General features: G+C 70.1%; 116 protein-coding genes and 2 riboswitches (2 of these 118 cut by a window edge). Of the genes, 24 read left to right on the top strand and 92 right to left on the bottom strand.

Going from position 1 to position 112,511, the window contains the following annotated elements:
* Together purH and purN are read right to left on the bottom strand one after the other, a co-directional pair.
* On the bottom strand, positions 1–686 hold the beginning of the coding sequence (gene purH, locus AB0F72_RS11385) for a bifunctional phosphoribosylaminoimidazolecarboxamide formyltransferase/IMP cyclohydrolase (RefSeq protein WP_360428934.1). Its footprint begins 889 nt before the window's first position; 686 of the gene's 1,575 nt are visible here — the first part of the coding sequence; the start codon lies at positions 684–686; its stop codon lies off the left edge, out of view.
* Positions 683–1,300, bottom strand: coding sequence for a phosphoribosylglycinamide formyltransferase (purN, locus tag AB0F72_RS11390; RefSeq protein ID WP_360428936.1), 618 nt, complete (start codon positions 1,298–1,300; stop codon positions 683–685). The genes purH and purN overlap by 4 nt, the downstream gene beginning before the upstream one ends.
* A 114-nt stretch (positions 1,301–1,414) precedes the next feature.
* On the opposite strand from purN, the gene AB0F72_RS11395 reads away from it, so the two are divergent.
* Positions 1,415–1,753 (top strand): DUF4190 domain-containing protein, encoded by a 339-nt coding sequence (locus tag AB0F72_RS11395; RefSeq protein WP_360428939.1) that lies wholly within the window; start codon positions 1,415–1,417, stop codon positions 1,751–1,753.
* A gap of 35 nt (positions 1,754–1,788) precedes the next feature.
* Here the strand turns inward: AB0F72_RS11395 and AB0F72_RS11400 are convergent, their stop codons facing one another.
* The 4 genes from AB0F72_RS11400 to AB0F72_RS11415 all read right to left on the bottom strand — a co-directional run bounded on the left by AB0F72_RS11400 (position 1,789) and on the right by AB0F72_RS11415 (position 6,511).
* On the bottom strand, positions 1,789–3,306 hold the full coding sequence (locus AB0F72_RS11400) for a DUF6350 family protein (protein ID WP_360428941.1): 1,518 nt from the start codon (positions 3,304–3,306) through the stop codon (positions 1,789–1,791).
* 106 nt (positions 3,307–3,412) lie between these two features.
* Positions 3,413–4,294 carry a succinate--CoA ligase subunit alpha gene (sucD, locus tag AB0F72_RS11405; RefSeq protein WP_360428944.1) on the bottom strand — a complete coding sequence of 294 codons (882 nt, stop codon included), beginning with the start codon at positions 4,292–4,294 and terminating at the stop codon, positions 3,413–3,415.
* A 4-nt stretch (positions 4,295–4,298) separates the two neighbouring features.
* Positions 4,299–5,477 carry an ADP-forming succinate--CoA ligase subunit beta gene (gene sucC / locus AB0F72_RS11410; RefSeq protein WP_360428947.1) on the bottom strand — a complete coding sequence of 393 codons (1,179 nt, stop codon included), beginning with the start codon at positions 5,475–5,477 and terminating at the stop codon, positions 4,299–4,301.
* Between the two features lie 629 nt (positions 5,478–6,106).
* Positions 6,107–6,511 carry a cobalamin B12-binding domain-containing protein gene (locus AB0F72_RS11415; protein ID WP_360428950.1) on the bottom strand — a complete coding sequence of 135 codons (405 nt, stop codon included), beginning with the start codon at positions 6,509–6,511 and terminating at the stop codon, positions 6,107–6,109.
* A 414-nt stretch (positions 6,512–6,925) separates the two neighbouring features.
* On the opposite strand from AB0F72_RS11415, the gene AB0F72_RS11420 reads away from it, so the two are divergent.
* Positions 6,926–7,672: a M23 family metallopeptidase gene (locus AB0F72_RS11420; protein ID WP_360428953.1), complete on the top strand. Its 747-nt coding sequence runs from the start codon at positions 6,926–6,928 to the stop codon at positions 7,670–7,672.
* Positions 7,673–7,811: 139 nt separating this feature from the next.
* Positions 7,812–8,729: a M23 family metallopeptidase gene (locus AB0F72_RS11425; protein ID WP_360428956.1), complete on the top strand. Its 918-nt coding sequence runs from the start codon at positions 7,812–7,814 to the stop codon at positions 8,727–8,729.
* Positions 8,730–8,741: 12 nt separating this feature from the next.
* Here AB0F72_RS11425 and pcrA read toward each other — a convergent pair whose 3' ends face one another.
* Entirely contained in the window at positions 8,742–11,183 is a 2,442-nt protein-coding gene (pcrA, locus tag AB0F72_RS11430; RefSeq protein WP_360428959.1) for a DNA helicase PcrA, read from the bottom strand.
* Between the two features lie 189 nt (positions 11,184–11,372).
* Between pcrA and AB0F72_RS11435 the strand changes: the two genes are divergently transcribed.
* Together AB0F72_RS11435 and AB0F72_RS11440 are read left to right on the top strand one after the other, a co-directional pair.
* Positions 11,373–13,202 (top strand): bifunctional metallophosphatase/5'-nucleotidase, encoded by a 1,830-nt coding sequence (locus AB0F72_RS11435; protein WP_360428962.1) that lies wholly within the window; start codon positions 11,373–11,375, stop codon positions 13,200–13,202.
* Between the two features lie 235 nt (positions 13,203–13,437).
* Positions 13,438–13,728, top strand: coding sequence for a chorismate mutase (locus tag AB0F72_RS11440; RefSeq protein WP_360428965.1), 291 nt, complete (start codon positions 13,438–13,440; stop codon positions 13,726–13,728).
* A gap of 172 nt (positions 13,729–13,900) precedes the next feature.
* On the opposite strand, the gene AB0F72_RS11445 is transcribed toward AB0F72_RS11440, so the two are convergent.
* From AB0F72_RS11445 to AB0F72_RS11475, 7 genes are all read right to left on the bottom strand, one after another.
* On the bottom strand, positions 13,901–14,908 hold the full coding sequence (locus AB0F72_RS11445) for a dipeptide ABC transporter ATP-binding protein (RefSeq protein WP_360428968.1): 1,008 nt from the start codon (positions 14,906–14,908) through the stop codon (positions 13,901–13,903).
* Entirely contained in the window at positions 14,901–15,911 is a 1,011-nt protein-coding gene (locus AB0F72_RS11450) for an ABC transporter ATP-binding protein (protein WP_360428971.1), read from the bottom strand. Before AB0F72_RS11450 ends, AB0F72_RS11445 begins: the two co-directional genes overlap by 8 nt.
* A gap of 25 nt (positions 15,912–15,936) precedes the next feature.
* Positions 15,937–16,869: an ABC transporter permease gene (locus AB0F72_RS11455; protein WP_360428973.1), complete on the bottom strand. Its 933-nt coding sequence runs from the start codon at positions 16,867–16,869 to the stop codon at positions 15,937–15,939.
* Positions 16,862–17,788: an ABC transporter permease gene (locus AB0F72_RS11460; RefSeq protein ID WP_360428975.1), complete on the bottom strand. Its 927-nt coding sequence runs from the start codon at positions 17,786–17,788 to the stop codon at positions 16,862–16,864. Before AB0F72_RS11460 ends, AB0F72_RS11455 begins: the two co-directional genes overlap by 8 nt.
* Positions 17,789–17,915: 127 nt before the next feature.
* A complete protein-coding gene (locus AB0F72_RS11465) occupies positions 17,916–19,529 on the bottom strand; it encodes an ABC transporter substrate-binding protein (protein ID WP_360429305.1) in 1,614 nt (537 codons plus the stop codon).
* Positions 19,530–19,797: 268 nt separating this feature from the next.
* The gene (locus AB0F72_RS11470) at positions 19,798–20,466 is read right to left on the bottom strand and encodes a response regulator transcription factor (RefSeq protein WP_360428978.1); all 669 of its coding nucleotides are present in this window, start codon (positions 20,464–20,466) and stop codon (positions 19,798–19,800) included.
* Complete coding sequence (locus AB0F72_RS11475) at positions 20,463–21,692, bottom strand: PspC domain-containing protein (RefSeq protein WP_360429308.1); 1,230 nt, start codon at positions 21,690–21,692, stop codon at positions 20,463–20,465. The genes AB0F72_RS11470 and AB0F72_RS11475 overlap by 4 nt, the downstream gene beginning before the upstream one ends.
* A gap of 187 nt (positions 21,693–21,879) precedes the next feature.
* On the opposite strand from AB0F72_RS11475, the gene AB0F72_RS11480 reads away from it, so the two are divergent.
* The 3 genes from AB0F72_RS11480 to AB0F72_RS11490 all read left to right on the top strand — a co-directional run bounded on the left by AB0F72_RS11480 (position 21,880) and on the right by AB0F72_RS11490 (position 25,109).
* Positions 21,880–23,472, top strand: coding sequence for a PspC domain-containing protein (locus AB0F72_RS11480; protein ID WP_360428981.1), 1,593 nt, complete (start codon positions 21,880–21,882; stop codon positions 23,470–23,472).
* Positions 23,469–23,801, top strand: a complete 333-nt coding sequence (locus AB0F72_RS11485) for a hypothetical protein (RefSeq protein ID WP_360428983.1) — start codon at positions 23,469–23,471, stop codon at positions 23,799–23,801. Before AB0F72_RS11480 ends, AB0F72_RS11485 begins: the two co-directional genes overlap by 4 nt.
* A gap of 63 nt (positions 23,802–23,864) precedes the next feature.
* Positions 23,865–25,109: a phosphatidylserine decarboxylase gene (locus AB0F72_RS11490; RefSeq protein ID WP_360428986.1), complete on the top strand. Its 1,245-nt coding sequence runs from the start codon at positions 23,865–23,867 to the stop codon at positions 25,107–25,109.
* A 52-nt stretch (positions 25,110–25,161) separates the two neighbouring features.
* On the opposite strand, the gene AB0F72_RS11495 is transcribed toward AB0F72_RS11490, so the two are convergent.
* The 5 genes from AB0F72_RS11495 to AB0F72_RS11515 all read right to left on the bottom strand — a co-directional run bounded on the left by AB0F72_RS11495 (position 25,162) and on the right by AB0F72_RS11515 (position 31,668).
* Positions 25,162–26,031, bottom strand: a complete 870-nt coding sequence (locus AB0F72_RS11495; RefSeq protein WP_360429311.1) for a CDP-alcohol phosphatidyltransferase family protein — start codon at positions 26,029–26,031, stop codon at positions 25,162–25,164.
* Between the two features lie 234 nt (positions 26,032–26,265).
* Positions 26,266–27,159, bottom strand: coding sequence for an NUDIX domain-containing protein (locus tag AB0F72_RS11500; RefSeq protein WP_360428989.1), 894 nt, complete (start codon positions 27,157–27,159; stop codon positions 26,266–26,268).
* 5 nt (positions 27,160–27,164) lie between these two features.
* Complete coding sequence (locus tag AB0F72_RS11505) at positions 27,165–28,112, bottom strand: NUDIX hydrolase (RefSeq protein WP_360428992.1); 948 nt, start codon at positions 28,110–28,112, stop codon at positions 27,165–27,167.
* 130 nt (positions 28,113–28,242) lie between these two features.
* Positions 28,243–29,790 (bottom strand): glutamine-hydrolyzing GMP synthase, encoded by a 1,548-nt coding sequence (guaA, locus tag AB0F72_RS11510; protein ID WP_360428995.1) that lies wholly within the window; start codon positions 29,788–29,790, stop codon positions 28,243–28,245.
* An 81-nt stretch (positions 29,791–29,871) separates the two neighbouring features.
* On the bottom strand, positions 29,872–31,668 hold the full coding sequence (locus tag AB0F72_RS11515) for a S8 family serine peptidase (RefSeq protein WP_360428998.1): 1,797 nt from the start codon (positions 31,666–31,668) through the stop codon (positions 29,872–29,874).
* 148 nt (positions 31,669–31,816) lie between these two features.
* Here AB0F72_RS11515 and AB0F72_RS11520 point away from each other — a divergent pair, with 148 nt between their 5' ends.
* On the top strand, positions 31,817–32,923 hold the full coding sequence (locus tag AB0F72_RS11520; protein ID WP_360429001.1) for an LCP family protein: 1,107 nt from the start codon (positions 31,817–31,819) through the stop codon (positions 32,921–32,923).
* Between the two features lie 17 nt (positions 32,924–32,940).
* On the top strand, positions 32,941–34,353 hold the full coding sequence (locus tag AB0F72_RS11525) for a M1 family metallopeptidase (protein WP_360429004.1): 1,413 nt from the start codon (positions 32,941–32,943) through the stop codon (positions 34,351–34,353).
* Positions 34,354–34,610: 257 nt separating this feature from the next.
* Here AB0F72_RS11525 and AB0F72_RS11530 read toward each other — a convergent pair whose 3' ends face one another.
* Both AB0F72_RS11530 and guaB read right to left on the bottom strand, forming a co-directional pair.
* A complete protein-coding gene (locus AB0F72_RS11530) occupies positions 34,611–35,732 on the bottom strand; it encodes a GuaB3 family IMP dehydrogenase-related protein (protein ID WP_360429007.1) in 1,122 nt (373 codons plus the stop codon).
* A gap of 56 nt (positions 35,733–35,788) precedes the next feature.
* Positions 35,789–37,276 carry an IMP dehydrogenase gene (gene guaB / locus AB0F72_RS11535; RefSeq protein ID WP_360429011.1) on the bottom strand — a complete coding sequence of 496 codons (1,488 nt, stop codon included), beginning with the start codon at positions 37,274–37,276 and terminating at the stop codon, positions 35,789–35,791.
* A 120-nt stretch (positions 37,277–37,396) separates the two neighbouring features.
* Here guaB and AB0F72_RS11540 point away from each other — a divergent pair, with 120 nt between their 5' ends.
* Complete coding sequence (locus AB0F72_RS11540) at positions 37,397–37,801, top strand: DUF5319 domain-containing protein (RefSeq protein WP_041830468.1); 405 nt, start codon at positions 37,397–37,399, stop codon at positions 37,799–37,801.
* 327 nt (positions 37,802–38,128) lie between these two features.
* On the opposite strand, the gene AB0F72_RS11545 is transcribed toward AB0F72_RS11540, so the two are convergent.
* On the bottom strand, positions 38,129–38,977 hold the full coding sequence (locus AB0F72_RS11545; RefSeq protein WP_360429014.1) for a response regulator transcription factor: 849 nt from the start codon (positions 38,975–38,977) through the stop codon (positions 38,129–38,131).
* A 232-nt stretch (positions 38,978–39,209) separates the two neighbouring features.
* Between AB0F72_RS11545 and AB0F72_RS11550 the strand changes: the two genes are divergently transcribed.
* Positions 39,210–39,596 (top strand): WhiB family transcriptional regulator, encoded by a 387-nt coding sequence (locus AB0F72_RS11550; protein WP_360429017.1) that lies wholly within the window; start codon positions 39,210–39,212, stop codon positions 39,594–39,596.
* Positions 39,597–39,775: 179 nt separating this feature from the next.
* Here the strand turns inward: AB0F72_RS11550 and AB0F72_RS11555 are convergent, their stop codons facing one another.
* The 10 genes from AB0F72_RS11555 to AB0F72_RS11600 all read right to left on the bottom strand — a co-directional run bounded on the left by AB0F72_RS11555 (position 39,776) and on the right by AB0F72_RS11600 (position 52,162).
* On the bottom strand, positions 39,776–41,317 hold the full coding sequence (locus AB0F72_RS11555) for a molybdopterin-dependent oxidoreductase (protein ID WP_360429020.1): 1,542 nt from the start codon (positions 41,315–41,317) through the stop codon (positions 39,776–39,778).
* 38 nt (positions 41,318–41,355) lie between these two features.
* Positions 41,356–43,044, bottom strand: coding sequence for an insulinase family protein (locus AB0F72_RS11560; protein ID WP_360429023.1), 1,689 nt, complete (start codon positions 43,042–43,044; stop codon positions 41,356–41,358).
* Positions 43,041–43,985 carry a hypothetical protein gene (locus AB0F72_RS11565; protein WP_360429026.1) on the bottom strand — a complete coding sequence of 315 codons (945 nt, stop codon included), beginning with the start codon at positions 43,983–43,985 and terminating at the stop codon, positions 43,041–43,043. Before AB0F72_RS11565 ends, AB0F72_RS11560 begins: the two co-directional genes overlap by 4 nt.
* Before the next feature lie 50 nt (positions 43,986–44,035).
* On the bottom strand, positions 44,036–45,532 hold the full coding sequence (locus tag AB0F72_RS11570) for an insulinase family protein (protein WP_360429029.1): 1,497 nt from the start codon (positions 45,530–45,532) through the stop codon (positions 44,036–44,038).
* Between the two features lie 98 nt (positions 45,533–45,630).
* Positions 45,631–46,809, bottom strand: coding sequence for an ROK family transcriptional regulator (locus tag AB0F72_RS11575; RefSeq protein ID WP_360429032.1), 1,179 nt, complete (start codon positions 46,807–46,809; stop codon positions 45,631–45,633).
* Entirely contained in the window at positions 46,809–48,065 is a 1,257-nt protein-coding gene (locus tag AB0F72_RS11580; RefSeq protein ID WP_360429035.1) for an ABC transporter permease, read from the bottom strand. Before AB0F72_RS11580 ends, AB0F72_RS11575 begins: the two co-directional genes overlap by 1 nt.
* The gene (locus AB0F72_RS11585; protein WP_360429038.1) at positions 48,062–48,865 is read right to left on the bottom strand and encodes an ATP-binding cassette domain-containing protein; all 804 of its coding nucleotides are present in this window, start codon (positions 48,863–48,865) and stop codon (positions 48,062–48,064) included. The genes AB0F72_RS11580 and AB0F72_RS11585 overlap by 4 nt, the downstream gene beginning before the upstream one ends.
* A gap of 163 nt (positions 48,866–49,028) precedes the next feature.
* Positions 49,029–50,138 (bottom strand): substrate-binding domain-containing protein, encoded by a 1,110-nt coding sequence (locus AB0F72_RS11590; protein WP_360429041.1) that lies wholly within the window; start codon positions 50,136–50,138, stop codon positions 49,029–49,031.
* Positions 50,139–50,473: 335 nt separating this feature from the next.
* The gene (gene ybaK / locus AB0F72_RS11595; protein ID WP_360429043.1) at positions 50,474–50,956 is read right to left on the bottom strand and encodes a Cys-tRNA(Pro) deacylase; all 483 of its coding nucleotides are present in this window, start codon (positions 50,954–50,956) and stop codon (positions 50,474–50,476) included.
* A gap of 18 nt (positions 50,957–50,974) precedes the next feature.
* Positions 50,975–52,162: a class I SAM-dependent methyltransferase gene (locus AB0F72_RS11600; protein WP_360429046.1), complete on the bottom strand. Its 1,188-nt coding sequence runs from the start codon at positions 52,160–52,162 to the stop codon at positions 50,975–50,977.
* A 215-nt stretch (positions 52,163–52,377) separates the two neighbouring features.
* On the opposite strand from AB0F72_RS11600, the gene groES reads away from it, so the two are divergent.
* Both groES and groL read left to right on the top strand, forming a co-directional pair.
* A complete protein-coding gene (groES, locus tag AB0F72_RS11605) occupies positions 52,378–52,692 on the top strand; it encodes a co-chaperone GroES (protein WP_014440794.1) in 315 nt (104 codons plus the stop codon).
* 72 nt (positions 52,693–52,764) lie between these two features.
* A complete protein-coding gene (groL, locus tag AB0F72_RS11610) occupies positions 52,765–54,417 on the top strand; it encodes a chaperonin GroEL (RefSeq protein ID WP_360429049.1) in 1,653 nt (550 codons plus the stop codon).
* 4 nt (positions 54,418–54,421) lie between these two features.
* Here the strand turns inward: groL and AB0F72_RS11615 are convergent, their stop codons facing one another.
* The 12 genes from AB0F72_RS11615 to AB0F72_RS11670 all read right to left on the bottom strand — a co-directional run bounded on the left by AB0F72_RS11615 (position 54,422) and on the right by AB0F72_RS11670 (position 65,716).
* Complete coding sequence (locus AB0F72_RS11615) at positions 54,422–56,233, bottom strand: ABC transporter ATP-binding protein (RefSeq protein WP_360429052.1); 1,812 nt, start codon at positions 56,231–56,233, stop codon at positions 54,422–54,424.
* Positions 56,230–57,930, bottom strand: coding sequence for an ABC transporter ATP-binding protein (locus AB0F72_RS11620; protein WP_360429055.1), 1,701 nt, complete (start codon positions 57,928–57,930; stop codon positions 56,230–56,232). The genes AB0F72_RS11615 and AB0F72_RS11620 overlap by 4 nt, the downstream gene beginning before the upstream one ends.
* A 42-nt stretch (positions 57,931–57,972) precedes the next feature.
* Positions 57,973–58,227 carry a hypothetical protein gene (locus tag AB0F72_RS11625; RefSeq protein ID WP_360429060.1) on the bottom strand — a complete coding sequence of 85 codons (255 nt, stop codon included), beginning with the start codon at positions 58,225–58,227 and terminating at the stop codon, positions 57,973–57,975.
* A gap of 9 nt (positions 58,228–58,236) precedes the next feature.
* Positions 58,237–59,289, bottom strand: coding sequence for a tRNA (adenosine(37)-N6)-threonylcarbamoyltransferase complex transferase subunit TsaD (gene tsaD / locus AB0F72_RS11630; RefSeq protein WP_360429063.1), 1,053 nt, complete (start codon positions 59,287–59,289; stop codon positions 58,237–58,239).
* Positions 59,282–59,719: a ribosomal protein S18-alanine N-acetyltransferase gene (gene rimI / locus AB0F72_RS11635; RefSeq protein ID WP_360429066.1), complete on the bottom strand. Its 438-nt coding sequence runs from the start codon at positions 59,717–59,719 to the stop codon at positions 59,282–59,284. The genes tsaD and rimI overlap by 8 nt, the downstream gene beginning before the upstream one ends.
* Positions 59,719–60,378, bottom strand: coding sequence for a tRNA (adenosine(37)-N6)-threonylcarbamoyltransferase complex dimerization subunit type 1 TsaB (tsaB, locus tag AB0F72_RS11640; protein ID WP_360429069.1), 660 nt, complete (start codon positions 60,376–60,378; stop codon positions 59,719–59,721). Before tsaB ends, rimI begins: the two co-directional genes overlap by 1 nt.
* Before the next feature lie 115 nt (positions 60,379–60,493).
* The gene (gene ung, locus AB0F72_RS11645) at positions 60,494–61,198 is read right to left on the bottom strand and encodes a uracil-DNA glycosylase (protein WP_360429072.1); all 705 of its coding nucleotides are present in this window, start codon (positions 61,196–61,198) and stop codon (positions 60,494–60,496) included.
* The gene (tsaE, locus tag AB0F72_RS11650) at positions 61,195–61,644 is read right to left on the bottom strand and encodes a tRNA (adenosine(37)-N6)-threonylcarbamoyltransferase complex ATPase subunit type 1 TsaE (protein WP_360429075.1); all 450 of its coding nucleotides are present in this window, start codon (positions 61,642–61,644) and stop codon (positions 61,195–61,197) included. The genes ung and tsaE overlap by 4 nt, the downstream gene beginning before the upstream one ends.
* Complete coding sequence (locus AB0F72_RS11655; protein WP_360429078.1) at positions 61,641–62,711, bottom strand: alpha/beta hydrolase; 1,071 nt, start codon at positions 62,709–62,711, stop codon at positions 61,641–61,643. Before AB0F72_RS11655 ends, tsaE begins: the two co-directional genes overlap by 4 nt.
* Positions 62,708–63,829: an alanine racemase gene (alr, locus tag AB0F72_RS11660; protein WP_360429081.1), complete on the bottom strand. Its 1,122-nt coding sequence runs from the start codon at positions 63,827–63,829 to the stop codon at positions 62,708–62,710. The genes AB0F72_RS11655 and alr overlap by 4 nt, the downstream gene beginning before the upstream one ends.
* Before the next feature lie 48 nt (positions 63,830–63,877).
* Entirely contained in the window at positions 63,878–65,329 is a 1,452-nt protein-coding gene (locus AB0F72_RS11665; protein ID WP_360429084.1) for an NAD(P)H-hydrate dehydratase, read from the bottom strand.
* Positions 65,330–65,341: 12 nt separating this feature from the next.
* Positions 65,342–65,716 (bottom strand): holo-ACP synthase, encoded by a 375-nt coding sequence (locus tag AB0F72_RS11670; RefSeq protein WP_014440781.1) that lies wholly within the window; start codon positions 65,714–65,716, stop codon positions 65,342–65,344.
* Between the two features lie 213 nt (positions 65,717–65,929).
* Here AB0F72_RS11670 and AB0F72_RS11675 point away from each other — a divergent pair, with 213 nt between their 5' ends.
* Both AB0F72_RS11675 and AB0F72_RS11680 read left to right on the top strand, forming a co-directional pair.
* Positions 65,930–66,220: a hypothetical protein gene (locus AB0F72_RS11675; RefSeq protein ID WP_360429088.1), complete on the top strand. Its 291-nt coding sequence runs from the start codon at positions 65,930–65,932 to the stop codon at positions 66,218–66,220.
* A complete protein-coding gene (locus AB0F72_RS11680) occupies positions 66,217–67,698 on the top strand; it encodes an alpha/beta hydrolase (protein ID WP_360429091.1) in 1,482 nt (493 codons plus the stop codon). Before AB0F72_RS11675 ends, AB0F72_RS11680 begins: the two co-directional genes overlap by 4 nt.
* Here AB0F72_RS11680 and glmS read toward each other — a convergent pair.
* Positions 67,685–69,568, bottom strand: a complete 1,884-nt coding sequence (glmS, locus tag AB0F72_RS11685) for a glutamine--fructose-6-phosphate transaminase (isomerizing) (protein ID WP_360429094.1) — start codon at positions 69,566–69,568, stop codon at positions 67,685–67,687. The genes AB0F72_RS11680 and glmS overlap by 14 nt on opposite strands.
* A gap of 158 nt (positions 69,569–69,726) precedes the next feature.
* Between glmS and AB0F72_RS11690 the strand changes: the two genes are divergently transcribed.
* Together AB0F72_RS11690 and AB0F72_RS11695 are read left to right on the top strand one after the other, a co-directional pair.
* On the top strand, positions 69,727–70,506 hold the full coding sequence (locus AB0F72_RS11690) for an MmpS family transport accessory protein (RefSeq protein WP_360429097.1): 780 nt from the start codon (positions 69,727–69,729) through the stop codon (positions 70,504–70,506).
* The gene (locus tag AB0F72_RS11695; RefSeq protein ID WP_360429100.1) at positions 70,503–71,669 is read left to right on the top strand and encodes a pyridoxal phosphate-dependent aminotransferase; all 1,167 of its coding nucleotides are present in this window, start codon (positions 70,503–70,505) and stop codon (positions 71,667–71,669) included. The genes AB0F72_RS11690 and AB0F72_RS11695 overlap by 4 nt, the downstream gene beginning before the upstream one ends.
* 18 nt (positions 71,670–71,687) lie before the next feature.
* On the opposite strand, the gene glmM is transcribed toward AB0F72_RS11695, so the two are convergent.
* The 3 genes from glmM to rplM all read right to left on the bottom strand — a co-directional run bounded on the left by glmM (position 71,688) and on the right by rplM (position 74,166).
* Positions 71,688–73,040 (bottom strand): phosphoglucosamine mutase, encoded by a 1,353-nt coding sequence (gene glmM / locus AB0F72_RS11700; RefSeq protein ID WP_360429103.1) that lies wholly within the window; start codon positions 73,038–73,040, stop codon positions 71,688–71,690.
* Positions 73,041–73,204: 164 nt separating this feature from the next.
* Positions 73,205–73,702 (bottom strand): 30S ribosomal protein S9, encoded by a 498-nt coding sequence (gene rpsI, locus AB0F72_RS11705; RefSeq protein WP_360429106.1) that lies wholly within the window; start codon positions 73,700–73,702, stop codon positions 73,205–73,207.
* Between the two features lie 20 nt (positions 73,703–73,722).
* Entirely contained in the window at positions 73,723–74,166 is a 444-nt protein-coding gene (gene rplM / locus AB0F72_RS11710) for a 50S ribosomal protein L13 (protein ID WP_014440773.1), read from the bottom strand.
* Between the two features lie 717 nt (positions 74,167–74,883).
* Here rplM and AB0F72_RS11715 point away from each other — a divergent pair.
* Complete coding sequence (locus AB0F72_RS11715; RefSeq protein ID WP_360429109.1) at positions 74,884–76,029, top strand: uroporphyrinogen-III synthase; 1,146 nt, start codon at positions 74,884–74,886, stop codon at positions 76,027–76,029.
* 134 nt (positions 76,030–76,163) lie between these two features.
* Here the strand turns inward: AB0F72_RS11715 and AB0F72_RS11720 are convergent, their stop codons facing one another.
* The 4 genes from AB0F72_RS11720 to AB0F72_RS11735 are packed head-to-tail and all read right to left on the bottom strand — an operon-like array spanning position 76,164 to position 80,462.
* Positions 76,164–76,784, bottom strand: a complete 621-nt coding sequence (locus AB0F72_RS11720; protein WP_360429112.1) for an ATP/GTP-binding protein — start codon at positions 76,782–76,784, stop codon at positions 76,164–76,166.
* A complete protein-coding gene (locus AB0F72_RS11725; protein ID WP_360429115.1) occupies positions 76,765–77,127 on the bottom strand; it encodes a DUF742 domain-containing protein in 363 nt (120 codons plus the stop codon). The genes AB0F72_RS11720 and AB0F72_RS11725 overlap by 20 nt, the downstream gene beginning before the upstream one ends.
* Positions 77,128–77,172: 45 nt before the next feature.
* A complete protein-coding gene (locus AB0F72_RS11730) occupies positions 77,173–77,580 on the bottom strand; it encodes a roadblock/LC7 domain-containing protein (protein ID WP_014440769.1) in 408 nt (135 codons plus the stop codon).
* Complete coding sequence (locus AB0F72_RS11735; RefSeq protein WP_360429118.1) at positions 77,577–80,462, bottom strand: nitrate- and nitrite sensing domain-containing protein; 2,886 nt, start codon at positions 80,460–80,462, stop codon at positions 77,577–77,579. The genes AB0F72_RS11730 and AB0F72_RS11735 overlap by 4 nt, the downstream gene beginning before the upstream one ends.
* A 614-nt stretch (positions 80,463–81,076) precedes the next feature.
* On the opposite strand from AB0F72_RS11735, the gene AB0F72_RS11740 reads away from it, so the two are divergent.
* The 4 genes from AB0F72_RS11740 (at position 81,077) to AB0F72_RS11755 (ending at position 86,784) form a co-directional block, all read left to right on the top strand.
* Entirely contained in the window at positions 81,077–82,963 is a 1,887-nt protein-coding gene (locus AB0F72_RS11740) for a hypothetical protein (protein ID WP_360429121.1), read from the top strand.
* A 110-nt stretch (positions 82,964–83,073) separates the two neighbouring features.
* Positions 83,074–83,493, top strand: coding sequence for a ribonuclease domain-containing protein (locus AB0F72_RS11745; RefSeq protein ID WP_360429124.1), 420 nt, complete (start codon positions 83,074–83,076; stop codon positions 83,491–83,493).
* A gap of 520 nt (positions 83,494–84,013) precedes the next feature.
* Positions 84,014–84,088, top strand: a riboswitch (cyclic di-GMP riboswitch).
* 27 nt (positions 84,089–84,115) lie between these two features.
* Complete coding sequence (locus tag AB0F72_RS11750; RefSeq protein ID WP_360429127.1) at positions 84,116–84,547, top strand: hypothetical protein; 432 nt, start codon at positions 84,116–84,118, stop codon at positions 84,545–84,547.
* Between the two features lie 107 nt (positions 84,548–84,654).
* Positions 84,655–86,784: a DUF5305 family protein gene (locus tag AB0F72_RS11755; protein WP_360429130.1), complete on the top strand. Its 2,130-nt coding sequence runs from the start codon at positions 84,655–84,657 to the stop codon at positions 86,782–86,784.
* Here the strand turns inward: AB0F72_RS11755 and thiC are convergent.
* The 9 genes from thiC to AB0F72_RS11800 form a co-directional block, all read right to left on the bottom strand.
* Positions 86,757–88,280 (bottom strand): phosphomethylpyrimidine synthase ThiC, encoded by a 1,524-nt coding sequence (gene thiC, locus AB0F72_RS11760; RefSeq protein ID WP_360429133.1) that lies wholly within the window; start codon positions 88,278–88,280, stop codon positions 86,757–86,759. The genes AB0F72_RS11755 and thiC overlap by 28 nt on opposite strands.
* Positions 88,281–88,353: 73 nt before the next feature.
* Entirely contained in the window at positions 88,354–89,121 is a 768-nt protein-coding gene (thiD, locus tag AB0F72_RS11765) for a bifunctional hydroxymethylpyrimidine kinase/phosphomethylpyrimidine kinase (RefSeq protein ID WP_360429136.1), read from the bottom strand.
* Positions 89,118–89,717 carry a thiamine phosphate synthase gene (locus tag AB0F72_RS11770; RefSeq protein WP_360429139.1) on the bottom strand — a complete coding sequence of 200 codons (600 nt, stop codon included), beginning with the start codon at positions 89,715–89,717 and terminating at the stop codon, positions 89,118–89,120. The genes thiD and AB0F72_RS11770 overlap by 4 nt, the downstream gene beginning before the upstream one ends.
* Entirely contained in the window at positions 89,711–90,475 is a 765-nt protein-coding gene (locus AB0F72_RS11775) for a thiazole synthase (RefSeq protein WP_360429141.1), read from the bottom strand. The genes AB0F72_RS11770 and AB0F72_RS11775 overlap by 7 nt, the downstream gene beginning before the upstream one ends.
* Position 90,476: 1 nt before the next feature.
* Positions 90,477–90,677, bottom strand: coding sequence for a sulfur carrier protein ThiS (thiS, locus tag AB0F72_RS11780; protein ID WP_360429144.1), 201 nt, complete (start codon positions 90,675–90,677; stop codon positions 90,477–90,479).
* Positions 90,677–91,684, bottom strand: a complete 1,008-nt coding sequence (gene thiO / locus AB0F72_RS11785) for a glycine oxidase ThiO (RefSeq protein WP_360429147.1) — start codon at positions 91,682–91,684, stop codon at positions 90,677–90,679. Before thiO ends, thiS begins: the two co-directional genes overlap by 1 nt.
* Positions 91,681–92,271 (bottom strand): thiamine phosphate synthase, encoded by a 591-nt coding sequence (locus tag AB0F72_RS11790; protein ID WP_360429150.1) that lies wholly within the window; start codon positions 92,269–92,271, stop codon positions 91,681–91,683. Before AB0F72_RS11790 ends, thiO begins: the two co-directional genes overlap by 4 nt.
* Positions 92,265–92,375, bottom strand: a riboswitch (TPP riboswitch). It overlaps the preceding gene by 7 nt.
* Before the next feature lie 41 nt (positions 92,376–92,416).
* Positions 92,417–94,063 (bottom strand): ATP-binding cassette domain-containing protein, encoded by a 1,647-nt coding sequence (locus tag AB0F72_RS11795; protein WP_360429153.1) that lies wholly within the window; start codon positions 94,061–94,063, stop codon positions 92,417–92,419.
* A 28-nt stretch (positions 94,064–94,091) separates the two neighbouring features.
* Complete coding sequence (locus AB0F72_RS11800; RefSeq protein WP_360429156.1) at positions 94,092–94,697, bottom strand: methyltransferase; 606 nt, start codon at positions 94,695–94,697, stop codon at positions 94,092–94,094.
* A gap of 95 nt (positions 94,698–94,792) precedes the next feature.
* Between AB0F72_RS11800 and AB0F72_RS11805 the strand changes: the two genes are divergently transcribed.
* On the top strand, positions 94,793–95,509 hold the full coding sequence (locus AB0F72_RS11805) for a hypothetical protein (RefSeq protein WP_360429159.1): 717 nt from the start codon (positions 94,793–94,795) through the stop codon (positions 95,507–95,509).
* 175 nt (positions 95,510–95,684) lie between these two features.
* On the opposite strand, the gene truA is transcribed toward AB0F72_RS11805, so the two are convergent.
* From truA to rplD, 31 genes are all read right to left on the bottom strand, one after another.
* Positions 95,685–96,500: a tRNA pseudouridine(38-40) synthase TruA gene (gene truA / locus AB0F72_RS11810; RefSeq protein ID WP_360429161.1), complete on the bottom strand. Its 816-nt coding sequence runs from the start codon at positions 96,498–96,500 to the stop codon at positions 95,685–95,687.
* 85 nt (positions 96,501–96,585) lie between these two features.
* Positions 96,586–97,167 (bottom strand): 50S ribosomal protein L17, encoded by a 582-nt coding sequence (gene rplQ / locus AB0F72_RS11815; protein WP_014440750.1) that lies wholly within the window; start codon positions 97,165–97,167, stop codon positions 96,586–96,588.
* An 81-nt stretch (positions 97,168–97,248) separates the two neighbouring features.
* On the bottom strand, positions 97,249–98,271 hold the full coding sequence (locus AB0F72_RS11820; protein ID WP_014440749.1) for a DNA-directed RNA polymerase subunit alpha: 1,023 nt from the start codon (positions 98,269–98,271) through the stop codon (positions 97,249–97,251).
* An 82-nt stretch (positions 98,272–98,353) separates the two neighbouring features.
* Positions 98,354–98,980, bottom strand: a complete 627-nt coding sequence (rpsD, locus tag AB0F72_RS11825; RefSeq protein ID WP_014440748.1) for a 30S ribosomal protein S4 — start codon at positions 98,978–98,980, stop codon at positions 98,354–98,356.
* Positions 98,981–98,993: 13 nt separating this feature from the next.
* The gene (gene rpsK / locus AB0F72_RS11830; protein WP_014440747.1) at positions 98,994–99,401 is read right to left on the bottom strand and encodes a 30S ribosomal protein S11; all 408 of its coding nucleotides are present in this window, start codon (positions 99,399–99,401) and stop codon (positions 98,994–98,996) included.
* A gap of 17 nt (positions 99,402–99,418) precedes the next feature.
* Positions 99,419–99,799: a 30S ribosomal protein S13 gene (gene rpsM / locus AB0F72_RS11835; protein ID WP_014440746.1), complete on the bottom strand. Its 381-nt coding sequence runs from the start codon at positions 99,797–99,799 to the stop codon at positions 99,419–99,421.
* A gap of 163 nt (positions 99,800–99,962) precedes the next feature.
* Complete coding sequence (gene rpmJ, locus AB0F72_RS11840; RefSeq protein ID WP_014440745.1) at positions 99,963–100,079, bottom strand: 50S ribosomal protein L36; 117 nt, start codon at positions 100,077–100,079, stop codon at positions 99,963–99,965.
* Between the two features lie 53 nt (positions 100,080–100,132).
* Positions 100,133–100,354, bottom strand: a complete 222-nt coding sequence (gene infA / locus AB0F72_RS11845) for a translation initiation factor IF-1 (RefSeq protein WP_007073013.1) — start codon at positions 100,352–100,354, stop codon at positions 100,133–100,135.
* Positions 100,355–100,588: 234 nt separating this feature from the next.
* Entirely contained in the window at positions 100,589–101,023 is a 435-nt protein-coding gene (locus AB0F72_RS11850; RefSeq protein WP_360429166.1) for a DUF1707 domain-containing protein, read from the bottom strand.
* Between the two features lie 48 nt (positions 101,024–101,071).
* A complete protein-coding gene (gene map / locus AB0F72_RS11855; RefSeq protein WP_360429168.1) occupies positions 101,072–101,905 on the bottom strand; it encodes a type I methionyl aminopeptidase in 834 nt (277 codons plus the stop codon).
* Position 101,906: 1 nt separating this feature from the next.
* Complete coding sequence (locus AB0F72_RS11860) at positions 101,907–102,560, bottom strand: adenylate kinase (protein ID WP_360429171.1); 654 nt, start codon at positions 102,558–102,560, stop codon at positions 101,907–101,909.
* A gap of 74 nt (positions 102,561–102,634) precedes the next feature.
* The gene (gene secY, locus AB0F72_RS11865; RefSeq protein WP_360429173.1) at positions 102,635–103,975 is read right to left on the bottom strand and encodes a preprotein translocase subunit SecY; all 1,341 of its coding nucleotides are present in this window, start codon (positions 103,973–103,975) and stop codon (positions 102,635–102,637) included.
* A 403-nt stretch (positions 103,976–104,378) separates the two neighbouring features.
* Positions 104,379–104,828 carry a 50S ribosomal protein L15 gene (gene rplO / locus AB0F72_RS11870; RefSeq protein WP_014440740.1) on the bottom strand — a complete coding sequence of 150 codons (450 nt, stop codon included), beginning with the start codon at positions 104,826–104,828 and terminating at the stop codon, positions 104,379–104,381.
* Entirely contained in the window at positions 104,828–105,010 is a 183-nt protein-coding gene (rpmD, locus tag AB0F72_RS11875; RefSeq protein ID WP_014440739.1) for a 50S ribosomal protein L30, read from the bottom strand. The genes rplO and rpmD overlap by 1 nt, the downstream gene beginning before the upstream one ends.
* On the bottom strand, positions 105,010–105,633 hold the full coding sequence (gene rpsE, locus AB0F72_RS11880; RefSeq protein WP_360429178.1) for a 30S ribosomal protein S5: 624 nt from the start codon (positions 105,631–105,633) through the stop codon (positions 105,010–105,012). Before rpsE ends, rpmD begins: the two co-directional genes overlap by 1 nt.
* A 13-nt stretch (positions 105,634–105,646) precedes the next feature.
* Positions 105,647–106,030: a 50S ribosomal protein L18 gene (rplR, locus tag AB0F72_RS11885; RefSeq protein WP_360429314.1), complete on the bottom strand. Its 384-nt coding sequence runs from the start codon at positions 106,028–106,030 to the stop codon at positions 105,647–105,649.
* Between the two features lie 8 nt (positions 106,031–106,038).
* Complete coding sequence (gene rplF, locus AB0F72_RS11890) at positions 106,039–106,578, bottom strand: 50S ribosomal protein L6 (RefSeq protein ID WP_360429181.1); 540 nt, start codon at positions 106,576–106,578, stop codon at positions 106,039–106,041.
* A 14-nt stretch (positions 106,579–106,592) separates the two neighbouring features.
* The gene (rpsH, locus tag AB0F72_RS11895; RefSeq protein ID WP_014440735.1) at positions 106,593–107,000 is read right to left on the bottom strand and encodes a 30S ribosomal protein S8; all 408 of its coding nucleotides are present in this window, start codon (positions 106,998–107,000) and stop codon (positions 106,593–106,595) included.
* 116 nt (positions 107,001–107,116) lie between these two features.
* A complete protein-coding gene (locus tag AB0F72_RS11900) occupies positions 107,117–107,302 on the bottom strand; it encodes a type Z 30S ribosomal protein S14 (RefSeq protein ID WP_014440734.1) in 186 nt (61 codons plus the stop codon).
* Between the two features lie 2 nt (positions 107,303–107,304).
* Complete coding sequence (rplE, locus tag AB0F72_RS11905; protein WP_360429183.1) at positions 107,305–107,874, bottom strand: 50S ribosomal protein L5; 570 nt, start codon at positions 107,872–107,874, stop codon at positions 107,305–107,307.
* Positions 107,874–108,194 (bottom strand): 50S ribosomal protein L24, encoded by a 321-nt coding sequence (gene rplX / locus AB0F72_RS11910; protein ID WP_157434727.1) that lies wholly within the window; start codon positions 108,192–108,194, stop codon positions 107,874–107,876. Before rplX ends, rplE begins: the two co-directional genes overlap by 1 nt.
* Entirely contained in the window at positions 108,191–108,559 is a 369-nt protein-coding gene (gene rplN / locus AB0F72_RS11915) for a 50S ribosomal protein L14 (protein ID WP_007073026.1), read from the bottom strand. The genes rplX and rplN overlap by 4 nt, the downstream gene beginning before the upstream one ends.
* A gap of 97 nt (positions 108,560–108,656) precedes the next feature.
* Positions 108,657–108,947 (bottom strand): 30S ribosomal protein S17, encoded by a 291-nt coding sequence (gene rpsQ / locus AB0F72_RS11920; RefSeq protein WP_360429186.1) that lies wholly within the window; start codon positions 108,945–108,947, stop codon positions 108,657–108,659.
* A complete protein-coding gene (gene rpmC, locus AB0F72_RS11925) occupies positions 108,944–109,177 on the bottom strand; it encodes a 50S ribosomal protein L29 (protein WP_229073959.1) in 234 nt (77 codons plus the stop codon). Before rpmC ends, rpsQ begins: the two co-directional genes overlap by 4 nt.
* On the bottom strand, positions 109,177–109,602 hold the full coding sequence (gene rplP, locus AB0F72_RS11930; protein WP_014440729.1) for a 50S ribosomal protein L16: 426 nt from the start codon (positions 109,600–109,602) through the stop codon (positions 109,177–109,179). The genes rpmC and rplP overlap by 1 nt, the downstream gene beginning before the upstream one ends.
* A gap of 3 nt (positions 109,603–109,605) precedes the next feature.
* On the bottom strand, positions 109,606–110,457 hold the full coding sequence (gene rpsC / locus AB0F72_RS11935; RefSeq protein WP_360429189.1) for a 30S ribosomal protein S3: 852 nt from the start codon (positions 110,455–110,457) through the stop codon (positions 109,606–109,608).
* The gene (gene rplV / locus AB0F72_RS11940) at positions 110,457–110,897 is read right to left on the bottom strand and encodes a 50S ribosomal protein L22 (RefSeq protein ID WP_014440727.1); all 441 of its coding nucleotides are present in this window, start codon (positions 110,895–110,897) and stop codon (positions 110,457–110,459) included. Before rplV ends, rpsC begins: the two co-directional genes overlap by 1 nt.
* A gap of 37 nt (positions 110,898–110,934) precedes the next feature.
* Positions 110,935–111,216: a 30S ribosomal protein S19 gene (gene rpsS / locus AB0F72_RS11945; protein ID WP_014440726.1), complete on the bottom strand. Its 282-nt coding sequence runs from the start codon at positions 111,214–111,216 to the stop codon at positions 110,935–110,937.
* A gap of 12 nt (positions 111,217–111,228) precedes the next feature.
* Complete coding sequence (rplB, locus tag AB0F72_RS11950) at positions 111,229–112,068, bottom strand: 50S ribosomal protein L2 (protein ID WP_014440725.1); 840 nt, start codon at positions 112,066–112,068, stop codon at positions 111,229–111,231.
* Between the two features lie 14 nt (positions 112,069–112,082).
* Entirely contained in the window at positions 112,083–112,385 is a 303-nt protein-coding gene (rplW, locus tag AB0F72_RS11955) for a 50S ribosomal protein L23 (RefSeq protein WP_014440724.1), read from the bottom strand.
* On the bottom strand, positions 112,382–112,511 hold the end of the coding sequence (gene rplD, locus AB0F72_RS11960) for a 50S ribosomal protein L4 (RefSeq protein ID WP_360429194.1). 557 nt of this gene lie beyond the right edge of the window; only the last 130 of its 687 coding nucleotides appear in the window; its start codon lies beyond the right edge, outside the window — the gene reads right to left on this strand; it ends in the stop codon at positions 112,382–112,384. The genes rplW and rplD overlap by 4 nt, the downstream gene beginning before the upstream one ends.

Consider the following 112,511-nt stretch of genomic DNA (forward strand, 5'->3'; position numbering starts at 1 on the left):
TTCTCCCCGTACCGCAGCACCGAGGAGCGACGCAGCGAGAGCCCGCTGAACTCCGGCCACCCCGCGTCCACCGACGAGACGAGCGTCGACGCGGTCCAGTTCGCCACCGCCACGTCGTACTCGGCGATGTCGGCGAAGGCGCGAGCGGCGAGCAGCTTGCGCTGCGTCAGCGAGAACCCGCCGTCCTTCAAAGCTTCCAAGATCATTGGGTACGCGGAAACAGCCGTCACCACCGCGACAGAAGCGTGGTTCTTGGCCGCCGCCCGGACCATCGCCGGTCCACCAATGTCGATCTTGGCGATGCACTCCTCCTCGCTGGCGCCGGACGAGACCGTCTCGGTGAACGGGTAGAGGTTGCTGACCAGCAGATCGAACGCCTCGATGCCGTGCTCGGCGAGCTCGCTGACGTGGCTCTCCAGCCGCATGTCGGCGAGGAGGCCGCCGTGCACCTTCGGGTGCAGCGTCTTCACCCGGTCGCTCAGGATCTCGGGGAAGCCGGTGAGCTGCTCCACCCGGGTGACCGGCACACCGGCCTTCTCCACGGTCGACGCGGTCGAGCCGGTCGAGACGATCTCCACGCCGGCGGCGTGCAGCGCCTGGGCCAGCTCGACGATGCCGTCCTTGTACCAGACGCTCAGCAGCGCCCGCTTGATCGGACGACGGCCCTCGCCTGAAGAGGTGGTCACGGAATCCGTACCTTTCTGTCCTCGATGGTCCAGCCCTGGCGGACCAGCCGGCCGACGTACTCCACCAGCTGTGCCCGCTCGGCCACCTTGATCCGCTCGGTGAGCGTCTCCTCCGTGTCGTCGTCGAGCACGGGAACGCTGACCTGGGCGATGATCGGCCCGGTGTCGACGCCGGCGTCGACGAAGAAGAGCGTCGCACCAGCGATCTTCACGCCGTACGCGAGCGCGTCCCGCGGGCCGTGGATGCCGGGGAACGCGGGCAGCAGCGCGTTGTGCGTGTTGATGTACCGATCGCCGAACGCGTCCAGGAACTTCTTGCCGACCAGCTTCAGGAAGCCGGCCGAGATGACCAGGTCGGGCCGGTGCTCGGCGACGTGCGCGGCGAGGGCGGCGTCCCAGTCGTCGCGGGTCGGGTACGCCTTCACCGAGTCCACGAAAGTGGGCACACCGGCGGCGGTAGCGTGATCGAGACCGGCGATGCCGTCCCGGTCGGCGCCGACGGCGACCACCTCGGCGCCGTACGCCGGGTCCTTCGTCGCTTCGAGAAGAGCCTGCAGGTTGCTGCCCGATCCGGAGATGAGGACGACCAGGCGGGCGGGCGCGGGGTCAGTCACCTGTGCACCCTATCGCCGCAGCAGGAATGGCCCGTCAACGGGCAGCGTAGATCGAATCGGATCCATTAGGCTGACGGCCGCAGCGACTCGTGGCGGAGAAGGAGTGTGAAGAGAGTGGCATATCCCCCTCCGGCCTACGGACCCCCGGCCGGGCCTCCGGCTCAGCCGCAGAACGCGTTCGGGGTGACCGGGATGGTCCTCGGCATCGCCTCGATCCCGATCTCCTGCTGCTGGCCGGTGGGCGGCCTGCTCAGCATCCTCGGCCTGATCTTCAGCGTGCTCGGCAAGAAGAAGGTCGACACCGGCCTGGCGAACAACCGCGGCATCGTGATCGCCGGCCTCGCCACCAGCATCGCCGGCCTGGTGCTCAGCATCGCGTTCGCGGTCCTCGCCCTCACGTTCCCGTCCGACTTCGACTGGAACCAGTGGATCGAGGAGAACTCCCAGCCCTGACGCGACCGGCCCGGACGTGAGGTGACACGCGCCGCTCAGGCGCGCCGGTTCCCGAACACCCGGGCCGCCGCCGCGCCGGCCACCACCGAGACGCCGGCCACGATCGCGGCGACCACTGCCACCCGCAGCGGGTCCGGCCCGATCTCGGCGAGCTTTCCGGTGCCGAGCGAGCCGCCGGAGAGCCGGGACATCAGACCCAGCACCACCCCGGCGACCGGTCCGGCCAGCACCCCCGCGCCGATGAGCAGCGACCACGGCGGGTCGTCCGGCGCGGCGCCACCGCGGCGGCCGGTCCGCCGGGCCCCGCTGCGCCCGTGCCGCAGCCGCTGGGTGAGCAGCCAACCGGCGACGCCACCGGCGATGATCGGCAGAAGAAGCAGGGCGGTCCCGGTCGCGCCCATCGGGCCTTCCGGCAGGCCGGCCACGAGCGGCAGCATGGGCAGCGGCCCGACCGAGACCTCGGTGATGCTGACCGCCGATCCGGCGCCGAGCGCGAACCCCGGCCCGAGCAGGTAGGCGGCCGCCCAGATCGCGGCGTTCACCGCGTACCCCATGCTGATCAGCGTGATGCCGGCCTGGCCGGCCACTCCGGTCTGGTAGGCAGCGATCATCTCGGCCGCCTGCCCGCCGCCGAGCGCCACCGAGAGCCCGCCGGCGACCGCGCCGGCGCCGAGGATCAGGAACGCCGCGACCAGCCCGGCACGGATGCCGTGCCGCAGAACCGGCGGCGACTTGCGGGCGAGCACCGAGACGGCGTCGGTCCCCCGCAGCGAGCCGATCAGCGCGCCCGCGGTGCCGAGAACGAAGAAATGCACCGCGGCGAGGCCGGCGGAGACCTGGGTGCCGCGCCCGTCGGTCATGACCGCCGCCAGAGCTCCGACCAACGCGTACGGGAGACCGATGGCGCCCGCCACACCCAGCGCGGTGACTGTCGAGCCGCTGCGCCGCGCACCCACCGCACGGGTCACGTGCAGGCCGGCCCGGTTGAGCCGCCAGATCACCAGCAGCGTGAGCAGCAGCGGCGTGACCGCGAGCGGGCCGATCGAGGTGCCCACCGGCAGCCCGTGCCCGAGCAGCCAGGCGGCCAGACCGGCGTGCGCGGCCGCGCCCACGCCACCGGAGTCCTCAAGTGTGCGGGCCAGGCCGATCACCACCGCGATCGGCAGATAGCTGAGCAGGGCGGCCCAGATCGTGGCGAACCCGGCCGCCACCGCCATCGGCGCCCGCCGCACCGGCTCGCCGGGCCGGCGCTGATGGGGCAGGCGCACGGTGTCCCGCCGCCCGAGCATCTCGTCGTCGACCACGACGGTGTCCCGGTTGGCGGACTCGGCGCTCTCCGGCTCTGCGCTGTCCCGGGCGGTGCTCTCCGGGTCGGTATCCCGGGGGCCGGCGCCATGCGGATCGGCGCCATGCGGATCGCTGCCATGCGGATCGGGGGCCGCGCGATCGCGGTCGATCGACATCTCCTCGGTGTCCCGCACCACAGACTGCAGCGCCTCGGCGACCGCGAACGGGTCCTCCGAGCCTTCGGGCCGGTCGGTTGTGCTGGGCATCGCGACTACTTTTTCACGTCGCGGCGGTTCCGGCGATGCAGAAACGGCGGCGCGCCGCCGATCAAGTCGTAACGACCTGATCGGCGGCGCGCCATTTCTGCTGACTTCAGCTCATGACCTCGCGCATGAGACGGGCGGTCTCGCTCGGCGTCTTGCCGACCTTGACGCCGGCCGCTTCGAGGGCGGCCTTCTTCGCGTCGGCGGTGCCGGCCGAGCCGGAGATGATGGCGCCGGCGTGGCCCATCGTCTTTCCGGGCGGCGCGGTGAAGCCGGCGATGTAGCCGACGACCGGCTTGGTGACGTTGGCCTTGATGAACTCGGCCGCACGCTCCTCGGCGTCGCCACCGATCTCACCGATCATGACGATCGCGTCGGTGTCCGGGTCCTCCTGGAACGCCTTCAGCGCGTCGATGTGCGTGGTCCCGATGATCGGGTCGCCACCGATGCCGACAGCAGTCGAGAAGCCGAACTCGCGCAGCTCGTACATGAGCTGGTAGGTCAGCGTGCCGCTCTTGCTGACCAGGCCGATCCGGCCGTGCGGGGTGATGTCGGCCGGGATGATGCCGGCGTTGGAGGCGCCCGGCGAGGCGATGCCCGGGCAGTTCGGGCCGATGATCCGGGTCTTGGAACCCTTGGCCACGTTGTACGCCCAGAACGCGGCCGAGTCCTGCACCGGCACGCCCTCGGTGATCACCACGGCGAGCGGGATCTCGGCGTCGATCGCCTCGACGACCGCGGCCTTGGTGAACGCCGGCGGCACGAAGATGACCGAGACGTCCGCGCCGGTCTCCTTGATGGCCTCGGCAACGGTCGCGAAGACCGGCAACTCGGTGCCGTCGAAGTCGACAGTGGTGCCGGCCTTGCGCGGGTTCACGCCACCGACGACCTGGGTGCCCGCGGCGAGCATCCGCTTGGTGTGCTTGGAGCCCTCACCACCGGTGATGCCCTGGACGATGACCTTGGAGTCCTTGGTGAGCCAGATAGCCATTAGTTCACTTCCCCGCAGCCGCGAGCTCGGCGGCGCGCTCGGCCGCTCCGTCCATCGTGTCCACCCGCTGGACCAGCGGGTTGTTCGCACCGTCGAGGATGGCACGTCCCTCTTCGGCGTTGTTGCCGTCGAGGCGGACCACGAGCGGCTTGGTGACGGTCTCGCCGCGCTCGGCGAGCAGGGCCAGGGCCTGGATGATGCCGTTGGCGACCGCGTCGCAGGCGGTGATGCCGCCGAACACGTTGACGAAGACGGACTTCACGGACGGGTCGCCGAGCACGATCTCCAGACCGTTCGCCATCACCTGGGCGCTGGCGCCGCCACCGATGTCGAGGAAGTTCGCCGGCTTGACGCCGCCGTGCTTCTCACCGGCGTAGGCGACCACGTCGAGGGTCGACATGACCAGGCCGGCGCCGTTACCGATGATGCCGACCTCACCGTCGAGCTTGACGTAGTTGAGGTTCTTCGCCTTGGCGGCCTGCTCGATCGGGTCGACGGCCGACTTGTCCTCGAGAGCCTCGTGGTCGGGGTGCCGGAAGCCGGCGTTCTCGTCCAGCGTGACCTTGGCGTCGAGCGCGAGCACCCGGCCGTCGCCGACCTTGGCCAGCGGGTTGACCTCGACCAGCAGGGCGTCCTCGGCGACGAACGCCTGCCACAGCTTCACCGCGATGTCGACGACCTGGTCGGCGATGTCGGCCGGGAACTTGGCGGCCGTGACGATCTCACGGGCCTTCGCCTCGTCCACGCCCTTGCTCGCGTCGATCGCGATCTTGGCGACCCGGTCCGGGTCCTCCTCGGCCACGGTCTCGATCTCCATACCGCCGGCGACGCTGGCGATGCAGAGGAAGGTCCGGTTGGCCCGGTCCAGCAGGTAGGAGAAGTAGTACTCCTCCTTGATGTCGGCCGTCTCGGCCAGCATCACCTTGTGGACCGTGTGGCCCTTGATGTCCATGCCCAGGATGTCGGTCGCGCGAGCCTCGGCCTCGTCCGCGCCGTCGGCCAGCTTCACGCCGCCGGCCTTACCACGGCCACCGACCTTGACCTGGGCCTTGACGACGACCTTGCCGCCGAGCCGCTCGGCGATCGCCCGGGCTTCCTGCGGGGTCTCGGCGACGCCGCCGCCCAGCACGGGCAGCCCGTGCCGTTCGAACAGGTCGCGCCCCTGATACTCGAACAGGTCCACGTGTCTCCTTTCGCTCGCGACGCCAAGCGCCGGCAAGCCGCACCGTTGCGTCCCGACCTGTGTGCGCGGCGCGTCGCAGCTGCGCCGCCAGCGTGAGGATCGTCCAGCCTTCCGCAGGATTGCGGCATGGCCGTCATTCGCAGACTAGCGACCGTTTGGACCCCTGTGACCGCGCGGGTGCGCGGTGTGCAAGACCGCACACCACAGTGGCGAAATCGCAGCTCCGGGGCGCTTGTGACGGCTGCGCGGGATGTGCACGCAGAGAATGCGGCAGCCGCTGTCCACAGGCCGTCCACAGGGGGCCGGGTAGATCGATCCACTCAAGATCTGCAGACACGGGAGAGTGAACGAAAAAAGTCACAGCACCGCGCGTAACCCGGCTCAGAAGGACGTCGTTGATTGAGATGTCGGAGCGCTGAAACTTAAGGCGCCCGCAAGGAAAACGGCCGATGCCCTGTCGGTCGAGGGGTGGCGGCGGGGCATCGCGCATAGAGGGGCCGGACGTGTGAGGGGTGCGTCCGGCCTCTCCCCTTGCGGTGGAGAGCCCGCCCCGGCACGCCTTTTCCGGCCCGCCCGGCGTCCCGGCCGGCCTTTCCGGCGGCGGGCCCGCGCGAACGCGGGCCCGGTAATCACGACACCGGCGTAGCTACATTGGCGCGGACCCATTCGACGATGGACGCGGTGGTCGCACCCGGAGTAAATAGTTTGGCTACACCGAGTGATTCCAATTCCGTGATGTCGTCCTCCGGAATGATGCCGCCGCCGAAAACGACGATGTCCTGGGCATCACGTTCCGCCAACAACTCGATCACTCTCCGGAATAACGTCATGTGCGCCCCGGAGAGCACCGACAGGCCGATCGCGTCGGCGTCCTCCTGAATCGCGGTCTCCACGATCTGCTCGGGCGTCTGGTGCAGCCCGGTGTAGACCACTTCCATCCCGGCGTCACGCAACGCCCGCGCCACCACCTTGGCGCCGCGGTCGTGCCCGTCCAGCCCGGGCTTCGCCACCACGACCCTGATCCGTGCTTGCATGCAGACCCCTTCGGGCTATCCGACCCCGGTGCCGGGCGCCTCAGGCGGGCAGCCCCCGCGGTCACCTGAACGAACGGTAACCCGAGACGCCGAGCCGGGGTAGCAGGCGGTCCGACCCGATGGGTCGATGAATAGTTCCTTAGGTCACATTACTTTCCGCATTCCGGCCGCTCACAGAGGGTCGCCATATCACTCACCCGGAAAGGCAGCCAATTCGGACATTCAATGATCAATGCTGACCAGGAACTGTCATGAAAATGGCGCTGCGACTTGTGACCTGGCTGCCGTTTCGTTACCGTGGCCCACGGCTCTCGCACAGGTTCACCCCATAGCGAGGACCCGGCAAACCATCGTTTACCGCTGTTGGCGGCTGAGATGGCGCGCCGCCGCAATGCCACCGACGGAGGGTTGTTCGTGCGCCAGCGCTTGTCGTCTGAGCCCGATCGCTATCGCGGCCGCCGCCGCGTCCCAACCCCTCCCCGCAGCCGTTACGCCGCAGTCGTCACCTCCGCATTCGTCGGTGCCGGCGTCGTCGCTCTCGGCGCCGCCTCGAACCTCCCGGACGCCAAAGACGTCAACCCGGACGTTCTGCAGAGCTTGAAGAGCTCGCAGATCGCGGCCGACGCCCTGGAGAGCCGGGACGGCGACAGCGAACGCGCCTCCCGCAGTGAGAATCGGTCGGACACCACCGAAGAAGTCAGTGCCGAGGTCTCCGCGGAGGACATCTACCTCCTGCCCCTCGACGACTACCAGTTCTCCTCGCCCTACGGCGTCCGGTTCGGCAAGCTGCACGCCGGCATCGACCTGGCCGCCGCCGACGGGACGCCCTACAAGGCGGTGCACGGCGGCACGGTGACGAGCGCCGGCTACAACGGCGGCTACGGTTACTCGATCACCGTCGAGCAGGAGGACGGGACCGAGATGATCTACGCGCACTCCCGGCGCCTGCTGGTGAAGAAGGGCGACGAGATCAAGGCCGGCCAGGTGATCGGCGAGGTCGGCAACACCGGCTACTCGTACGGGACGCACCTGCACCTCGAGGTGCACGTCAAGGGCACCCCGGTCGACCCGATCGTCTTCCTCCGCGAGCGCGGAGTCGACATCAAGCTGCAGATCGAGTCGGTCTACGCGGGCATGGCCGCCGCCGAAGCGGCTTCCTAAAAAATCTTCCCCTTCTGGGTACGGGATCAAACATCGCCGGTTGCAATCCGGTTGATCCTTTTCTCCAGCCTCACGCTCTCCCACCGAGAAGCCGACAGGAACGTGTCAGCAGCCGTTCCGTCCGCCGGGAGGAATCCGCGTGGGTCAGCAGTCTTCATCGGGCCGGGTGGGCCGGCACCGTCAGGAACGACTGCATCGCCACCGCGCACCCTCCTTCCCCACCCTCTTCGCCACCCGTAGCCGCACCGCGCTCTCGGTCGGCGCGCTGACCGCCGTGACCGCCGCAGGCGTGACAGCCGCCGGAGTAGCCGCCTCAGCCGCGCTGCCGGGCGACCTGGCCGCTCCCGCGATGCCGGGCGGCCACGACACGCCGCGCATCAGCCCGGCCGCGCACGTCACCGCGTCGCACCCCTATGCCACGTTGCCGATCGTCGCGCCGACGGGTGACGAGGCCCCGGCCAAACAGTTCGCCCCGGGCAGCCCGGCCGCGTACGCGCTGGCCGGGGACGTGGCGGACTCGCTGACCGAGCTGGCCGGCGCCGCGGTGCAGCGCAAGGAGCGTCCCGTCGTCACCGCGGCAGCGGTCACCGCCACCGGGACCGGCGCGCGCACCGCCACCGGGACCGGCGCGCGCTGGGTGCACCCGATGCCCTCGGCCGGCGTCACCTCATGCTTCGGTCCCCGCTGGGGACGCCTGCACGCCGGCGTCGACCTGGCCGCGGCGCACGGCACCCCGATCGTCGCCGTTGGCGCGGGCACCGTGGTGGCGGCCGGGCCGGCCGGTGGGTACGGCAACGCCGTGCTCGTCCGGCACGACGACGGGTACCTCACCCACTACGGCCACATGTCCGAGGTCCAGGTCGCGGCCGGGCAGCGGGTGGATGCCGGCGAACGGATCGGCCTGGAGGGCTCGACCGGGCACTCCACCGGGCCGCACCTGCACTTCGAGGTGCACGCGGGTCATTACAAGAACCCGATCGAGCCGACCGCGTGGATGCACGAGCACGGTGTCGAGATCACCGGCTGCGCCGCCGGGCATCAGTCCGAATCCGCCTAGCGGCGGCGGGGGTCAGATCTTCTCGATCGGCGCGTGCCGGAGCACGAGCCACATCACCTGGTCGCCGAAGTCGATCTGCGCCCGGGCGCCCGGGCCGTGCCCCTCCACCGCCAGCACCCGGCCCAGGCCGTAGCGCTGGTGGTTGACCCGGTCACCCGGATCGACTTTCGGCGCCGATTTCAGGTCGCTCGCGGTGGCGAGTTTGCTCCCGTCGATCCCGAGACGCTCCGCGATGCGCTGCGCCTTGGGCGTACCCCCGGCGAAGCCTCCGCCGCGCTGGCGGTCTCCCCCACCGCGCCCACCCACGCCGCCCCCGGTGCCGGACCACGACGTGTACGACCCGCCGGTGCGCTCCCAGCGGACCAGCTCGGGCGGCAGCTCGTCGGTGAACCGTGAGGGCGGGTTGTACTGCGGCTGGCCCCAGGCGGACCGGGTCACCGCGCGGGAGAGGTAGAGCCGCTGCCGGGCCCGGGTGATGCCCACGTAGGCCAGGCGGCGCTCCTCCTCCAGCTCGGTGTTGTCGCCGAGCGCCCGCATGTGCGGGAAGACGCCGTCCTCCAGGCCGGAGAGGAAGACGACCGGGAACTCCAGGCCTTTCGCCGTGTGCAGCGTCATCAGCGTGACCACGCCCTGGTGATCGGGGTCGTCGCTGGGGATCTGGTCGGCGTCGGCGACGAGCGCCACCTGCTCCAGGAAGCCCGCGAGAGTCGCGACCTGCCCCCCTCCGACCACCCCGCCCGCCTCTTCTGAACGGACTGAGGACTCTGCTGATTCCTCCGCCAGCGACTCCACCCGCTCGGTGTACTCCCGGGCGACGCTCACCAGCTCCTGGAGGTTCTCCACCCGGCCCTGGTCCTGCGGGTCGAGGCTCTCCTCCAGCTCGCTGAGCAGGCCGGACCGCTGAAGCACCGCTTCCAGCACCTCTTCCGGCGGCGCGGTCCGGGAGAGCTCGCGCAGGTCGTCGAGGAGTTGCACGAAGTCGCCGATGCTGTTCGACGCGCGGGTGGAGATGCCCGGCGCGTCCTTGGCGTGGCGCAGCGCCTGCCCGAACGAGAGCCGATCCCGGTTCGACAGGGCCTCGACGCAGGCCTCGGCCCGGTCGCCGATGCCGCGTTTCGGCGTGTTCAGCACCCGGCGGACGCTGACCGTGTCGTCGGAGTTCACGATCGCCCGCAGATAGGCCAGGGCGTCGCGCACCTCCTTGCGCTCGTAGAAGCGCACCCCGCCGACCACCTTGTAGGGAAGGCCGACCCGGATGAACACCTCCTCGAACACGCGGGACTGCGCGTTGGTGCGGTAGAAGACCGCCACGTCACCGGGACGAACCTCGTGGTTGTCACAGAGCCGGTCGATCTCCCGCGCCACCCAGTCCGCCTCGGCGTGCTCGGTGTCCGCCACGTAACCGACGATCTGCTCGCCGGCGCCCTGGTCGCTCCAGAGCCGCTTGGGCTTGCGGGAGGTGTTGCGGTCGATCACCGCGTTGGCCGCGGAGAGAATGGTCTGGGTGGACCGGTAGTTCTGCTCCAGCAGGATCGTCCGGGCTTGCGGGTAGTCGCGCTCGAACTCCAGGATGTTGCGGATCGTGGCGCCCCGGAACGCGTAGATCGACTGGTCGGCGTCACCGACCACGCAGAGCTCGGACGGCTCGACCTCGCCGCCCTCGGTGCCGACCAGCTCGCGAATCAGTTGGTACTGCGCGTGGTTGGTGTCCTGGTACTCGTCGACCATCACGTGCCGGAACCGCCGCCGGTACGCCTCCGCGATCATCGGGTGCGACTGGAAGAGGTGCACCACGGCCATGATGATGTCGTCGAAGTCCAGCGCGTGCGCCTCGCGCAGCCGCCGCTGGTAGAGCTCGTAGGCCTCGGCGACGGCCCGCTCGTTCGGCCCCTTCGCCTTCTGCTTGAACTCCTCCGGCTCGACCAGCTCGTTCTTCAGGTTCGACACCTGGGCGGCCAGGCCGCGCGCGGTGTACCGCTTCGGGTCCAGGTCGAGCTCGCGGGCGACCAGCTGCATGAGACGGCGCGAGTCGTCCGCGTCGTAGATCGAGAACGTGCTCTTCAGCCCCACGTGCTCGTGCTCGGCGCGCAGGATCCGGACGCACGCCGAGTGGAACGTCGACACCCACATGAGCCGGGCCCGCGGGCCGACCAGCTGGGCCACCCGCTCCTTCATCTCGCCGGCGGCCTTGTTGGTGAACGTGATCGCGATGATCTCGCCGGGATGCACCCCACGCTCGGCCAGCAGATAGGCGATCCGGTGGGTCAGCACCCGGGTCTTGCCCGAACCGGCGCCGGCCACGATCAGCAGTGGCGAACCGGAGTGCGTGACAGCGTCGCGCTGAGGCCCGTTGAGCCCGGTCAGCAAGGACGCCGGGTCGATCCGCCGGGAGCTCGGCCGGTGCGGCTCGGTGTGCTTCTCCGGTGCCTTGACGACAGGCTTGATCGCAGGCATGGAGAACAGGGTGTCGGCATGTTCTGAGGAAGGTCGCATCGCGGGAGCAAGTGTATGCCGACCCACCGACAGAACTTCCCGGCCGACCCGCTGATCCATCGACGTTCCCCCGAAGTGGTAGCGCTGGATCGAGTGTTACACCAAGCTGTCCGAGTCGGCGAAAAACTCACTCCGATCGGGGGACTCCCCATGACACGGTTGCGTCTCGCCCTACCCGCCGCGGCCCTCGCCGCACTCGGCGTGCTGGCCGCCATTCCGGCGCCACCGAGCGCGGTCGCCGCACCACCGGCGGAGTTCACACCCGTGGCCGCGTCGTACGACGTACCCAAGGGAAAGATCGTCGAAGGCCAATTCTTGAGCTACAACGACTTCCACGGCGCGATCGACCCACCCACCGGCAGCGGCGCGGTGGTCAACGCGAGTGGCACGTCGACGCCGGCCGGCGGGGTGGAGTACCTCGCGACGTGGCTGAAGAAGCTGCGCGCCGGGGCCACCGCCGAGGGCCGGTCGACGATCACCGCGGGCGCCGGCGACCTGATCGGTGGGAGCCCGCTAGTCAGCGCGGCCTTCCACGACGAGCCGACGATCGAGTTGATGAACGAGATCGGGTTGCAGGTCAGCTCGGTCGGCAACCACGAGTTCGACGAGGGTGTCGCCGAGCTGATCCGGATCCAGCGCGGCGGCTGTCACCCGGTCGACGGCTGCCAGGACGGCGACGGCTACCGGGGCGCCGACTTCACCTACCTGGCGGCCAACACGATCGACAAGCGGACCGGCCTGCCGATCCTGCCGCCGATCGAGATCAAGTACGTGGGCGGGGTGCCGGTCGGCTTCATCGGCATGACCCTGGAGGGCACACCCGGCATCGTGAACCCGGCCGGCATCCGGAACGTGCGCTTCACCGACGAGGTGGCCACCGCCAACAAGTGGAGCAAGCTGCTCACCGCCTTCGGCGTGGAGGCGCAGGTGCTGCTGCTGCACGAGGGTGGATCGCAGGGCTCGGCCACCCCGACGCCGGGCGTCTCCGACTGCACGAACTTCACCGGCCCGATCGTTCCGATCGTGGCCGGCCTCAAGCCCGAGATCAGCATCGTGATCTCCGGGCACACGCACCGCTTCTACACGTGCAAGCTGCCGAACAGCGGGGGCGCCGACACGGTCGTCACCAGCGCCGGCAGCAACGGTCAGCTGATCACCGACATCGACTACTCGCTCGACACCCGGACCGGCCGGTTCACCGGGATCACCGCGCGGAATGTGATCGTGGAGAACGGCGTGCCGGACGGCAACGGCGGCTGGCTGCGGGACGCCTCCGGGGCGTACCTGCGGAACCCGGACACCGTCGACGCCGCCGCCAAGAAGGTCGCCGACAAGTACCGCACCGCTGTCGCCCCGATCGCCAACGAGATCGTCGGCAGCATCAGAGCGGACATCGTCCGGACCGCCACCCCGGCCGGCGAGAGCCCACTCGGCGACGTGATCGCCGACGCGCAGCTCGCGTACACCCGGCCGGCCGGCGCGCAGATCGCCCTGATGAACCCGGGCGGCATCCGCGCCGACCTGGACGCCGACCAGTCCTCCGGCGGCGAGGCCTACGGCCAGGTCACGTACGGCGAGGCGTTCACCGTCCAGCCGTTCAACAACCTGGTGGTGACGCAGACCCTCACCGGCACCCAGCTGAAGAACGTGCTGGAACAGCAGTTCGTCGGCTTCGCCGGGCAGACCACCCAGCGGATCCTGCAGGTGTCGGCCGGTCTCACCTACACCTGGAGCGCGTCCGCCGCGCCCGGCTCCAAGGTCAGCAACCTGGCCCTGAACGGCACCCCGATCGACCCGGCCGCGAACTACCAGGTCACCACGAACGACTTCCTGGCGAACGGCGGCGACGGCTTCAGCAACCTCACCCAGGGCACCGGCCGGGTCACCGCTCCCGGCTTCGACGTGGACGCGCTGGTGGCACACCTCGCCACCGGCCCGATCGCGCCCGGCCCGGCCAGCCGGATCACCACGACGCCGTGAGGCCAGGCGTGACGTCCCACCACTCGGGCGGTTTCCTTGCGGGACCGTCCGGGACGGGGGCATACTCGGCAACGTGATCCAGCGGGCGCGATTTTTTTACTACGGCACCGGAAGTCCGGCAGCCGTAGGTCGCGTCTGAACCACAGACCTACAACAAGCCCCGGGCTTCCCCGCTCGGGGCTTGTTGCTTGCCCGGGCCGGGTCGACCGGGGCGTGAGCACCCGAGGAGCAGGACATGACCGCCGAGACCGTGGACCAGACGACCGGAGCGGGCGCGGAGCCGGCCGCCGCGGCGATCCGTGCCAAGCGTGAGCGCATCGACGAGATCGATCAAGCGATCATCGACCTCTGGCTGGAACGCGCGAGCCTCTCCCAGGAGGTCGGCAAGACCCGGATGGCGAGCGGCGGCACGCGCCTGGTGCTGGCCCGCGAACGCGAGATCGTGGAGCGTTTCCGCACCGCCCTCGGCCCGGACGGCACCCAGGTGGCGCTGCTCCTGCTGCGCTCCGGTCGCGGCCCCCTCTAACCACCCCAGCGTGTTGAGTTCGGGCGCGCTCCGCACCTCAACTCCACACGCCCGCCCGGAAAGCGACAAGCGTGTTGAGTTCGGGCGCGCTCCGCACCCCAACTCCACACGCCCGCCCGGAACGACTCGGCGGCGGCCCGGAAACCCGGACCGCCGCCGCTGTCGTTTTCGGTCAGTGACCGTGAACCACGTCGCGGATCTCGGCGAAGTGGCACGCGCTCGGGTGCGGCGACCGGTCGCGGATCTGCAGCATCGGATCCTGCTGGGCGCAGATGTCCTGCGCCTTCCAGCAGCGGGTCCGGAAACGGCAGCCCGACGGCGGGTTGGCCGGCGACGGCACGTCACCCTCCAGGACGATCTGGTCACGGTGACCGCGCAGGCGCGGGTCCGGGACGGGGACCGCCGAGAGCAGAGCTTGGGTGTACGGGTGAGTCGGCTGCTCGTAGATCTCCCGGTCGTAACCGTGCTCCACGATCCGGCCGAGGTACATCACGGCGACACGGTCGGAGATGTGCCTGACCACCGACAGGTCGTGCGCGATGAAGATGTACGACAGGCCGAACTCGTCCTGCAGCCGCGCCAGCAGGTTGATCACCTGGGCCTGGATCGACACGTCGAGCGCGGAGACCGGCTCGTCGCAGACGATGATCTCGGGCTTGAGCGCGAGCGCGCGGGCGATGCCGATGCGCTGGCGCTGGCCGCCGGAGAACTGGTGCGGGTACCGGTTGATGTGGTCCGGATTCAGACCGACCGTGTCGAGCAGGTCCTGCACCGCACGCTGCCGGCCCTTCTTCGGGACGACCTCGGGGTGGATCGCGAACGGCTCACCGATGATGTCGCCGACCGTCATCCGCGGGTTCAGCGAGGTGTACGGGTCCTGCAGCACCATCTGGATGTTGCGGCGGGCCTTGCGCAGCTCGTTGCCCTTGAGGCGGACCATGTCCTGGCCGCGGACCATGATCGAGCCGGAGGTCGGCTTCTCCAGGCCGACCAGCAGCTTCGCCAGCGTCGACTTGCCGCAGCCGGACTCGCCGACGACACCCAGCGTCTCGCCGCGGCGCAGCTGGATGTCGACACCGTCGACCGCCCGGACCGCACCGACCTTGGTCTTGAAGACGATGCCCTGGGTGATCGGGAAGTGCTTGAACAGAGCTTTGGTCTCGAGGACGACGTCACTCACCGAGGACCTCCCGGAAATAGTGGCAGCGGGCGGTGCGGTGCGGTGCGACGGCGTAGGCCGGCGGCGCGGGGTCTTGGCGGCACGGGTCCTTCGCGTACCGGCAGCGCGGGTTGAACGCGCATCCCTGCGGAACGTCGGTCAGCGCCGGCGGCAGGCCGCGGATGACGCTGAGCTCCTGGCCCTTCATGTCGAGCCGGGGAATCGACTCCAGCAGCGCCCGGGTGTACGGGTGCGCCGGCCGGGCGTAGATGTCGTAGACGCCGGCCTCCTCGACGACCTTGCCCGCGTACATCACGGAGATCCGGTCGGCCACGTCCGCGACCACGCCCATGTCGTGCGTGATCAGGATGAGGCCCATGTTGCGGTCCTGCTGGAGTTCCGCGAGCAGGCCCATGATCTGCGCCTGGACGGTCACGTCGAGAGCCGTGGTGGGCTCGTCGGCGATCAGCACCTCGGGGTCGAGCGCGAGCGCCATCGCGATCATGACGCGCTGCCGCATGCCACCGGAGAACTGGTGCGGGTAGTCGTTGATCCGGGCCTTGGCAGCCGGGATCTTGACCTGGTCGAGCAGCTCGATGGCCCGCTTCTTGGAGTCCGCGCGGGACATCCCGCGGTGCATCCGGAACAGCTCGCTGAGCTGGAACCCGACGTTGTAGACCGGGTTCAGCGCGGAGAGCGCGTCCTGGAAGATCATCGCGATCCGGTTGGCGCGCACCTTGCGGCGCTGCTCCTCCGGGACACTGAGCAGGTCGACGCCGCGGTAGCGGATCTCGCCCTTGGTGATGAACCCGGGAGGGCTCTCCAGGATGCCCATGATCGCCTGGGCGGTCACCGACTTGCCACAGCCCGACTCGCCCAGGATGGCGAGGGTCTCGCCCGGGGAGAGCCAGAAGTTCGCGCCGTTGACGGCTTTGGCGACGCCGTACTGGGTCCGGAACTCGACGTGCAGGTCGGTCACTTCGAGCAGAGGTGCGCGCGGATCGATGCCGGGTACGACATCCATTTGCGCCTTGATATCAGTCACAGGGTCACCGCAACTTCGGGTCGAAGGCGTCGCGGATGGCGTCGCCCAGCATGATGAAGGCCAGCACTGTGGCGGCGAGGAAGATCGACGGCCAGACCAGCGGTTCGGTCGCCACTCGAGCGTACGGCGACGCCTCGGAGATCGAGATGCCCCAGCTGATCGCGTCGTTCTTCAGGCCGACGCCGAGGAACGACAGCGTCGCCTCGCTGGCGATGTTCGTGCCCAGCAGGATCGTGAGAACCACGATGAAGGACGCGATCGAGTTCGGCAGGATGTGCCGCAGCATGAGGCGGCCCGGTCCGGCGCCCAGCATCCGGCCGGCGGCCACGTAGTCCTGGTTCTTCGACGAGATCACCGCGGATCGCATCACCCGGGCCGCTGAGGTCCAGGTCAGCAGGCCGAGGGTGAGCGTCACGGCGAGCACGCCGTCCGAGTTCTCGGTGACCAGCCGGTTCGACAGCACGATCGCGCCGAGCAGGAACGGGATGCCGAGCATGATGTCGATGCCGCGGGACAGGACCGCGTCGGCCCAGCCGCCGAAGTAACCGGCGCAGAGGCCGAAGATCATGCCGATCACACCGGCCAGCAGGGTCGACATGATGCCGACGATGATCGAGTTCCGGGCGCCGTAGACGGTCTTCGCGAAGACGTCACAGCCCTGGAAGTCGTATCCGAAGTACGCCGAGCCACTGGCGCCCTTGTGCTGGTTCGCCAGGGTGCACGCGCGCGGGTCCGCCGAGGTGAAGAGCGACGGCCAGATCGCCATCAGCAGGATGACGACCACCAGCACGACCGACACCCAGAAGATCTTGTTCCGGCGCAGGTCGATCCAGGCGTCTCCGGCAAGGCTGCGTGGCTTGTCGGACTTGCGGCCCGGACGGGGCCCGGCTTGTGGCGCGGGGGCCTCGACGGCGGTTACGGCGTTGGGGTCACTCATAGCGGATCCTGGGGTCGAGGGCGGCGTACAGCAGATCGACGAGGAGGTTCACGATCAGGAAGATGACCACCAGCACGCTGACGAAGCCGACCACCAGCGGGCCGTCCTCGGTCGTGATCGCGCGGGCGATGTTGAAGCCGACGCCGGGGATGTTGAAGATCTTCTCGGTCACGATCGCGCCGGACATCAGGCCGCCCAGGTCGACGCCGATCAGCGTCACGACCGGGATCAGCGAGTTGCGCAGCACGTGGACCCAGATGACGCGCCGGCGGGTCAGGCCCTTGGCCCGCGCCGTGCGCACGTAGTCGGCCCGGAGGTTCTCGACGACCGAGGTACGGGTCACCCGCAGCTCCGTGGCGATCACCAGACTGCCCAGCACCAGGGCCGGCAGCAGCAGGTCGTAGAGCGAGGCGTCCCGGGTCGCGGTCGGCGGGAACCAGCCGAGCTTGATACCGAAGATCAGCTGTGCGAGAGGCGCGAGCACGACGATCGGCATGGCCAGCACGACCAGCGTCGCGACCAGTGTGACGTTGTCGAAGAGGCCACCCCGCCTGATCGCGGAGTAGACGCCCGCCGTGACCGCGATCGTGGCCGCGATGACGATGGCGAGGAGAGCCAGCTTCAGCGTCACCGGCCACGCGTTCGCGAGCATGGCCGAGATCTTCTGACCGGTCAGCGAGGTACCGAGGTCACCGGTGAGGAGACCCTTCATGTAGTACCAGTACTGAGTGAGGAAGCTCTCATTCAGATGGTAACGCTCCGTCAGCGCGATTCGCTGACTCTCAGTGATGGGTCGTTCGCCCGCCAACGCCTGGAGGGGGTCGTCCTGGTTGGCGAACGTCAGCGCGAAAACCACAAAGGTGGCCCCGAAGAATGTCAGGACCATCTGCAGTAAGCGCCGCACGATGTAGCGGAACATACGGGTTTAGCCTCTTCCGCGGAAGAGCGCCGGCCTCGTGAGCTCGGCGACGAGGAGTGGGGTTAACGCAGTGGTGGCGCCACGGTTTCACATGCTCCGTGACGCCACCACCGTTCGAGCGGTTAAATCAGTTGACTACTTCGATCTCGTACAGGTTCACCTTCTGGAAGAGGTCAACCGTAACGTTGGAGACCTTCTCCGAGTAGCCGAACACGTTCTGATCGTTGCGCAGCGGAATCACCGGCATTTCCTTGGCGAGGATATCCTCAGCCTGCTGCCACTTCGCGATGGCCTCCTCCGGGGTGGCGGCTTCGCGGCCGGCCTGGACGAGCTCGTCGAAGGTCGTGTTGCTGTACCCGTAGTAGTTGGAGGAGCCGCCGGTCGCGTACAGCGGGCCGAGGTAGTTCTCCATCAGCGGGTAGTCCATGATCCAGCCGAGACGGATGAGGCCGACCGGCTGCTTCTTCTCGACCTTGGTCAGCAGGTCGGCGAACTTCGGCTCACCGACACCGGTGCAGTTCACACCGAGCGCGGCCTTGATCTGGTTGCACGTCGCGTCGACCCACGCCTTGTGCGGGCCGTCAGCGTTGTACGTGATCTTCAGCTCGGCCGGGCCCTTGGCGGCGTCGTAGAGCTTCTTGGCCTCGGTGGGGTTGTACTCACAGTTCGCGCCACAGGTGTTCTCGCGGTAGCCCGCGACCACCGGCGAGACGAACGAGGTGGCCGGGGTCTCCGCGCCGAGGAAGACCTGGTCGGTGATCTCCTTGCGGTTGATCGCCATCGAGATCGCCTGCCGGACCCGGACGTCCGAGAACTCCTTCTGGAACGTCGGGAAACCGACGAACTGGAAGCCGGAGTTCGGGCTCTTCTGGAAGCGGTCACCCAGGTCGGCGGAGGCCGACGCGAGGCTCTCGAGCGGGATCTGGGTCTGCACGTCGAGGTTGCCCGCGACGAGGTCCGCGTACTGAGCGGCGTCGTCCTGGTAGATCTTCCAGGTGATGCCGTCGACCTTCGGAACCTGGCCCTTGAAGTCGGCGACCTTCTCGACGACGACCTGCGCGTCGTGCTCCCACTTGCCCTTCATCTTGAAGGGGCCGTTACCGATGATCGCGTCCTCGAAGCCCTCGGCGAGAACGCCGTCGGAGGAGAAGGCGGCCTTCGGCAGCGGGTAGAACACGGTGTAACCGAGCAGCGACGCGAAGCTCGCGAACGGCGCGGACAGCGTGATCTCCAGCGTGGTCTCATCCACGGCCTTCAGGCCGGTGAGCTTCTTCGCCTTGGGCTCGGGAGCCGTCTTCGGGCCCTCCTCGCCGTCCGGGTCCTCGCTCTGCAGGTCGGCGAAGCCGGCGATGCTCGAGAAGAAGTAGGAACCGCCCTGGCCGTTCGGACCGTAGGCGCCGTAGTTCCAGGCGTCGACGTAGTTCTGCGCGATGACCGGCTCGCCGTTGTGGAAGGTGAAGCCGGGCTTCAGCTTCACGGTCCAGACCTTGTTGGTCTTGTCCGGCGTGATCGACTCGGCCGCGACCGGGACCGGGTTGTTCTTGGCGTCGAAGTCGACCAGCGGGTAGAACAGCGAGGCCAGAACCTCAGCACCGTTCGTCTCCGTCGTGTTCGACGGGATGAGGTGCTGCGGCTCGGCGATACCGATCACCACAGTATTGGAAGTGGCGGACGACTCATCAGAGTCGCCGCTACCGCAACCGGCGGCCAACAAGGCGATGGCGGTCGCACCGACCGCCATCTTCCATGGGCTTTTCCCAAGCATGGGAGTGCCTCCTTCAGGGGCGCTCACGAGGGGTTGTGTGAGTAGCTGCCACTGTGACACAGAGGCACGGAAACCAATGAGCGCCGTTATCAAGCCGATATTAGCCGTTTACGTCCGTACGCAGACCCAAAGATCGTTCTTTCGCCGGATTCGACCGGCCTGACCTGGGCGTACGCCCGCGCGTGCCCCCTCGGCTACCCCATGCAGCCAAACGGCCCATTTTGGACGGCCAGTCGGATGACCTTCAGACCAGGCGCCGGTCAGCGGCCCATCGTGACAGCTCGTAGCGGTTGCTCATCTGTAGCTTCCGCAGCACGTTCGAGACGTGCGTCTCCACCGTCTTGATCGAGATGAACAGCTCCTTGGCGATCTCCTTGTACGCGTAGCCCCTGGCCAGCAGCCGCAGCACCTCGCGCTCACGGTTGGTGAGCTGGTCCAGCTCCGGGTCGGCCACCGGCACGTCCGGCCGGGAGGCGAACGCGTCGAGCACGAAACCGGCCAGGCGGGGACTGAACACCGCGTCACCGTCGGCCACCCGGCGCACCGCCGCGGCCAGTTCGTCCGGCGAGATGGTCTTCGTGACGTAACCGCGCGCACCGGCCCGGATCAGGCCGATCACGTCCTCCGCGGCGTCCGACACCGAAAGCGCCAGGAACAGGACCTGTGGGTGGGTACGCCGGATCGTCTCCAGCACCGCGCGACCGCCACCGTCCGGCATGTGCACGTCGAGCAGCACCACGTCCGGGCGGACCGCCTGGATCCGGCTGATCGCCTCGGCCACCGAGCTGGCCTCGCCCACCACGTCGACGTGCGCACCCAGCTCGGCGCGCACGCCCGCGCGGAACATCGCATGGTCGTCGACGAGGAAGACGGCCAGCCGTCGCGGTTCGGTCTCTGCCACGGGCTCGGTCATCGTGCCTGCTCCTTACCGGCGGTCACGCTTTCCCGGGTGACCGGGAGCATGAGCCGCACTTCTGTACCGTCGCCGGGCGCGCTGCGAATCTCGGCGCGCCCGCCGTGGCGCTGCATGCGCCCGATGATCGACCCACGGACGCCGTGCCGGGTCTCCGCCACGCCGTCGATCTCGAAGCCTGCGCCGCGATCCCGGACGAAGACGCTCAATTCGTCCTCCTCGACCTCGGCGTAGAGCGAGACGGTCTGCACCCCAGCGTGCCGCGCGGCGTTGACGAGTGCCTCCCGGGCCGCCGCGACGAGCGCCGCCACCCGATCGTCGCACTGGGTGTCGCCGACCACCACGGTCTCCACGGTGATCGCGTAGGTGTCCTCCACCTCGGCCGCGGCCTGCTCCAGCGCCGCCGCGAACCGCTCGGTCGGCGAGGCGGTCGGCTTGTAGAGCCAGTTGCGCAGGCTGCGCTCCTGGCCGCGGGCGAGCCGCTGCACCTCCTTGATGTCCGCCGAGTTGCGCTGGATCAGCGCGAGCGTGTGCAGCACCTGGTCATGGATCATGGCGGCCAGCTCGGCGCGCTCCTGCTCGCGGATCCGGCCCTCGCGCTCGGCGCGCAGCTGGCCGAAGGTGCGCCAGATCAGCGGCGCGACCACCACGCCGACGCCGACCAGGCCGACGAAGGCGAAGATCACACCGTTGAAGACCGCGGAGATCGAGTTGTCCGGCGCGTAGACGGCGACCACGCCGATCAGGCCGATCGCGACGAGGATGCCGCCGCCGATGAAGCGGAAGAGGAAGGAACGCCGATCGTTCTCGGACACGATGGCGGCGAGCCATGGCGTCGAGGCGATGTTGTAATCGGCGCCGTACTCGCGGCGGCTGGGGTCGGACTGGTGCCAGATCACGCCGGCCCCGACCGCGATCACCGCGATCATCCAGCCGACGGTGGTGGCCACCTGGTCGTCGAAGACGAGGGCCTGGAGCAGCACCACGCCGAGACCGATCGCGGCGAACGGCGCCAGGGCGGAGAGGTCACGGCCGGCCGGCTGCTCGTCGCCGCGCGCTTCCTGCGGCAGCACCGCCCAGTACGCGGCGTAGAGAAGAAGGCCGAGCGCGTTGAAGCCGAGCAGGACCACGAGGGCGATCCGCACCGCCAGCACCGGCAGGCCGAGATGGCGCGCCAGCCCGGCGGCGACACCCGCGACGATGCGGTGGTCCCGCGGCCGGTACAACCGGCGCGGCTGAGGAACAGCGGTGGTGGTGATCGCACTTCTCCTTTCGTGCCCTTCGATCGTCACACGTCGCGCCGCTCCGGGGCCACGGGTAAGCACCCTGGGAAACCGGGACCCCGGATCTCAGGGTGGCCTCAGGGTCGGTTCCGGAAGCGACTCGGGTGAGCGGGCGCGCAGGATCGATGGCATGAACGACGAAGCTGCCCAGTCCAGCGGACCTTCCACGCCGGGCGCCGGTCCACAGGGCGCCGAGGCACCTTCCTCTCCCCCTGCCGGCGCACAGCCGGACCCGGATCCCGGCGCACAGCCGGGCCCTCAGACAGACCCGCAACCGGGTCCGCAGCCGGGCCCGCCGCCCGGACCGCAGCCGGGCGGGACCGTTCCGCCCTGGCTGTCCGGCGCCGGCGCCGCGTTCGATCGGCAGCAACTGGTGCGCCCGCGCGACGGCCGATACATCGCCGGCGTCTGCGGCGCCCTGGCCCGGGCCACCAACACCGACCCGGTGCTGTGGCGGGTGCTGCTCGGCGTGCTCGGCATCCTCGGCGGCACCGGCGTGCTGCTCTACCTGATCGGCTGGCTGATCATCCCGTCCGAGGGCGACACCGCCTCACCTGTCGAGTCGCTGCTCGGCAAGGGCCGCTCCGGGATGGCGCCGCTCTCGGTCGTGCTGCTCGGCAGCGCCGCGCTGCTGACCTTCGCCTTCATCGTCAACTCCGGCGCGCGGGCCAGCATGCTCGCCGCGGCCGTGATCCTCGGGGCGTTCCTACTGATCAAGCGGGGCGGGGTGAACGACACGACGCTCGCCTCCACCACCGCGCCACCGTCACCGCCTCCGCCCTCCGCCGGCCCGGACGAGCCGACAATGGCCTTCACCGCGCCGGGAACAGTCCCGGCAACCGGTCCTGGTACAGCCCCGGGAGCGGGTCCGGCCGCCTTCCCGGCCGAGCCGATGACCGCACCGCCGGCGCCGAGCTACGAGCCGTCGATGACCGCCCCGGCGGCGCCCAGCTACGAGCCGTCGATGACCGCACCGCCGGCGCCCAGCTACGAGCCGCCGCTGTTCGCCCCGCCGGCCGAGGGCTACCGCCCGCCGTTCGCGCCGCACGGCCCGTACGCGAGCGGCCCGGTCCCCCCGCAGCCGCCGAAACCGCCCAAGCCCGCCAAGCCGCCGAAGCCCCCGCGGGAGCGCTCGGTGCTCGGCCGCCTGACCTTCTTCGCTGTCGTCGTCGTGATGGGCCTGCTCGCCGTGCTCGACATGGCCGGCGTGAACGTGGTCGTCTCGGCGTACTTCGCGGCCGCCCTCGCCACCATCGCGTTCGGCCTGATCCTCGGCTCGTGGTTCGGCCGGGCTCGCGGGCTGATCGCGCTCGCCCTGATCGCCACCCTCGGACTGTTCGTCTCCACCGGCACCGAGCGCTGGGGCGGCGAGTTCCGGGACAGCGTCTACCGCCCGACCAGCCTGACCGAGCTCGCCGACCGGTACGACTTCACCTTCGGCAACGTCACGCTCGACCTGCGCGACGTCGACTTCGCCGGCGCCGAGCAGCACACGACCGTGGACATGAAGTTCGGACAGCTGCGGGTCCTGCTTCCGCCGGAGGTGGACACCACTGTCGACGTGACCGGCGGCGGTGTACGTACCGTCCTGTTCGACACCGAGAGCGCCAGTTCCGAAGAGAATCGGCAGACCGTCACCGACCTCGGCGCCGACGGCGCCGGCGGCGGAACACTCCAGCTCGATCTGCGGCTGGACACCGGCAACGTGGAGGTTTCCCGATGAAGGCGCACCGCATGGACGGCGTCTCCCTGACGTTCGGCCTGATCTTCCTGGGCATCGCGGTCTGGTGGGCGATCTCCCGGGTGATCACGGTTCATCTGCCCGCGGTCGGCTGGATCGTCGCGGCCGCTCTGATCTTCTTCGGGGTGATCGGCCTGTTCGGCGCGATCCGCTCCGGCCGGCGTGACGAGCCGGCCACGGCGCCGGTCGCCGCCGAGGCGCGGATCGAGACACCCGGCGACCTGCCCCCGGAGATGCACGCCTCGATCGTGCAGGAGTTGCTCGACGACCCGGCCACCCGGTTCACCAAGGAAGAGCCGCACCGGGACTGACGAGAAGTGCCAGAGCCCCGCCCACCGGGAAACATCGGTTGGGCGGGGCAATATGCTCGCTGGATGACCCCGTATCCCGCCGTGTCCACCACGCCCGTAACCGGTGTGGGTGCCCGGGCCGCCCGTACCCTGACCGCCGAGTTCGCCCGGCAGAACGCGGCCACGTCCGCCCTGCTGGTGGGCGCCGACCACGCCTCCGCGGTGGTCGCCGCGGCCGTCGAGTCTCTGCTCCCCGGCGACACCCTGACCCTCGTCCCCGGTGAGCACAGCAGCTCCGATCTGCTGCGCGGCCACATCACCGGCCTGGGCAGCTGGGTCGCCGAACGGGTGAAGATCGTCGAATCGCTGGACGAGGCGCAGCCCGCCGACGTCGTGATCGTCGCCGAGCCGGTCACCGGCACCGCCGAGGAGACCCGCGTCCTGCTCGACCGGCTCGGCAAGCACCTCGCCGACGGTGGCGTGCTGTCGGTCGCCACGCCGGCCACGCCGGGCCGTACCGGTGGCGCCGCCGCCGAGCTCTTCCGCCAGGGCGCGCTCTTCGGCGTCGGCTCCGACCTGGTGGTCCGCAACCAGCCGCCGCTGCGGGTCCACAAGTTCCGCTTCTCGCCGGCCGACGTGTCGACCGCCGCGGGGCTCGCGCCCGCCTACCGGACGTCGAGCGTCCCGGTCACCCGGACGATGCACATCGACTCCAACGGCGTCGCCGCCGCCGGCATCGCGCTCGGCCTCGCCGCGCTGGCCCGCCGGGCCCGGCCGAAGTCGAAGCTCTGGCTGCTGCCGGCGCTGGCCGCCGCGCCGGTCGCCGCGTTCTTCCGCGATCCGGAGCGCGACGGGCCGACCGACCCGTCCGCCGTGGTGGCCTCCGCGGACGGCAAGGTGCTCTCCGTCGAGCGGATGCACGACGAGCGGTTCGGACCCGGCGAGTTCCTGCGGATCGCTGTCTTCCTGTCCGTTTTTGACGTGCACGTGAACCGCTCGCCGGTGGCCGGCCGGGTCGCCGACTACTTCGTCGAGGAGGGCGGGTACGCGAACGCCATGACCGCGGCGGCCGAGCACAACGTGGCCGCGTACACGGTGCTCGACACCGACCACGGCACGGTGGCGGTGGCACAGCGGACCGGCCTGATCGCCCGCCGCATCGTGCAGCGCGCGCCGGTCGGGACGCTGCTGGCCCGCGGCGAGCGGTACGGGTTGATCCGGTTCGGCTCGCGGACCGACGTCTACCTGCCGGCCGACAAGGCCGAGGCCCTCGTCAACGTGGGTGAGCGCGTGGTCGGCGGCACCACGGTGATCGCCCGCTGGAAGTGAGAGAACGGGCCGCCTCCCGTCGGGAGGCGGCCCGTTTCACATCGGCTCGGGGTCAGACCCGCTTGGCACGCACCCATAGGACCGGGCCGCTGGCCAAATAGGCCGCCACGATCAGCACGAAGGCCATCCGGGGGTCGATCAGCGCGCCGACGACCGGCAGCAGCAGGAGCCACGGCGGCAGCTTCAGGATCCGGGCGAGCTTCGCATACGGGAAGCTGGACACCATCGCGAAGGCGAGCATCGTCACCCCGCCGAGCAGGACGATGCCGGGCAGGTCGTCGAGCCCGATCAGAACGGTGAGCGCCAGCACCGCGGCGGCCATCGTGGTGGGAACGCCGCTGAAGAACCGGCCGTCCTTCGGCGAGACGTTGAAACGTGCCAGCCGGATCGCGGCGCAGCCGGCGACGAGCGCGCAGGCGATCGCGGCGGCGGCCGGCGGCACCGAATTGGCGAGTGAGGCGTAGACCACGACCGGCGCGGCCAGACCGAAAGAGCACATGTCGGCCAGCGAGTCCATCTGCGCGCCGAACGGGCTGGAAACGCCGAGTTTGCGGGCGAGCGCACCGTCCAGGCCGTCGAACCCGACGCAGGCCACCAGGCAGGCGGCCGCGATCCGGACGTCGCCGTCCATGGCCAGGAAGATCGCCAGCAGGCCGAGGCCCAAGCTGGCCAGGGTGCACGCGTTGACCAGCGCGAAGCTTGCCTTGCGGGAGATGGTGTGCTCGCCGGGAAGCAGCGAGATCGAATCCGGCTCCGGCTCGGCGACCGGGACGGGCACCGGAACCACCAGGGTGCGCACCGGCTCGGACGGGGTGTAGAGCACCTCGGCCCGGGTCGCGGTCGCGGCCCGACCGGTCTCACCGGAGCGGCGGCCCACCCGAACCATCAGGGCCTGCCGCGCGAGACTCCCGCCGCGGCGCAGCCGGCCAGCCCAACGACGCCCAGCGGGACGGGGACTATCCGTCGTTCGACGCCGGCGCCAAGGGGAACTCGGCACGTGCTTCCTCCATGGAGTTCGGTTGTTCCGCCGGTGTCCGGCGAAATGCGGGTTACACCTTCGCACAAACCGGACTGCCTTGGCGAGAGGCGCATGATCCTCATGTACAACGCCGGCGTCCGCGAATTTCATTCATCCTCGGCCTTACGTACCCCGATTTTAGCCCTTCCGGGCCAAAGCCTCCCGGGACAGCTCGGTGAGCGGCAGGCTCGCGAGCTCCGCGCGGGTGAACCAGGCAGCCTCGGAAGTGGATCCGCCGGCCGCCTCGGTGACCACCGCCGGGCTCGGATCGTCGACGGTGACCTCGTAGAACACCCGGATCACGTGCCAGTCGAGCGGCACTCCCTCGGGCCCGAGCGCGGCCGGGTCGTACCTGTGCGAAACGCCCAGGAGGCTGACGACGCGGCCCTGTTGTGAGGTCTCCTCGACGAGCTCGCGGGCGAGCGCCTGCTCCGGCGTCTCGCCGAAGTCGGTGCCGCCGCCGGGCAGATGCCACCGCCCCCCGCCCGGGTAGCCGTCGGCGATCCGGGTCAGCAGGATCCGTCCGGCCGCGTCACTCGCCAGGGCGTACGCCCCGAAGCGCTGCACCGGGCCGGGCGGCCGCTCCGCCGGGACCTCCGGAACCGGCACCTCCGCCGCGTCGAACCGGACTCCCAGGACACTCGCCGTGAACGGCAGCAGCGGCCGCACCGCGACGTCCGCCGGTGACACCCACTCGGCCAGGTCGCTGGTGCCGTCCGTCTCGTCCCGGAGCTCGCCGCCGATCACCTCGACGTCGTAGAGGATCCGGTCGGTGTGCTCGACCGTGTCGTCGGGCAGCACGATCAGGTCGGCGGTGGCGGCGCGCACCCCTCTGACGCGTACCGAAAGGCCTGTCTCCTCGGCGAACTCCCGGACGATCGTGTCGTCCGGGTGCTCACCTTGATCGATGCCGCCGCCGGGAAGCGACCAGACGCCGGGGAACGCCGCGGCGTCCGAGCCTCGGGTCAGCAGCACCCGGCCATCGGTGTCGCGGCAGACGCCGTACGCCGCCGCCCGTCTATTGATCTTCACCGAGCCTAGATTAGCCGCGCCGCCCGCAACGCGTCCGCCGTCACTTCGGTCAGCTGGTCGGCGGCGAGGTCGGCGACCTCCTTGAGCGGCATCCACCGCGCCTCGTCGGTCGAGCCGCCGACGTCGTGGATTGTCACTTCGGTGGGGTGATCGACGACGACCCGGTAGAACGCCCGGACGCCGTGCCAGTCGATCGGGTAACCCTCCGGGCCGAGCGAGGCGGCGTCCCGGTGGCTTGCCACACCGAGCAGCTCGATGATCCGGCCCGCCTGACCGGTCTCCTCGACCAGTTCCCGGATCAGGGCCGGTCCCGGCTGCTCGCCGTAATCCGTGCCGCCGCCGGGCAGATGCCAGCAGCCGGCGCCCGGATATCCCGGCGAGATGCGGGTGAGCAGGAGGTTCTCGTACGGGTCGGTGGCGATCGCGTACGCCGCGAAGCGCTGGGCCCGGTGCAGGCCGTCGGGTCCCTCGTAGGCGTAGAAGGAGGGGAAGACCGGTGCTTCCTCGGGCCGCAGGTCGGCGGAGGCGGCGGGCAGACCGAGCGCGGCCGCGGTGAACTGCCGCAGCTTCAGCCGGGCCGCTTCCTCCAGCGTGTGCCACCTGGCCAGGTCGGTGGGGTGCCCGACCCGGTCGATCAGGTTGCCACCGCGCACCGACACCTCGTAGATCAGGCGATCGGTGTGGATGGTGACGCCTCGATGCGGCATCGACCGCATGTCGGCGAGGACGTCCTGCAGCCCGGTGACGGCGACCGAGAGGCCGGTCTCCGCCGCGGTCTCCCGGACGACGGTGTGATTGGGATCTTCGCCGTGGTCGACGGCGCCGCCGGGCAGCGACCAGACTCCGGGGGTACCGGATTTGGACGAGGCCCGGACCAGGAGAACGCGGCCGGCGTCGTCGTGCGCGACGGCGTAGGCGGCGATCCTGCGGAGCGGTTCCAGTGCGGGGGTCACGGGCGGCATTCTGCCCGGAATATGTTACCTCTCAAGAACTTCTGTCAACTTCACGACAGTGGGATAGCGGTGAGTAACCGCAGCTCAGGGCGGTTTTACCCGCCCTGAGCTATTGATCCACTACCGAGAGTCACTCCCACTCGATGGTGCCCGGCGGCTTGCTCGTGACGTCCAGCACCACTCGGTTGATCTCCCGGACCTCGTTGGTGATCCGGTTCGAGATCGTGGCGATCACGTCGTACGGCAGGCGGGACCAGTCGGCGGTCATGGCGTCCTCGCTGGAGACCGGCCGCAGCACCACCGGGTGCCCGTAGGTACGCCCGTCGCCCTGCACCCCGACGCTGCGCACGTCGGCGAGCAGCACCACCGGGAACTGCCAGACGTCCCGGTCCAGCCCCGCCGAGGTCAGCTCCTCGCGGGCGATCAGGTCGGCCTGACGCAGGATGTCCAGCCGGTCCCGGTCCACCGCGCCGATGATCCGGATCGCCAGGCCGGGGCCCGGGAACGGGTGCCGCTGCACCATCGCCTCGGGCAGGCCCAGCTCGGCGCCGAGCGCGCGGACCTCGTCCTTGAAGAGCGTGCGCAGCGGCTCGATCAGCGCGAACTGCAGATCGTCCGGAAGGCCGCCGACGTTGTGGTGCGACTTGATGTTCGCCGTGCCGGTGCCGCCGCCGGACTCCACCACGTCCGGGTAGAGGGTGCCCTGCACCAGGAACTCGATGTGCCGCTCGGCGTCCAGGTCACGGGCCGCCGCCTCGAACGTGCGGATGAACTCGCGGCCGATGATCTTGCGCTTCTGCTCCGGGTCGGTGACGCCGGCGAGGTGCCCGAGGAACTGCTCCTCCGCGTCGACGACGACCAGCCGGATGCCGGTGGCGGCGACGTAGTCCTTCTCCACCTGCTCGCGCTCGCCCGCCCGCAGCAGGCCGTGGTCGACGAAGACACAGGTGAGCTGGTCACCGATCGCCTTGTGGACGAGCGCCGCGGCGACCGCCGAGTCGACGCCGCCGGAGAGGCCGCAGATGACCTGCTTGTCGCCGACCTGCTCGCGGATCAGGGCGACCTGGTCGTCGATGATGTTGCCGGGCGTCCAGGTCGGCTCGATGCCGGCGATGTCGTACAGGAAGCGCTTGAGCATCTCCTGGCCCTGCTCGGTGTGCGCCACCTCGGGGTGGAACTGCACACCGGCCCGCTTGGCGGTCAGGTCCTCGAACGCCGCGACCGGTGCGCCCGGGGTCGACGCGGTGACAGCGAAGCCCTCCGGAGCGACCGCCACGCTGTCGCCGTGGCTCATCCAGACCGGCAGGTCGGCCGGGAGGTCGCGGAGCAGGGTGCCACCCTGTGCGGCAAGGAGGGTCCGGCCGTACTCCCGGAAGCCGGTGTGCGCCACCGTGCCGCCGAGGGCCTGGGCCATCGCCTGGAAGCCGTAGCAGATGCCGAAGACCGGCACGTCGGACGCGAAGAGGCCGGCGTCGAGAACCGGCGCGCCCGGCTCGTAGACGCTGGACGGGCCGCCGGAGAGGATGATCGCGGCGGGGTTCTTCGCCAGCATCTCGGCCACCGGCATCGAGTGCGGGACGATCTCGGAGTAGACGCGGGCCTCACGGACCCGGCGGGCGATCAGCTGGGCGTACTGGGCGCCGAAGTCGACGACGAGGACGGGACGCGGGGTACTCACCCGGCGAGTTTACCGGCGGCGTGTCGCGGCGAAGGGGGGCTCCCCCTACGCCGCGACCAGCGCCACTCGACCAGCAGACCGTCAGCGACGGTAATAGGTACGTGTCGCCAGCTTCGTCACGTTGCCCGCCCGGTCGTACGCGCGGACCACGACCTTCATGGTCTTCTTCTGCTTCGACACCTTGAAGGACAGCTTGTAACCGGCCTTCTTGTCGGTCGCCACCACCTTGCCGTTGACGAGCAGCTGGACCTTGCTCACCCCGTACTTGTCACTGGCCTTGACCGAGACGGTGACCGTGCCCTTCACCCTGGCCTTGTTCTTCGGCGCCTTGGTGATCGACGCCTTGGGCGGGGTGTTGTCCGCCACCAGGCTCCGGGCGCCCAGCCAGCTGATGTTGCCGGCCTTGTCGGTCAGCCGCAGCCGCACCGCGATCGCGCCGTTGTACTTCTTGGTGTTGAGCTTCGGCGCGAACGGAGCGACGTAGTCCCAGCTGTGCCACTTGCCGTTGACGTAGAGGTCGACGTTGCGGATGCCGGACCCGCCGGTGTCCTTCAGCCCGACCGGGGTGACCGCGACGGTGCCACGCACCTTGGCGCCCCCGCCCGGGCTGGTGGTGGTCGCCGACGGCTTCGCGGTGTCGGTGCCCCTGGTGAGCGCGGCGTTCGCGTCGACCAGGCCGTACTTCACCCAGCCGCCGATCTTGCGGCTCGAGCTGGTGATCGCGTTCGACAGGCCCCACCCGCTGTACTTCGGGTTCTTGGAGGCGACGAGCGCGGCCACGCCGGAGACCAGCGGGGCGGAGAACGACGTACCCCGGATGATGTAGTCGTTGCCGGTGCAGTCGGAGAGACCCACCCAGCAGTAGCTGCCGTCGGTCAGCATCCCCGCGGTGTAACCGGGCGCCGCCACGTCCACCCAGCTCGCGCCGTAGCTGGAGAACGCGGCCCGGGCCGTGCCGCCGGTCCGGGTGTCGGTGGCGCCGACGGAGAGCACGTCGGCGTACGCGGCCGGATAGCTCCTCGTGCCGTTGCCGGAGTTGCCGGCGGAGGCCACGACGAGGGCGCCCCGGCCGTTCGCGTACGCGATCGCGTCCTTCATGACCGGCGAGCCGACCGCACCGCCGAGCGAGAGGTTGATGATCTTCGCGTTCTGCTTGGCCGCGTAGATGATCCCGGCCGCGACGGCCGAGGAAGCGCCCTTGCCCTCCCAGTTCAGGACCCGCACCGGAAGGATCTCGCACTGCGCGCAGACACCGGCCATGCCGGCGCCGTTGTTCGTCTTCGCCGCGATCAGCGACGCCACGGTGGTGCCGTGGCCGTACTCGTCGGTCGGGGTGGCGTCGCGGTTGACGAAGTCGTATCCGCGCAGCACCTTGCCGGACAGGTCACCGACCGGCGTCACGCCGGAGTCGACGACGGCGACCTTGACCGCGCCGCCGGCCGTGGTGGCCCACGCCACCGGCGCCTTGATCTGGCTCAGCTCTTTCTGTTTGCCCGCCCGGTAGATCGGATCGTTCGGCGCCACGGCGAACGCCCTGACGGTCGAGTCGACCTCGACGTAGGAGACCTTCGGGTCGAGTTTCAGCGCCGCGACGAGTGCGGTGGCCTTCGCGGCCGGCACGTCGAGCGTCTTCGCCCGTACCTCGGCAAGCGCGTCACGCAGGACGCCGCCGCCGTTGGTCCCGGCATCACCGAGACCGAATCCGGAGAGAGCGGGAAGCGCGGAACTCGCGTCCGCTCCCGCCTTGAGACCCACCACGAGCCGGACCGGCGCAGCGGCTCCGGCCTGGGCCGGAGCGGTGATCCCGGCGACGCCGAGACCGGCCATCAGACCCGCGGTGGTGATGCCGGCGAGAACGCGCCGGCTGGAAGATTTCATGCTCACGGACCTCCCCGTCGCGATCGCCGCAGGATCGGCGAAACGCCGCGCCAGCGTACTTGTGATCATGAAATGCACAAGATCCATTTCAGGGACCGGGACATGTGCGGGCATTGAGCGCCACAACGATGTCCTTTACTGTTCCGCTATGCGGAATAGCAAGATCACCTGGGCGGTGATCGCCGGTGCGGTCGTCGCGTTGCTCGCCGGCGTGGGCGTCGCCATCGCGATGAATCGCAGCTCGACCGGGACGGCGGCACCGTCCAGCTCGGCCTTCGCCTCCCCGGCCGCGCCGTCGCCCACTGTGGAGGCGACGCCGTCCGCCGCACCGGGCGCGGACATCAAGGGCCCGCTCGACCTGGTCCTCGTCGGCGTCGACACCCGGGTCAGCATCCCCGGCTGGGAACCGCATGCCGACACCGTGATGCTGCTGCACGTCGACGCCGGGCTGAACTCCGCATACCTCTACTCGCTCCCCCGCGACCTGCGCGTCGACATGCCCGCCTACAAGAAGGCGGGCTTCTCCGGCGGCCGCTACAAGCTCACCGAGGCGATGAGCCGAGGCTCCCGGATCCCCGGCGAGAAGACCAAGAAGAGCACCCAGCAGGGGTACGAGCTACTGACCAAGTCGCTGAGCGAGTACACCGGGATCAAGGAGTTCCAGGCCGGCGCCGTGCTCACCTTCGCCGGCCTCTCCAAACTCGTCGACGCGCTCGGCGGCATCGACATGACCATCGACCAGAAGGTGAAGTCGCGGCACCACAAGCCGGACGGCACCAACCGGCCGCTCGCCGCCGGGGGCGGGGACCACACCGGACCGCAGATGGTCTACCAGCCCGGCAAGCGGCACCTGGTCGGCTGGCAGGCGACCGACTACGCCCGCCAGCGGTACGGCCTGCCCAACGGCGACTACGACCGCCAGCGGCACCATCGGCAGCTGGTCAGCGCGATCCTCGCCAAGGCGCTCTCCCAGGACGTGCAGGAACCGGCGAAGCTGCGCGAGGTGATCGAGGCGGTCGGCGAGTCGCTCGTCTACGTGGGTGGTCGTACACCTTTCGAGTACGCGTACGCCCTCCGCGACCTGACCCCGGCGAAGATCACCCTGGTCGACCTGCCCGGCGCCGGCGTCTCCAGCGGCGGCAGGTACCTCGGTGAGCAGCTCAAGTCCGAGGGCACCGGCTTCCTCAAGGCGCTCGTCAAGGGCCGGGCCAAGGCCTACCTCGCCGACCATCCCAAACTGGTCAACAAGCTGTAGAACGTACGCTCGTCCCCATGAGGGACCGGGTAATCGGCACGCTTGCCGCCCTGACACTGCTGACCGGATGCTCGACGGGCTCGGAGCCGGACGAACCGGGACCGAGCCCGTCAGCCGTGTCCTTCTCCGCCGGCGCGGAGGGCGTCGGCGACCCGTACTTCCCGAAGTACGGCAACGGCGGGTACGACGTGGCCGGGTACGACCTGGCCCTGACGTACGACCCGAAGGCCGGCACCCTGGACGGCACCGCGACGATCACCGCGACCGCCGAGCAGAACCTGTCCCGGTTCAACCTGGACCTGGCCCACCTGACCGCCCGCGAGGTCACCGTGGACGGCGTCGCGGCGACGAGCACGGCCCAGGGCAACGAGCTGGTGGTCACGCCCGGAGCGGGCATCGTCGCCGGCAGGCAGTTCACCGTCGTGGTGGCGTACGGCGGCAAACCCGGCCTGCTGGAGAACAAGGCGCTCGGCAACGGCGGCTGGATGAGCACCGCCGACGGTGGTGTCGCGCTCGGCCAGCCGGAGTCGGCAAGCACCTGGTTCCCGGTCAACGACCACCCGTCCGACAAGGCCACCCTGAAACTGGCCATGACCGTGCCGGACGGACTCGAAGTGCTCAGCAACGGCGTGCCCGGCGAGCGGACCACCGCCGGCGGCAGGACCACCTGGCGCTGGTCGGAGAGCTCCCCGATGGCGAGCTACCTCGCGACCGTCGTGATCGGCCAGTACCGGGTCACCACCGGCCGGCACAACAACCTGCCGATGATCACCGCGATCCCCGAGTCGCTCGCCGCGGACGGACCGGCGGCACGCTCGCTGGCCCGCACCGGCGAGATCACCGACTACCTGGCGACGGTGTTCGGGCCGTACCCGTTCGACGCGAACGGTGGCGTCGTGGTCGACGAGGACCGGATCCGGTACGCACTGGAGACGCAGTCCCGCCCGGTCTACGGCAACACGTTCTTCACCGCCGGCGAGAACCTGGGCGTGGTCGCGCACGAGCTCGCCCACCAGTGGTTCGGCGACAGCGTCGCGCTCAGCCGCTGGCAGGACATCTGGCTCAACGAGGGATTCGCGACGTACGCGGAATGGCTCTGGTCCGAGCACTCCGGTGAGGCGACCGCCCGGGAGTTGTTCGAAACCGCCTACAACACCTTCAACTGGTCCGAGATCCCCGGCGACCCCACACCGGCCCGTCTCTTCGGCTCCGCCGTCTACCAGCGCGGCGGCATGACCGTCCACGCGCTGCGCGAAACCATCGGCGACAAGGCCTTCTTCACGCTGGTCAAGTCCTGGGCCGCCACGAACAAGGACGGCAACGTGACCACCGACGACTTCATCAAGGCCGCCGAACAGGCCTCCAACAAAGACCTGACCACGTTCTTCCAGAACTGGCTCTACAGCACCGAGAAACCCCCGACCCCGTAGAACCGGCGTGAAACCCCCGACCCCGTAGAACCGGCGTTCAAGTCCCGACAAGAGCGCGTAGCCACAGAGCAACCCGCAAAACGCCGCCGGTGACTTGGCCACTGGTTTCCCGACGCCCGCGGGGTGTGCGGGTGGCGGGAAACCAGCGGTCAAGTCACCGGGTATAAGGCGTTTTGCCGCGGAGCGAAGCGGAGCCAGCTAGCACGGCGTTTTGCCGCGGAGCGAAGCGGAGCCAGCAAGCTCAGCTAGCTCAGCAATCAGGCCTTATCCAGAACGAGCGCTACCTTCTGGAACTCCTTGACGTCCCGGTAACCGCATTTCGCCATCGCCCGGCGCAGGCCGCCGAACAGGTTGAGCTGGCCGTCCGGGCGATCGGCCGGGCCGTAGAGGACCTCTTCCAGCGTCCCGTCCGGCTCGCCCGCGATGCAGAACCCACCGCGCGGCAGCGCCGGGTGACTCGCCGACGAGTGCCACCACGCGCCGCCGGCCGGGGCGCCCTCGGCCAGCGAGAGCGGCTCGCCGAGCATGACCGCGTCGGCGCCGCACCCGATCGCCTTCGCGATGTCACCGGAGGTGGAGATCCCGCCGTCGGCGATCAGGTGCACGTACCGGCCGCCGGTCTCGTCCAGGTAGTCACGGCGCGCGGCGGCGGCGTCGGCGATCGCGGTCGCCATCGGCACCCGGATGCCCAGCACCGTGTCCGTGGTCGACCACTCGTCGGCGCCGACACCGACGATCACGCCGGCCGCGCCGGTACGCATCAGGTGCAGGGCCGTCTTGTAGTCGGTGCAGCCGCCGACGATGACCGGCAGGTCGAGGTCGGCGATGAACTCCTTGAGGTTCAGCGGCTCGTCCGTCGTGGACACGTGCTCGGCCGAGACCAGCGTCCCCTGGATCACCAGCAGGTCGACGCCCGCGTCCAGCACCACGGGGGCGAGGGTGAGGGTGTGCTGCGGCGACACCCGGACCGCGGTGATCACACCCGCCGCCCGGATCTGCCGGACCCGCTCGGCGATCAGCTCCGGCTTGATCGGCTCCGCGTACACCTCCTGCAGACGCTTCGTCGCGTCCACGTCCTCGTCCAGCGACGCGAGCTCTTCGAGGATCTTGGTGGGGTCCTCGTAGCGGGTCCAGAGGCCTTCGGCGTTGAGCACGCCCAGGCCGCCGAGGCGGCCCAGGGCGATCACCGAGTCCGGGCTCTGGGTGGCGTCGGACGGGTGCGCGACGCAGGGGATCTTGAAGGGGTACGCGTCGAGTTTCCACTCGGTCGACACGTCGTCCACGTCGCGGGTGCGGCGGCTCGGAACGATCGCGATGTCATCCAGGTGGTACCCGCGCTGTGCGGTCTTGCCGAGGCCGATCTCCACAACGTCACGCATGACTTTGAAACGCCTTCAGTCGTATTTAAGGGCGGTGGGCGGGGTGGTTCGAAGGCCTAGCGGGAGTGGTAGTTAGGAGCCTCGACCGTCATCTGGATGTCGTGCGGGTGGCTCTCCTTGAGCCCGGCCGCCGTGATCCGGATGAGCTGTCCCCGCTCCTGCAGGTCGGGGATGGTCTCCGCGCCCACGTAACCCATGGCAGCGCGCAGCCCGCCGATGAGCTGGTGCGCCACCCTGGACAGAGGACCACGATAGGGCACCTGTCCCTCGACGCCCTCCGGGACCAGCTTGTCCTCGTTCACATCCTGCTGGAAGTAGCGGTCCTTCGAGTACGACTTCGCCTGACCGCGGGACTGCATCGCGCCGAGCGAGCCCATCCCCCGGTACGACTTGAACTGCTTGCCGTTCACGAAGATCAGCTCGCCGGGACTCTCCTCCGAGCCGGCCAGCAGGCTGCCGAGCATCACAGTGCTCGCGCCGGCCACGATCGCCTTGGCGATGTCGCCGCTGTACTGAATGCCGCCGTCGCCGATCACCGGCACACCGGCGGGCTTGCACGCCCGGGTCGCCTCCATGATCGCGGTGATCTGCGGCACGCCGACGCCCGCGACGATCCGGGTGGTGCAGATCGCGCCCGGGCCGACGCCCACCTTCACCGCGTCCGCACCCGCTTCGACCAGAGCCTTCGCACCCGCGTAGGTCGCCACGTTGCCGCCCACGATGTCGATCGGGACGTCCTTCTTCAGCCGGGCGACCATCTCCAGCACGGCACGCTGATGCCCGTGCGCGGTGTCGACGATGACCACGTCCACCCCGGCGTCGACGAGAGCGCGGGCCCGCTTGTACGAGTCGTCGCCCACACCGACCGCCGCTGCCACCCGGAGCCGGCCCTGCGGGTCCTTCGCCGCGTTCGGGTACTGCTCGGATTTCGTGAAGTCCTTCACCGTGATCAGCCCGCGCAGGTGACCGCCCGCGTCGACGAGCGGCAGCTTCTCCACCTTGTGCTTGGCGAGCAGCTCCAGCGCCTGGTCCTTGCTCACCCCGACCGGCGCGGTGATCAGCGGCGCTTTCGTCATCACGTCGCGCACCTTGGCGTCGAAGTCGTTCACGAACCGCATGTCCCGGTTCGTCACGATGCCGACGAGCACGCCCTGGGCGTCCACCACCGGGGCGCCGGAGATCCGGTAACGCGCGCAGAGCGCGTCGACCTGGCGCAGGGTGTCGTCCGGGCCGCACGTCACCGGGTTGGTGATCATCCCCGACTCGGAGCGCTTCACCAGGTCGACCTGCGCCGCTTGGTCCTCCACCGAGAGATTGCGGTGCAGCACGCCGATGCCGCCCTGACGGGCCATGGCGATCGCCATGCGCGCCTCGGTCACGGTGTCCATGCCCGCCGAGAGCAGCGGCACGGAGAGCTCGACGTTGCGCGTCAGCCGCGTCACGGTGTTGACCCGGCTGGGAACGACGTCCGACTCACCGGGCTGAAGCAGCACGTCGTCGAAGGTCAGACCGAGGGGAACGGTGCGGGCGCTGTCTGTTTCCACAAATCATCCCTAGACAAGAGGCGGAGTCCATCATCCTACCCACCCCAGGTGGGAGCACCCGGGCGGCGGACAGAACGTGCGGGCCAGCACACCGTGCCCGGAGGTGAGTACGGTATGGGGGTGCAAGAAGAGCCGATCGACCCGTTCAACGGCGATCCCGCCGACCCGGCCGCCGGACTCGACGACCTCAACGAGGACGCCGAGTCCGAACCGCTGACCGAGGACGAACGGCAGGACGTCCTGGAGGACCTCTCCGACCTGGAGATCTACCAGGCGCTGCTGAGTCCGACCGGCATCCGGGGCCTGGTCATCGAGTGCGAGGACTGTCACGAGCCGCACTACTTCGACTGGGATCTGCTCCGTGGGAACCTGCGGCACCTGCTGGACAGTGGGCGGCCGCGGGTGCATGAGCCTGCGTATGACCCGGACCCTGATCATTACGTCACGTGGGAGTACGCCCGGGGGTATGCGGACGGGGTTCACGACACGTTGACTGAGGGGTCGGAAGAGGAAAACCCCGGTTAGGCAGTTCGCAAACGCAACTGACTTTGATTGGGGCTCCGCTTCGCTCCGCCCCGGCAAAACGCCTTGTACCCGGTGACTTGGCCACTGGTTTCCCGCCACCCGCAAACCCCGCGGGCGTCGAGTCTTAAGCCGTTTACAAGCGCAAACTGAATTTGATTGCTTCGCTTCGCTCCGCGGCAAAACGCCTTGTACCCGGTGACTTGGCCGCTGGTTTCCCGCCACCCGCAAACCCCGCGGGCGTCGAGAAACCAGTGGCCAAGTCACCGGCGGCGTTTTGCGGGCTGTTCTGTGGCTACGCCCTCGTGGGGAAACTAGAACACCCCATGGTTAGGCCACCAGGCCTGCGCGGAAGCCTGCGGCTACGGCGTGGGCTCGGTCTCTTGCGCCCAGTTTTCTGAATAGCCTGCGGGCGTGGGTTTTTACTGTGTCTTCGGAGACGAAGAGCTCTCGGCCGATCTCGGCGTTTGATTTGCCGTCTGCCATGCCTCTCAGGACCTGGAGCTCTCGTTCGGTGAGGGTCAGGCGTCTGCCCTGGGGGGCCGCCTCGGCCATGCCGGCCTCGTTGCCGGGCCAGGCCACCATCGGTCGGCCGGTTGCCGGATCGATGGGGGCGTCGCCTCGCTGAGCGGGGACCATCGGGGCGTTCGGGCCGAGCATCGCCGGGACGGCTGCCGCGTTCTGCACACCCAGGCCGCCGGGACCGTTGTGATACTGACCTCGGGTTCCCGGGGCGTTGGTGTTCCGCGTGCCGCCGGCCACCGTGGCCGGCTGAGCGTTCGCTCCGTTTATCGGCATGCCCTGCGGGCGGACCGGGAGCAGCAGTAGGAGCAGCGCCTTGGCGACGACGCTGACCAGGTCGTGCTCGACGCCGCGGATGACGCCCCGGGCGCCGGCGGCAACGGCCGCCGCAGCTACCCGCGGGTCTTCCGCCCCGAACAGCACTAGTTGCGCCTGTGGGGCGCGTGCGAGCACGCGCCGGGTGAACCCGACACTGTCGGGCCGGGTCACGGCGGTGTCAGCAAGGACCACTTCGGCCGGCCGTTCCGCCAGTCGGATCATGGCCTCGGTCTCGCTGACCGCGGTCCGGACGACACCGGTCATGCCGAGCCGGGCCGCGGTGGACGCGACGGTCTGGGCCGCCAACGGGGTTCGGACGCACACGAGGACGGTACGCACAGTGATCCTCCTTCTCTCTCAGAGGAGATCACGCGAGGGCCGCAGCATTACGCGCTTTAGATGGAAAAAATGGGAAAGATGGGTATGACTTGCCACCCCTTTGCCATACCGCTCGCGAAGACATCGACATGTTGCGTGTGAGCCGGCGATCGCCGGGGTACACCCGCCAAAGGCCTGGGCACAGGCCCCTCATGACGAACGCTCCGCGGTGCCGCGCGGGAGGAGGGTGTTGATGTCGAACGTTCGCAGACTGCCCGGGCCCATCGCCGACCTGTGGGACTGGCAACGACTGGGCAATTGCCGTGGCCGGGACAGTGCGCAGTTCTTCCACCCCGACGGCGAGCGCGGATCGTCCCGCAATCGCCGCGAGGCCAAGGCCAAGGCGATGTGCGGCGCGTGCCCGGTCCGGGCCGAGTGCGCCGCCCACGCTCTGGCGGTTCGCGAGCCGTACGGAGTCTGGGGAGGTTTCAGCGAATCGGAGCGGCTGCGGCTGCTCGCGGTCGGCTGGGAGGACCTGGCGGATCGTCACGGACGAGTCGACCTTGCCCGGCTCGAGGCGCGCCTCGGCCGGCCCCACAAGACGGCAGTGCCCGCACAACGGCAGGCACCCGCGGCCTGACGCCGCCCGGCACGCGGCATCACCACACGGCTGGCGACACGGTCCGGGGCAACGGGCCGTGCCGGGTGATTCAGCGGTTCTTCAACCGCATCGGTGGACATGCAAGCCACCGTATGAGCGACTTGCGTTTCCGAGTCGGACCGCCAGTGCGCCTTTTGGACACCAGAGGCGGCTTCCGGCTACTCGACACTCACCTTGACCTGGTGCCACCCCGTGGCGCCGTCCGGCGCGGGCGGCGCCACGTTCGCCATCTGTGTCACACCGTCGGTATCGGTCGCCCGAACTCGCAGGATGTGCTCACCGGACGTGGCCTCCCAGGGGTGACTCCACTGCCGCCAGGTGTCCGCGGAGACCGCCGGGGCGAGTGACGCGGGCGTCCACGGGCCGTCGTCCACCTGCACCTCGACCTTGGCGATCCCGCGGTGCTGTGCCCACGCCACCCCGGCCACCATGATCGAGCCGGCGGCCCGGGAAGTGCCGTCGCGCGGGGTGTCGATTCGCGACTGGGTCTTGATGGGCGCCTGCGCCGACCAGCCCCGAGGCACCCAGTAGGCATCGAAGTCGGCGAACCGGGTCAGCTCGATCTCGGTGATCCACTTGCACGCGGAGACATATCCGTAGAGTCCGGGAACGATCATTCGTACCGGGAACCCGTGCGCGACCGGCAGCGGTTCTCCGTTCATCCCGACAGCGAGCAGCGCGTCCCGCCCGTCCCGCAGCACCGAGGTCGGCGCGCCGCAGGTCCACCCGTCCGCCGACCGCTGCACCACCTGGTCCGCGCCGGGCAGCGGATCCGCCTCGTCCAGCAGATCCTTGATCGGCGTGCCGAGCCAGAGCGCGTTGCCGATCAGGTCGCCGCCCACCTCGTTCGACACGCAGGCGAGCGTCACATACCGCTCCACCATCGGCCGGCGCAACAGCTCGTCCCAAGTGATCTCGATCGGGTTCCGAACCATCCCGTGGATGCGTAAACGCCACGTCGCCGGGTCCACCTGCGGCGTGACCAGCGCGGTATCGATACGGTAGAAATCCCGGTTCGGAGTGACGTAGGGAACCGCTCCGGACACCTGGGCGCCGCTCGGCACCACCGGCACGCTCCCCGCCGCGGCCGGCAGCGCGACCGCCTGCCGGGCCACGTCCACCGCGCGGCGCGAGCTGAGCAACCTGCCGCCGGCCGCGGCGCCTGCCGCCACCCCCGCGACGATCCCCAGATCCCGGAGGAACAACCGCCTCCGGTACGGGGTACCGCCCGGTCCCGCCACCCCCGGTTCCGGGTCGTCCGGTTCCGGGTCCTCCTGCTCCGCGCGGCGCCGCAAGTGCCGTAACACGAACAGTCCGGCCACGGCCCCGAGCAGCGACGGCAACGCGCCCCCGGCGCCGGCGCCCTCCCGGGTCACCGCGGCAGCCGCCCCGACCAGTCCGAACAACCCGATCCCGGCAACCGCCAAGGCCCACCGGCGTAGCGCGAGCACGCCCAGCCCGTACGCGTAAAGGCCCAGCAGAATCGCCGTGCCGGACAACAACGCGGTCTTGTCGTGCACCCCGAAGACCCGGATGCCGAAGTCCTTCACCGCCGCCGGCACGTGGTCGACGACCACACCACCGACCGCCACGAGCGGCCCGGATCCCGCCCCGGTGCCGACCCCGACAAGCTCAGCCACCCCGAGCGCCGCCCCCGCCGCCGCGACCCCGGCAAGTCCACCCCGCACGCTGCTTCTCACCCCGCCATCCTCTCTCGCGCCGGACGGCGGAGCCGAGGTCACCGGCGGAGCTTCTGGATGGCCCAGACGATGCCCCAGCCCGCCAGCGCGGCGAAGGCCAGGAAGACCACCGCGATGGTGACCTCCAGCGCGACCTCCTCGCTGTCGGCCGCCGCGCCGATGCCGATCAGCAGGCCGAAGGCGGCGAAGAAGAGGAACAACGGGGAGAGCGCCACCAGCACGACGACCGGCCACGCCTTCCCTGCTGACGTGTCGGCCGGCGGGACTGCCGCTGCCGGGTTCGGGACCGGGATGCGCCGCGGGTCACGGGCCGGCATCGCCGCCCAGAGCTCGCGCGGCACCCGGGCGTCGAGCGCAGGCACCACGGCGTGACCGTTCGGGTACATGCTCGGCTCGAACGTCACCTGGATGCCGTCGTGGCCGACGAACCGCCGGGCGCCGTCCGGCCAGGTCAGCAGCACCGAGCACTGGTCGTAGAAGACCGTCGCGGCGGAGCCGTCGTCGACCACGCTCACACCCCGGTCGCCGGCGACGAACGTGACGCCCTGGCCCTCCAGGCAGGGGTACCTCGTACCCTCCACCACCTGGTCCGAGTCGCGGGGCGCCGGCGTGTACCCGGCCCAGTCAGCGCCGGTGCGGCCCGGCGTCATCAGCAGGCCGTCGGCGAACGCGGCGGAGGCGACCGCCGCCACGTCCGCCACGGTGACCGCGCGCACCTCGGCGATCAACTCCTCGACGGTCTGCACCGGGCGGCCGGCGAGCAGGTTGAACGCCTGGCCGGGCAGCCGCGTCCCGTTCTCCTCGGCACGGGTCAGCTCCTCGACCCGCTGGTTCACCACGGCCGTCACGTCCGCCTCGTCGACGAGCCCGAGCCGGAACGAGGCGAGCACGTCGACGAAACCGCCGAGCACGGCGCCCTGCTTCTCCGGCAGCGCGTCGGCGAACGCGGTGATCACGGCCCGGCCGCCCGCGCGGGGCTCGTAGCCGGCCTGCACGGTGTAGGAGAGGCCGCTCTCCTGGCGCAACGAGCGGAACAGCGCCCGCTCCAGCACCCCGGAGAAGATCCCGGCGCTGGTGGAGCGGTCGACGACGGCGTCCCAGGCGACCACGTTGGACGGACCGGGGAAGTACGCCGGCCGTACCGGAAGGGCTGACGACGGCGCCGGCGCCGGACGACGCAGCCCGTGCGGCAGACGAAGGTCCAGCCCGGCGGGAACCGCCGGGCCGGCGATCCAGAGCACGGCGTTCTCCACCGTGAAGTAGTGCGCCACCCAGGCCCGCAGGTCGTCCGGGGTGATCCCGGACAGGCCCCACTCCGGATAGGTGGCCACGCCGTAGTCGCGGGCGCCGTGCCGCCACAGCGGCAGCGCCTCGGTCGGCCCCTCGCCCCGGGTGTTCTCCTCGGTGCGCAGGATCTCCTTCTCGGTGGGGAGCCGGTGCATCGGCAGGTCGTTCAGCGCGGTGCAGACGCCGTTGAGGAACGCGACGATGTCGGCCTCGGCGCCCTGCATGTGGAAGAACGTGTACTCCGTACCGGTGGCGCCGTTGTAGTGGTAGTCGGCGACCCCGAAAGCGTGCAGCGCCAGATGCTCGACGAGGTGGGTGATGCCCCGCCGGGCCAGCGGCTCGTCCGCGAAGCCGACCCGGAAGACCAGTCCGGCGTGCATCGGCCCGGTGGTCGGCGCGAGCACCGTGGGTATGCCACCGACCTCGGTCTGCGTGATCATCGCGCTCCTCCCAGCGCCCAGGAGCGGGCCTTGCGGAACTCGCCCACCGGATCGTCGCTCAGGTAGTCCCACGGGTGCTCGGTCGCCAGGTTGCCGAGCGGCCCGAACGCGGAGGCCGCCGCCCGCTGATCGTCCAGCAGCGTGAACACCAGCGCGAACGTGCTCAGCGCTTCCAGCCAGCCGTAACCGCGGGTGAAGGCGGGATCCCAGATGGACCGCTGAGCGGCCTGGTAGATCTCCGCCCGGACCTGCTCCTGCGCCAGGTAACCGAGCATCGCGGGCCGGCCGTCGAGTTCCAGCACGTGCTCGATGTGCGCCTCGGCGACGAGCACGCCGTGCGGTGAGCCGGGTGGCGCGGCGGCCGCGGCGTCCCGGGTGAACTCGTGCAGCTGCTCCCAGCTCCCGCTCCACTTGGGACAGAGTGTCTGCAGCAGCTGGAGCTGGCCGGGCAGGTGGTGCGGGTCGGCGGCGACCAACCGGTCGTACCGGCGGCGGGCCTCGGCGAGACCGAGTTCCAGGCCGCGGGCCGAGGTGAGCCGTGCCTTCCAGATGGCCGGGTCCTCCGGGTGGTACGCGGCGCCGTCGATCAGCACCTGCTCCGCCTTGCAGAGCCAGTCCCGGAAAGCGGCGAACTGCTCCTGACTGACGTGCTGCGCGCGGGCGCCCGTGCGGATCTTCCAGCCGACGTCGATCAGGTGCGTGCCGAGCAGGGCGGACGCCGTGCCGTCGCGGGGGTCCTGACGCAGCACCGGGCGCAGGAAGTCCTCGATGCCCGGCGTCTCGGAGACGTCCCGGATCAGCGCGGTGCGCTCCATCGGCGCGGCGGCGTCGAGCACCGCACGGCAACCCGGCCAGTCACGCCGGGCGAGCGCGGCACGCAGGACCGCCGTCTCCGGGTACGCGGCCGCGCGGTCCAGGACCACGTCGGTAGGTACTGACATGGCGGGCAGCATAGAGGCCGATCACCACCCGCGCGACGGTGATCCCACAGTCACCCGTTCGGCCGGGAGATGCCCCAGATGTCACGCCAGCCGCGCCGGGGCTGCGGGATCGCGTCCGGGTCACGGGGCGGCATGTCGATGCGCAGCGCGGGTGGCGTCCGGCTGTCGATGTCGGCCACCACGGCGGCGCCACCCGCGTAGAGGGTGGGTTCGACCCGGACCGCGATCGCGTCGTCGCCGATCAGCCTGCGGCCGCCGTCCGGCCAGGCCAGCACGGCGGCGCAGGAGTCGTACCGGACGGTGCGGATCGCGTCGTCCTCGACCACGCTCACCCCGTCCTCGCCGTGCACCAGCCGCAGGCCGCGATTGCCGCGGGCCCGATGGGTACGGCCGGTCACCGTCGAGGCGGAGACCTCGGGCGCGGCGGTGTACCCCTCCGGTCCGGCAGTGGTCCCGGCCGGCGCCATCAGCAGGCCGGCCGGGTACGCGGCGGCCGCCACCCGGGCGACCTCGTCCACCGTGACCGACCGGACCTCGGCGACCGCCTCGTCGAGGCCGCGCACGCCCCGGCCGGCGAGGACGTTGAACGCCTGACCGGGCAGCCGTCCGCCGCGCTCCTCGGCCGCCAGCAGACCCTCGCAGGTCAGTTTCACCACAGTGGACACGTCGGCGGCCTCCACCCGGCCGTCCCGCATCGCGGCCAGCACACCGGTCAGACCGGCCAGGACTCCGGGCCGGTCGGCAGGCGCCGCGTCGGCGACCGCGGTGATCCGGGCGGTCCGGGCGGCCCGGGGCTCGTACTCGGTGCGGACCTCGTGCCGGACGCCGCGCCGGGTCAGGTCCCGGCCGAGCTGCCGCTCCAGCACGTTGGCGAAGACGGCGGCGCGGGCCTCCCGGCGTACCACGGTGTCCCAGGCGACGCTCTCGGCGTGACCGGTTCCCCGGTGCCCGGCGAACCAGGCCGGCGTGACCGGCAGCGCGCAGGACGGCACCGGCGTGGGCTGGCGCACCCCGTCCGGCAGGTCCAGCCGCAGGCCCGCCGGCACCTCGTCGCCGGCTATCCAGAGCGCGGCGTTCTCCCGGCTGAAGAACTGTGCGACCCAGGCGTGCAGATCCTCGCCGGTCAGTCCGTGCAGGCCACGTTCGTGGAAGCTCGGCATGCCGTAGTCCCGGGCGCCGTACCGCCACATCGACCGCGGTTCGGGCTGCCGGCCGGCGCTCTCCGACCGCAGCACCTCGATCTCCGCGGCGATCCGCTCGGCGGGCAGGTCACGCAGCGCCGTGCAGACCCGGTTGAGGAATGCGGCGATGCGGTCGGCGGAACCGCGTACATGGAAGAAGGTGTGCTCGACCCCGGTCGTGCTGTTGGTGTGCGCGCCGGCCTCGCCGAGGCCGTGCAGCGCGAGGTGTTCGACGAGGTGGGTGATGCCCCGCCGGACCAGTGGCTCGTCCGCGAGACCGACCCGGAAGACCAGGCCGGCGTGCGTTTCCCCGGTGACCGGCGCCAGCACCGCGGGCACGCCGTCCACCTCGAGTTGCTTGATCATCCCGGGCCTCGGCGGGCGGCACGCGGGAAACGACGCGGGGGCATGGCGGGCAGCATAGATCCACCGCAATGACCCCCGGCCAGAGGGGAGGCCGGATTTCAGGACAGCAGCGGGTCGTCCAGCAGGTGCTCGAACGCGAGTTCGGCCGCGCCGATCAGGGCGGCGTCGGCACCGAGCTCGGGCGTGCGCAACCGGACGTGCTCGCGGCAGGCCGGCAGCCCGACCGCGTTGAGCCGGCTGCGGATCTGCGCGGCGGCGCCGAGGTAGACGTCGCGGAGCGTGCCCCCGAAGATCACGACTTCCGGGTTGAAGATGTTGACCAGGTTGCCGACGCCGAAGCCGAGCCAGTCGCCGACCTGGCGCAGCGCGTGCTGTGCCTGACTGTCCCCGCGCATCGCGGCGTCGACCACCGCGAGCACCGCGTCCCGCCCGGAGCGGTCGGCCCGGCCGGCCACCCGGAGCAGCGCGTGCTCACCGATCTCGGTCTCCCAGCAGCCGCGCGAACCGCAGGAGCACGGCCGCCCGTACGGGTTGACCACCATGTGCCCGACCTCGCCGCTGTATCCGCCGTGCCCGGTGACCCGGTGCCCGCCGGCCACGATCCCGGCGCCCACTCCCACGTCACCGTAGAGGTAGATCACGTTGTCGCAGCCCACGGCCGCGCCACGGGAGTGCTCGGCCAGGGCGCAGACGTCCGCGTGGTTGCCGAGGGTGAGCCGGCCGGACTCGCCGAGCTCGGCGAGCAGCGCGTCGCCGACCGGTTCCTCGGCCCAGCCGATCGTCGGGGCGAGCCGGACCACGCCGTCCGCGCGCCGGACCATGCCGGCCACGGCGAGGCCGCTGCCCACGCATCGGGCGTCGTCCGGCACCCCGGCGCGCATCTGCCGGACGAACCGGGCCAGTGGCTGCACCGCGTCGTCGGCGCTCATCCCGGGCGGGCGCTCGGTCTCGTACTGTTCCAGAATCCGTCCGCCGAGGCCGACCCGCGCCGCACGCAGCCGGTCCACCTCGATGCTCAGCGCGTAGGCGTACACCCGCCCGGACTCGGGCCGGACGACCAGCGAGGGTCGACCGGCCCGGCCGGTTTCGCGTGGCGCCGCCTCGCTGACCAGCCCGACGCTGGTCAGCTCGGCGGTGAGGGCCCCGATGGTGCTGCGGTTGAGGCCGAGCCGGTTCGTCAGTTCCGCCCGGGACGTGGCGCCGTGCACATGCACGTACCGGAGCAGTGTCCCGAGGTTGTGCCGGCGTACCTCCTCCTGGGTGGGGCCGGCTCGCATCAGCTTCCCGATGCGGAGGCTCTGCGCCGGGCCAGGGCGTCGACGCTCGCCGCCGCCAGCAGGATCAGACCGGTCACGATGAAGCGGATGCCGGACTCGTAGCCCATCAGGCCCATGCCGTTGTCGATCACCGCGATCACCGCGCCACCGATCACCGCGTTGATCACCTTGCCCTTGCCGCCGAAGAGGCTGGTCCCGCCGATGACCGCGGCGCCGACCGAGTAGAGCAGGATGTTGCTGCCACCGGTGTTCGGGTCGACCGAGCTGGCCCGGCTGACCACGAGGATGCCGCCGATCGCGGCCATGAACGAGCAGATCACGAAGACCGAGATGCGGATCCGGTCCACCGAGATACCCGCGCGCCGGGCCGCCTCGGCGTTGCCACCGACCGCGTAGATGTGCCGGCCGTACGTGGTGCGGCCGAGCACGAACGTCCAGATGATCAGGAACACCGCGATGATCGGCACGACGATCGGCACGCCCTTGAGCGAGTTGATCGCCGGGTTGATCGACCGCTCCTGGGCGAGGATGTAGGTACCGGCGATCAGCAGCACGGCGAGGCCGCCGATCCGGGACAGGACGATGCCGATCGGGTCGGCGATCAGGCCCCGCTTGATCCGGCTGCGGTACCGGTTGAGCTGCACGAACGCGTAGCCGGCGATGCCGACCAGCGTGACGATCCAGCTCCAGGTCACCGACATGCTCGACTTGTTCAGCGCGAGGACGAACTCGTCGGTGATCGAGATGTTCTTGCCGCCGGAGAGCAGGAGCAGCAGGACACCCTGGAAGCCGAGGAACGCGGCCAGGGTCACCACGAACGACGGGATGCCCAGCTTCGCCACCAGCGTGCCCAGCGCCAGGCCGATCACGATGCCGGTGAGCATCGCGGCCGGGATCGCCACGTACCAGGGCAGGCCCTCGTTCGTGAGCAGGATCGCCATCACCGCGCCGCAGACGCCGCTGGCGAAGCCGGCGGAGAGGTCGATCTCGCCGAGGAGCAGGACGAAGACCAGGCCCATCGCGATGAAGACGACCTGGGCGCTCTGGTTGAACAGGTTGGCGAAGTTCAGCGCGCTGAGGAACGTGTCGGTGCGGGCGATGCCGAAGATCAGGACCAGTACCAGAAGTCCGAGGACCGCCGGAAGCGAACCGAGATCGCCACCGCGGACCCGGCCCCAGTAGTCGCGGATGTGGCTGCTGACCGTGGGCTTGACGGCCTGGATGCCACCGGCCGTGGTGGTCGTGGTGGTGGTCACTGTCCGTCTCCCGGCGTGATGTCGATGAACTCGGAAGGCTTCTCCGGCGGCAGGCCGAGATTGCCGCTGCGCCCGCCGGTGATCAGCTCGACGACCTGGGAGTGGGTCACCTCGGAGGCCTTCACCTGCGCGGCCATCCGGCCCAGGTAGAGCGTCGCGATCCGGTCCGAGACCGCGAACACGTCGTTCATGTTGTGCGAGATCAGGACCACGCCGAGGCCGTTGTCGGCGAGCCGGCGGACCAGCTCGAGCACCTGCGCGGTCTGCGCGACGCCGAGCGCCGCGGTCGGCTCGTCGAGGATGACCACGCGGCTGTTCCAGAGCACCGCCTTGGCGATCGCCACGGTCTGGCGCTGACCACCGGAGAGGCTGGCGACCAGCTGGCGCAGGGACTTGACGGTGCGTACCGAAAGGCTCCGCAGCGTCTCGCCGGCCATCTCCTCCATCGTCGCCTCGTCGAGGACGATCCCGGACTTCTTCTCCCGGCCGAGGAACATGTTCTGGACGATGTCCAGGTTGTCGCAGAGCGCGAGGTCCTGATACACGACTTCGATGCCGAGGGCGGCGGCGTCGCGCGGGGAGTGGATCGCGACCTCCTTGCCGTCGAAGACGACCGTGCCCGCGTCGTGCGTGTAGATGCCGCTGATGCATTTGACCAGCGTGGACTTACCGGCGCCGTTGTCGCCGACCAGGGCGGTGACCTCGCCCGGATAGACGCTCAGCCCGACGTCGTGCAGGACCTGGACGGGACCGAAGCTCTTGTCGATCCCGCGCAGCTCCAGAAGGGGTGTCGCGGCCACTGATGGTTCTCCTTCGTAAGGTGACCGGTTTCGCCGGGGGCTCGACCACGTCGTCGTGTGTCCGCCGCCTGCGCCAGGGGTGTCGCAACCGATTCCGGCGCCGCCCACGCGAGCGTGGGCGGCGCCGTCCTCAGCCGTTACGACTCACTCGGTTGCGTCAGCGTCAGCTGATGCCCGCGTCGGTGCAGGCCTTGGCGAACTCAGCGGTGCAGAGCTCCTCCTTGGTCACGAAGCCGTCCGCGACGACGTCCTTGACGTTCGCCTTGGTGATCGACTGCGGCTTGAGCAGCACGGACTTGACGTCCTTCTTGGACTCCGGGTCGGTGACGGAACCGGTCGCCGAGGTCGGCGCCTGGCCCTTCGCCAGCGCGATCGCCAGCTCGGCAGCCGCGTCGGCCTCATCCTTGATGGCCTTGTAGACCGTCATGCACTGGTCGCCGACGAGGATGTTCTGCAGACCCTGGACGGTGGCGTCCTGGCCGGTGACCGGGATCTGGCCGTTCAGCTTGTTCTTCTTCAGCACCTGGATGGCCGCGTTGCCGAGACCGTCGTTGGCGGCGAGAACACCCTTGATGTCCTTGTTCGTGGTCAGCATCTGCTCGAAGAGCGTGCCGCCCTGAACGTTGTCCCAGTCCGGAACGTCCTGGTCCGGGCCCTTGACGTACTCGTTGGCGTCGAACTTGGGCTTGATGACCGAGTCGTAGCCCTGCTTGAAGAGGGTGGCGTTGTTGTCGGTCGGCGAACCGTTCAGGTACGCCACGACCGGCTTGGTCGCCTTCTTCTCGGTGAGGCAGTCGATCAGACCCTGACCCTGCAGCTTGCCGACCTCGACGTTGTCGAACGACACGTAGTAGTCGGCGCCGCCGTTGAGGGTGAGGCGGTCGTAGTCGATCGTGGCGATGCCGGTGGCCTTCGCCTGATCCAGCACGGCCTTGCCGGTGCCGGAGTCCAGGTTGACGATCATCAGAACCTTGACGCCGCTGGAGATCATGCCGTCCGCGATCGTCTGGAACCGGGCCTTGTCACCCTGCGCGTTCTGGATGTCGGCCTCCACGCCGGCCGCCTTGAAGGCGTCGGTGAGGTACTTGAGGTCGGCGGTCGCCCAGCGCGCGGAGCTCTTGGTGTCCGGCAGGATCACACCGACCTTGCCGGCCGACGCGCCGCTCGTGCTGCCGCTTCCGGCGTCGCCGCCGTCCTCGTCGCTGCCACACGCGGCCATGCTTCCGGTGGCCAGGAGGCCGACCGCGGCAAGGGCGAACAGTCCCTTACGCATTCCTTATGTCCTTTCGGGGGGTAAATCCGGGGCCTTGGTTCGGATTTGTCAGGGCTGATGCGCAGCCGGAGGGGTGCACGGCGCCCTGGGACCGATGGATGAGGAACCGGTTTGTTGTGCCCGGCAACGTATTCCGGCGGTGGCCGAGAACACAAGGCGCAATGAAGATCTATCTCGTAACGAGGGATAACAATCCGGCAACACGGCGCGGTTACCAGGGCGTACTCACGCCCGCCAAGAACGTCATCGGATACACACACGGTGACGCTGCGTTGATCTGTTTGCAGATACCGGGGAAACCGACGTTTCTCCCGGGTGACTAGGATGCCCCGGCTTCAGCCCCGGATCGGGGCCACTGTCGCGCTGGTCAGGCGGATGAGATCGGCCGGCGCGAGGGAGACCTGAAGGCCACGGCGGCCCGCCGAGACGTACATCAGGTCGAGGGCGGACGCCGTGTCGTCGATCACGGTGAGGAGTCGGCGGCGCTGCCCGAGCGGGCTGATGCCGCCCCGGACGTACCCGCTGCTGCGCTCGGCGGCGGTCCGGTCGGCGAGGACGGCGCGCTTGCCCCCGGCGGCCTGCCCGAGCGCTTTCAGGTCCAGGTCACCGGTCACCGGCACGACGCCGACCACCAGCTTCCCGTCGACCTCGGCGATCAGCGTCTTGAAGACCCGGGCCGGCGGGGCACCGAGGAACTCGGCGACCAGGGCGCCGTAGTTGGGGGCGTCCGGCGACACCTCGTACGGATGCAGGGTGTGCGGAACCCGCTCGGCGGCCAGCAAGACGGTGGCCGGCGTGCCGGCCGCTTTCTTCGCCATGCCGGGCAGGCTACTCGTTCAGGCCGCCGTAGTGATCAGCACCACCGGCGCGCCGTCGACCCGGGTCAGCACCAGGCCGGCCCCGTTCGGGCCGGAGAGCCGCAGGTCCTTGCGCAGCTGGTCGGGCACGAGCGCCGAGCCGCGCTTGCGGATCTCCAGGCGGCCGATGCCCCGCTCGCGGAGCAGCGCCCGCAGCTTCTTCAGCGAGAACGGCATCACGTCCGTCACACCGAGCCGCCGGGCGAACGGCGTGTCCACCGGGTCGTCGGTGTAGACGTAGGCGATCTCCCGGTCACCCAGCCGGCCACCCACTGTCGCGGCGAACTCGGCCACCAGGTGCGAGCGGACCACCGCCGGGTCCGGGTCGTAGAGGTACGCGCCGACCGGCCCCACCGGCGCGGCCTCGACCCCGGAGCCGGTCAGCTCGCTGACGCCGCCCGCAGCGAGAAGCGTCGCCCGCCGGGGCTCCCGCGCCAGCGGCCCGCACCAGAACGCCGCCTCGACCAGATCGCCGCCGACGCTGACCCACTCCCCCTCGGCGCCCGGTGGCAGCAGCGCGTGATCGATGCCGGGCGCCAGCTTCAGCGCGGTCCGCGGCACCCGGTCCGGCAGCGCGGCCACGAAGTCCCACGGCGGCGAGTAGGACTTCGGGTCGAACACCCGGCCGCGACCCGCCTGCCGCCGCGCCGGGTCGGCGAAGACCGCGTCGTACTTCTCCACCTCGACCGTCGTGGCGTCCGCGCACTCCACCGTGATCAGGCCGGCCAGACCGAGCGCCTCGGCGTTGGCAGCGGCGACAGCGGCGGTCAGCGGATCGGCGTCGACAGCGTGCACCCGGATGCCCTGCCGGGCCGCGGCGATCGCGTCGGCGCCGAGGCCGCAGCCGAGATCCGCCATCGAGCGGGCGCCCGCCGCGGCGAGACGCGCCGCGCGCCGGGCGGCGACCTCGGCCCGGGTGGCCTGCTCCAGCCCCGGACGGGTGAAGAACATCCGGGTGGCGTCCGGCCCGAACTTGCATGCCGCGCGGCCGCGCAAACTAGCCTGGGTCAAGGCGGCTGCGGCGAGTTCCGCGCCGATGCCCCGGGCGCGCACGGCCGAGGCGGCGGCGAGTGGCTCGGCATCACCCACCTCGGCCGCCACGGCCAGGGCTTCGGCTCCGGCAGGGGTCAGCAGACGAGACAGCAACTCAGGGGTCACGACAGGCATTCTCCCCGGCGTGACAGGCTGGCACTCTGGTTGACGGAGTGCTAGTTCCGGAATAGTCTCCGGTTAGCACTCTCAACATGAGGGTGCCAGCCGCCCGGCCCGTCCGTGCGGTTAGGCGCCAGGCGGACCGGCACCCGCGACGACGGCCCCGCCCGGTGGCATGAGGCATGAGACCGGCCTGGTTCATGGCCGGCGAAACCTGTACCCAGGAGGGTATGCCCGTGACTACCGCGACCAAGGTTGCGATCAAGCCGCTCGAGGACCGCATCGTGGTCCAGGCGAACGAGGCTGAGACCACGACCGCTTCCGGCATCGTGATCCCCGACACCGCCAAGGAGAAGCCGCAGGAGGGCACCGTCCTCGCTGTCGGCCCCGGCCGGATCGACGACAAGGGCAACCGCGTTCCGCTCGACGTCAAGGTCGGCGACGTGGTCCTCTACTCGAAGTACGGCGGCACCGAGGTCAAGTACGCCGGCGAGGAGTACCTGGTGCTCTCCGCCCGCGACGTCCTCGCGGTCATCGAGAAGTAAGACCTGACTGATTGCGCCAGCGCCCTGTTCCGATGACTCGGGGCAGGGCGCTGGTGCGTGAAGGGACCATAGATGGCGAAGATTCTCAGTTTCTCTGACGACGCCCGGCACCTCCTGGAGCACGGGGTCAACACGCTCGCCGACACGGTCAAGGTCACCCTCGGGCCGCGCGGTCGCAACGTCGTCCTGGACAAGAAGTTCGGTGCTCCCACGATCACCAACGATGGTGTGACCATCGCCAAGGAGATCGAGCTCACCGACCCGTACGAGAACCTTGGCGCGCAGCTCGTCAAGGAGGTGGCGACGAAGACCAACGACGTCGCCGGCGACGGGACCACCACCGCGACCGTGCTCGCGCAGGCGCTGGTCCGCGAGGGCCTGCGCAACGTGACTGCGGGCGCCAACCCGATCGGCCTCAAGCGGGGCATGGACAAGGCCAGCGAGGTCGTGTCCAAGGCGCTGCTGGCCAAGGCCGTCGAGGTCGCCGACCACAAGGCGATCGCGAACGTGGCCACCATCTCGGCCCAGGACGCCACCATCGGCGAGCTGATCGCCGAGGCGATGGACCGGGTCGGCCGCGACGGTGTCATCACCGTCGAGGAGGGCTCGGCCATGCTGACCGAGCTCGAGGTCACCGAGGGTCTGCAGTTCGACAAGGGCTTCATCTCGCCGAACTTCGTGACCGACGCGGAGTCGCAGGAGGTCGTCCTCGAGGACGCGTTCATCCTGCTGACCACGCAGAAGATCTCCAGCATCGAGGAGCTGCTCCCGCTGCTGGAGAAGGTGCTGCAGGCCGGCAAGCCGCTGCTGATCGTCGCCGAGGACGTCGAGGGCCAGGCCCTCTCCACCCTCGTGGTGAACGCGCTCCGCAAGACCATCAAGGTCGCCGCGGTGAAGGCTCCGGGCTTCGGTGACCGCCGCAAGGCGATCCTGCAGGACCTCGCGATCGCGACCGGTGGCGAGCTGATCGCCCCCGAGCTCGGCTACAAGCTCGACCAGGTCGGCATCGAGTCGCTGGGCAGCGCCCGGCGGATCGTCGTCGACAAGGAGAACACCACGATCGTCGACGGCGGTGGCAACAAGGCCGACGTCACCGACCGGGTCGCCCAGATCCGCAAGGAGATCGAGGCGTCCGACTCCGACTGGGACCGGGAGAAGCTCCAGGAGCGTCTCGCGAAGCTCGGCGGCGGCATTGCGGTGATCAAGGTCGGCGCGGCCACCGAGGTCGAGATGAAGGAGCGCAAGCACCGCATCGAGGACGCCATCGCGGCGACCAAGGCGGCTGTCGAGGAAGGCACCGTCCCCGGTGGCGGCGCCGCTCTCGCGCAGGTCTCCAAGGAGCTCGACGGTGACCTCGGCCTGACCGGCGAGGAGGCCATCGGTGTCTCCATCGTGCGCAAGTCGCTGGTGGAGCCGCTGCGCTGGATCGCGCAGAACGCCGGGCACGACGGTTACGTCGTGGTCGGCAAGGTCGCCGAGCTGGGCTGGGGCCACGGCCTCAACGCGGCCACCGACGAGTACGTCGACCTGGCCGCGGCCGGCATCATCGACCCGGTGAAGGTGACCCGTAACGCGGTCTCCAACGCCGTCTCGATCGCCGGCCTGCTGCTCACCACGGAGAGCCTCGTGGTGGAGAAGCCGGCCGAGGCGGCCCCGGCCGCCGCCGGTGGCGGTCACGGGCACAGCCACGGTGGCCACGGCCACCAGCACGGCCCGGGCTTCTGACCGGTCAGCGAACGTGGAAGGGCGCACCTGCGGTGCGCCCTTCTTCCTTTTCCGGCTGGCCCTGCCAGGAGCCCTTTTCCGGCTGGCCCTGCCAGGAGCGCCACAGAGCCGCGTACGCCCCGTCGGCCGCCAGCAGCTCGTCGTGCGACCCCAGTTCGGTGATCATCCCGTCCTCCACGACCGCGACCCGGTCCGCGTCGTGCGCCGAGAAGAGCCGGTGCGCGATCGCCACCACGGTCCGCCCGCGCACCACCGCCGCGAGGCTCTGCTCCAGATCGCGGGCCGCCCGCGGGTCGAGCAGCGCGGTCGCCTCGTCGAGCACCAGCGTGTGCGGATCGGCCAGGATCAGCCGGGCGAGCGCGACCTGCTGGGCCTGCGCCGGCGAGAGCGGCAACCCGCCGGCGCCCACCACCGTCGCCATGCCGTCCGGCAGGGCGTCGACCCAGTCCAGGGCGTGCACGGCGGCCAGCGCCGCCCGTACCTCGCCCTCGGGGACGCCGGGGCGCACCAGCGCGACGTTCTCCCGCAGCGTGCCGATGAAGATGTGATGTTCCTGGGTCACCAGCGCGACCTCGGCGCGCAGCCGCTCCGGCGGCAGCGCCGCCACCGACACGTCCCCCACCGTGACGCTGCCGGCCGTCGGGTGGTGCACACCCGCCAGCAGCCGGCCGAGGGTGGACTTGCCGGCGCCGGAGACGCCCACCACGGCGAGCCGCTCACCGGGCTGCAGGCTGAGGTCGATGCCGTGCAGCACCTCGCGGTCGGACCGATACGCGAACCGCACCCCGCGCAGCTCGATCCGGCTCCCGGACGGCTCCGGGCCGGTGACCGCCGGCGCCGCCTGCGCGGTGACGCCGAGCAACCGGGCCAGTGAGGCCGCCCCCACCTCCAGCTCGTCGAGCCAGGCGGAGAGCCGGTCCAGCGGGTCGACGAGCTGCTGCACGTAGATCACCGCCGCGGTCAGCTGCCCCAGCGTCACCATGTCACGCAGGTAGAGCCACCCGCCGGTGAGCAGCGTGACCACCAGCGGCAGGACGTAACTGGTCTCGATGATCGGCCACCAGACGGTCCGCAGGAAGAGCGTGTGCCGCTCGGCCCGCCAGGCCCGGGCCAGGTCGGCGTCGGTACGCTCGACCCGCTGCCGCCCCCGCCGGAGCGCCTCGACGGTCCGCGCCCCCTCCACGGTCTCGGTCAGTCCCTCGGTCACGCCCGAGTAGGCGGCGTTCTGCTCCAGATAGCCCGCCGGCGCCCGCCGCAGATACCACCGGGTGCCGGCCACCAGGATCGGCGCCCCGATCAGCAGCGGCACCGCGAACAGCGGGCTGACCAGCACCAGCGCGACCACGACGAGGACCAGCGTGATCAGCGCGATCATCGTCTCCGGCACCGCGAACCGGACGCACTTGGAGAGCGCGTCGACGTCCCGGGTGGCCCGGGTCAGCAGGTCGCCGCTCCCGGCGGACTCCACCGTGGACAGCGGCAGGGTGACCACCCGGCTGATGAACTCCTCCCGGAGCCAGGCCAGCACCCGCTCACCCAGCCGGGCCGAGGCCAGGTGCGCGAACCGGGTCAGAATCGCCTGCAGCAGCACGAAGCCGGCGAGCGCGAGCACCATCCGGTTCAGGTCGGACATCGGATCGTGGTTCTCGATCCCCTCGACCAGGTCGCCGAGCAGTCGCGGGCCGGCCAGCGCGGCCAGTGCCGCGGCCACGTTCAGGCCGACCGCGGCGCGGAACATCCCGGGATAGTGACGGATCACGTCACGCGCGTACCGGCGAACCTGGGAGCTGCTCGCCACCGGCAGCGGGCGGCTCACGTCTGGTCCTCGCGCAGCACCATCCGGGCGTACGCGGGCGTGGTGCGCAGCAGGACGTCGTGCGGCCCGGCGGCCACCAGTCGTCCACGCTCGACGTAGCAGACGTGGTCGGCACGGCTCAGCAGCAGCGGGCTGGACGTGCAGATCACCGTGGTGCGCCCGGACCGGGCCGCCCGCAGCCGGTCGGCGATCCGCGCCTCGGTGTGCGCGTCGACAGCGTTCGTCGGCTCGACCAGGATCAGCGTGTCCGGGTCGGCGATCAGCGCCCGGGCCAGGCGCAGCCGTTGCTGTTGCCCGCCGGAGAACGACCGGCCGCGCTCGGCGACAACGGTGGCCGCGCCGTCCGGGAGCGCGTCGACGATCCCGGTCGCCGACGCCACCTCCAGGGCTTCCGGCAGGGCCCCGGTGCGGTACGGGTCCAGATCGGACTCCAGCGGCCCGGCGAACAGCCGGGCGTCGTTCTCGGCCACCAGGATCCGGTCGCGGACCTCGGACAGGGACGCGGCGGCGAGCGCCACACCGCCCAGCGTGGCGCCGTCCGCGTACCGGCCGAGGCGGTCGGCGATCAGGGCGGCGTCGGACGGGACGGCGGCGACGATCGCCGTCATCCGGCCGGGCGGCACACGCACTCCCGACTCCAGGTCGCAGAGCTCCGGGTCGCACCGTTCGCCGGTGGGGAGCGGCGCGGGCGGGACCGGATCGGTCAGCGCCGGCTCCACCGCGAGCATCGCGACCACCCGGCGACTCGACACATGCCCCCGGGTGATCTTGTCGACCGCCTCGGTGAGCTGCCGCAGCGGCGCGACCAGGAACGCCGCGTAGGCATAGAACGAGACGAGTTGGCCCACCGTGATCCGGCCGGCCCAGGCGGATCGGGCGCCCAGCCAGGTCAGCAGGACCAGGAAGACTCCGGGAAGCAGGACCTGTGCCGCCTCGAGCAGTGCTTCGACGTGCGCGGTGCGTACCCCAGCCGCGCGCAGCGCCTGAGACGCGGCGCGATAGCGCGCCACCATGATCGGCTCACCGCCCACGCCGCGCAGCACCCGAAGCCCGGAGACCAGGTCGGCGGCCTGACCGGTCAACCGGCCCTGCAATCGGCGGTACTCGCGCTGCCGCCGGTGCAGCGGCCCGATCAGCAGGCCCACGACCAGCATCATGATCGGCACGCCGAGCAGCACGATCATGCCGAGCGGCACCGAGATCCGCAGCAGCAGCACGGTGATCATGGCGACCGCGAGCAGCGAGCCGATCCCCCGGGAGAGGATGTCGACGGCGCCGCCGATGTGGCTGATGTCCGAGGTGCCGATCGCCACCACCTCGCCGGCTTCGAGGCGCCGCGGCAGGGTGGCGCCGAGCCGGTTCGCCTGGCGCACCACCACCTGCACGGTCCGGAACGCGGCGCGCAGCCAGTTCGTCACAGCGAACCGGTGCCGCATGATGCCGGTGATCGCCTGCATCGTGCCGACACCGAACAGCAGCAGCGTCCAGCCGGCGAGCTCCCGGCCGTCACGATCGACAGCGGCGTCCACCGCTTGGCCGACCATCGCGGGCGCCAGCGACTGGCAGCCCATCCAGAGGATCGCGAGCGCGGACGCGGCGACGACCGTCAGGCGGGAACGCCGGACCAACCAGAACAGATATCGGGCGGCGGACCGGGAGTCGGGCAGGCCGGGATCCGGCTCGGGCAAGATGTGCATCAGGCCCCGACGGTAAAGCCGGGATGCGCTGACTGCGACCGGTCAGCGATCGACCGGCGTGAAATCCCAGACGTGCGGAGCGCGTGCTACCAGCTTCTCCGGCGGGGTCGGCATGCTCTCCGGAGTGTTGCGCCATTTGGTGATGACGACGATGCGTTGATCGGTGGACGAATAGACGTCACTCGACACATGTTGTGGCAGCACCTCCAATGCGGGCACCGCCGTGTCGCAAACCCAGCTCAGCAGCTCGTCGAAGCCACTGCGCGAGGCCCGCACCTCCCACATCCGCGCGATCATGATGGGTTCCTACCCCGCCACGCTGACCTCGGTCAAACTCATCGCCGAGTCCGCCGGGAGGTCGAGACGACTGGGAGCGACGCCGGCCGCGACGAGATGCGAGCCGAGTGCCGCGACCATCGCGCCGTTGTCGGTGCAGAGCGAGGGCCTGGGTACGCGCACCGCGATCCCGTGTTTGGCGGCGCGCTCCTCGGCCAGCGTCCGCAGCCGCGAGTTGGCCGCCACACCACCACCGACCACGAGCGTCCGCACACCGTTCGTCAGGCACGCGTCGATCGCCTTCGCGGTCAGCACGTCACAGACCGCCTCCTGGAAACTGGCCGACACGTCCGCGATCGGAACCGGCTCGCCGGCTCGCTCCCGGCTCTCCACCCAGCGGGCCACGGCCGTCTTGAGACCGGAGAAGGAGAAGTCGAACCGGTGCGCGGCCTGGTCTTTCGGCGCGGTCAGCCCGCGCGGGAAGGCGATTTTCCGCGGATCGCCGGAACGGGCCGTCCGGTCGATGATCGGCCCACCCGGGAAGCCGAGCCCGAGCAGCCGGGCCACCTTGTCGAACGCCTCGCCGGCCGCGTCGTCGATCGTCGCCCCGAGCGGGGTGACCCCGGCCGTCAGGTCGTCGACCAGCAGCAGCGAGGAGTGTCCGCCGGAGACCAGCATGGCGATCGCCGGTTCGGGCAGCGGGCCGTGCTCCAGGGTGTCGACCGCCACGTGGGCGGCGAGGTGGTTCACCCCGTAGATCGGCTTCTCGGCGGCGAGGGCGTACCCCTTGGCCGCCGCCACCCCGACGAGCAGCGCGCCGGCCAGGCCGGGCCCGCTCGTCACCGCGATCGCGTCGACGTCGGCCAGGGTCACCCCGGCCTCGTCGAGCGCCCGCTGCATGGTCGGCACCAGCGCTTCCAGGTGGGCGCGGCTCGCCACCTCGGGCACCACGCCGCCGAACCGGGCGTGCTGATCGACGCTGGACGCCAGCGCGTCGGCGAGCAGGGTGTGCCCGCGCACGATGCCGACACCTGTCTCGTCGCAGGAGGTCTCGATCCCGAGGACCAGGGGTTCGTCACGCATCGCGCATCATCACCAGGGCGTCCGTGTTGCTGGGTTGGTAGTAGCCGCGCCGGATGCCGACCGGCTCGAAGTCATAACTCGCGTACAGCGCCTGCGCCGGTGCGTTGTCGACGGCCACCTCGAGCAGGGTCTTGCGGACACCGCGCCGGTCGGCCTCGGCGAGCAGCGCTTCGAGCAGCTGCCGCCCGACACCGCGGCGCTGCGCGTCCCGGCGCACCGCGATGTTCTGCACCCAGGACTCCGCACTGTCCACGACGGAGAGTCCGGCGTAGCCGAGCACGACCTCGTCCTCCTCCGCCACCAGGTAGTAGTTCCCCTGGGCCAGCTCGTTCCAGAACATCGCGGCGGACCACTTCTCGGCGCCGAAGAGGTCCTCCTCGAGCGGCAGCACCTGGCCGATGTGCCACCAGCGGAACCGTTCGACCCGCATCAGGCCAGCACCGGCTTGCGCGTGCCCGGCTCGACCGCGTCGGGCCGCCGCAGGTAGAGCGGGGTGAGCGCCTCACTCCTGGCTTCGCCGCGGATCTTTTCCGCGGCGAGCGCCACGAGGGCGGCTCCCGGTGGATAGAGGAGATGTTCCTCCACGGGTACGTGGAAAATGTCCCCATATTTCAAGGCACCCTCGCCGACGGCCCGCGTCGCGTGGTTCACGTCCACGTCAGCGGGTTTCGCGACCTCGGGGCCGGTCAGCCGCTCCCCGTCCTGATAAGTCGCGAAATACACCTCACGCCGCCGCGCGTCCGTCGCGACGAGCACCCGGCCCGGGCCGGCCGCCCGGCCCAGCCCGTCGAGCGAGCACACCCCGTAGGTCGGGATGCCGAGCGCCTGGCCCATGCTCGCCGCCGTGGCCAGGCCGACCCGCAGGCCGGTGAACGGGCCCGGCCCCAGCCCCGCCACGATCGCGGTCAGGTCACGCGGCCGGTACCCCGCCTCGGCCAGCACCGCGGCGATCTCCGGTGCGAGTTTCTCCCCGTGCGCGCGGGGATCGACCGTGCGGCTTTCCGCGACGCCGAAGAGGCCGTCGGCGGTCACTTCGACGAGCGCCGCCGTGGAGGCGGGTGTGGCGGTGTCCAGAGCGAGAACGAGCACACCTGACCTTAGCGCCTGCTTCCTGGAGGCCGGCGGGCTGCGGCGTGGCCCAGCCGCCGTCTGGCCGCGCGCGGGTCCCGTCCGACGCTTGCCCGGCCGCGCGGCCCGGCCGGCGCTACCCGGCCGCGCGCGGGTCCCAGTCGATGAGCGGGCGTCCGCCGTCAGCGAGGGCCTTGTTGGCCGCGCTGAACGGCCGGCTGCCGAGGAAGCCCGCCCGGTTGAGCGGGCTCGGGTGCCCGGCTTCCAGCACCGCGTGCGCCGGATTGGTGATCAGCGCCGCCTTCTTCTTCGCGTAGCTGCCCCAGAGCAGGAAGACGATCCGCTCGTCGCGCTCGTTGAGCGCCCGGATCGTGGCGTCGGTGAACGCCTCCCAGCCCTTGTTGGCGTGCGACCCCGCCTTGCCGGCCCGGACGGTCAGCACCGCGTTGAGCAGCAGCACACCCTGACGGGCCCAGCCGGTCAGGTCGCCGCTCGCCGGCTTGGGGATGTTGACGTCCTCGGCGAGCTCCTTGAAGACGTTGCCGAGCGACGGCGGCTTGCGCACGCCGTCACGGACGCTGAAGCTCAGGCCGTGCGCCTGGCCTGGACCGTGGTACGGGTCCTGGCCCAGGATCAGCACCCGGGTGTCGGCCGGCAGGCACAGCCGGTACGCCGCGAACAGGTCCTCCACCGGCGGGTAGACGGTCTCGCTCGCATACTCGGCGGCGACGAACTCGCCCAGCTTCGCTGTCGCCTCGGCGTCCAGGAAGGGCGTCAGCTCGGCGCGCCACTGCGCCGGCAGCAGTTCGGTCAGGGCCGGCAGCAGTTCGGTCGGATTCACAGGCTCTCCAGTCGCTGTGCCCAGTCGCCGCCGTGCGGGACCAGGTCGATCACTCGGGTGTCGTCGTCCAGCCGGTCGATGCGGACCCGCAGGTACTCGTCGTTGAGTTGCTCCACCAGGCCGGCGCCCCACTCGACGACCGTCACCGCGTCGTCGGCCGAGGCGTCCAGGTCCAGGTCGTCGATCTCGGCGCGCGGGTCGGGACGCTCGCCCAGCCGGTAGGCGTCCGCGTGCACCAGCGGCAGCGGGCCCCGGTGCACCCGGGCGATCACGAAGGTCGGCGAGGTGATCGGGCCCTGCACGCCGAGCCCGGCGCCGATGCCCTGCACCAGCGCGGTCTTGCCGGCGCCGAGCGGGCCGGTGAGCAGCAGCAGGTCGCCGGCCCGCAGGATCGCGGCCAGACGGCGGCCGAAAGCCTGCGTGTCCTCGACTGTCGCGAGCTTCACGTGATTTTCTCCAGGAACGGGATCAGCGCGGCGTTGACCTGATCGGCTTTCTCCAGCATCACCACGTGACCGCTGTTCTCGATCTTCAACAGCTCGGCCTCGGGCAGGTGTTTGAGGATCTCCTCGGAGTGGGTGACCGGGGTCAGATAGTCGCGGGTGCCGACGACCACCAGCACCGGCACGCCGCGCAGCGCCGACAGCGCCGGGAACCGGTTGTGCGAGTAGAGCGTGCTCAGGTATTTCGTCAGCGTCTCCACCGACGTCCGGGAGTTCATGCTCTCCACGAACGTGACGAGCGACGGGCTGGGTTTCGCCTCGCCGAACCCGTACCTCCGGGTGAGCAGCCAGGCCAGGTCGGAGGAGGCGACCCGGGCCCGGTCGATGGTGCCGCCGCCGAGGTGAGCTGCCTTGTCCCAGAGCGGGAAGAACGGCGCGCTGACCCGGGCCACCACGTTCGTCACGCCGAGCTGGGCCTTGTCGATCAGGCCGGCCGAGGTGGACATCAGGACCACACCGGTGACCCGGTTGCCGAACCACTCCGGGTACTGCTCGGCGAACGCCATGATGGTCATGCCGCCCATCGAGTGCCCGACCAGGATGATGTGGCCGTCCGGGACGGTGGCCTCCAGCACCGCGGCGAGCGAGCGGCCCAGCGCCGCGATGTCGTAGGTGCCCGACTGCAGCTTGCCGGACCGGCCGTGACCGGGCTGGTCGTAGAAGACCATCCGGTACTCCCCGCGCTCGGCGAGCTCCTTGCGCTGGAAGTAGAACGTGCCCATGTCGAGCGCGAACCCGTGCACGAACACGATGGTCGGCCGGTCGGCTGACTCGTCCGGCTCGGCCGGCTCCACGATCTCGACGTGCAGATCGGTGCCGTCGGCAGCGGTGACCGTGAGCTCGGCGTCGAACGGCTGGTCGCCGAACGGCTCCTCGACGTAGGGGTCGCCGGGCGCGTTGACCGAGCGCCGCACCAGCACCCGCTCCACGGCGAACGCGGTGGCCAGCCCGGCGGCCGCGACACCGACCACGGCGCCGAATATGCCCGCGGTCTTCGCCCCTTTCTTCACGGCCGCACCTCCCCGTCATAGACCCGGGGCACCCGGCTGCTGCCGAACCGGGTGACGATCTCGTAGTTGATCGTCCCGGTCGCGGCCGCCCAGTCGTCCGCCGTCGGCTCGCCGCCGTCACCGGGCCCGAACAGGGTCGCCACGTCGCCGGCCGTCACCGGCTCGTCGCCGACGTCGACCACCACCTGGTCCATGCAGACCCGGCCGGCGATCGGGGCCACCGTGCCGCCGATCCGGATCGGCGCGGAGTTCGACGCGTGCCGGGGCACCCCGTCGCCGTAACCCAGCGGCACCACGGCCAGCGTCGTCTCCCGGGGCGTGGTGTAGGTCAGGCCGTAGGACACGCCCTGGCCGGCCGGCACCCGCTTGGCGAGGGTGACCCGGGCCCGGGCGGTCATCGCCGGGCGCAGCCCGAAGGTCTCCCCGGCGATCGGGGACAGACCATAGGCCGCGATGCCGACCCGGACCATGTCGAAGTGGGCGTCGGGGCGGCTCAGGGTGGCCGCCGAGTTGGCGATGTGCCGGTACCTCGGGGTGATCCCGAAGCGCTCGGCCAGCTCCAGGCCCTCGTGGAACGCGGCCAGCTGCCGGTCGACCGACTCGTGGCCGGGCTCGTCGGCGCAGGCGAAGTGACTCCACACGCCGACCACCTCCAAGTCGCCGCCGGCCTGCGCCTTGGCCGCGGACTCCAGCAGCGCCGGCCACTCGGCCCGGGGCGACCCGCCGCGGGCCAGGCCGGTGTCGAGCTTGAGGTGCACCCGGGCGGTGCGGCCGGCCTGCCGCGCGGCGGCGACCAGCTCGTCGATCAACTCGGGGGTGGCCGCGCTGAGGTCGATGCCCGCCTCGACACCGGTGTGCAGCGGCAGGCCCGGGCTCAGCAGCCAGGCCAGGACCGGCGCCTCGATGCCGGCCCGGCGCAGGGTGAGCGCCTCGTCGAGGGTGGCGACACCGAGCCAGGTGGCCCCGCCGGCGAGCGCTGCCCGGCCGGCCGGGACCATGCCGTGCCCATAACCATCCGCCTTGACCGCGACCAGCACCTCGGCTGAGGTGCGGGACCGCAACGCCACGACGTTGTCCCGGATCGCGTCCAGATCGACGCGGACTTCGGCCTGCCACATGCCTCTAACCCTACTGAGAGGTATGACAGTTCTGGTTACCCCCAGAGATCAACTCAGGAGATCACGCAGGACCGGGCGCAGGGCGGCCGCCACGTCCGGTGCGGTCACCGGCCCGTCCGCCGCCGCGCGCCGACCGGCCAGGCCGTGCACATAGGCGGCGGCCACCGCGGCGCGGACCGGCGGCAGACCCGCCGCGAGCAGCGAGCCGAGCAGCCCGGCCAGCACGTCGCCGCTGCCGGCCGTGGCCAGCGCCGGGCTGCCTGTCGGGTTGGCCCAGATCTCGCCCGCCGGAGTGGCCACCACGGTCCGGTCGCCCTTGAGCAGCACCACCGCGTTGGTCCAGGCGGCCAGCCGGGCGGCGGCCGCGGCCCGGTCGGCGCCGGGCGTCTCGCCGGCCAGCCGCTTGAACTCGCCGTCGTGCGGGGTCAGCACCACCGGGGCGTCCCGGCGCAGGTGCTCGGAGAACTCGCCGCCGACCAGCAGCGTGATCGCGTCCGCGTCGAGCAGCACCGGCAGCGACGTGGCGAGGACGCTGCGCAACTCGGTACGAGCCGCGTCGCCGGTGCCCAGACCCGAGCCGCACACCCACGCCTGCACCCGGCCGGCGTCGGCGACCCGGGGCGCCACCACCACCGACGGGTGGGCACGCACCACCTCGGCGTGCGCGCTGCCCGCGTACCGGACCATCCCGGCCGGACCGGCGAGCGCGCCGGAACTGGAGAGCAGGGCCGCGCCCGGATAGCGGGCCGAGCCGGTCGCCAGGCCGACCACACCGCGGGTGTACTTGTCCGAGATCGGGCCGGGCACCGGCCACCACGCGGCGATGTCGGACGACTCGGCCACCCGGACCGCCGGACCGGTCACCAGCGACGGGCCGAGGCCGATGTCGACCAGCTCGACCTGCCCGCAGCGGATCGCCGCCGGGCCGATCACGTGGGCCGGCTTGAGGCAGCCGAACGTGACGGTGACGTCGGCGTCGACGCACTCACCGGGGACGTCGCCGGTGTCGACCGCCACCCCGCTCGGAGTGTCCACGGCGACCACGAGGGGGCGCCGGCCCGTACGCCCGCGAAGCTCACCGATGCGGCGCACGACGGCCGCCGCCGGCGGTCGCAGGCCGCCGCTCCCCCCGATGCCGACGATCCCGTCCAGGACCAGGTCGGCGCGGGCCGGCAGCTCGGCAGTGGTGAAGCCGCCCGCCGCGCGCAGCGCCGCCAGACCGGCCAGATGCACCCGCTCCGGGGTGATCAGCAGCGCGCGGACCTGCGCGCCCCGGCGGGCCAGCGTGGCGCCGGCGTAGAGCGCGTCACCACCGTTGTCACCGCTGCCGACGAGCAGCAGCACCCGAGCGCCGTAGACCCCGCCGTCCTGCTCCAGCAGCAGCGCGCAGCGCCGGGCCAGACCGGCCGCCGCCCGCTGCATCAGCGTGCCCTCGGGCAGCGTCGCCATCAGCGATTTCTCGGCCGCCCGGACATCCGCCACCCGCCATGCCTGCCGCACCCTGTCATCTCCTCACTCACCGGACTCGGCGACCACCATCGCGGACGCGATGCCGCCGTCGTGGGACAGCGAGAGATGCCATCGGTGAATGCCACGCTCGGTCGCCGCGGCGGCGACCGTACCCGAAACGGTCAACCACGGCCGCCCGTCCGGGTCGGTGACGATCTCGCAGTCGTGCCAGCGCAGACCGGCCGGCGCACCGAGCGCTTTCGCGACGGCCTCCTTGGCCGCGAACCGGGCGGCGAGCGACTCGGCCGAGCGCGGATTGCCGGATCCGGTGAGCCGTTCCGGCTCGGTGAACAGACGATCCCCGAGCAGCGGCGTCCGCTCCAGAGCACGGGCGAAACGCTCCACCAGGACGACGTCGATGCCCACAGACACGATCACACCGGTCACCCTATCGGTGCCCGAAGCCCCTTTCCCATGTACGCGAACCGGGGCGCGCCCGGCGTCGTACCAGCGCCGCCCGTTCGTGCACAAGCCCTGTGGACAACGCACCGACCGGGCGCCGGGCCGGCCGTCCACAGGCCCGGCCACAGCGCATCGGCGGCTCCTAACGTTCGGGGCATCCCGTTCCGCCGCTGCACCTGGAGGCCGCCGATGAGCTCCGATTTCCACGTCGAGACCGAGGACCTGCGGCGACTCGCCGCAGCCACCGGCGACCTCGCCGCCCGGACCAGCAATCTGCGCGGCCCGGCCGGCCTCGCACCCGGATCTCCGCCGCGCTGGGCCGCGGCCACCCCCGCCGCGCTGGCCGCCGAGGCTCTCCGGCAACAGCTGGAACACCTCGGGTCGGACGTCGCGGAGACCGCCCGGCGCATCACCGCTGCCGCCACGGCCTATCAGGAGGCCGACGCCCGCGCCGCGACCAGGTTCCGGCTCGCCCGATGAGCACGGCCACCTACGCCCTGCTGCGGATGACCGATCCGGATCGCTGGCGGGTGGCCGCGCTGGCCTGGCGTCGCTGGGCAGCGCTGGCGGGTGCGCTCGGCGCCGAGTTCGGGCCGGTCGCGGCGCGTCTCCGGGCGGCCTGGTCCGGCGCGGGCGCCTCGGCCGCGACAGCCGCGCTCGTCGGGTTCCGCCGCCGGCTGGCCCTGTTCCGAGTGCTCTGCTGGCGCGCCGACCAGGCACTGAGCGAGTTCGCGTCGGCGCTCGCCCGGGCCCGTGACATGCTTTCCCGCGCGCGCGGCCGGGCCGACCGCTGCGGCCTGGTGATCGACGACAGGGGTACGGTCCACGGCGCCTCCCCCGAGCTCCCCGGCGTCGCGGCCGAACTCTCCGCCGCCCTGAGTCTCGCCGCCACGGCCGACACGGACGCCACGGCGAGGCTGGGATCGCTCATCGACGCCGGGTCCGCGGAGCACAGAGCGCCCGGCCCGCGGCCCGACTGCACGGCCGGAGCGGCAGAGGTGCGGCGCTGGTGGGACGGCCTCTCCCCGGATCAGCGGAACTGGCTGCTCGCGACCGAGCCGGCCACCCTCGCGTCCACCGCGGGCATCCCGGCAGCCGACCGCGACGTGGCGAACCGCCTGATCCTCGACGACCAGCGCGCCGGTGGCGCCGACGAAGTGCGAGCCCGGATCGAGGACGACACGGTGCTCCGGCCGTACCTGATCGGATTGAACGTCTCGGGGGACGGCCGTGCGGTGATCGCCCTGGGTGACCCGGACCGGGCCCGCCATGTCCTCACCCACGTCCCCGGCATGACAAGTGATCTGGAGTCGTTCGGCAGCGAGCTGACCCGGGCGGAACGCGTCGCGGTCCGGGCCCACGAGGTCGCGCCGGGCGAGGCGGTGAGCGCGGTGCTCTGGCTGGACTACGACGCGCCGGACTTCGTGCACGAGGCCTGGTCGGACCGGCAGGCCCGGGAGGGCGCCGAAGGGCTGCGGCGGTTCCAGGAGTCGCTGCGGGTGACCCATGACGGTCCGCCGGCGGATCAGACAGTGCTGGGGCACAGTTACGGATCGCTGGTCGTCGGCACCGCCGCGGCCGGATCGTTCGCGGCTGACCGGGTCGTCTTCGTCGGCTCACCCGGCGTCGGCGTCGACTCGGCGAGCCAGCTCAGCGTCCCGGCCTGGTCGACGACGTCGCGCAGCGACGCGATCCAGTACGCGGCGGTGTCACCGGGCAGCCTGGTCCCGGACGTCGCGCTCGCGGGCCGGGTCCCGCTGATCGGTCCGGCGATCGCTTTCGGACTGCCGGAGGACGATCTGTGGTTCGGGCGCAACCCGAGCGATCCGGCGTTCGGCGCGCGGGTCTTTCCCAGCCAGGCCGACGCCGGACACCTGGGTTACTGGGATCCGGGCCGGCCCGCGCTGGACGCGCTGGCCCGGATCACCGCTGCTCAGGAACCCGTCATTCGACCGTGACGGACTTCGCCAGGTTGCGCGGCTGGTCCACGTCGTGCCCACGAGCCGCGGCGATCTCGCAGGCGAGGATCTGCAGCGGAACCGTGGTCATCAGCGGGGCGAGCAGCGTCGGGGTGTGCGGGACCTCGATCAGGTGGTCGGCGAACGCCTTGACGCTCTCGTCGCCCTTCTCCGCGATGACGATGGTGCGGGCGCCACGGGCACGCACCTCCTGGATGTTGGAGACGACCTTGTCGCGCATCACGCCGCGGCCGGCCGGCGACGGCACCACGCAGACCACCGGGGTGCCCTCGTCGATCAGCGAGATCGGCCCGTGCTTCAGCTCGCCGGCCGCGAAGCCCTCGGCGTGCATGTACGCCAGCTCCTTGAGCTTCAGCGCGCCCTCCAGGGCGACCGGGAAGCCGACGTGCCGGCCGATGAAGAGGATCGTCGAGGCGGTCTTGAGGTCCCGGGCCAGGGCGCGGACGTCCTCCATGCCGTCGAGCAGCTCGCGGAGGTTGTCCGGGGCCTGGCTCAGCCGCTCGACCACGGCGGCGACCTCGTCGGCGTACATGACGCCGCGGATCTGCGCGAGGTGCAGGCCGATCAGGTAGCAGGCGACCAGCTGGGTGAGGAACGCCTTCGTCGAGGCGACGGCGATCTCGGGACCGCCGTGGGTGTAGAGCACGGCGTCCGACTCACGCGGGATCGTCGAGCCGTTGGTGTTGCAGATGGCCAGCACCCGGGCCTTCTGCTCCTTGGCGTGCCGCAGCGCCATCAGCGTGTCCATCGTCTCGCCGGACTGGCTGATCACGATGACCAGGGTGGACCTGTCAAGGATCGGGTCGCGGTAGCGGAACTCGCTGGCCAGCTCCACCTCGCAGGGGATGCGGACCCAGTGCTCGATGGCGTACTTCGCGACCATGCCGGCGTGGTACGAGGTGCCACAGGCGACGATGAAGACCTTGTCGACGTCGCGCAGGTCCTGATCGGTGAGCCGCACCTCGTCCAGGATGATCTCGCCGCGCTCGCTCAGCCGGCCCAGCAGCGTGTCCGCGATGGCCTGCGGCTGCTCGGCGATCTCCTTGAGCATGAAGTACTCGTAGCCACCCTTCTCGGCGGCCGACAGGTCCCAGTCGACGTGGAACTCGCTCCCGGTCGCCGGGGCGCCGTCGAAGTCGGTGATCTCGATGCCGGCCGGGGTGATCAGCACGACCTGGTCCTGGCCCAGCTCGATCGCCTCGCGGGTGTGCTCGATGAACGCGGAGACGTCGCTGGCCAGGAAGTTCTCCCCGTCGCCGCGGCCGACCACGAGCGGCGAGTTGCGCCGGGCCGCGACCACCGCGTCGGGCACCTCGACGTCGACGGCGAGCAGCGTGAACGCGCCCTCCAGCCGGCGGACCGTGCGGCGCATGCCCTCGGCCAGCAGCGCCGGGCCCTCGAAGCCGCCGGCCGCACGCAGCGCACGCACCTCCGCGGCGAGCAGGTGGGCCGCGCACTCGGTGTCGGTGTCGCTGCGGAACTCGATGCCGTCCGCCTCGAGCTCGGCGCGCAGCCGGGCGAAGTTCTCGATGATGCCGTTGTGGATGACCGCCACGCGGCCGTCCGCCGAGAGGTGGGGGTGGGCGTTGCGGTCGGTCGGGCCGCCGTGCGTGGCCCAGCGGGTGTGCCCGATGCCCGTGACGCCGGAGGCGATGCCGTCGCCGCTGCGCTCGACGAGCGCCTTCTCCAGGTTGGCGAGCTTGCCGGCCCGCTTCTCGGTCTGAACGACCTCATTGTCGATGATGGCGACTCCGGCGGAGTCGTATCCCCGGTACTCCAGACGGCGGAGCCCATCGAGAACGATGCTCAACGCCGGACGATTGCCTACGTAACCCACGATCCCGCACATGGCGGGCAGCGTAGCTGACTTCCGCTCAAACGCCATGCTCGGGACAGCCGGTTTCGAGCACGCGGAGTGAGCGGAACTCTACAAGCTGGGTCTATAGATGAGCAAGTGCACTACTGGCGTACCGTCGGCTACGGCATCGCCTCACCGGGAGGGAACTCATGAGCGATCCGCGCGATCCGAGCGAGCCGCGCCAGCCGCCCCGGCCGCCGCAGTTCATCCCCGGCCAAGCCACGCCGCCCCTCCCGCCGGACCCGACAGCGCCGTTCTCCGCCCCCGGCCCCGATCCGACCTCGCAGTTCCCGCCGGTCGCCTACGAGCCGGTCAACTACGCACCGCCCGGCTATTCGCCGGAGCCGGGTTACGCGCCGGATTACGGCCAGGGCGGTTATCCGCCACCTCCGGGTCCACCCCCACCACCGCCGCGGAAGAGCAAGGCCCCGCTGATCGCGCTGATCGTCGCCATCTCCGTGCTGCTCTGCGGTGGCGTGGTCACCTCCGGCGTGCTGATTGTGCGCAGCATCACGGACAAGGCGCAGGAGGCGATCGAGCCGATCACCAACCCGACGCTGCCGGAGATTCCCGCGGTTCCGGAGCTGCCCGGCCTGCCGACGCTCCCCACCGACCTGCCCGACCTGCCCGGCGTCGACCCGAACCGGGAGATCTCGGTGACCTACGAGGTCACCGGGGACGGGCCCGCCGAGATTCTCTACGCCGAACAGCTCGGCGCCACCCCCAAGGTGCTCAACCGCGTGAAACTGCCCTGGAAGGTGACCACCACGATGACCGGTGTGGCGGTGGTGTCGGTCTCCGCACAACGCTCCGGCAGCGGAGAGGGCAGCGTCACCTGCCGTGCCACGGTCGACGGCAAGGAGGTCGCCGAACAGACCCGATCCGGCGCGTTCGCGACGACCACCTGCACCCAGCTGGTGTTCGAGTGAGCACGGATCCCCTGATCGAACGGATGCGGCCGTTCGGCACGACCATCTTCACCGAGATGTCCGCCCTCGCGGCGAGAACCGGCGCGGTCAACCTCGGTCAGGGTTTCCCGGACACCGACGGCCCGGCGGAGATGCTGGCGGCGGCCGCCGAGGCGCTGGCCGGAGGCTTCAACCAGTACCCGCCGCTGGCCGGCATCCCCGCGCTCCGGCACGCGATCACCGCGCACGAGCAGCGGTTCTGGGGCCTGAGCCGGGACCCGGACACCGAGGTGGCGGTGACGGCCGGCGCCACCGAGGCGATCGCCGCCGCGATCCTGGCGCTCTGCGAGCCCGGCGACGAGGTGGTCTGCTTCGAGCCCTACTACGACAGCTACGCCGCCTCGATCACCCTGGCCGGCGCGGTCCGGCGGCCGGTCACGCTGCGGCCCGGCCCGTCCGGGCGGTACGAGTTCGACGAGGCGCAACTGCGGGCCGCGTTCGGCGCACGGACCCGTCTCGTGCTGCTCAACACCCCGCACAACCCGACCGGGAAGGTCTTCACCCGCGCCGAGCTGGACCTGATCGCCGAGCTGTGCCGGGACCACGACGTCTACGCCGTGACCGACGAGGTCTACGAGCACCTGGTCTTCGACGGCGTGCACGTCCCGCTGGCCGGCCTGCCCGGGATGCGCGAGCGCACGCTGCGGATCTCGTCGGCGGGCAAGACGTTCTCCTGCACCGGCTGGAAGGTCGGCTGGGCCACCGGACCGGCCGCGCTGGTCTCCGCGGTGCTGCGGGTCAAGCAGTTCCTGACGTTCGTGAACGCCGGGCCGCTGCAACCGGCCGTCGCTGTCGCGCTGGGCCTGCCGGACTCCTACTTCACCGGCTTCACCGCGGGCCTGCGGGAGCGCCGGGACCGTCTGGTGGCCGGTCTCACCGACGCCGGCCTGGCCGTCCTGCCCTCCGAGGGCACCTATTTCGTGACCGCCGACATCCGGCCGCTCGGCGGGACCGACGGCATCGAGTTCTGCCGGGAGCTGCCCGGCCGGAGCGGCGTGGTCGCGGTGCCGACCCAGGTCTTCTACGACCATCAGGAAGCCGGCAAGCACCTGATCCGGTTCGCCTTCTGCAAGCGGCTCGAGGTCATCGACGAGGCCGCCAGGCGTCTGAAAGGGCCCTTCTGAGAGGGCCCTTTCCGCACGTCACGCCGGGCTGGCGGCCCGTACCTCGTCAGCGATCCGCTCGGCCACGCTGCGCGCCTTCTCCTCGGTGGCGGCCTCGACCATCACCCGGACCAGCGGCTCGGTGCCCGACGGGCGCAGCAGCACCCGGCCGGTCTCGCCCAGCTCGTTCTCGGCGAGGGCCACGGCGGCCTGCACGGTGGGCGCTGCGGCGCCGGCGTCGCGGTCACCGACCCGTACGTTGATCAGCACCTGGGGCAGCTTGTGCACCACTGCCGCCAGGTCGGCGAGGGACTTGCCGCTCGCCGCGATCTGGGCCATCAGGTGCAGGCCGGTCAGCACGCCGTCGCCGGTGGTGGCGAAGGCCGGCATCACGATGTGCCCGCTCTGCTCACCGCCGAGCGCGTAGTCGCCGTTCTGCAGCTCCTCCAGCACGTACCGGTCGCCGACCTTGGTCTCCAGCAGCCGGATGCCGGACTGCTTCATCGCGATCCGCAGGCCGAGGTTGCTCATCACGGTGGCGACGAGCGTGTTGTCGGTGAGCGTGCCGGCGTCCCGCATGGCCAGCGCCAGGATCGCCATGATCTGGTCGCCGTCGACCACGTCGCCGGCGGCGGTCACCGCGAGGCAGCGGTCGGCGTCGCCGTCGTGCGCCAGACCGAGGTCGGCGCCTTCCCGGAGCACGGCCTCGCGCACCTTGTCGAGGTGGGTGGAGCCGCACTCGTCGTTGATGTTGAGCCCGTCCGGCTCGGCGTGGATCGCGATGACCTCGGCGCCGGCCTCCCGGTACGCCACCGGGGCGACGTCGCTCGCCGCGCCGTTCGCGCAGTCCACCACGACCTTGATCCCGGCCAGCGGGTGCGGGGTCGCCTCGATCAGGTGCTTGATGTAGTGCTCGGCGCCGTCCAGGAGGTCGTGCACCCGGCCGATGGCGGCGCCGGTCGGCCGCCCGACCAGGCCGTGCCCGTCCGCGACGGCCTGCTCGATCTTCGCCTCCAGCTCGTCCGGCAGCTTGGCGCCACCGGCGGCGAAGAGCTTGATCCCGTTGTCCGGCATGGGGTTGTGCGAGGCGGACAGCATCACACCGAGGTCGGCATTCGTCTGCCCGACCAGGTACGCGACCGCCGGCGTGGGGAGCACGCCGACCCGGACCACATTGGCGCCGGCGCTGGTCAGGCCGGCGACGACAGCGGCCTCCAGCATCTCGCCGCTGGCCCTCGGGTCACGCCCGACAATCGCGAGCGGCTGGTGGCTGCTGTCGGTCTCGACCAGCACCCGGGCGGCAGCGACCGCGACCGAGAGGGCGAGTTCGGGGGTGAGCAGATCGCCGTTCGCAAGACCGCGAACGCCGTCGGTGCCGAAGAGTCGCCCCATGGCGGCTTCCTTTCGCCGGTGACACGTGACCCAAGACTGCCCCAGGGACGCTTGTTCTCCGAGTACCGGAACGGCTGGTTGGGAGGGTGTGGATACAGCGACGGCCGAGCACGCCCCTAGCGATCCGGGGTGCGCTCGGCCGTCGGTCAGAAGCGGCGCAAAAATCAGCGCTTCGAGTACTGCGGAGCCTTACGGGCCTTCTTGAGACCGTACTTCTTGCTCTCCTTGACCCGAGCGTCACGGGTCAGGAAGCCGGCCTTCTTCAGCGCCGGGCGGTCGTCCGGGTCGTTCACGATCAGAGCCCGGGCGATGGCGAGACGCAGAGCGCCGGCCTGGCCGGTGATGCCGCCGCCACGCAGGTTGGCGATGACGTCGTACTGCTCGACGCGCTCGGTGGTGGTCAGCGGCTCGCTGATGAGCTGCTGGTGCACCTTGCTCGGGAAGTAGTTCTCGAGCTCACGACCGTTGCAGGTGATCTTGCCGGTGCCAGGCACGAGGCGCACCCGGACGATGGCCTCCTTGCGGCGGCCGACGGTCTGGACGGGACGGTCACCGGGACGCGGGGCGCGGACCGGGGCCGGCGCGGGCGTCTCGACCACGACGACCGTCTCAGCGGGCTCCTCGACGGTCTCGACGACCTCGGGCTCGATGATGTCGGACATGCTGCTGCCTTCTCCCGCGCTCACTGCGCGATCTGCTTGATTTCGAACGGCTGCGGCTGCTGAGCGGCGTGCGGGTGCTCAGCGCCCGGGTAGACCTTCAGCTTCTTGATGATCTGCCGCGCAAGCTTGTTGTGCGGGAGCATGCCCTTGACGGCCAGCTCGATCGCCTTCTCGGGGCGCTTGGTGAGCAGCTCCTCGTAACCGACCTGCTTCAGACCACCCGGGTAACCGGAGTGACGGTAGGCGACCTTGGTCTGCCGCTTGTTGCCGGTCAGCGCGACCTTGCCCGCGTTGATGATCACGACGAAGTCGCCGGTGTCAACGTGCGGGGCGAACGTCGGCTTGTGCTTGCCACGGAGGAGGTTCGCGGTGTGGGTGGCCAGCCGACCCAGAACGACGTCAGAAGCGTCGATAATGTGCCACTGACGCTCGATCTCACCCGGCTTCGGGCTGTACGTACGCACAGAATTACCTTGTCTCGTCGTCGGTCTGGGGGCGCGCGCTGGTCGCATCGAGCCGATGCGTCAAGCGACCCCGCATAGGGACCACTCGCAACAGTCGCACAACAGCAGGCAACAATACCCGGCTACGCGGCGCGTGGTCAAAACAGGCGGTGATCAGGGCACCATCAAACCGGCGAGCATCCTGGTTGCAGACACTCAGCCCCGGCGGAACCCCAAACAGGGCAAGCATACCCCGCCTTGCCGGGGCCCACGAATCGGGTGTCACAACCCACCTGTTTGACCACCCTGCCTGACCCACCTGACTGACTTAGCAGGCTTGAAACAAATGGGACGCTCGTCCGAAATTAGCCCCCGGCACGCTTCCGTCATGCCCAACGGTGCGGTTCTCCCAAAGATGCGGCCCGGGATTAGCCGATGCCGCGTCGGCGGGCGCACCATGGAAGGACCATCGTCAGGGTTGAGGACGGACCTGACGATGTCCGCCGGGCCGGCTCGCCGGTTCGGCGAGGAGGAGTCGCGGCGTGCCCCGGACGGAGGCACGGCGAAGAACGCAGGCGTGACATGGGAGCGGGTCGACGCCGAGGACGGCGGGCTTCGAGCGTGCCCTTCGGTGGACCGTTCGGCCACGCCGCGACTTCTCGACCCCGGCCCGGTTCCACTCCACCCGGGTTCGGTCCTGCTCCACGCGGGCCAGGTCCTACTCCACCCGGGTTCGGGATGACGGACCGGACCCCGGGCGCCCGCCGGGCCGCGCTGACCGCTGCCGCTCTCGCGGAGCCGGCGGCGGCCCTCTCCGGCTACACGATCGGCGTGACCGCCGACGGGCGTAAGGACGAGCTCGCCACCCTCCTCGAAGCGCGCGGCGCCCGCGTGGTCCTCGCGCCGGCCCTGCGCATCGTCCCGATCGCCGACGACGCCGAACTGCGCGCCGCGACCCGGGCCTGCCTCGACACGCCACCCGACATCGTGCTGGTCAACACCGGTATCGGCATGCGCGGCTGGCTGGAGGCCGCGGAGGGGTGGGGTCTGGCCGAACCGCTGCGGTCGGTGCTGTCCCGGGCGTACCTGGTGGCCCGCGGGCCGAAGGCACGCGCCGCGGTCCGCACCGCGGGCCTGCACGAGCAGTGGACCCCCGAGGGCGAGGGATACGAGGAGGTCGTCGACCACCTGACCGCCCGCGGCCTGACGGGTCTCACGGTGGCCCTGCAACTGCACGGCGAGAGTCAGCCGGAGTACACCGAAGCGCTGCAGCGGGCCGGCGCCCGGGTCATCGAGGCGCCGGTCTACCGCTGGGCGCCACCCGTCGACCAGGCGCCGCTGCACCGCCTGGTCGACCTGATCATCGGCAAGCTGGTGGACACCGTGACGTTCACCTCGGCCGCGGCGGTCCAGGCCGTGCTGCGCGCCGCCGGCACCGGCACCGACGCCCTCCTCGACTCGCTGCGCGGCGACGTCCTGGCGGCCTGCGTCGGACCGGTCACCGCAGCGCCGCTGCGCCGCCAGGGCATCCCGGTCGTCACACCGGGGCGGGCCCGGCTCAGCGCCCTGGTCCGCACGATCGTCGACGAACTGCCGAAACGCGCCGTCACCCTGCAGGTGGCCGGCCATACGCTGACCCTGCGCGGCCACGCCGCGATCGTCGACGGTGAACTCCGCCCGCTGGCGCCGGCCCCGATGGCGGTCCTGCGCGAGCTCGCCGGTTCACCCGGCCGGGTGCTCTCCCGGGCCGCGCTGCTGCAAGCGCTCCCCCGCGGCGCCGACGAGCACGCCGTCGAGATGGCTGTCGCTCGCCTGCGTGCCGGCCTCGCCGTACCCGGGGTGGTCCAGACCGTGGTCAAGCGCGGCTACCGTCTCCCGGCCTGACCACCACCATCGGGTACGCCCCAAGCCCTCCCCAACCGCACCGATCGCCGTCACCGAGAGTCCACGCGGCCCGGGCGCGGGGCCCGGGCCGTCCGGCGTCTTTCGCTACCGGCGGGTGGCTGAGCGGAAACCGGCTAGCCGACCGGCGTTGGCTGATTGCCCTCATGCTCGGCGACCAGCGTGGCCATCGCGTGCTCGACCACACCGATCAGCACGGCCTTCGCCGACTCCCGATGCCGCGCGTCGCACATCAGCAGCGGCACCCGGGACGGGATCGCGAGCGCCTCGCGGACCTCCTCCGGCTCGTACCGGGGCGCCCCGTCGAAGCAGTTCACCGCGACGAGGTACGGCAGGTGCCGGTTCTCGAAGTAGTCCAGCGGCGCGAACGCGTCGGTGAGCCGCCGGGTGTCGACGAGCACGGCCGCGCCGACCGCGCCGCGGATCAGCTCGTCCCACATGAACCAGAACCGGGTCTGCCCCGGTGTGCCGAACAGGTAGAGGATCAGGTCCTCGGCCATGGTGATCCGGCCGAAGTCCATCGCCACCGTGGTCGATTCCTTGCCTGGCACTTTCGAGGCGTCGTCGATTCCCTCGCCGGCCGACGTCATCACGGCCTCGGTGGTCAGCGGGTCGATCTCGGAGACGGCACTGACGAGCGTCGTCTTGCCCACACCGAAGCCACCAGCGACCACGATCTTCGCGGAGGTGATCTCCGTGGGACGCGCTCCGGCCCCCTCAGAGCTTGCGTAGTCCACCCAACACCCTTCCCAGAAGATCCATCCGCTCCGCGAAACCGGTTCGCGGAGCGGCACTGTGCAGCGTCAAAAGCCCATCGGCGACCATGTCGGCGACGAGCACCCGGGTCACCCCCAGCGGTAACCGGGTCAGCGCCGCGAGCTCCGCGAGCGACTGCGCCTTCGGCTCGCACAGCACGGCGATGCGGTACTTGTCATGTCCGGCGAACCGCGCTTCCTGTACGGCCGCCGCGCTCGCGACCAGGACCGCTTCGATCGGAATGTCCCGGATCGGTTCGGTCCGGCCGCGGGTGACCGCGTACGGCCGCACCAGGTTGCCCCGGGGATCGTGCGGCTCTGCCATGTCGCGGTCACCTCGTCCCCACCGGAGGCCAGCGGCCCCCGGTGTCTAGTAACTGACGGCCTCGCGTGGCGCCGGCGACAGTGCCGCGCCGACGCGTTCCACCAGCAGAGCCATCTCGTAGCCGACCTGGCCGACATCGCAGCTTCGCGCCGCCAGAACAGCCATCGACGAACCGTCGCTGATGGACATCAGGAAAAGATAACCGCTGTCCATTTCGATGATGGTCTGTTGCACCTGTCCGGCATTGAACATCCGGGACGCACCGTCGGTGAGGCTGACCACGCCGGAGGTGATCGCCGCGAGCTGGTCCGCCCGATCCGCTGGCAGGTCACGCGACGAGGCCAGCAGCAGGCCGTCCGCCGAGACCGCGATCACGTGCGCGATACCGGCGATGCTGTCGGCGAAGTTGCTGAGCAGCCAGCCCATGTCGTGCATGGTGGGGGGCCTGGTCACTGTTCTTTCTCCTTAGGAGCATGTGTCGCTGTGACGGCGGATTCGGCAACGCCGTCCGTCCGCCCTCGTTGCACCCCGCGGTGGTACGAGGACAGCAGTCCCCGGACCTCCTCCGGGTTGCGACGGTGTTGGGTCCTCGCTGTGTTGTCCACGCCGCCGGGCACCAGCTGCGCCTGCGGTATCCGTTTGGGCAACCCGGACCGGGTGGTTCCGGCGTCCTGCGGAGCGGCCGCGGCCATCGCCCGCTGCCAGCCGTCGTCGGCGGTGGTCCGCCACCGGTCCTCGGCGGCCGGCCGCGGCTTCGGAACTGTAGCCGCCGCCGGGGCGACCGGAGGAGCCGAGACCGGCGGCGCGGCGACCCTCGGCACGGAAACCGAAGGCGCGGAAACCGAAGGCGCGGAAACCGAAGGCACGGAAACCGGAGGAGCAGAGACGGGAGGCACGGAGACCGGAGCGGCGGCAAGCGGCGATACCGGCGGGGCCGAAACCGGCGCCGGCGGGGGCGCGTATCCCGCCGTCGGCATCCCGACCTGCCCGTGCAGGTCCTCACTCCGGTCGAACCAGTTGTGCTGCATCTCCACTTGGATCTTGTCATCCAGATGAGCTTCCGAACCCTGCCACGCCCCCGAAACCGGCCGCGCTTCCAGACCCGGCCGCGCATCCGAGATCGGCCGCGCCTCCAGACCCGGCCGCGCCTCCGTGACGGACGCGAAGGCACCCGAGGGCGTCTCCGCAGCCGGCACGAAAGCGCCCGGATAGCTCTCCGCAGCGGGCGCGGGCGAAACCGGCGCCCGGGTCGGCAGCGGCGGCCGATCCGGCGTAGGCGCGAGATCCAAATCGGACGGCGGCCCGCTCAACGACATCAGCTTGCGGAACACCGGCTCGGCCGGCATCGCCACGCTCCGGACCGGCGGCCGGATCTCCGGCCGCCCAGCCGGGAAACCGGAGCCCCCGGCGATCGGCGGCGGCCCCGGCCGGGTCCAGGTGGCGGCCCGCTGGGGCGCGGCCTGCGCACCCGGCAGCACCACCACCTCAGCCGGCAACGTGATCTCGGCGATCGTGCCGCCCTCACTGCCCGGCCGCAGCTCGACCCCGATCCCGTGGCGAGCCGCGAGCCGGCCGATCACCGCGAAGCCCATCAGCCGGAACGCGCCGACGTCCACCGCGGACGGCTCGGTGAGCCGGCGGTTGATCAGCTCCATCTGGTCGGCGGAGATGCCGAGCCCGCGGTCCTCGACCTGGACCACGGCGTGGTCACCGACCCGCCCGCCGTGCGCCATCACCACTGTCGACGGCGGGGAGAACCGGGTCGCGTTGTCGAGCAGCTCGGCCATCAGGCGGACCACGTCGTTGACGGACGCGGCGGTGACCAGCACGTCGGTGTCGACCGAGCCGAACTCGATCCGGTGGTAGAGCTCGACCTCGGACTGCGCGGCCCGGATCGCGTCGATCAGCAGCGCGTCCTCGCGGCGTGGCGCGCCGACCTCGGCGCCGGCCAGCACCAGCAGGTTCTCGTCGTTGCGGCGCATCCGGGTGGCGAGGTGGTCGAGTTCGAAGAGACGGGCGAGCCGCTTCGGGTCCTCCTCCGTACGCTCGATCTGGTCGAGCTCGCCGATCATCCGGTCGACCAGGTTCTGGCTGCGCCGGGCCAGGCTGAGGAACATGGTGGAGACGCTGGTCCGCAGTGCGGCCTGCTCGGCCGCGACCCGGATCGCCTCCCGGTGCACCATGTTGAAGGCCTCGGCCACCTGCCCGAACTCGTCGTTCTCGGTGACCGGGATCGGGTCCCGGGTCTGCGCGACGATCCGGTCGACGCCGCCCTCGCCCAGGTTCTCCACGTCCTGCAAACGAGTCACGGCCTCGGGAAGATCCCGGTTCGCCACCGCGAGCGCGCCCTCCCGCAGGCGCCGCACCGCGAGGTGCATGGATCGACCCAGGTAGATCGCGACGATGACCGCGGCCAGCAGCACGAGCAGCACCAGGACGAACTCGACTGTCGCCCGCCGGGAGGTGTCGCTGCTGCCGTCCCGCGCGCTGGCGACCACCTGCTCGTCGATCTGCGACTTCGCCGCGCTCAGCAGCCGGGTCACGGTGCCGAAGACGTCGACGACATCGTTCGGCGCGGTCCCGGCGAGCCCGCCCGACGGGGTGGAGAGAGTGTCGGCGCGCGTCACGGCGTCGTCCTCGGCCACCGTCTCGACCAGGGCGATCTGCTGCGGGGTCGCGACCGACCGGAGGTCGGCCAGCGCCTCCCGGCGGGTGACTTGCGCCGCGACGATCGCCTGCTGCCGTTCGGCGTTCAACCCCCCGCTGGTACGGGCCACGAACGTCACCGTCGCCTGCTGAGCGGCGGCCGTCTCGATCCGGCTGAAGGCGGCGAGCGTCCGCAGGCCGTCCGCGACCGGACCCGGCTCGGCGATCCGGCTCACCGTCGCGGCGAACCCGCCCATCCCGGCGATCGCGTCCCCGTACCGGCCGGCCGTCTCCGGCACCGTCACGGACCGGTCGGCGACGCTCCGGCGAATCTCCGGGAGGGTGCGCAACGCGGTGTCGGCCAGGGTCAGCCGCTGGTCGACCAGGGCCGGGATCTCGTCGATCCCGGCATGGTGGGTTCCGACGACCTGGGCCTGAGCGTCGACCGCCTTGACCGCTTCCCGGTACCCGGTGTCGGCGGAGTCCGGCTCCGCCAGGTACGCCAGCGCCGTCATCCGCTCGTCGTGCAGCAGGCCGGTCAGCTGGGAGAGGTCGCTGCCGAGGCTCGTCAGGTCGGCCACCCGGTCGGCGTCAGTCGCCCGCTCGCCGACCTCGCCGAGCCGCACGGTCGCGAGAATCAGCACCGCGGCGAGTGGCAGGAAGAGCAGGGCGCCCAGTTTGGCGCGCATGCGCGCGTCGCGAAGCCGCGGAAGGCCACGTCGTGCAGCCTGGGCCGAGGATCCCGTGCTCACGACATCTCCTTCGTGGTCGTCCCCGCTCGGCTCCGGCAGATCAGCCGACGTGCCAGGGGCCGCGGTCCGGCCCCGTCCGGTGCCCGCAGCAAAGCCCGCGCCGATTTCGGCACGGCGGCGATTTCATCAGAACGCCGGACCGTTTGGGAAGCCTGGAACCTCCCGGAAAATGCTCGGCTGTCCGGGTGAGAACCGGACGAGAACGCGAAGCGCAGCGGCGACGTCCGGTTTGACGTGCGCGAATATCTCACCCGCGACCTTCCGTGAAGCCACCGTCACCGTTCCAGCCACTGAGATTTCCGTCCCGTGACCTTGCGAAGGTCTCACGTTCGCAAGGTTTGGCACGACGCGACGGACTCGTTGTCCGGTGCGGCATAGTGTCCACTGCGGACGGTAGGCGTGGCAACTGACCCGTACGTCGCCTTCCGGTGACCCTCAGTGATGCCTAACATAGTTACACAGATCGATGTGGATGATCGAGACTTTAGGGTGTCTTAATAAGCGGGTTCCGGACTGGCGCGTCGGCCTGGACATTCCGTAACGTGCGCGGCATGGCATTTCGGAGCTGGGTGAAGCTGCTGGCCACCACCACGGCGGCTGCGGCCGTGGTCGGCGCGGGTCAGCTCGGCCTCGCCTACGGGCTCAGCATGGTGCGCCTCGATCGAGACCTGGACGTCACTGCGAGTGATCAGTGGACGTCCCAGCTCGCCTGGGTCGCCTGGATCGCGATGACCGCCGCCGCGCTCGGCGCGATCGTCGGCACCGGCTTCCGGCCCCGCTGGCGGCCCCAGCCGGTCGGCACCGGCGGCGCGCTCGGTATCGGCCTCGCGTCCGGCCTCGGCGCGCTCGTGGTGCTGCCGCTGACCATGCAGCCGGCCCGCTCCGCCCAGGTCGCCGGCGTGAACCCGGTCTTCGTGATCGGCGTGTGCGCCGGCCTCGGCGTCGCGATCGGCGTCTTCGCCGCCTGGGCCGCCGCCGCGCGGGCGGTCGTCCGGTGGAACATCGCGGCCCTGACCGTGCTCGTGTGGGTGATCGGCCTCGCCGCGGTCGTCCCGACACTGCTTCCCGGCAAGACCCCGGCCCCGGTCCGCCTCGGCGTGCTGGAGGGCGACTTCCTCCCGGCCGTGGTCAACGACCGGACCCCGTTCGTCACGATGCCGCTGCTCGCGCTCTTCTCCGGCCTGCTCCTCGGCCTGATGGCGCGTGGCCGCCGGATGCCGACCTTCGCGGTGGCGCTCACCGGCCTGGCCGGGCCGGCGCTGCTCACCGTCGCCTACCTGATCGCCGGCCCCGGCGAGAGCACCGGCTTCACCTTCAGCCCGTACTGGTCGGCGATGTTCGCCGCCGGCGCCGGCGTCCTCGGCTCGGTGCTGGCCGTGATCATCCGAGGCGCGCCGGAGCGGGCGCACGACGCGGAGCCGTCGACGGCCGCCGGCGCCCCCGCGAACGGCGCCACCCCGGCCGGCGCCACCCAGAGCAACGCCGCTGCCGGCAACGCCACCCCGGGCAACGCCGCTGCCGGCAATGCCACTCCGAGCAATGCCACTCCGAGCAATGCCACTCTGAGCAATGCCGCTCCGAGCAACACCGCGCCGAACAGCGCCGGTGACCAGGTCTCCGCCCCACTACCCCGGCGCGACCAGGCCGCCCCCTCCGCACCCGGCCCGTCCGCCATCGCGGCCGCGGCGGCCGCCGCCGCGCAGCGCCCTGACCCGCACCTCCACCCCTCGGACACCGGCGTCCTCACCGTCGCCGACCGCCCGCACCCCCTCGCCGACCTGGCCAACCAGGCTCCGGCCACCGCGCCCAACTCACCCTTCAATTCGGGTACGGGCACGCCGTTCGGCCAGCCGCCCCAGTCCACCGGCCGCTTCTCCGGCCCGGGCCCGCAGGACGCCGCGCCCCGCTTCGCCGCCCCCGCCCCCACGCCGCACAGCGCCGCCCCGCACAGCGCCGCCCCGCACAGCGCCGCCCCGCACAGCGCCGCGCCCCACAGCGCCGCCCCGCACAGCACCGCCCCGCACAGCACCGCCCCCCATAGCGCCGCGCCGCGCTTCGCCGGCCCGCAGTCCGCCGCTCCGGCACCCCACTTCTCCGGCCGGCAGGACGCCCCCGCGCAGTTCTCCGGCCAGGACGCCCCGGCCCGCTTCTCCGGCCAGCAGGAGGCCGCACCCGGTCCGCGCCGCGGCTGGCGCGCCCGCCGCTCGGCCCCGGAGAACCCACCGGCTTCCCCAGCCGCCTCGTTCGACGGTTTCACCACCGGCAACCCGGGTCCCCGGACCGGAATTGACACCGCCGAGCACCCGCGCATCACCCCCTCGGCCGCGCGCCCGCCGGTGGTGGAGCCGACGTCGATCAGCGGGCCTCCCCCGCAGCGCGGCTCACAGAGCCAGCAGGACGAGTACGTCAACTGGGTGAACGGTCTCGGCGGAGCGTGAAGCGTTACCCAACTCCGGTGAAATGATCGGATCAGGAGGTACCGCCACACCGCCCAGGCGGTGACGATTATCGATGTCCGGGTATTCCTCCACGGCATCGGAGTCCGATCATGATCACTCGAATCGGCCGGCTGCTCTCCGGCCTCGCTCTGGTCTTCGCCCTCTCCGGCACGGCGCTGGTGGCGCCCGCCGTCGTAGCCCCGACCACTACCGACGCGGCGCAGGCGGCGGTTCACAACAGCTGCACGATCAGCCGCTGTTCGGCCGCGCGCACCGCGTACAACGGCTGGAAGTCCCTCGGCTGGCCGACAAGCGCCGGCTGGTACGCCTGGCCGTACGGCAACTACAACTACACCGGCGGCACGTTCTACAACCGCGAGGGCCAGCTCCCGTCCGCCTCCTACGGCGAATACGACGTCTACTCCCGGGCCCGGGGCGCCTCCCGCGACGCCTACCGCATCGTGGTCAACCGCAGCACCCGCGTCGCCTACTTCACGCCGGACCACTACGTGACGTTCTACAAGCTTTAACCCCTTCCCGGGTACGCCCATGGTTCCGCTCATGGGCACCGACCCGCGTGGCAACCAGCCCCAAGTTCAAGGCCGGGCGAGGCCGCACGCTCCTCCCGCCCAGCGCGGACGAGGCCACACGCTCTCCCGCCCAGCACGGACGAGGCCACACGCTCTTCCCGCCCAGCGCAGACGAGGGCACACGCAACGTTATTGCGCGCTCTCGTCCACGCTGGGGCAGGGATGCAAGCACACGCACCGCTTCGGTGCGCCCTCACCTCCGCCATCGCCCGCTTCGGTGCGCTCGCATCCACGCACACTGCCGTTTCGTGCGCCGCACCGCCCAGGTGGCGTTCATCCCGAGACGGCCTCCGCGCACCGTTTCTCCCCCCGCCAAGAACGGCCCCGCGCCCCCTTAGCACCCGAGCTGCACTCAGGCGCGAAAACCTCGAAAAAGACGCCGGAAAAGTGGCTGCTAACGCTTAGCCCGCCGGGCCCACGACCGAACAACCTGGCGTAAGCGAGATCGAGCAACCCGCTCGGCCGACAAGAGCAAACCCGGCGCAAGCCGGGGACGCAAAGCCACAGAGCCCATGAGGCTGGCTGGGCTACCGACCTTGGGGAGAACCTTCTTATGCGCAACATGATGCAGCTTCTTGGTGGAATCGCCGTCGCCGGTGTCGTCGCGGCCGGAAGCACCGCCTTCACCGCCTCCGGTGTCACCAACGCCGGCAACTTCACCAAGATCGTCGGTGGCGGCACGACCACCATGACGGTGGAGGGCGCGATTCTCAACTCGGCCGCCCTGGTTTACGACGGCACGAACGGCAACCGGGTCACCGGCGCCAAGATCGACATCGCTGGCACCAACGGCACGACCCTGAACACCACCACGTCGGTGATCACCGGAACGCTGAAGGGCACGAACGCCGGCAACACGCCGGTCTCGACCTCCGCCCTCACCTGCGCCTGGAGCACCACGGGCACGGTCTGGAACTGCACGGTCGCCACCCCTGCCACCGACTACCTGACCGCGGTGACCGATCTCGACCTCAAGGTTGCCCCCGGCGCCTGATCCTAGAAGCGCCTCGAACGCTCCTCCCGAGGTGACACCATGGCTGCTACCACAGCTGTGAGTCGTCACATCGCGGAGTAGCCATCCCGAGGTTCCGACGTATCGCCATGGCCGCCATCCTCGTGATGGCGGCCATTGGCGCGTGGGCGGTCAGCACCCATCGCCTCTCCTACGTCATCACGCACGGCGTCAGCATGAATCCCACCTATTACGCCGATGATCTGGTCTTTCTGATCAAGTTCGATTCCTACGAAGTCGGGCAGATCGCCGCATACCATGGGTTCGGAGGCATAGAGACACTCCACCGCATCATCGGCGGCGACGCCCTCACCGGCTATGTCTTGCAAGGAGACAACAATCCCGCGGTCGACGCGATCGAACCTACCGCGAACGAGCTCATCGGCCGCGCGGTGCTGCACGTCCCCAATGGCGGATTCTGGCTGAAGCCTCTGCTCAGCCCGACCGCGCTCGGGATGTTCGGATTCCTGATCGTCGGCGCCCGGGCAGCCGCGGTGAGATCCCGCCGGGACATCCCGCGCGGCCGGCAGAAGAAGAGGACGAAGAGCATGTCTGGCCAAGGCGGCTCCTGGGCGGTGACGATGACCGTCGCCAAGGCGGTCAGACGACTCCACCCGGTGATCCGGGCCCTCGCCGTGCTCTCCGTCGTGCTGGCCGCCTGCGCGCTGGTGTCCGGCGTGCTCGGCTGGATGAAGCCGGCGACGCAAACGACCGATTCCTCCGTGCGGGCCGGGGAGTCGATGACGTTCTCCTACTCGGCGGACGTGCCGCGTAGCGCCGCCTACGACGGCACCACCGCGTACTCCCCGGACCCGATCTACCGGAATCTCGCCAAGTTCGTCGTCCTGCGGATGCAGTATCTCGGGCGCCCCGGCACGGTGGAAGTCAGTGCCCGGCTCTCGTCTCAGACCGGCTGGCATTCGACTGTTCGATTGGCTCAGCCCAAGGAATTCTCCGCACAGCGCTTCACCGGGACCGTATCCCTCGATCTCGACGGGCTGGACGACCGGGCGCAGCGCGCGTCCGAGGCGATCGGCACGAACGTCGGAGCGATCACCGTGGCGGTCACCGCACGGGTCAGCCACGCCGACGGATCAAGTTTCGAACCATCGGTGAGCTTCGGCCTCACGAACATCCAGTTGGCTCTCCTGGGCGGCGCGGAGAGCCTCGTGGTCGAGCGATCGGCGGCAACCTCCGGCGGCGGGACCTTCCCCCGTCAGATCTCGCTCTTCGGCAAGGATCTGTTCACCGCCGGACAGGCACGCAGCTGGGCGGTGAGGTCGCTGCTCGTCGCGCTCGCCGGCATCGCTGTGGTCGCCTTGCTGGCCTTCCGCCGGGTTCCGTTGAAGAACCGGGAGCAGATCCAGCGCCGGTACCCCCACCTGCTGGTCCCGGTCGAGCCGATGGCCAGCCCGCCCGGCAAACCCGTCGTCATCGTCGACAGTTTTCCGGCGCTGGTGAAGCTCGCCGAAAAATACGGTCAGATGATCCTCACCTGGACCCGGCCGGACGGCGCCGACGATTTCGTGGTTCGCGACGACGGGGTGACCTACCGCTACCGGATCGTCCCGGCGAACGTCACCCCCGAGCCGGAACCCGGACCCCGGCCCGCATCGCATCGCCGCCCTTCGGCCCGGAAAGCCACCGGAGTAGCCAAGGTCGCCGCGCCCCCCGCGCCGACACCACCCCAGACCGAAGAACAGCCGGTTCCCGAAAAAGAACCGGTCACCGAAGAACAGCCGGTCGCCGAAAAAGAGCCGGCACCGGAGCCGGCCCCCGAGCCGGCAACGGCCCAGGAAAAGACCGAGGAAAAGACTGCCGAGGGAAAGACAGCCACCGAAGAGCCGAAGCCGACACAAGAAGCATCCGCCCCGGAACCGCCCAAACCCCCGGCCAAGCGCGCCCGCCGCCCCCGCAAGAAGGCCGAACCCGCAGCCGCGAAACCGGAACCCACCCCCACCGAGGCCGACGACAAACCACCCCTCCAGCGCCCGATCCGCCTCAAGCCCGAAGCGGAGCGCAAGGCCATGGAAACCCTCGGCGAGCTCAACAAATCAGTGGGCGGCGCCTCGAACCCCGAAGGTTCCGAGCCCGAGGCGCCCCACGAACCGATCTACGACTTCCTGCCGAAGCACTCCGACCAAGCGCCGACCCAGCCCGGCCAAACGCGGAAGGACCCGGATCAGGCGAATCAGGCAGACGGCGCCACCGGCAGGTAGACCCGGCCACCCGCCTCCACGAACTCGGACGACTTCGCCTTCATCCCGGCCGCCCGCAGCTCATGACTGATCCGCATCGAGCAGAACTTGGGCCCGCACATCGAGCAGAAGTGCGCGGTCTTCGCGGGCGCCGCCGGCAGCGTCTCGTCGTGGTACGCCCGGGCCGTCTCCGGGTCGAGCGCCAGCTCGAACTGGTCCTCCCACCGGAAGTCGAACCGCGCCCGGGACAGCGCGTCGTCCCATTCCTGCGCGCCGGCGTGCCCCTTCGCCAGATCAGCCGAGTGCGCCGCGATCTTGTACGCGATCATCCCGGCCTTCACGTCCTCCTTGTTCGGCAGGCCGAGGTGCTCCTTCGGGGTGACGTAGCAGAGCATCGCGGTGCCGAACATCCCGATCATCGCGGCGCCGATCGCCGACGTGATGTGGTCGTAGGCGGGCGCGATGTCGGTCGCCAGCGGGCCCAGCGTGTAGAACGGCGCCCCGCCGCAGAGCTCGACCTGCAGGTCCACGTTCTCCTTGATCTTGTGCATCGGCACGTGGCCGGGGCCTTCGACCATGACCTGTACGTCGTACTCCCACGCGATGTGGGTGAGCTCGCCGAGGGTACGCAGTTCGGCGAACTGTGCTTCGTCGTTGGCGTCGGCGATCGACCCGGGGCGCAGGCCGTCCCCGAGCGAGAACGTGATGTCGTACTCCCGGAAGATCTCGCAGAGCTCGCGGAAGTGGGTGTAGAGGAAGTTCTCCCGGTGTTCGGCCAAGCACCAGGCCGCCATGATCGATCCGCCGCGGGAGACGATTCCGGTGACGCGTTCGGCGGCGAGCGGGACGTACTCGAGCAGCACTCCGGCGTGGATCGTCATGTAGTCGACGCCCTGCTCGGCCTGTTCGATGACGGTCTCCCGGAACAGGTCCCAGGTGAGCCCGAGCGGGTCGCCCTTGACCTTCTCCAGCGCCTGGTAGATCGGCACGGTTCCGATCGGGACGGGCGAGTTCCGTACGATCGCCTCCCGGGTCTCGTGGATCCGCGGCCCGGTGGACAGGTCCATCACGGTGTCGGCGCCCCACCGGGTGGCCCAGGTCAGCTTCTCCACCTCCTCGGCGACGGACGAGGTCACGGCCGAGGTGCCGATGTTCGCGTTGACCTTCACGAGGAAGCGCGAGCCGATGATCATCGGCTCGGACTCGGGGTGGTTCCGGTTGGCCGGCAGCACCGCACGACCGGCCGCGATCTCGTCGCGCACCAGCTCGGGGGTGACGCCCTCGCGCACCGCGACGAACTCCATCTCGGGCGTGACGATCCCGGCTCGCGCGGCAGCGAGCTGGGTCTGCCCGGTCCACCACGGTTTGCGCAGCGGCGGCAGCCCGACGAGCGGATCGCTGCCCGGCCCGGACGTGTCGTAGAGCCGCACCGGCGGCTCGTCCCCGGTCAGCACCACCTCGGTGAACGGCACGCGGATGTCCGGACGGGGACCGTCCACATAGGTCTTACGTCTCACGGCAAACCTCCACGAAGTTGGATAAAACCGGCATGACACGGCCGCAAAGGATCAGCGACAGTGCTGCCGGAACTCAAGAAGACCAGGCGAAGTGGTCCAGCGGCCCGGGTCCCGCCCCGAGCTGCCAGGAGGCGCCGCCGCGCAGACCGCGTCGCACGTAATCCTTCGCGGTCATCACCGCTTCCGGCACCGAGTCGCCCGCGGCCAGCCGCACCGCGATCGCCGACGAGAACGTGCAGCCGGACCCGTGGTTGTTCCGGGTCTCCACCGGCGAGCCGCGCAGCACGGTGGTCTCGCCCGCGACGTGCAGGACGTCAACCGCAAGCTCACTTCCGGTCACGACCACCCCGCGCGGGCCGAGCTCCGCGAGCTCGGCGGCGGCCACTGCCATCTCCTCGGCCGTTTCGATCACCCTGCCGAGGAGGGCGCCGGCTTCGTGCCGGTTCGGCGTCAGGACACTTGCGTACGGGAGGAGCACCCCGACGACAGCCGAATCGGAGAGCCGGCTTCCGGCGGTGGCCACCATCACCGGATCGATGACCAGATGGGGCAGGTCGCCGGCCCGTTCCGCGATCACCGTGGCAACCGCCGGATCCGAGACCATCCCGACCTTCACCGCCGCGACCGGCAGGTCCGAGAGCACCGCGTCCAGCTGCGCCGCGACGATCTCGGCGGGCACCGCGTGGATCGCCGTGACGCCCAGCGTGTTCTGCGCGGTGATCGCGGTGAGCACCGACGTCCCGAACGCCCCGAGCGCCGCGAACGTCTTGAGGTCCGCCTGAATCCCCGCGCCCCCGCCGGAGTCCGACCCCGCGATCGTGAGCACCACCGGCGGCGTCACGTGCCCGCTCCCGCACTCGCCGCAACGCGCTGGGCAGCCGCGAACGCGCCCGCCAGCTCGCTCGCCACCCGCGCCGGATTGGCGGCCCGCATGATCGCCCCCAGGACCGCGATCCCCTCGGCCCCGGCCGCGGCGCACTCGGCCGCCCGCGCCGCCGAGTCGACCCCGCCCAGCGCCAGCCACGGCATCCGCCCGGCCAGCGCCGCTGCGCCGGCGGCACCCAGCGCCGGCCCATAACCCGGTTTCGTGGCCGTCGGGTAGATCGGCGACAACGTCACGTAATCCACATCGGACAGCGGCTCGGTCCCGTGCCACGAACGACCCACCAGCGGAACCCCGGCCGGCAACGGATCGGCCGCCGACAGGTGCACGGCCGTGCCACCCAGCGGGTCCGGGCCCGCGACGATCAGGCGCCCGGGCGGCAGGAGCGGTCTGAGCTGCGCCGCGAGGGCGGCTCGTTCCTCGTACCCAAGGTCGCGCTCACGCAGAATGACCCAATCGGCGCCGCCGCGGACCGCCGCCGCGACCACCTCCACCAGCGGCCCGGCGGCGGACCGCCGGTCGGTGAGCACGACGAGCCCGCCCGGCGTCACCATTCCGCGATCCCCTCGTCGGCGGTGGACGCGAGCGCGTGGAACCGGCGCGGGATCCGTCCGGCGGCGCGGGCGAGCCGTCCCGCCGCGACCGCGTGCCGCATCGCCGCCGCCATCGCCGCCGGATCGTCGGCCCGGGTGATCGCGCTGGCGACGAGCACCGCGTCGCAGCCCAGCTCCATCGCGAGCGCCGCGTCGGAAGCGGTGCCGATGCCGGCGTCCAGCACCACCGGCACGTCCACGTTCTGCCGGATCAGCTGGATGTGGTGAGGGTTGGAGATGCCGAGACCGGAACCGATCGGCGAACCGGCGGGCATCACCGCGGCGCATCCGGCGTCGGCCAGGCGGCGGGCCAGAATCGGGTCGTCGGTGGTGTACGGGAGTACCGTGAACCCGTCCGCGACGAGCGTCTCGGCAGCTCGGAGCAGTTCCACGCCGTCGGGCAGCAGGGTCCGCTCGTCGCCGATCACCTCCAGCTTGATCAGGTCGGTCTCGAACGCTTCCCGGGCCATCTGCGCGGTCTTCACCGCGTCCCCGGCCGTGTAGCAGCCCGCGGTGTTCGGCAGCACCCGCACACCGAGCCGGTCCAGCATCGGCAGCAGGCCCGGACCGGCCGCGTCGACCCGGCGCAGCGCCACCGTGACGAGCGTGGTCTCGGACGCGGTGATCGCTTCTTCCAGGGCGGCGAGGCTCTGCGCGCCGCCGGTGCCCAGGATCAGCCCGTTCGCGGGCAGAAACGCGGGCAGGAGTGGGGAAGTCATGTCAGCCTCCCTGCGCGGCGGTGAGCACTTCGATCCGGTCGCCGTCGGCCAGGTCGACCTGCGACCACGCCGAGCGCGGCACCACGGTTCCGTTGACCGCTACCGCCACCCCACGCTGGGCGGCGATGAGTTCGGCCACGAGGGTCGCGACGGTGCAGCTGTCGGACCTGCTCCGGTCCTGGCCGTTGATGGTCAGGCGCATCAGAACCTCCCGGGGGTGAAGGAGTCCAGCAGTGGGTCAGCGGTCCCGGTCAGCACCAGGTCCGCGATGAGCCGAGCGGTGATCGGGGCGAGCAGCACCCCGTTGCGGTGGTGACCGGCGGCCACCACGGTCCGGTCGTCGAGCCGGCCGAGAATCGGCGCGTTGTCCGGCGTGCCGGGCCGGTGCCCGACGGTGAGCTCGGTGATCTCGTGCTCGGAGAGGCCGGGCACCAGGTCGAGCGCGGCGCGCAGCAGGTCGTGCGTTCCGCCCGCGGTGACCGCCCGGTCGGAGCGTTCCTCCTGGGTCGCGCCGACCACCACCTCGCCGTCGGCGCGGGGCACCAGGTAGACGTGCCGGCCGTCAGCGGCGCCGTCGATCACGTGCCGGAGCAGGCCCGGTTCGCCGCGCAGCCGCAGCACCTGGCCTTTCACCGGGCGAACGGGAAGGCCGGTCAACGAAGCCGTGCCGACACCGGCCGCAACGACGACGCTATCGGCGGAAATATCGGAAATGTCAGTCACACGCTGCGACACAAACCGACCGTGCAATGAGGAACGCAGCGCCGCCACCACCTTGCGCGGATCAACCTGGCGCTCGGTCGGCGAGAACGCGCCGGCCCGGATCCGGGGCGACAACGACGGCTCCCGGTCACGCACCTGCGAGCCGGTCAGCGTGGCGAGTTTCTGGTGCTGCCACTCGCGCTTCGCCTCCGCCAGATCGTCGGCGGTCAACGCCACGCTCAGCGTGCCGGCGTCGTCGTAACCGACGTCGCCGAGGGCTGCCGCGTATTCCGGCCAGAGCGCGTTGGACGCCTCCAGCAGCGGCTCCAGGAACGGGAACTCGAACGCCGACTCCCCACCGGGAGCGAGCATCCCGGCCGCCACGTGCCAGGCGCCCCCGGTCCCCGCCGGCGCCGGGTCGTAGACCGTGACGTCCGCTCCGCGCAGCAGCAACTCCCGGCCGACGGCCAGGCCGATGATGCCGCCGCCGACGATCGCGACCCTCATCGCAGGGCCTCCAGGAACTCGGCCACCGCCCGCTTCGGGTCGGTCACGAACGCGCCGATCGCGGCGACGCCGTGCGACGGCAGGGCCGGCACCCGGTCCGCGGTGATCCCGCCGATCGCCAGCACCGGCGTGCCCGGCACCGCGTCGACGACGGCCGCGACACCGGCCGGGCCGATCGGTGGTGGCAGTCCGTCCTTCGTGGACGTCGCGAACGCCGGCCCGGTGCCCAGGTAGGAGGCGCCGGCGGCGACCGCGGCCCGGGCGTCCGTCGGGTTCCGGCAGGTCGCGCCGATCACCGCGTCCGGGCCGAGGATCCGCCGGGCGACGTCCACCGGCAGGTCGTCGGCGCCCAGGTGCACACCGTCCGCGCCGGCCGCCAGCGCCACCGAGACCCGGTCGTTGACCAGGCACATGGTGCCTGCCGGGCGAAGGATTTCGAGGGCCGCGAGGGTCAGCGCGTACGCCCGGGCGTCGGTCGTCTTGACCCTGATCTGAACGGCGACGTCGTCCTGACCGGCGACCCCGCGAACGACGTCGAGCGAGTCGGTGATGACGTGCAGCCGGGGAAACGAGAACGAATCGTGCATGAAGCACTCCTCCCTGCGCCGGCATGACCCGGATCAGGTTCGACGGTCGGGGGCCGCATCAGCCCCCCTCTCAGCCCGGTGCCCGGACTCCCGTGGGGTTTTTCTTTGTTGTGACCGGACCATAACCGGTCGGTGAGATCAAACGCTAGCGGACGTCCCAAACTGGCTCCGGGACCTCGACGACCTCGCCGTCGCCCCTGAACAGCACGAATCGATCAAAACTGCGGGTGAACCAGCGGTCGTGGGTGACGGCCATCACCGTACCGTCGAAGGCTTTCAAGCCCTCCTCCAGCGCCTCCGCCGACGCCAGGTCCAGGTTGTCCGTCGGCTCGTCGAGCAGCAGCAACGTGGCGCCGGACAACTCCAGCAGCAGCACCAGGAACCGGGCCTGCTGACCGCCGGAGAGCGTGCCGAACCGCTGATCGCCCTGTGCCGCCAGCTCGTACCGGTTGAGCGCCTTCATCGCGCCGGCCCGGTCGACTCCGGAGCGGTGCTCGTCGCCACGCCAGAGGATCTCGACGAGCGTCTTCTCCATCAGCTCCGGCCGGTCGTGGGTCTGCGAGAAGTGGCCGGGACGGACCCGCGCGCCGAGCCGGGCAACGCCGTCGTGCATCACGTGCGTGAGCGGCGCGCCGTCGACCGGCTTGTGCTCCAGGTCCGGCTCGGAGCCGCCGGCCGCGAGCAGCCGCAGGAAGTGGGACTTGCCGGTGCCGTTCGCGCCGAGCACCGCGACCCGGTCCCCGTACCAGATCTCCAGGTCGAAGGGGAACGTCAGGTTCTCCAGCTCGAGATGCTCGCACATCACCGAGCGCTTGCCGGTGCGGCCGCCGCGCAGGTTCATCCGCAGCGACTGCTCCTTCGGCGGCAGCGGCGGCGGACCGGCCTCCTCGAACTTGCGCAGCCGGGTCTGTGCGGCCTGATAGCGCGAGGCGAGGCCGTCGTTGTAGGCCGCCTTGTTCTTGAGCGTGAAGACCAGCTCACGCAGTTTCTCGTGTTCCTCGTCCCAACGGCGGCGCAGCTCCTCCATCCGCTCGTGCCGGTTCGACCGGGCCTCGTGCCAGGAGGCGAAGCCGCCCGGATGCGTCCAGGCGCCACCGCCCTCGACGGCCACCACCCGGTCCGCGGTCTGCGCCAGCAGCTCCCGGTCGTGCGAGACGTAGAGGATCGATTTCGACGACTCCCGCATCCGCTGCTCCAGCCAGCGTTTCGCCGGGACGTCGAGGAAGTTGTCCGGCTCGTCGAGCAGCAGCACCTCGTCGCTCCCCCGGAGCAGCAGGTCCAGCGCGAACCGTTTCTGCTCGCCGCCGGAGAGGGTCCGCACGATCCGGTCCTTGGTCTCCTCCCACGACTTGCCGAGGATCGCGACGGCGACCGTGTCGAAGAGGACCTCCGCCTCGTAACCGCCCACCTCACCCCAGTGGGCGAGCGCGTTCGCGTACCCGATCTGGCTCTTCTCGGTCTCGTCGAGGGCCGCGGCCGAGGCGCGGAGTCGCTCACCTGCCGCGCCGAGCGCGGGTGCGACAAGGGACAGAGCAAGATCTTCGAGGGTACGGTCGTCGCCGATCATGCCGATGAACTGGCGCATCACGCCGAGGCCGCCGGAACGCGCGATGGTCCCGCTCTGCGTCGGGATGTCGCCCGCGACCATGCGCATCAGCGTCGTCTTGCCGGCCCCGTTCGGCCCGACCAGCGCCACCTTCGCGCCCTCGCCGACCCGGAACGACACGTCGGCGAAGAGCTCCCGCCCGTCCGGGAGCACGAAACCGGCGCCGGCGACATCCACGTAACCCATGCCCGGCATCCTCCCCGGTGCCGGTCTGTCAGTCAGCCGATTTTCGGGTGACCTTCAGGACTCTGAACCCCCGCTGGCTGGCCACCCGCTCGACCTGCCAGCCGAGGCCGGTCAGCCAGCTGTGCAGGGAATCACCACCGAGGTTCCGGTTGATCACCAGCCAGGCGACGCCGTCCGGCGCCAGCCGCGGCAGCCACCGCTCCATCAGCCCGTGCAGCTCCGCCTTGCCGACGTGGGTGGGCGGGTTGCTCCAGATCTGCTGGAACTCCACGTCCGCCGGCACGTCGTCGGGCGCGAACACCCGTACCCGCAGGCCCTTGGTGTTCTCCGCGGTCAGATCGCGGGCCCGGGCGTTGACGTCCACGGCGTAGACCTCGGCCTGCGGCGCCTCGGTGGCCAGCACCCGGGCGATCGGCCCGTAACCGCAACCCAGGTCGAGGAACGTGCCGGTGGCGGCGGCGTCCGGCAAATCCGCCTTGCGCAGCAGCACGGCGGTGCCCGGATCCAGCCGCCCGGCCGAGAACACCCCGGACGCGACGGCGAGCCGGTGGTCCTTGCCGGCGACGCTGAACTCGATCTCGCCGCGCCGCAACGGCGCATCCGGGTCGGCGGTGAAGTAATGGTCGGCACTCACCAGGCAAGTCTCCCGCCGCGCAACGAGCGGCGGGACGGCGGGGTACCGGACAAATTGTGCGTTCATAGATCAGCGTCCCCGCCTAGCTTGGGTCCATGCGGTACGCCATCCCCACGCGCCCCGCCCACCATGCCGCGCACGCTCTGGTCCTGAGGCCGTTCTTCCCGATAGCCACCGGCCAGCATCGCACCCGGGCGCACAGCCGCCGGCACCTGCGGCGGGAACCCCTGCGAACGGCCGACCTGCTCACCCGCGGCCTGGCCGCCCTGATCGTGCTCGGCATCTGCGTGATGGTGGGCGTGCTGATCGTCGCCGACAAACGCCGCGCGCCGGCCGCCGGGACGTCCGGACCGCTCACCGCCACCGCCGTCTTCCCCGACCAGGCGTCCCTCTTCCGGGCGAGCCAGGCGCGGGTCGAGGCCGATTGCCCGGTCGCCGTCACCGGCGGCTTGCGGTCGGTGCTTCAGGGGTACGGGTGCTCGCAGGCGATCCGGGCCGTCCTCACCGTCCCCTACGCCGACTACCGGGTGACCGCCGGTGTGCTCACCCTGCCGGACACGCCGAGCGCGGCTGCGGTCAGCGAGGTGGTGCGCGACCTGGTCGAGACCGGCGACGGCAGTTTCGCCACGCTGACCGGCGCCGACACCCCGCCGGGCACACCCGTCGCCTGGCGCACCCATGACCACTACCTGATCTACTGCGTGATCGTCAGCCCCACGGGCGAGCTGGTCCCGGGCGACGACCCGGCGGTCACCCGGATAACCACGGATCTGCTGGACACCCACCTGAGCGGCACCCTGCCGGTCACGTAGAACCGGCCCGCTTGCGTGTGGAGTTGTGGTGCGGATAGCGCCCCAGTTCCACACACTCAAGCCCGTCCCGCCGCCCGTGTGGAATACGGGTGCGGAACACGCCCCAACTCCACACACTCAAGCCCGTCCCACCGCCCGTGTGGAATGCGGGTGCGGTCCGGCCTGCGTGTTGAGTTCAGGCTCGGAGGCGGCGGGTGGCCTCGGCCCGGGTGGCGTACTCCGCCTCGTCCGGGTAACCGACCGCCACCAGCGTCAGACCGTGCGCGGGCGCCACCGTCACCTCGCTGGAGCGTTCCCGCAGCGTCAGCAGCCGGGCCGGCCAGTCCGGCTCGCGGCGGCCGTCGCCGACGAAGAGCATCGCGCCCACCAGGCTGCGGACCATCGCCTGGCAGAACGCGTCCGCCTGGACGGTCGCCACCAGGATCCGGTCCGGGTCGCGGCGCCAGTCCAGCCGGCTGATCGCGCGGATCGTGGTGGCGTGTTCCTTGCGCTTGCAGAACGCCGCGAAGTCGTGCTCGCCGAGCAGCCCGGCCGCCGCGGCGTTGAGCCGGTCCTCCTGGAGCGGGCGCAGCCAGCCGAGCGTGTCGTGCCGGCGCAGCGGCTCCGGACCCCACTGCTCGTCGCAGACGCGGTACTCGTACCGGCGGAACGTCGCCGAGAAGCGCGCGTCGAAGGTGTCCGGGACCGGGCGGACCGCGCGCACCCGGGCGTCCGGCGGCATCAGGGCCGCGAGCCGGCGCAGCAGCGATCCGGAGAGACGCTCCCAGTCCTCGGTCGGCAGGTCGATGTGGCAGACCTGGCCGGTGGCGTGCACCCCCGCATCGGTACGGCCGGCGACCGTCAACCCGAGCGGTGTGTCCGGCCCGACGAGCCGTCCCAGCGCCTCGGTGAGCACACCGGCAACCGTCCGGCGGGCCGGCTGGGCGGCCCAGCCCGAGAAGCCGGCGCCGTCGTACGACACGTCCAGTCGAAGGCGGATGGATTCCGGCATTGCGGGCGTGCTCCTCGCGTCGTTTTCGCCAAGCGAAAGGCCCGGCACCCGAACGGGGTACCGGGCCTTTCTGAAAAACCTGAGATCAGGCCTTCGTGGTGTCGTCGCCCTCGGCCTGGTCGCCGGGACCCTCGGCACCCTTGTCACCGGACGCGTTCACGGGCGCCTCGGCGTCCTGGTCAGCGTCGGTGTCCGCGGCCGGAGCGCTCTTCGGCGCGTCGTCCTCGGGCGCGAGCGCCTCGACCTTGGCCTGCTGCGCGGCGGCCTTGCGGTCAGCCTTCGACGGCGCGGCGGTGGTGGCCGCGACCTGCAGCTCCTCGACCAGCTCGATGACCGCCATGGGAGCGGCGTCGCCCTTGCGGGGGCCGGTCTTGGTGATCCGGGTGTAGCCGCCGGGGCGGTTCGTGTACCGCGGAGCGATCTGCTCGAACAGGGCGTACACGACGTCCTTGTCCTTCACGACGGTCAGAACCCGGCGACGGGCGTGCAGGTCGCCGCGCTTGGCCTTCGTGATGAGCTGCTCGGCCAGCGGGCGCAGCCGCCGGGCCTTCGTCTCGGTGGTCTTGATCTTCCCGTGCCGGAAGAGCTCAGTGGCCAGGTTGGCCAGGATGAGCTTCTCGTGTGCCGGGCTGCCGCCGAGGCGGGCACCCTTGGTGGGCGTGGGCATTTTTACGATGCTCCTCGTGGATATGTCTTGCAGTGCGGCGGAGCCGCCTCAGGCAGCAGAGTTATGGCGCGACAGCGGGAATTACAGCTGCTCGGTCTCGCGGTAGTCGTCGGTGTCGTAATCCACGTCGCCGAACGAGTCCACGACGTGCGCCGGGTCGAAGGACGGCGCGCTGTCCTTCAGGCCCAGGCCCATTCCGGCGAGCTTCATCTTGACCTCGTCGATCGACTTCTGGCCGAAGTTCCGGATGTCCAGAAGGTCAGCCTCCGTACGCCCTATCAACTCGCCCACGCTATTGATGCCCTCGCGCTTGAGGCAGTTGTACGACCGGACGGTGAGGTCCAGCTCCTCGATCGGCAGGGCCAGATCGGCAGCCAGCTGAGCATCCTGCGGCGACGGGCCGATGTCGATGCCCTCGGCGGTCTCGTCCAGCTCACGGCAGAGACCGAAGAGCTCGACGAGGGTCGAGCCGGCCGAGGCCAGCGCGGTCCGCGGCGAGATCGACGCCTTCGACTCGACGTCGATGATCAGACGGTCGAAGTCGGTGCGCTGCTCGACACGGGTCGCCTCGACGCGGTAGGTCACCTTGAGGACCGGCGAGTAGATCGAGTCGACCGGGATCCGGCCGATCTCGGCGCCGGCGCTCTTGTTCTGCGCCGCCGTGACGTAGCCACGGCCCCGCTCGACGGTGAGCTCCATGTCGAGCCGGCCCTTGCTGTTCAGGGTGGCCAGCTTCAGGTCGGGGTTGTGCACGGAGACGCCAGCCGGGGGCTGGATGTCACCGGCGGTCACGTCGCCAGGGCCCTGCTTGCGCAGGTACATGCTGACCGGCTCGTCGTGCTCGGAGCTGACGGTCAGTTCCTTGACGTTCATGACCAGCTCGACCACGTCCTCCTTGACACCGGGGATCGTGGTGAACTCGTGCAGCACGCCGTCGATCTTGATGCTGGTGACCGCCGCGCCCGGGATGGACGACAGCAGGGTCCGACGCAGCGAGTTACCGAGGGTGTAGCCGAAGCCCGGCTCCAGAGGCTCGATGGTGAACCGGGAGCGGGTCTCGCTGAGCGACTCCTCCGAGAGGGTCGGCCGCTGGCTGATGAGCACGCTGTTCTTCTTTCTGTCCGGCCACCCACTATTTGATGGCCATCGGGATTGCCCGGCGCTCGGGAGAGCGCCGGGCAATGTGTTACTTCGAGTAAAGCTCGACGATCAACTGCTCCTGGACCTGCGTGTCGATGACAGCGCGGGCCGGGATCGAGTGGATCAGGATCTTCATCTCGGCCGGGATCGGCTCGAGCCACGCCGGAACGGGGCGGGAGCCGGCCTGGGCCTGCGCCACGACGAACGGGGTCATTTCCTTCGACTTCTCACGCACGGTGACGATGTCGTGTTCCTTGACCCGGTACGACGGGATGTCGACCTTGGAACCGTTGACCAGGAAGTGGCCGTGCTTGACCAGCTGCCGGGCCATGTCGCGGGACGCGGCGTAGCCGGCCCGGTAGACGACGTTGTCGAGACGGGTCTCGAGGATCTGCAGCAGAACCTCACCGGTCTTACCCGGCTTGTTCACGGCTTCCTCGTAGTAACCGCGGAACTGCTTCTCCAGAACGCCGTACGCCCGACGCGCCTTCTGCTTCTCGCGGTGCTGCAGAAGGTACTCGGTCTCCTTGGTCCGGCCACGGCCGTGCTGGCCGGGCGGGAACGGACGGGACTCGAAGGGGCACTTCGGTCCGTCGCACTTGCTGCCCTTGAGGAAGAGCTTCATCTTCTCGCGGCGGCAGCGCTTGCAGTCAGCACCGGTGTAACGAGCCATCAGTCAATCCCCCTTAGACCCGGCGACGCTTCGGCGGGCGGCAACCGTTGTGCGGCTGCGGCGTGACGTCGGAGATCTGACCGACCTCGAGGCCGGCGGCCTGCAGCGAACGGATGGCGGTCTCCCGGCCGGAACCGGGACCCTTCACGAAGACGTCCACCTTGCGCATGCCGTGCTCCATGGCACGGCGAGCGGCGGCCTCGGCAGCCAGCTGCGCGGCGAACGGGGTCGACTTGCGGGAGCCCTTGAAGCCCACCTGGCCGGACGAGGCCCAGGAGATCACAGCACCGGTCGGGTCGGTGATCGACACGATGGTGTTGTTGAAGGTGCTCTTGATGTGCGCCTGCCCGTGGGCGACGTTCTTGCGTTCCTTGCGCCGGACCTTCTTGACGGCGGCCCCTGCGCGTGCCTTCGGTGGCATAAGTCAGTGCGCTCCTATTACTTCCGACCGGGCTTCTTCTTACCGGCGACCGTGCGCTTCGGGCCCTTGCGGGTACGAGCGTTGGTCCGGGTCCGCTGTCCACGCACGGGCAGGCCCTTGCGGTGGCGGATGCCGGCGTAGCAGCCGATCTCAACCTTGCGGCGGATGTCCGCAGCGACCTCGCGGCGCAGGTCGCCTTCAACCTTGAAGTTGGACTCGATGTAGTCGCGGAGCTGGACCAGCTCCTCGTCCGTGAGGTCCTTGGCGCGCTTGTTCAGGTCAATTGCGGTAGCAGTCAGTGCCTCGACGGCACGGGTGCGACCGATGCCGAAGATGTAGGTGAGCGCGATCTCCATCCGCTTTTCGCGGGGAAGATCAACGCCGACGAGTCGAGCCATAAGTGGGCGTACTCCTCAGGTTTCTCACGGAGGTCTGTGCCTGTCCCACCCCGCCTGCCCGGGCGGGCCCCGGCCTCCGACCGGGGGTACAGCCACTCATGCGCGTGCATGCGTGGCCGGGACGAGCTTGTTCAGTGGTACGGATCCTGCGTCGAGGCTGTGATCAGCCCTGGCGCTGCTTGTGGCGCGGGTCGGTGCTGCAGATGACCATGACCCGGCCGTGCCGCCGGATGACCCGGCAGTTGTTGCAGATCCGCTTGACGCTCGGCTTGACCTTCACGGTTTGCCTTAACTCTCAGTCAGACGGGATAGAAAATCCCCGCGACCCGCTGCTTACTTGTAGCGGTAGACGATTCGCCCACGGGTCAGGTCGTACGGCGAGAGTTCGACGACGACCCTGTCCTCGGGAAGGATGCGGATGTAGTGCTGCCGCATCTTGCCGGAGATGTGTGCCAGGACCTTGTGACCATTAGCGAGCTCAACGCGGAACATTGCGTTCGGCAGGGGCTCGATCACTCGGCCTTCGATCTCGATGGCTCCGTCTTTCTTTGGCATGTCCTCCGCTACCTGACATCGGGTTCTTGGGGCAGGCTGTGCAACGTCTTACCCGAGCTGAAAAACGCTCGGACCAGCCGCGGCTCCCCCGCCCTCGAAGCGCTTGAGGACATGGAGGAGAGGACGCTGCGCGCCAGCACGCTAGTCTACGCGCCCGTTACACCGACGCCAAACTGAGGGTTCCGCAACCCGGGGTCGGGCGTGTCCGCGACGGACATGTACGACTTTATCGCCTCAGTGGCGACGCTTGTCCCGATCTCCCAGTCGCGCCAGGACCGCGAAGGCCACCGGGATCAGCACCCAGGCCGGCCAGAAGTAATACGCCTCACCCGAAGCCAGGCTGGAGATGCCCCAGATCACCGTGCAGAGCAGAAAAAGGCCGATCGCGGGCTGGACACCGCTCCTGCGGCCGGGCGCCTCGGCTGCCGCAGCGGCCGGAACACCGGGGGCCGGTGGCGTCGGCTGGATCTGGGACTTCTGGACCGGCACCGTGCCCGGCAGGTCGTCCAGCAGCCCGTCCAGGTCGGCGTAGGTCCGCGCGCCGTACGCCCGCTGGATCCGCTCGTCATACTCGCCGAGGTCGAGCCGGCCCTCGTCGAGTGCCTTCTTCAGCTGATCCGCCACCTGCTGCCGGTCGGCGTCGCCCGCTCGCATTCCCTCGCGCCCCATGGACCCCAGCATGCCAGCCGGGGTCCAGTTCATCTATGGGCGACGGTTCTACGGCTGTCTGGCGGTCACCAGATCGCCGAGACGGGACCGGCCGCCGTCGTGCGCGGTGGTCACCCACACCCCGTCGTCCAGCAGCGCCATGGTGTGCTCCACGTGCGCGGCACGGGAGCGGTCCCGGGTCACCACGGTCCAGCCGTCGTCGAGCTCGACCGTCCGGGGCGAGCCCATCGTGATCATCGGCTCGATCGCCAGGGCCATCCCCGGGACCACCCGGATGCCGCGGCCCGGCTTGCCGTGGTTGAGCACGTGCGGGTCCTGGTGCATCTCGGTGCCGATGCCGTGGCCGCCGTAACCGTCGACGATCCCGTACCGGCCGGCCTTGCGGATCACCTTCTCGATGTTGAAGGAGATGTCCGTCAGCCGGCCCCGGCCGTTCGCCGCGCCGCGGGCCGCCGCGGCGATACCCGCCCACATGGCGTCCTCGGCGACCTCGGCCATCCGCAGCAGCGCCGGATCGGTCTCGCCGACCCCGACGGTGATCGCCGAGTCGCCGTGCCAGCCCTCCAGGATCGCCCCGCAGTCCAGGGAGATCAGGTCGCCCTCGCGGAGGATCTGCTCGGTGCTCGGGATGCCGTGCACCACCTGCTCGTTGACCGAGGCGCAGATCGAGGCCGGGAAGCCGTGGTAGCCCTTGAACGACGGGATCGCCCCGGCGTCACGGATCACCTTCTCCGCGATCGCGTCCAGGTCGCCGGTCGACACACCGGGCGCCACGGCGTCCCGCATGGCGTCCAGAGCGGCCGCCACGATCAGGCCGGCCGCCCGCATCAGCTCGATCTGCTCGACCGACTTCAGCTGGATGTTCTGCTCGTTGCGCGCCACGTCAGCCCCCGTAGGAGCGCAGAGCGTCGATCGCGCGCACAGTCACATCCTCGACCGGTCCGGTCGCGTCGATGCCCACGAGCTTGCCCTGCGCACCGTAGAAGTCGACAAGCGGCGCGGTCTTGTCCGAGTACTCCACCAGCCGGTTCGCGATCGTCTCGGCCTTGTCGTCGTCCCGCTGGAACAGGTCGCTGCCGCAGCGGTCGCAGATGTTCTCCTTGCTCGTCGGGTCGAACTCGACGTGCCAGATCTTTCCGCAACCACGGCAGGTCCGCCGGCCGGAGAGCCGGCGGATCACCTCGTCGTCGTCGACCACGAGCTCCATCACGATGTCCAGCGCGGTGCCCAGGTCGGCGAGGAGCTTGTCCAGCGCCTGCGCCTGCGGCACGGTCCGGGGGAAGCCGTCCAGCAGGAAGCCGTCGCTCGCGTCCGGCTCGGCGAGCCGGTCACGCACCATGTTGATGGTCACCTCGTCGGGAACGAGCTGGCCGGCGTCCATGTAGCGCTTGGCCTCGACGCCGAGCGGCGTCCCCTGCGACACGTTGGCGCGGAAGATGTCACCGGTCGAGATCTTCGGTACGGCGAGATGGGCGGCGATGAACTCAGCCTGGGTCCCCTTGCCGGCCCCCGGAGGGCCCACCAGTACCAGCCGCACCTACATCGCCTCGCTTCGGTCAGGAGAAACCACGCCCACCGTCGACGCCAGAGCCCCCCGGCCCTGCGTCCCCACTACCGCAGGAACCCTTCGTAGTTCCGCTGCATGAGCTGGCTCTCGATCTGCTTCACCGTCTCCAGACCCACACCCACCATGATCAGCACTGCCGTACCACCGAACGGGAAGTTCTGGTACTGCTGCGCGTTCAGCCAGATGAAGAAGAAGTTCGGCAGGACCGAGATCAGTGCCAGGTAGAGCGCGCCCGGCAGCGTGATACGGCTGAGGATGAAGTCCAGGTAGTCGGCGGTCGGCTTGCCCGGACGGATGCCCGGAACGAAACCACCGTACTTCTTCATGTTCTCCGCGACCTCAGTCGGGTTGAACGTGATCGACACGTAGAAGTACGTGAAGAAGATGATCAGCAGGAAGTAGAGGCCGATGTAGATCGGGCTCGTCGGGTCAGCCAGATTGTTCTGGATCCAGATCTGGTAGCCCTTGAGGTTGTTCTGGTCGAAGAACTGCAGGTACAGCTGCGGCAGGTAGAGCAGCGAGGACCCGAAGATGACCGGAACGACACCAGCCTGGTTGACCTTGAGCGGGATGTAGGTGGAGGTGCCGCCGTACATCCGCCGGCCGATCATGCGCTTCGCGTACTGGACCGGGATGCGGCGCTGCGCCTGCTCGATGAAGACGACCAGCGCGATGATCACCAGGACCAGGCCGATCACCAGCAGGAACTTGCCGGTGCCGCTCGACGTCTTGATCGTCCAGCCCTCGCCGGGGAGGCGGGCCGCGATCGAGGTGAAGATCAGGACCGACATGCCGTTGCCGACGCCGCGGTCGGTGATCAGCTCGCCGAGCCACATGACCACGCCGGTGCCGGCGGTCATCGTCATCACCAGGACGGTCAGCGTCAGCCACATCGGAAGACCGGTGTCCTCCGGGATGATCTGGTACGCCGGGTTGTCCTGGTCGCAGACGTTGCCGAAGAGCTGACCGGTGCGCGCCAGCGCGACGAACGCGCTGGCCTGCAGCACGGCGAGGCCGAGCGTCAGGTACCGGGTGTACTGCGTGATCTTCGCTTGGCCGGACTGGCCCTCCTTGCGAAGCTGCTCGAGTCGCGGGATCACGACCGTGAGCAGCTGCAGGATGATCGACGCCGTGATGTACGGCATGATGCCCAGCGCGAAAACGGAGAGCTGAAGCAGCGCACCGCCGGAGAAGAGGTTGAGTAGGTTCAGCACGCCGTTGCCGGAAGCCTCGGTGAGAGCCAGGCAGGCCTTCACATTGGCGTAGGACACACCGGGGCTGGGCAATGTGGCACCGAGACGATAGATCGCGATAATCGCTACCGTGAAGAGTAGCTTCTTCCGCAGGTCAGGCGTCCGAAGCGCGCTCGAGAAGGCGGACAACAACTGATCCTCCTGCGTGGTCGCCACACTCTGGGTTGCGGTATCCCGGAAGTTCGGGCACACATCATTGGGCAGCCGTAGAGGCCGCCAGCGGAGCACTGTATCAGCAACGCCGAGAGCTCAACCACCGGCGTCGCATGGTCCGATGCCCCAGTACAACACAACTGTCCGGATTCGTGTACGAACCGGGCGTGCTCCACCTTGGCCGGTCACCCGTCCCGGCCGGTTCTCACAATACGGCAGCGCGGCCCGCTCAGAACGCCCCTGAGGGCACCGGATGTTACGACCGTGTTCCGTACCGTCGTGGCGGCTCTCGTCGCCTCACGCGCCGTCCAGGCCGCGCAACGGCGAGAGGCCGTGGCGCCGGGCTTCCCCGGTACCACGGCCTCCCACCGTTTTTCACGAACTACAGCTCGGTGACCGAACCACCGGCAGCAGCGATCTTCTCCTTGGCCGACTCGCTGAACGCGTGCGCCTTGATGGTCAGCGACACGCCGCCCAGCTCGCCCGAGCCCAGGACCTTGACCGGCTGGCCCTTGCGGACAGCGCCGGCCTCGACCAGCTCGGCCGGGCCGACCTCGCCGCCGTTCGGGAACAGCTCGGCGAGGCGGTCCAGGTTGACGACCTGGAAGACGACCTTGTTGCGCGGCTTGTTGCGCAGGCCCTTCATCTTCGGCAGGCGCATGTGGATGGGCATCTGCCCACCCTCGAACGCCGCCGAGACGTTCTTCCGGGCGCCGGTGCCCTTGGTACCGCGACCGGCGGTCTTGCCCTTGGAGCCCTCACCACGACCGACGCGAGTCTTCGCGGTCTTGGCACCGGGCGCCGGGCGCAGGTGGTGGATCTTGATCGCCATTACTCGACCTCCTCAACACTCACGAGGTGGTTCACGGCGAAGATCATGCCCCGAATCTCGGGACGGTCCTCCTTGACCACCACGTCGTTGATCCGCTTCAGGCCGAGCGACCGCAGGGAGTCCCGCTGGTTCTGCTTACGGCCGATACCGGACCGGACCTGGGTGACCTTCAAGCGTGCCATCAGCGCACCGCCGCTTCCGCACGCGCCGCCAGCATGGCCGCCGGCGCCACGTCCTCGACCGGCAGCCCACGGCGAGTCGCGACCTGCTCCGGCGACTCGAGGCCCTTCAGAGCAGCCACCGTCGCGTGCACGATGTTGATCGGGTTCGAGGAGCCGAGGCTCTTCGACAGGATGTCGTGGATACCCGCGCACTCCAGCACGGCACGCACCGGGCCACCGGCGATAACACCGGTACCAGCGGAAGCCGGCTTGAGCAGGACGACGCCCGCGGCGGCCTCGCCGGTGATCGGGTGCGGGATGGTCGCACCGATACGCGGGACCTTGAAGAAGTGCTTCTTGGCCTCTTCGACGCCCTTGGCGATTGCCGCGGGCACCTCCTTGGCCTTTCCGTAGCCGATGCCGACGGTGCCGTCACCGTCGCCGACGATCACCAGGGCGGTGAAGCTGAAGCGACGACCACCCTTGACGACCTTCGCGACACGGTTGATCGCGACGACCCGCTCGAGGTGCGGGGTCTTCTCGACGGGCGCGTTGCCGCGGCCGCCCTCACGGCGGTTGTCCCTGCGGTTGCCACCCTCGGTGTTACCGCCGGACCCGCCGCCTCGGCGCTGCTGACCAGGCATTGGTCAATTCCTCCTAGAACTCGAGTCCGGCTTCGCGGGCGGCGTCCGCAAGCGCGGCGATCCGGCCCGCGTACTTGTTGCCACCGCGGTCGAAGACCACCTTGGAAATACCCGCGGCCTTGGCCCGCTCGGCCAGGAGCGCGCCGACCTTGCCGGCGTGGGCGCTCTTGTCGCCCTCGCCACCACGGATCGAGCTGTCGAGCGTGGACGCCGAGACCAGCGTGTGGCCCTTGAGGTCGTCGATGATCTGCGCGGTGATGTTCCGCGTGGACCGGGTGACGACCAGGCGGGGACGCTCGGCAGTACCGCGGATGTTCTTGCGGACCCGGAAGTGCCGACGCGCCTTGCCAACGGCACGCGCGGCGGCGACCCCGCCGCCGTTGCGGCGCTTGAGCAGCGTGGCGGTCACTTCTTACCTGCCTTTCCAGCCTTGCGGCGGATGACCTCGCCCTGGTACTTGACGCCCTTGCCCTTGTAGGGCTCCGGCGGGCGGATCTTACGGATGTTCGCGGCGACCTCACCGACCAGCTGCTTGTCGATGCCGGCGACCGTGAACTGGGTCGGCTTCTCCACCGAGAAGGTGATGCCGGCCGGTGGCACGATGTTCACCGGGTGCGAGAAACCGAGAGCGAACTCCAGGTCCTTGCCCTTGGCGGTCACGCGGTAACCGGTGCCGTTGATCTCGAGGGTCTTCTTGTAACCCTCGGTGACACCGATGATCATGTTGGCGACGAGGGTCCGCGAGAGGCCGTGAAGCTCCTTGGCCCTGCGCTCGTCGTTGGGGCGGTTGACGTGCAGCTCTCCGCCGTCCTGCGAAACCGTGATCGGCTCGGCGACGGTGTGCGACAGCTCGCCCTTCGGGCCCTTGACCTTGACGGTCTGGCCCGTGATGGTGATGTCGACTCCGGACGGCACCGGGATCGACTTACGTCCGATTCGCGACATGTCTAAGTCTCCAGTTACCAGACGAAGGCGAGGACTTCCCCGCCAACGCTCCGCTTGCGGGCCTGCTTGTCGGTCAGCAATCCCTGGGACGTCGAAATGATCGCGACACCGAGACCACCGAGCACACGGGGCAGCTCGTCGGACTTGGCGTAAACCCGCAGGCCGGGCTTCGAGACGCGCTTGATGCCGGCGAGGCTGCGCTCACGGTTCTGGCCGTACTTGAGCTCAACGACCAGACGCTTGCCGACCGCGCCCTCCTCGGGCTCCTCAGACGTCCACGAGGCGATGTAACCCTCAGCCTTGAGGACCTCGGCGATGTTCGCCTTGATCTTCGAGTAGGGCATCGTCACCTTGTCGTGGTACGCCTGGTTGGCGTTACGCAGACGCGTGAGCATGTCTGCGATCGGGTCCGTCATCGTCATGGGTATTCGTCAACCTTTCTCGCCGGGGTTCCCGCGGGCGGGCCTACGGCGAAGCGGTATTGCACAAACCCGGCCTCTACTCCGCTGACGAGCGGCGGGCGGGGCGGTTGGATGGGTTACCAGCTGGCCTTGGACACGCCGGGGAGCTCACCGCGGTGGGCCATGTCCCGCACGCAAACGCGGCACAGGCCGAACTTGCGGTAGACCGAGTGCGGGCGACCGCACTTCTGGCACCGGGTGTAGGCACGCACAGCGAACTTCGGCTTCGCCGCTGCCTTGATGATCAGCGCCTTCTTCGCCATGCTCAGTTCTCCTTGAACGGGAAGCCCAGGAGCTTGAGCAGCGCCCGGCCCTCGTCGTCGGTCTTGGCGGTGGTGACCACCGTGATGTCCATGCCCCGCGGGCGATCGATCCGGTCCTGGTCGATCTCGTGGAACACCGACTGCTCGGTCAGACCGAAGGTGTAGTTCCCGTGGCCGTCCAGCTTCCGGCCGTCGAGGCCACGGAAGTCACGGATACGCGGCAGCGAGATCGACAGCAGCCGGTCCAGGAACTCCCACATCCGGTCGCCACGAAGGGTGACCTTCGCGCCGATCGGCATGCCCTCACGCAGCTTGAACTGCGCGATGGACTTGGTCGCCCGACGGATCAGCGGCTTCTGGCCGGTGATCGTGGTCAGGTCCCGAACCGCGCCATCGATCAGCTTGGCGTCACGAGCCGCCTCGCCGACACCCATGTTCACGACGACCTTGACCAGGCCGGGGATCTGCATGGGGTTGCCGTACTTGAACTGCTCGTTGATAGCCGGCGCGACCTCGGAGCGGTACTTCTGCTTGAGGCGCGGCAGCGTCTTGGTCTCGGTGGCGGCAGTCATCAGAGTTCCTTACCGGTCGTACGCGCGATGCGGACCTTGTTGCCGTTCTCGTCGATCCGGTAGCCGATCCGGGTCGGCTTGCCCTGGTCGTCCAGCACCTGCACGTTGGAGATGTGAACGGGGGCTTCCTGAGTAACGATGCCACCGGTCTTCGAGCCCCGCTGGTTCGTGCGGATGCGCTCGTGCTTCTTGACTCGGTTGACGCCCTCGACCAGGACCTTGTCCTGCCGCGGGAAGGCCGCAATGACCTTGCCCTTGGCACCCTTGTCCTTGCCGGCGATGACGACGACCGTGTCGCCCTTCTTGATCTTCACGGTCAGAGCACCTCCGGCGCCAGGCTGATGATCTTCATGAACCGCTTGTCGCGCAGCTCGCGCCCGACCGGGCCGAAGATGCGGGTGCCGCGGGGGTCCCCGCCGTCCTTGATGATGACGGCGGCGTTCTCGTCGAAGCGGATGTACGAGCCGTCCGGGCGCCGCTTCTCCTTGGCGGTGCGAACGACGACCGCCTTGACGACGTCACCCTTCTTCACACCGGCACCGGGAATGGCGTCCTTGACCGTGGCCACGATGACGTCGCCGATGCTCGCGTAACGGCGACCGGAGCCCCCGAGTACGCGGATGCACAGAATCTCCCGGGCACCCGTGTTGTCGGCGACACGCAGTCGCGACTCCTGCTGGATCACGTCTGTCTCCTATGTCTGCCAGTTCTCCGGGAACGTTCACCCGAAGCTTGGCGGAACGATGGTCCGGTGGGGCCGGCCGGAACCGGCCCCACCGCACTCACTTGGCCTTTTCGAGGATCTCCACGATCCGCCACCGCTTGGTGGCAGAGAGCGGACGAGTCTCCATCATCAGAACCCGGTCGCCGATGCCCGCCGCGTTCTGCTCGTCGTGCACCTTCAGCTTGCGGGTACGACGGATGACCTTGCCGTACAGCGCGTGCTTGACCCGGTCCTCAACCTCGACGACGACGGTCTTGTCCATCTTGTCGCTGACCACGAGGCCTTCGCGCACCTTGCGCTGGGCGCGCGATGCGGCTGTCTCGATCCCCTGCGGGGCGGTTTCACTCATGCTGTCACCTCATCCGGCGCAACCGAGAGCCCCAGCTCGCGCTCACGCATGATCGTGTAGATCTTCGCGATGTCCTTGCGGACGACCTGCAGCCGACGGTGATTGTCGAGCTGGCCGGTCGCGCGCTGCACACGAAGGTTGAACAGCTCCGCCTTGGCCTCCTGCACCCGCGAAACAAGCTCCTCGTCGGAGAGTTCGCGCAGCTCGGTTGCCTTAACGCCCGCTGCCATCAGCTTTCACCCACTTCGCGTGTCACGATGCGGCACTTCATCGGGAGCTTGTGGATCGCGCGGCGCATCGCCTCACGCGCGACCGTCTCGTTCGGGAACGACATCTCGAAGAGAATGCGTCCCGGCTTGACGTTCGCCACCCACCACTCGGGAGAACCCTTACCGGAACCCATGCGGGTCTCGGCCGGCTTCTTGGTCAGCGCCTGGTCCGGGAAGATCGAGATCCAGACCTTGCCACCACGCTTGATGTGGCGGGTCATCGCGATACGCGCGGACTCGATCTGCCGGTTCGTCACGTACGCCGGCTCCAGAGCCTGGATACCGAACTCGCCGAAGACGACCCGGTTGCCGCCCTTGGACGCGCCACTGCGGTCCGGGTGATGCGGCTTACGAAAGCCCTTTGGGGGCTTACGCGGCATCAGCATGTGTCAGCCCTCCTGCTGCGTCTCGGCCACGGCCGGAGCCGCGGCAACCGCGGCGTCATTCACGTTGTCGCCGTCACCGGTGGTCCGGGACTGGGCCGCAGCCCGGCCGGCCTCGGTGCCGCCCGCCGTCGTGCCGGACGAGCCGGAACGGCCACGGCGGGGACGCTCGGGACGGTCGGCACGGTCACGACGGGGGCGCGCGGGCGCCTCGGTGACGACCTCACGACCCGGAACGGCGTCGCCCTTGTAGATCCAGACCTTCACACCGATCCGGCCGAACGTGGTACGGGCCTCGAAGAAGCCGTACTCGATGTTGGCGCGGAGGGTGTGCAGCGGAACGCGACCCTCACGGTAGAACTCCGTGCGGCTCATCTCCGCGCCGCCGAGGCGGCCGGAGACCTGCACACGGATGCCCTTGCAGATCGGGTTCTTCATGGCCGACTGCATGGCCTTGCGCATCGCCCGGCGGAAGCTGACCCGGCTGGACAGCTGCTCGGCGACGCCCTGCGCCACGAGCTGAGCGTCCGACTCGGGGCTCTTCACCTCGAGGATGTTCAGCTGGACCTGCTTGCCGGTGAGCTTCTCGAGCTCGCCGCGGATCCGGTCGGCCTCCGCGCCCTTACGGCCGATGACGATGCCCGGCCGGGCGGTGTGGATGTCGACGCGAACCCGGTCGCGGGTGCGCTCGATGTCCACCTTGGAGATGCCGGCGCGCTCAAGCCCCTTGGACATCATGCGGCGGATCTTGACGTCCTCGCCGATGTAGTCCTTGTACAGCTTGTCCGCGAACCAGCGGCTCTTCCAGTCGGTGGAGATGCCGAGACGGAACCCGGTGGGGTGAACCTTCTGACCCATTACTCGGCACCCTCCGTGCTCTGGGACTCGGCCTTCGGCGCCGGCTTGGCGGCCGCCTTCTTCGCCGGGCGGGTCGCCTGGACCGCCTCGACCGCGATGGTGATGTGACAGGTGCGCTTGCGGATCCGGTACGCCCGGCCCTGCGCCCGCGGACGGAACCGCTTGAGCGTCGGACCCTCGTCGACGAACGCCTCGCTCACGAGGAGAGCGTCGGGGTCGAGCCGCTCGTTGTTCTCAGCGTTCGCGATCGCGCTGGCAAGCACCTTGTAGACCTGCTCGCTGGCGGCCTGCGGCGCGAACTGCAGGACGGTGAGCGCCTCCTTCGCGGGCAGACCGCGGACGAGGTTGACCACCCGGCGCGCCTTGTTCGGCGAGATGCGCACGTGTCGCGCAACCGCCCGCGCGCCCGGAAGCACCGGAGCGTCGCCCTTAACTGGCATCGCTGTAGCTCCTTGATCCTCTAATCCGTGTATCTGCTTAGCGACGACGGCTCTTGCGGTCGTCCTTCTCGTGACCCTTGAACGTACGGGTCAGAGCGAACTCGCCCAGCTTGTGACCGACCATGGCCTCGGTGATGAACACCGGGACGTGCTTGCGTCCGTCGTGCACGGCGATCGTGTGCCCGAGCATGTCGGGGATGATCGTCGAACGTCGCGACCAGGTCTTGATGACGTTCTTGGAATTCTTCTCGTTCTGGACTTCCACCTTCTTGATGAGGTGGTCGTCGACGAACGGGCCCTTCTTCAGGCTGCGAGGCATCTTCTACTCCCGTTACCCGCGCTTGCGGGTGGCGTAGCGGCGGCGAACGATCAGCTTGTCGCTCGGCTGGCCCTTGCGACGGGTACGGCCCTCGGGCTTACCCGCCGGGTTCACCGGGTGGCGACCACCCGAGGTCTTACCCTCACCACCACCGTGCGGGTGGTCGACAGGGTTCATGGCGACACCACGGACGGTCGGGCGCTTGCCCTTCCACCGCATACGACCAGCCTTGCCCCAGTTGATGTTCGACTGGTCGGCGTTGCCGATCTCGCCGACGGTGGCGCGGCAGCGCACGTCGACGCGACGGATCTCGCCGGAGGGCATACGCAGCGTGGCGTACACGTCCTCACGGCCGAGGAGCTGGATGCCGACGCCGGCCGAACGGGCCAGCTTGGCGCCACCGCCGGGACGAAGCTCCACGTTGTGGATCGTCGTACCGACCGGGATGTTGCGCAGCGGCAGGTTGTTGCCGGGCTTGATGTCGGCGCCAACGCCCGACTCCACCCGGTCACCCTGCTTGAGGTCCTTCGGCGCCACGATGTAGCGCTTTTCCCCGTCCGCGTAGTGGAGCAGCGCGATACGGGCGGTGCGGTTCGGGTCGTACTCGATGTGAGCGACCTTGGCCGGCACGCCGTCCTTGTCGTTCCGCTTGAAGTCGATCAGCCGGTACTGCCGCTTGTGGCCGCCGCCCTGGTGCCGGGTGGTGATCCGGCCGTGGACGTTGCGGCCGCCCTTCTTGGGCAGCGGGACCAGCAGAGACTTCTCCGGCGTCGACCGGGTGATCTCAGCGAAGTCGGCGACGCTCGAGCCGCGGCGGCCCGGCGTGGTCGGCTTGTACTTACGGATAGCCATGATTCATGAACCCCTTAGCTGACCGGGCCGCCGAAGGCCTCGATGCGGTCCCCGTCAGCCAGCTTCACCATCGCGCGCTTGGTGGCCTTACGCTGGCCCCAGCCGGTGCGGGTGCGCTTGCGCTTGCCCTCACGGTTAGCGGTGTTCACGGACAGCACGCGGACGTTGAAGATCTGCTGGATCGCGATCTTGATCTGGGTCTTGTTCGCGTCCGGGTGGACGAGGAACGTGTACCAGTTCTGGTCGAGAACGCTGTAGCTCTTCTCGGAGACCACCGGGGCGACGATGATGTCGCGCGGGTCGGCGATCGTGCTCACTTGTCGCCCTCCTCGGACGTCTCGGCGGCCGAACCGCCCAGGCTCTGCGCGCCAGTTCCTTTCGCAAGCTCAAGGAACTCGTCGAGCGCGACCTTCGTGAAGACCACCTCGTCCGCGACCAGCACG

It is taken from the genome of Actinoplanes sp. NPDC023936, assembly GCF_040639325.1.
Taxonomy (GTDB): Bacteria; Actinomycetota; Actinomycetes; order Mycobacteriales; family Micromonosporaceae; genus Actinoplanes.

Bases quoted from the DNA above. Each gene is read 5' to 3' on its own strand.
- AB0F72_RS11400 (WP_360428941.1), bottom strand. From the start codon at position 3,306: ATGCCCAGCACAACCGACCGGCCCGAAGGCTCGGAGGACCCGTTCGCG.
- sucD (WP_360428944.1), bottom strand. From the start codon at position 4,294: ATGGCTATCTGGCTCACCAAGGACTCCAAGGTCATCGTCCAGGGCATC.
- AB0F72_RS11415 (WP_360428950.1), bottom strand. From the start codon at position 6,511: ATGCAAGCACGGATCAGGGTCGTGGTGGCGAAGCCCGGGCTGGACGGG.
- pcrA (WP_360428959.1), bottom strand. From the start codon at position 11,183: ATGCCTGCGATCAAGCCTGTCGTCAAGGCACCGGAGAAGCACACCGAG.
- AB0F72_RS11435 (WP_360428962.1), top strand. From the start codon at position 11,373: ATGACACGGTTGCGTCTCGCCCTACCCGCCGCGGCCCTCGCCGCACTC.
- AB0F72_RS11440 (WP_360428965.1), top strand. From the start codon at position 13,438: ATGACCGCCGAGACCGTGGACCAGACGACCGGAGCGGGCGCGGAGCCG.
- AB0F72_RS11450 (WP_360428971.1), bottom strand. From the start codon at position 15,911: ATGGATGTCGTACCCGGCATCGATCCGCGCGCACCTCTGCTCGAAGTG.
- AB0F72_RS11455 (WP_360428973.1), bottom strand. From the start codon at position 16,869: ATGAGTGACCCCAACGCCGTAACCGCCGTCGAGGCCCCCGCGCCACAA.
- AB0F72_RS11460 (WP_360428975.1), bottom strand. From the start codon at position 17,788: ATGTTCCGCTACATCGTGCGGCGCTTACTGCAGATGGTCCTGACATTC.
- AB0F72_RS11465 (WP_360429305.1), bottom strand. From the start codon at position 19,529: ATGGCGGTCGGTGCGACCGCCATCGCCTTGTTGGCCGCCGGTTGCGGT.
- AB0F72_RS11470 (WP_360428978.1), bottom strand. From the start codon at position 20,466: ATGACCGAGCCCGTGGCAGAGACCGAACCGCGACGGCTGGCCGTCTTC.
- AB0F72_RS11480 (WP_360428981.1), top strand. From the start codon at position 21,880: ATGAACGACGAAGCTGCCCAGTCCAGCGGACCTTCCACGCCGGGCGCC.
- AB0F72_RS11485 (WP_360428983.1), top strand. From the start codon at position 23,469: ATGAAGGCGCACCGCATGGACGGCGTCTCCCTGACGTTCGGCCTGATC.
- AB0F72_RS11490 (WP_360428986.1), top strand. From the start codon at position 23,865: ATGACCCCGTATCCCGCCGTGTCCACCACGCCCGTAACCGGTGTGGGT.
- AB0F72_RS11515 (WP_360428998.1), bottom strand. From the start codon at position 31,668: ATGAAATCTTCCAGCCGGCGCGTTCTCGCCGGCATCACCACCGCGGGT.
- AB0F72_RS11520 (WP_360429001.1), top strand. From the start codon at position 31,817: ATGCGGAATAGCAAGATCACCTGGGCGGTGATCGCCGGTGCGGTCGTC.
- AB0F72_RS11525 (WP_360429004.1), top strand. From the start codon at position 32,941: ATGAGGGACCGGGTAATCGGCACGCTTGCCGCCCTGACACTGCTGACC.
- AB0F72_RS11530 (WP_360429007.1), bottom strand. From the start codon at position 35,732: ATGCGTGACGTTGTGGAGATCGGCCTCGGCAAGACCGCACAGCGCGGG.
- AB0F72_RS11550 (WP_360429017.1), top strand. From the start codon at position 39,210: ATGTCGAACGTTCGCAGACTGCCCGGGCCCATCGCCGACCTGTGGGAC.
- AB0F72_RS11560 (WP_360429023.1), bottom strand. From the start codon at position 43,044: ATGATCACGCAGACCGAGGTCGGTGGCATACCCACGGTGCTCGCGCCG.
- AB0F72_RS11565 (WP_360429026.1), bottom strand. From the start codon at position 43,985: ATGTCAGTACCTACCGACGTGGTCCTGGACCGCGCGGCCGCGTACCCG.
- AB0F72_RS11570 (WP_360429029.1), bottom strand. From the start codon at position 45,532: ATGATCAAGCAACTCGAGGTGGACGGCGTGCCCGCGGTGCTGGCGCCG.
- AB0F72_RS11575 (WP_360429032.1), bottom strand. From the start codon at position 46,809: ATGCGAGCCGGCCCCACCCAGGAGGAGGTACGCCGGCACAACCTCGGG.
- AB0F72_RS11590 (WP_360429041.1), bottom strand. From the start codon at position 50,138: ATGCGTAAGGGACTGTTCGCCCTTGCCGCGGTCGGCCTCCTGGCCACC.
- ybaK (WP_360429043.1), bottom strand. From the start codon at position 50,956: ATGGCGAAGAAAGCGGCCGGCACGCCGGCCACCGTCTTGCTGGCCGCC.
- AB0F72_RS11600 (WP_360429046.1), bottom strand. From the start codon at position 52,162: ATGCCTGTCGTGACCCCTGAGTTGCTGTCTCGTCTGCTGACCCCTGCC.
- groES (WP_014440794.1), top strand. From the start codon at position 52,378: ATGCCCGTGACTACCGCGACCAAGGTTGCGATCAAGCCGCTCGAGGAC.
- groL (WP_360429049.1), top strand. From the start codon at position 52,765: ATGGCGAAGATTCTCAGTTTCTCTGACGACGCCCGGCACCTCCTGGAG.
- AB0F72_RS11620 (WP_360429055.1), bottom strand. From the start codon at position 57,930: ATGCACATCTTGCCCGAGCCGGATCCCGGCCTGCCCGACTCCCGGTCC.
- AB0F72_RS11625 (WP_360429060.1), bottom strand. From the start codon at position 58,227: ATGATCGCGCGGATGTGGGAGGTGCGGGCCTCGCGCAGTGGCTTCGAC.
- tsaD (WP_360429063.1), bottom strand. From the start codon at position 59,289: ATGCGTGACGAACCCCTGGTCCTCGGGATCGAGACCTCCTGCGACGAG.
- rimI (WP_360429066.1), bottom strand. From the start codon at position 59,719: ATGCGGGTCGAACGGTTCCGCTGGTGGCACATCGGCCAGGTGCTGCCG.
- alr (WP_360429081.1), bottom strand. From the start codon at position 63,829: ATGTGGCAGGCCGAAGTCCGCGTCGATCTGGACGCGATCCGGGACAAC.
- AB0F72_RS11675 (WP_360429088.1), top strand. From the start codon at position 65,930: ATGAGCTCCGATTTCCACGTCGAGACCGAGGACCTGCGGCGACTCGCC.
- AB0F72_RS11680 (WP_360429091.1), top strand. From the start codon at position 66,217: ATGAGCACGGCCACCTACGCCCTGCTGCGGATGACCGATCCGGATCGC.
- glmS (WP_360429094.1), bottom strand. From the start codon at position 69,568: ATGTGCGGGATCGTGGGTTACGTAGGCAATCGTCCGGCGTTGAGCATC.
- AB0F72_RS11690 (WP_360429097.1), top strand. From the start codon at position 69,727: ATGAGCGATCCGCGCGATCCGAGCGAGCCGCGCCAGCCGCCCCGGCCG.
- glmM (WP_360429103.1), bottom strand. From the start codon at position 73,040: ATGGGGCGACTCTTCGGCACCGACGGCGTTCGCGGTCTTGCGAACGGC.
- rpsI (WP_360429106.1), bottom strand. From the start codon at position 73,702: ATGTCCGACATCATCGAGCCCGAGGTCGTCGAGACCGTCGAGGAGCCC.
- AB0F72_RS11715 (WP_360429109.1), top strand. From the start codon at position 74,884: ATGACGGACCGGACCCCGGGCGCCCGCCGGGCCGCGCTGACCGCTGCC.
- AB0F72_RS11725 (WP_360429115.1), bottom strand. From the start codon at position 77,127: ATGGCAGAGCCGCACGATCCCCGGGGCAACCTGGTGCGGCCGTACGCG.
- AB0F72_RS11735 (WP_360429118.1), bottom strand. From the start codon at position 80,462: ATGCGCGCCAAACTGGGCGCCCTGCTCTTCCTGCCACTCGCCGCGGTG.
- AB0F72_RS11740 (WP_360429121.1), top strand. From the start codon at position 81,077: ATGGCATTTCGGAGCTGGGTGAAGCTGCTGGCCACCACCACGGCGGCT.
- AB0F72_RS11745 (WP_360429124.1), top strand. From the start codon at position 83,074: ATGATCACTCGAATCGGCCGGCTGCTCTCCGGCCTCGCTCTGGTCTTC.
- AB0F72_RS11750 (WP_360429127.1), top strand. From the start codon at position 84,116: ATGATGCAGCTTCTTGGTGGAATCGCCGTCGCCGGTGTCGTCGCGGCC.
- AB0F72_RS11755 (WP_360429130.1), top strand. From the start codon at position 84,655: ATGGCCGCCATCCTCGTGATGGCGGCCATTGGCGCGTGGGCGGTCAGC.
- AB0F72_RS11770 (WP_360429139.1), bottom strand. From the start codon at position 89,717: ATGGTGACGCCGGGCGGGCTCGTCGTGCTCACCGACCGGCGGTCCGCC.
- AB0F72_RS11775 (WP_360429141.1), bottom strand. From the start codon at position 90,475: ATGACTTCCCCACTCCTGCCCGCGTTTCTGCCCGCGAACGGGCTGATC.
- thiS (WP_360429144.1), bottom strand. From the start codon at position 90,677: ATGCGCCTGACCATCAACGGCCAGGACCGGAGCAGGTCCGACAGCTGC.
- thiO (WP_360429147.1), bottom strand. From the start codon at position 91,684: ATGAGGGTCGCGATCGTCGGCGGCGGCATCATCGGCCTGGCCGTCGGC.
- AB0F72_RS11790 (WP_360429150.1), bottom strand. From the start codon at position 92,271: ATGCACGATTCGTTCTCGTTTCCCCGGCTGCACGTCATCACCGACTCG.
- AB0F72_RS11795 (WP_360429153.1), bottom strand. From the start codon at position 94,063: ATGGGTTACGTGGATGTCGCCGGCGCCGGTTTCGTGCTCCCGGACGGG.
- AB0F72_RS11805 (WP_360429159.1), top strand. From the start codon at position 94,793: ATGCGGTACGCCATCCCCACGCGCCCCGCCCACCATGCCGCGCACGCT.
- truA (WP_360429161.1), bottom strand. From the start codon at position 96,500: ATGCCGGAATCCATCCGCCTTCGACTGGACGTGTCGTACGACGGCGCC.
- rplQ (WP_014440750.1), bottom strand. From the start codon at position 97,167: ATGCCCACGCCCACCAAGGGTGCCCGCCTCGGCGGCAGCCCGGCACAC.
- rpsD (WP_014440748.1), bottom strand. From the start codon at position 98,980: ATGGCTCGTTACACCGGTGCTGACTGCAAGCGCTGCCGCCGCGAGAAG.
- rpsK (WP_014440747.1), bottom strand. From the start codon at position 99,401: ATGCCACCGAAGGCACGCGCAGGGGCCGCCGTCAAGAAGGTCCGGCGC.
- rpsM (WP_014440746.1), bottom strand. From the start codon at position 99,799: ATGGCTCGACTCGTCGGCGTTGATCTTCCCCGCGAAAAGCGGATGGAG.
- infA (WP_007073013.1), bottom strand. From the start codon at position 100,354: ATGCCAAAGAAAGACGGAGCCATCGAGATCGAAGGCCGAGTGATCGAG.
- AB0F72_RS11850 (WP_360429166.1), bottom strand. From the start codon at position 101,023: ATGGGGCGCGAGGGAATGCGAGCGGGCGACGCCGACCGGCAGCAGGTG.
- rplO (WP_014440740.1), bottom strand. From the start codon at position 104,828: ATGGCGATCAAGATCCACCACCTGCGCCCGGCGCCCGGTGCCAAGACC.
- rpmD (WP_014440739.1), bottom strand. From the start codon at position 105,010: ATGGCACGCTTGAAGGTCACCCAGGTCCGGTCCGGTATCGGCCGTAAG.
- rpsE (WP_360429178.1), bottom strand. From the start codon at position 105,633: ATGCCTGGTCAGCAGCGCCGAGGCGGCGGGTCCGGCGGTAACACCGAG.
- rplF (WP_360429181.1), bottom strand. From the start codon at position 106,578: ATGTCGCGAATCGGACGTAAGTCGATCCCGGTGCCGTCCGGAGTCGAC.
- rpsH (WP_014440735.1), bottom strand. From the start codon at position 107,000: ATGACGATGACGGACCCGATCGCAGACATGCTCACGCGTCTGCGTAAC.
- AB0F72_RS11900 (WP_014440734.1), bottom strand. From the start codon at position 107,302: ATGGCGAAGAAGGCGCTGATCATCAAGGCAGCGGCGAAGCCGAAGTTC.
- rplE (WP_360429183.1), bottom strand. From the start codon at position 107,874: ATGACTGCCGCCACCGAGACCAAGACGCTGCCGCGCCTCAAGCAGAAG.
- rpsQ (WP_360429186.1), bottom strand. From the start codon at position 108,947: ATGAGTGAAACCGCCCCGCAGGGGATCGAGACAGCCGCATCGCGCGCC.
- rpmC (WP_229073959.1), bottom strand. From the start codon at position 109,177: ATGGCAGCGGGCGTTAAGGCAACCGAGCTGCGCGAACTCTCCGACGAG.
- rplP (WP_014440729.1), bottom strand. From the start codon at position 109,602: ATGCTGATGCCGCGTAAGCCCCCAAAGGGCTTTCGTAAGCCGCATCAC.
- rpsC (WP_360429189.1), bottom strand. From the start codon at position 110,457: ATGGGTCAGAAGGTTCACCCCACCGGGTTCCGTCTCGGCATCTCCACC.
- rplV (WP_014440727.1), bottom strand. From the start codon at position 110,897: ATGCCAGTTAAGGGCGACGCTCCGGTGCTTCCGGGCGCGCGGGCGGTT.
- rpsS (WP_014440726.1), bottom strand. From the start codon at position 111,216: ATGCCTCGCAGCCTGAAGAAGGGCCCGTTCGTCGACGACCACCTCATC.
- rplB (WP_014440725.1), bottom strand. From the start codon at position 112,068: ATGGCTATCCGTAAGTACAAGCCGACCACGCCGGGCCGCCGCGGCTCG.